The organism is Gordonibacter sp. RACS_AR68, from assembly GCF_030418485.1.
GTDB classification, from domain to species: domain Bacteria; phylum Actinomycetota; class Coriobacteriia; order Coriobacteriales; family Eggerthellaceae; genus Gordonibacter; species Gordonibacter urolithinfaciens.
Genome location: NZ_JAIPUP010000005.1, coordinates 1 through 115,032 on the forward strand (window position 1 = coordinate 1; position 115,032 = coordinate 115,032).

Annotated in this window: 96 protein-coding genes, 4 tRNA genes and 1 pseudogene; 36 read left to right on the forward strand and 65 right to left on the reverse strand. The window is 69.0% G+C overall.

The window, feature by feature from the left end; all coding sequences use genetic code 11:
- The 3 genes from K9U15_RS11005 to K9U15_RS11015 form a co-directional block, all read right to left on the reverse strand.
- On the reverse strand, positions 1–1,058 hold a 1,058-nt coding region (locus K9U15_RS11005), incomplete at its 3' end, for a THUMP domain-containing protein (protein ID WP_301156110.1).
- 254 nt (positions 1,059–1,312) lie between these two features.
- Positions 1,313–2,536: an RNA polymerase sigma factor RpoD gene (gene rpoD, locus K9U15_RS11010; protein ID WP_041239520.1), complete on the reverse strand. Its 1,224-nt coding sequence runs from the start codon at positions 2,534–2,536 to the stop codon at positions 1,313–1,315.
- Between the two features lie 173 nt (positions 2,537–2,709).
- On the reverse strand, positions 2,710–5,580 hold the full coding sequence (locus K9U15_RS11015; RefSeq protein WP_301156111.1) for an ATP-binding protein: 2,871 nt from the start codon (positions 5,578–5,580) through the stop codon (positions 2,710–2,712).
- A gap of 139 nt (positions 5,581–5,719) precedes the next feature.
- Here K9U15_RS11015 and K9U15_RS11020 point away from each other — a divergent pair, with 139 nt between their 5' ends.
- Positions 5,720–7,174, forward strand: a complete 1,455-nt coding sequence (locus K9U15_RS11020; protein ID WP_096228344.1) for a D-alanyl-D-alanine carboxypeptidase — start codon at positions 5,720–5,722, stop codon at positions 7,172–7,174.
- A gap of 79 nt (positions 7,175–7,253) precedes the next feature.
- Here K9U15_RS11020 and priA read toward each other — a convergent pair whose 3' ends face one another.
- From priA to metK, 3 genes are all read right to left on the reverse strand, one after another.
- Positions 7,254–9,605: a primosomal protein N' gene (gene priA / locus K9U15_RS11025; protein WP_301156113.1), complete on the reverse strand. Its 2,352-nt coding sequence runs from the start codon at positions 9,603–9,605 to the stop codon at positions 7,254–7,256.
- Positions 9,606–9,647: 42 nt separating this feature from the next.
- Positions 9,648–10,505 carry a DNA damage-inducible protein D gene (gene dinD, locus K9U15_RS11030; protein ID WP_301156114.1) on the reverse strand — a complete coding sequence of 286 codons (858 nt, stop codon included), beginning with the start codon at positions 10,503–10,505 and terminating at the stop codon, positions 9,648–9,650.
- Positions 10,506–10,837: 332 nt separating this feature from the next.
- Positions 10,838–12,103, reverse strand: coding sequence for a methionine adenosyltransferase (gene metK / locus K9U15_RS11035; protein ID WP_096228343.1), 1,266 nt, complete (start codon positions 12,101–12,103; stop codon positions 10,838–10,840).
- Positions 12,104–12,319: 216 nt separating this feature from the next.
- Between metK and K9U15_RS11040 the strand changes: the two genes are divergently transcribed.
- The 6 genes from K9U15_RS11040 (at position 12,320) to K9U15_RS11065 (ending at position 19,163) form a co-directional block, all read left to right on the forward strand.
- Positions 12,320–13,690 (forward strand): carboxylate--amine ligase, encoded by a 1,371-nt coding sequence (locus K9U15_RS11040; protein WP_123674538.1) that lies wholly within the window; start codon positions 12,320–12,322, stop codon positions 13,688–13,690.
- 121 nt (positions 13,691–13,811) lie between these two features.
- Positions 13,812–14,627 (forward strand): DUF1461 domain-containing protein, encoded by an 816-nt coding sequence (locus K9U15_RS11045; RefSeq protein WP_123674537.1) that lies wholly within the window; start codon positions 13,812–13,814, stop codon positions 14,625–14,627.
- A gap of 157 nt (positions 14,628–14,784) precedes the next feature.
- The gene (gene gltX, locus K9U15_RS11050) at positions 14,785–16,359 is read left to right on the forward strand and encodes a glutamate--tRNA ligase (protein ID WP_096228340.1); all 1,575 of its coding nucleotides are present in this window, start codon (positions 14,785–14,787) and stop codon (positions 16,357–16,359) included.
- Positions 16,352–17,482 (forward strand): 4Fe-4S dicluster domain-containing protein, encoded by a 1,131-nt coding sequence (locus tag K9U15_RS11055; protein ID WP_096228339.1) that lies wholly within the window; start codon positions 16,352–16,354, stop codon positions 17,480–17,482. Before gltX ends, K9U15_RS11055 begins: the two co-directional genes overlap by 8 nt.
- A 75-nt stretch (positions 17,483–17,557) precedes the next feature.
- A complete protein-coding gene (locus K9U15_RS11060) occupies positions 17,558–18,685 on the forward strand; it encodes a hypothetical protein (protein ID WP_096228338.1) in 1,128 nt (375 codons plus the stop codon).
- Positions 18,686–18,761: 76 nt separating this feature from the next.
- Entirely contained in the window at positions 18,762–19,163 is a 402-nt protein-coding gene (locus K9U15_RS11065; protein ID WP_096228337.1) for a PaaI family thioesterase, read from the forward strand.
- Between the two features lie 81 nt (positions 19,164–19,244).
- Here K9U15_RS11065 and K9U15_RS11070 read toward each other — a convergent pair whose 3' ends face one another.
- From K9U15_RS11070 to K9U15_RS11115, 10 genes are all read right to left on the reverse strand, one after another.
- Positions 19,245–20,795 (reverse strand): helix-turn-helix transcriptional regulator, encoded by a 1,551-nt coding sequence (locus K9U15_RS11070; RefSeq protein WP_157780588.1) that lies wholly within the window; start codon positions 20,793–20,795, stop codon positions 19,245–19,247.
- 407 nt (positions 20,796–21,202) lie between these two features.
- Positions 21,203–22,534, reverse strand: coding sequence for an MATE family efflux transporter (locus K9U15_RS11075; RefSeq protein WP_227115530.1), 1,332 nt, complete (start codon positions 22,532–22,534; stop codon positions 21,203–21,205).
- A 5-nt stretch (positions 22,535–22,539) separates the two neighbouring features.
- Positions 22,540–22,995: a MarR family winged helix-turn-helix transcriptional regulator gene (locus K9U15_RS11080; protein WP_087190580.1), complete on the reverse strand. Its 456-nt coding sequence runs from the start codon at positions 22,993–22,995 to the stop codon at positions 22,540–22,542.
- Between the two features lie 543 nt (positions 22,996–23,538).
- The gene (locus tag K9U15_RS11085) at positions 23,539–24,642 is read right to left on the reverse strand and encodes a membrane dipeptidase (RefSeq protein ID WP_096228334.1); all 1,104 of its coding nucleotides are present in this window, start codon (positions 24,640–24,642) and stop codon (positions 23,539–23,541) included.
- Positions 24,643–24,655: 13 nt separating this feature from the next.
- Complete coding sequence (locus K9U15_RS11090) at positions 24,656–25,195, reverse strand: cysteine hydrolase family protein (protein WP_301156115.1); 540 nt, start codon at positions 25,193–25,195, stop codon at positions 24,656–24,658.
- A gap of 91 nt (positions 25,196–25,286) precedes the next feature.
- On the reverse strand, positions 25,287–26,066 hold the full coding sequence (locus tag K9U15_RS11095) for a transposase (RefSeq protein ID WP_367316888.1): 780 nt from the start codon (positions 26,064–26,066) through the stop codon (positions 25,287–25,289).
- A gap of 13 nt (positions 26,067–26,079) precedes the next feature.
- Entirely contained in the window at positions 26,080–27,069 is a 990-nt protein-coding gene (locus K9U15_RS11100; RefSeq protein ID WP_301156116.1) for an alpha/beta hydrolase, read from the reverse strand.
- A 92-nt stretch (positions 27,070–27,161) separates the two neighbouring features.
- Positions 27,162–28,196 (reverse strand): DMT family transporter, encoded by a 1,035-nt coding sequence (locus K9U15_RS11105; RefSeq protein WP_301156117.1) that lies wholly within the window; start codon positions 28,194–28,196, stop codon positions 27,162–27,164.
- The gene (gene mfd, locus K9U15_RS11110) at positions 28,193–31,738 is read right to left on the reverse strand and encodes a transcription-repair coupling factor (RefSeq protein ID WP_301156118.1); all 3,546 of its coding nucleotides are present in this window, start codon (positions 31,736–31,738) and stop codon (positions 28,193–28,195) included. Before mfd ends, K9U15_RS11105 begins: the two co-directional genes overlap by 4 nt.
- A gap of 490 nt (positions 31,739–32,228) precedes the next feature.
- A complete protein-coding gene (locus K9U15_RS11115) occupies positions 32,229–33,053 on the reverse strand; it encodes a metallophosphoesterase family protein (protein WP_154270958.1) in 825 nt (274 codons plus the stop codon).
- Between the two features lie 113 nt (positions 33,054–33,166).
- Between K9U15_RS11115 and nth the strand changes: the two genes are divergently transcribed.
- The 4 genes from nth (at position 33,167) to K9U15_RS11135 (ending at position 37,500) form a co-directional block, all read left to right on the forward strand.
- Positions 33,167–33,829 (forward strand): endonuclease III, encoded by a 663-nt coding sequence (gene nth / locus K9U15_RS11120; protein WP_154270959.1) that lies wholly within the window; start codon positions 33,167–33,169, stop codon positions 33,827–33,829.
- Positions 33,830–33,866: 37 nt separating this feature from the next.
- Positions 33,867–36,359 carry a hypothetical protein gene (locus tag K9U15_RS11125; protein ID WP_301156120.1) on the forward strand — a complete coding sequence of 831 codons (2,493 nt, stop codon included), beginning with the start codon at positions 33,867–33,869 and terminating at the stop codon, positions 36,357–36,359.
- Between the two features lie 63 nt (positions 36,360–36,422).
- Positions 36,423–36,839 carry a cupin domain-containing protein gene (locus tag K9U15_RS11130; protein WP_154270785.1) on the forward strand — a complete coding sequence of 139 codons (417 nt, stop codon included), beginning with the start codon at positions 36,423–36,425 and terminating at the stop codon, positions 36,837–36,839.
- Positions 36,840–36,927: 88 nt separating this feature from the next.
- The gene (locus tag K9U15_RS11135; RefSeq protein ID WP_173011824.1) at positions 36,928–37,500 is read left to right on the forward strand and encodes a TetR/AcrR family transcriptional regulator; all 573 of its coding nucleotides are present in this window, start codon (positions 36,928–36,930) and stop codon (positions 37,498–37,500) included.
- On the opposite strand, the gene K9U15_RS11140 is transcribed toward K9U15_RS11135, so the two are convergent.
- A complete protein-coding gene (locus tag K9U15_RS11140) occupies positions 37,497–38,420 on the reverse strand; it encodes an AEC family transporter (RefSeq protein WP_173011823.1) in 924 nt (307 codons plus the stop codon). The genes K9U15_RS11135 and K9U15_RS11140 overlap by 4 nt on opposite strands.
- 260 nt (positions 38,421–38,680) lie before the next feature.
- Between K9U15_RS11140 and K9U15_RS11145 the strand changes: the two genes are divergently transcribed.
- The gene (locus K9U15_RS11145; RefSeq protein ID WP_301156121.1) at positions 38,681–39,823 is read left to right on the forward strand and encodes an aldo/keto reductase; all 1,143 of its coding nucleotides are present in this window, start codon (positions 38,681–38,683) and stop codon (positions 39,821–39,823) included.
- A gap of 88 nt (positions 39,824–39,911) precedes the next feature.
- On the opposite strand, the gene K9U15_RS11150 is transcribed toward K9U15_RS11145, so the two are convergent.
- Complete coding sequence (locus tag K9U15_RS11150; RefSeq protein WP_154270781.1) at positions 39,912–40,712, reverse strand: carboxymuconolactone decarboxylase family protein; 801 nt, start codon at positions 40,710–40,712, stop codon at positions 39,912–39,914.
- A 278-nt stretch (positions 40,713–40,990) separates the two neighbouring features.
- Here K9U15_RS11150 and K9U15_RS11155 point away from each other — a divergent pair, with 278 nt between their 5' ends.
- From K9U15_RS11155 to K9U15_RS11195, 9 genes and pseudogenes are all read left to right on the forward strand, one after another.
- Positions 40,991–41,434, forward strand: coding sequence for a MarR family winged helix-turn-helix transcriptional regulator (locus K9U15_RS11155; protein ID WP_301155087.1), 444 nt, complete (start codon positions 40,991–40,993; stop codon positions 41,432–41,434).
- Positions 41,431–42,309 carry a transporter substrate-binding domain-containing protein gene (locus tag K9U15_RS11160; protein WP_301156122.1) on the forward strand — a complete coding sequence of 293 codons (879 nt, stop codon included), beginning with the start codon at positions 41,431–41,433 and terminating at the stop codon, positions 42,307–42,309. The genes K9U15_RS11155 and K9U15_RS11160 overlap by 4 nt, the downstream gene beginning before the upstream one ends.
- 34 nt (positions 42,310–42,343) lie before the next feature.
- On the forward strand, positions 42,344–43,141 hold the full coding sequence (locus tag K9U15_RS11165; protein ID WP_197702191.1) for an amino acid ABC transporter permease: 798 nt from the start codon (positions 42,344–42,346) through the stop codon (positions 43,139–43,141).
- Positions 43,131–43,868: an amino acid ABC transporter ATP-binding protein gene (locus K9U15_RS11170; protein ID WP_096228323.1), complete on the forward strand. Its 738-nt coding sequence runs from the start codon at positions 43,131–43,133 to the stop codon at positions 43,866–43,868. Before K9U15_RS11165 ends, K9U15_RS11170 begins: the two co-directional genes overlap by 11 nt.
- Entirely contained in the window at positions 43,853–44,725 is an 873-nt protein-coding gene (locus K9U15_RS11175) for a RimK family alpha-L-glutamate ligase (RefSeq protein ID WP_096228322.1), read from the forward strand. Before K9U15_RS11170 ends, K9U15_RS11175 begins: the two co-directional genes overlap by 16 nt.
- A gap of 22 nt (positions 44,726–44,747) precedes the next feature.
- Positions 44,748–45,422, forward strand: coding sequence for a 4Fe-4S dicluster domain-containing protein (locus tag K9U15_RS11180; RefSeq protein WP_096228321.1), 675 nt, complete (start codon positions 44,748–44,750; stop codon positions 45,420–45,422).
- 175 nt (positions 45,423–45,597) lie between these two features.
- The gene (locus tag K9U15_RS11185) at positions 45,598–46,137 is read left to right on the forward strand and encodes a CarD family transcriptional regulator (protein ID WP_096228320.1); all 540 of its coding nucleotides are present in this window, start codon (positions 45,598–45,600) and stop codon (positions 46,135–46,137) included.
- 219 nt (positions 46,138–46,356) lie between these two features.
- Positions 46,357–46,497, forward strand: a pseudogene (locus tag K9U15_RS11190) (helix-turn-helix transcriptional regulator); the annotation flags it as partial.
- Positions 46,498–46,681: 184 nt separating this feature from the next.
- Positions 46,682–46,942, forward strand: a complete 261-nt coding sequence (locus K9U15_RS11195; protein ID WP_301156123.1) for a hypothetical protein — start codon at positions 46,682–46,684, stop codon at positions 46,940–46,942.
- A 48-nt stretch (positions 46,943–46,990) separates the two neighbouring features.
- Here K9U15_RS11195 and K9U15_RS11200 read toward each other — a convergent pair whose 3' ends face one another.
- From K9U15_RS11200 to K9U15_RS11210, 3 genes are all read right to left on the reverse strand, one after another.
- Complete coding sequence (locus K9U15_RS11200; RefSeq protein WP_096228318.1) at positions 46,991–47,545, reverse strand: flavodoxin domain-containing protein; 555 nt, start codon at positions 47,543–47,545, stop codon at positions 46,991–46,993.
- Positions 47,542–48,183, reverse strand: a complete 642-nt coding sequence (locus tag K9U15_RS11205) for a TetR/AcrR family transcriptional regulator (RefSeq protein WP_096228317.1) — start codon at positions 48,181–48,183, stop codon at positions 47,542–47,544. The genes K9U15_RS11200 and K9U15_RS11205 overlap by 4 nt, the downstream gene beginning before the upstream one ends.
- Positions 48,184–48,457: 274 nt before the next feature.
- Positions 48,458–48,880, reverse strand: coding sequence for a DUF488 domain-containing protein (locus tag K9U15_RS11210; RefSeq protein WP_015539900.1), 423 nt, complete (start codon positions 48,878–48,880; stop codon positions 48,458–48,460).
- A 296-nt stretch (positions 48,881–49,176) separates the two neighbouring features.
- Here K9U15_RS11210 and K9U15_RS11215 point away from each other — a divergent pair, with 296 nt between their 5' ends.
- Positions 49,177–50,871, forward strand: coding sequence for a GGDEF and EAL domain-containing protein (locus K9U15_RS11215; RefSeq protein ID WP_301156124.1), 1,695 nt, complete (start codon positions 49,177–49,179; stop codon positions 50,869–50,871).
- A gap of 15 nt (positions 50,872–50,886) precedes the next feature.
- On the opposite strand, the gene K9U15_RS11220 is transcribed toward K9U15_RS11215, so the two are convergent.
- The 3 genes from K9U15_RS11220 to K9U15_RS11230 form a co-directional block, all read right to left on the reverse strand.
- Positions 50,887–51,879, reverse strand: a complete 993-nt coding sequence (locus tag K9U15_RS11220; RefSeq protein ID WP_161959750.1) for a GGDEF domain-containing protein — start codon at positions 51,877–51,879, stop codon at positions 50,887–50,889.
- A gap of 224 nt (positions 51,880–52,103) precedes the next feature.
- The gene (locus K9U15_RS11225) at positions 52,104–52,754 is read right to left on the reverse strand and encodes a hydrogenase maturation protease (RefSeq protein WP_301156125.1); all 651 of its coding nucleotides are present in this window, start codon (positions 52,752–52,754) and stop codon (positions 52,104–52,106) included.
- Between the two features lie 5 nt (positions 52,755–52,759).
- Entirely contained in the window at positions 52,760–53,188 is a 429-nt protein-coding gene (locus K9U15_RS11230) for a viscotoxin-A3 (RefSeq protein ID WP_087190557.1), read from the reverse strand.
- A gap of 176 nt (positions 53,189–53,364) precedes the next feature.
- Between K9U15_RS11230 and K9U15_RS11235 the strand changes: the two genes are divergently transcribed.
- A complete protein-coding gene (locus K9U15_RS11235; protein WP_096228314.1) occupies positions 53,365–53,925 on the forward strand; it encodes an NADPH-dependent FMN reductase in 561 nt (186 codons plus the stop codon).
- On the opposite strand, the gene K9U15_RS11240 is transcribed toward K9U15_RS11235, so the two are convergent.
- The 5 genes from K9U15_RS11240 to K9U15_RS11260 form a co-directional block, all read right to left on the reverse strand.
- Positions 53,922–54,947, reverse strand: coding sequence for a DMT family transporter (locus tag K9U15_RS11240; protein ID WP_301156126.1), 1,026 nt, complete (start codon positions 54,945–54,947; stop codon positions 53,922–53,924). The two genes, K9U15_RS11235 and K9U15_RS11240, sit on opposite strands and share 4 nt — an antisense overlap.
- Positions 54,944–55,876, reverse strand: a complete 933-nt coding sequence (locus tag K9U15_RS11245) for an AraC family transcriptional regulator (RefSeq protein ID WP_161959468.1) — start codon at positions 55,874–55,876, stop codon at positions 54,944–54,946. The genes K9U15_RS11240 and K9U15_RS11245 overlap by 4 nt, the downstream gene beginning before the upstream one ends.
- A 235-nt stretch (positions 55,877–56,111) precedes the next feature.
- On the reverse strand, positions 56,112–56,810 hold the full coding sequence (locus K9U15_RS11250; protein WP_096228312.1) for a cytochrome b/b6 domain-containing protein: 699 nt from the start codon (positions 56,808–56,810) through the stop codon (positions 56,112–56,114).
- A 1-nt stretch (position 56,811) separates the two neighbouring features.
- On the reverse strand, positions 56,812–58,458 hold the full coding sequence (locus tag K9U15_RS11255; RefSeq protein WP_087190552.1) for a nickel-dependent hydrogenase large subunit: 1,647 nt from the start codon (positions 58,456–58,458) through the stop codon (positions 56,812–56,814).
- 6 nt (positions 58,459–58,464) lie between these two features.
- Positions 58,465–59,748: a hydrogenase small subunit gene (locus tag K9U15_RS11260; RefSeq protein WP_087190551.1), complete on the reverse strand. Its 1,284-nt coding sequence runs from the start codon at positions 59,746–59,748 to the stop codon at positions 58,465–58,467.
- A gap of 364 nt (positions 59,749–60,112) precedes the next feature.
- On the opposite strand from K9U15_RS11260, the gene pheA reads away from it, so the two are divergent.
- Complete coding sequence (pheA, locus tag K9U15_RS11265) at positions 60,113–60,964, forward strand: prephenate dehydratase (RefSeq protein WP_087190550.1); 852 nt, start codon at positions 60,113–60,115, stop codon at positions 60,962–60,964.
- A 5-nt stretch (positions 60,965–60,969) separates the two neighbouring features.
- On the opposite strand, the gene K9U15_RS11270 is transcribed toward pheA, so the two are convergent.
- The 8 genes from K9U15_RS11270 to K9U15_RS11305 form a co-directional block, all read right to left on the reverse strand.
- The gene (locus K9U15_RS11270; protein ID WP_096228311.1) at positions 60,970–61,548 is read right to left on the reverse strand and encodes a manganese efflux pump MntP family protein; all 579 of its coding nucleotides are present in this window, start codon (positions 61,546–61,548) and stop codon (positions 60,970–60,972) included.
- A gap of 426 nt (positions 61,549–61,974) precedes the next feature.
- Complete coding sequence (locus K9U15_RS11275) at positions 61,975–62,850, reverse strand: adenine glycosylase (RefSeq protein WP_087190651.1); 876 nt, start codon at positions 62,848–62,850, stop codon at positions 61,975–61,977.
- The gene (locus K9U15_RS11280) at positions 62,841–63,389 is read right to left on the reverse strand and encodes an Rrf2 family transcriptional regulator (protein WP_096228310.1); all 549 of its coding nucleotides are present in this window, start codon (positions 63,387–63,389) and stop codon (positions 62,841–62,843) included. The genes K9U15_RS11275 and K9U15_RS11280 overlap by 10 nt, the downstream gene beginning before the upstream one ends.
- Positions 63,390–63,394: 5 nt before the next feature.
- Positions 63,395–65,026: a ribonucleotide reductase subunit alpha gene (locus K9U15_RS11285; RefSeq protein ID WP_123674111.1), complete on the reverse strand. Its 1,632-nt coding sequence runs from the start codon at positions 65,024–65,026 to the stop codon at positions 63,395–63,397.
- Between the two features lie 198 nt (positions 65,027–65,224).
- The gene (locus K9U15_RS11290) at positions 65,225–65,977 is read right to left on the reverse strand and encodes an HAD family phosphatase (protein WP_087190546.1); all 753 of its coding nucleotides are present in this window, start codon (positions 65,975–65,977) and stop codon (positions 65,225–65,227) included.
- Positions 65,978–66,061: 84 nt separating this feature from the next.
- Entirely contained in the window at positions 66,062–67,942 is a 1,881-nt protein-coding gene (locus K9U15_RS11295) for an ABC transporter ATP-binding protein (RefSeq protein ID WP_096228308.1), read from the reverse strand.
- On the reverse strand, positions 67,939–70,101 hold the full coding sequence (locus tag K9U15_RS11300) for an ABC transporter ATP-binding protein (RefSeq protein WP_301156128.1): 2,163 nt from the start codon (positions 70,099–70,101) through the stop codon (positions 67,939–67,941). Before K9U15_RS11300 ends, K9U15_RS11295 begins: the two co-directional genes overlap by 4 nt.
- Positions 70,092–70,619: a MarR family winged helix-turn-helix transcriptional regulator gene (locus K9U15_RS11305; protein WP_301156129.1), complete on the reverse strand. Its 528-nt coding sequence runs from the start codon at positions 70,617–70,619 to the stop codon at positions 70,092–70,094. The genes K9U15_RS11300 and K9U15_RS11305 overlap by 10 nt, the downstream gene beginning before the upstream one ends.
- A 211-nt stretch (positions 70,620–70,830) precedes the next feature.
- Here K9U15_RS11305 and K9U15_RS11310 point away from each other — a divergent pair.
- The 3 genes from K9U15_RS11310 to K9U15_RS11320 all read left to right on the forward strand — a co-directional run bounded on the left by K9U15_RS11310 (position 70,831) and on the right by K9U15_RS11320 (position 71,486).
- Positions 70,831–70,907, forward strand: a tRNA-Asp gene (locus K9U15_RS11310).
- A 111-nt stretch (positions 70,908–71,018) separates the two neighbouring features.
- A tRNA-Asp gene (locus K9U15_RS11315) sits at positions 71,019–71,095 on the forward strand.
- 211 nt (positions 71,096–71,306) lie between these two features.
- Positions 71,307–71,486 (forward strand): hypothetical protein, encoded by a 180-nt coding sequence (locus K9U15_RS11320; RefSeq protein WP_096228305.1) that lies wholly within the window; start codon positions 71,307–71,309, stop codon positions 71,484–71,486.
- Between the two features lie 271 nt (positions 71,487–71,757).
- On the opposite strand, the gene K9U15_RS11325 is transcribed toward K9U15_RS11320, so the two are convergent.
- From K9U15_RS11325 to K9U15_RS11360, 8 genes are read right to left on the reverse strand one after another with little or no spacing between them, the layout of a single operon-like run.
- Complete coding sequence (locus K9U15_RS11325) at positions 71,758–72,477, reverse strand: TIGR03936 family radical SAM-associated protein (RefSeq protein ID WP_301156131.1); 720 nt, start codon at positions 72,475–72,477, stop codon at positions 71,758–71,760.
- Positions 72,470–74,434, reverse strand: a complete 1,965-nt coding sequence (locus tag K9U15_RS11330; RefSeq protein WP_301156132.1) for a TIGR03960 family B12-binding radical SAM protein — start codon at positions 74,432–74,434, stop codon at positions 72,470–72,472. Before K9U15_RS11330 ends, K9U15_RS11325 begins: the two co-directional genes overlap by 8 nt.
- 31 nt (positions 74,435–74,465) lie before the next feature.
- Positions 74,466–75,722, reverse strand: a complete 1,257-nt coding sequence (locus K9U15_RS11335; protein WP_087190539.1) for a YcjF family protein — start codon at positions 75,720–75,722, stop codon at positions 74,466–74,468.
- Entirely contained in the window at positions 75,706–76,941 is a 1,236-nt protein-coding gene (rodA, locus tag K9U15_RS11340; protein ID WP_301156133.1) for a rod shape-determining protein RodA, read from the reverse strand. Before rodA ends, K9U15_RS11335 begins: the two co-directional genes overlap by 17 nt.
- A gap of 14 nt (positions 76,942–76,955) precedes the next feature.
- Positions 76,956–79,130: a penicillin-binding protein 2 gene (mrdA, locus tag K9U15_RS11345; RefSeq protein WP_301156135.1), complete on the reverse strand. Its 2,175-nt coding sequence runs from the start codon at positions 79,128–79,130 to the stop codon at positions 76,956–76,958.
- Positions 79,131–79,140: 10 nt separating this feature from the next.
- On the reverse strand, positions 79,141–79,665 hold the full coding sequence (mreD, locus tag K9U15_RS11350; RefSeq protein WP_087190536.1) for a rod shape-determining protein MreD: 525 nt from the start codon (positions 79,663–79,665) through the stop codon (positions 79,141–79,143).
- Complete coding sequence (gene mreC / locus K9U15_RS11355; RefSeq protein ID WP_096228300.1) at positions 79,662–80,606, reverse strand: rod shape-determining protein MreC; 945 nt, start codon at positions 80,604–80,606, stop codon at positions 79,662–79,664. The genes mreD and mreC overlap by 4 nt, the downstream gene beginning before the upstream one ends.
- A gap of 18 nt (positions 80,607–80,624) precedes the next feature.
- Positions 80,625–81,680, reverse strand: coding sequence for a rod shape-determining protein (locus K9U15_RS11360; protein ID WP_080142680.1), 1,056 nt, complete (start codon positions 81,678–81,680; stop codon positions 80,625–80,627).
- A gap of 237 nt (positions 81,681–81,917) precedes the next feature.
- On the opposite strand from K9U15_RS11360, the gene K9U15_RS11365 reads away from it, so the two are divergent.
- Positions 81,918–82,523 (forward strand): hypothetical protein, encoded by a 606-nt coding sequence (locus tag K9U15_RS11365; RefSeq protein WP_301156136.1) that lies wholly within the window; start codon positions 81,918–81,920, stop codon positions 82,521–82,523.
- A gap of 71 nt (positions 82,524–82,594) precedes the next feature.
- Here K9U15_RS11365 and K9U15_RS11370 read toward each other — a convergent pair whose 3' ends face one another.
- The 8 genes from K9U15_RS11370 to rlmD all read right to left on the reverse strand — a co-directional run bounded on the left by K9U15_RS11370 (position 82,595) and on the right by rlmD (position 90,736).
- Positions 82,595–83,887 (reverse strand): Ni/Fe hydrogenase subunit alpha, encoded by a 1,293-nt coding sequence (locus K9U15_RS11370; protein WP_154270643.1) that lies wholly within the window; start codon positions 83,885–83,887, stop codon positions 82,595–82,597.
- Between the two features lie 9 nt (positions 83,888–83,896).
- On the reverse strand, positions 83,897–84,682 hold the full coding sequence (locus tag K9U15_RS11375) for an NADH:ubiquinone oxidoreductase (protein ID WP_301156137.1): 786 nt from the start codon (positions 84,680–84,682) through the stop codon (positions 83,897–83,899).
- A gap of 1 nt (position 84,683) precedes the next feature.
- Positions 84,684–85,595, reverse strand: a complete 912-nt coding sequence (locus K9U15_RS11380) for an FAD/NAD(P)-binding protein (protein ID WP_087190531.1) — start codon at positions 85,593–85,595, stop codon at positions 84,684–84,686.
- Positions 85,585–86,622 carry a 4Fe-4S dicluster domain-containing protein gene (locus tag K9U15_RS11385; protein WP_087190530.1) on the reverse strand — a complete coding sequence of 346 codons (1,038 nt, stop codon included), beginning with the start codon at positions 86,620–86,622 and terminating at the stop codon, positions 85,585–85,587. The genes K9U15_RS11380 and K9U15_RS11385 overlap by 11 nt, the downstream gene beginning before the upstream one ends.
- Positions 86,623–86,695: 73 nt before the next feature.
- Positions 86,696–87,100: a nucleoside-diphosphate kinase gene (gene ndk / locus K9U15_RS11390; RefSeq protein ID WP_087190529.1), complete on the reverse strand. Its 405-nt coding sequence runs from the start codon at positions 87,098–87,100 to the stop codon at positions 86,696–86,698.
- Between the two features lie 73 nt (positions 87,101–87,173).
- On the reverse strand, positions 87,174–88,535 hold the full coding sequence (locus K9U15_RS11395) for a tetratricopeptide repeat protein (RefSeq protein ID WP_154270641.1): 1,362 nt from the start codon (positions 88,533–88,535) through the stop codon (positions 87,174–87,176).
- Positions 88,536–88,587: 52 nt separating this feature from the next.
- Complete coding sequence (locus K9U15_RS11400; RefSeq protein WP_154270640.1) at positions 88,588–89,121, reverse strand: peptidylprolyl isomerase; 534 nt, start codon at positions 89,119–89,121, stop codon at positions 88,588–88,590.
- Positions 89,122–89,392: 271 nt separating this feature from the next.
- The gene (rlmD, locus tag K9U15_RS11405; protein ID WP_154270639.1) at positions 89,393–90,736 is read right to left on the reverse strand and encodes a 23S rRNA (uracil(1939)-C(5))-methyltransferase RlmD; all 1,344 of its coding nucleotides are present in this window, start codon (positions 90,734–90,736) and stop codon (positions 89,393–89,395) included.
- Between the two features lie 64 nt (positions 90,737–90,800).
- Between rlmD and K9U15_RS11410 the strand changes: the two genes are divergently transcribed.
- Positions 90,801–90,876 (forward strand) — tRNA-Arg (locus K9U15_RS11410).
- Positions 90,877–90,965: 89 nt separating this feature from the next.
- Here the strand turns inward: K9U15_RS11410 and K9U15_RS11415 are convergent.
- Both K9U15_RS11415 and K9U15_RS11420 read right to left on the reverse strand, forming a co-directional pair.
- Complete coding sequence (locus K9U15_RS11415) at positions 90,966–91,385, reverse strand: GtrA family protein (RefSeq protein ID WP_227115409.1); 420 nt, start codon at positions 91,383–91,385, stop codon at positions 90,966–90,968.
- 40 nt (positions 91,386–91,425) lie between these two features.
- Complete coding sequence (locus tag K9U15_RS11420; RefSeq protein ID WP_227115408.1) at positions 91,426–93,642, reverse strand: ATP-binding protein; 2,217 nt, start codon at positions 93,640–93,642, stop codon at positions 91,426–91,428.
- A 281-nt stretch (positions 93,643–93,923) separates the two neighbouring features.
- On the opposite strand from K9U15_RS11420, the gene K9U15_RS11425 reads away from it, so the two are divergent.
- Positions 93,924–94,868: a glycosyltransferase family 2 protein gene (locus tag K9U15_RS11425; RefSeq protein WP_096228688.1), complete on the forward strand. Its 945-nt coding sequence runs from the start codon at positions 93,924–93,926 to the stop codon at positions 94,866–94,868.
- A 317-nt stretch (positions 94,869–95,185) separates the two neighbouring features.
- Here K9U15_RS11425 and K9U15_RS11430 read toward each other — a convergent pair whose 3' ends face one another.
- On the reverse strand, positions 95,186–98,836 hold the full coding sequence (locus tag K9U15_RS11430) for a UvrD-helicase domain-containing protein (protein ID WP_301156139.1): 3,651 nt from the start codon (positions 98,834–98,836) through the stop codon (positions 95,186–95,188).
- 3 nt (positions 98,837–98,839) lie between these two features.
- Positions 98,840–101,821, reverse strand: coding sequence for a PD-(D/E)XK nuclease family protein (locus tag K9U15_RS11435; RefSeq protein WP_227115406.1), 2,982 nt, complete (start codon positions 101,819–101,821; stop codon positions 98,840–98,842).
- A gap of 50 nt (positions 101,822–101,871) precedes the next feature.
- Between K9U15_RS11435 and K9U15_RS11440 the strand changes: the two genes are divergently transcribed.
- On the forward strand, positions 101,872–102,792 hold the full coding sequence (locus K9U15_RS11440; protein ID WP_227115405.1) for an EamA family transporter: 921 nt from the start codon (positions 101,872–101,874) through the stop codon (positions 102,790–102,792).
- 82 nt (positions 102,793–102,874) lie between these two features.
- On the opposite strand, the gene K9U15_RS11445 is transcribed toward K9U15_RS11440, so the two are convergent.
- Positions 102,875–103,090 carry a helix-turn-helix domain-containing protein gene (locus K9U15_RS11445; protein WP_154270916.1) on the reverse strand — a complete coding sequence of 72 codons (216 nt, stop codon included), beginning with the start codon at positions 103,088–103,090 and terminating at the stop codon, positions 102,875–102,877.
- 64 nt (positions 103,091–103,154) lie between these two features.
- Positions 103,155–103,229: transfer RNA gene (locus tag K9U15_RS11450), tRNA-Glu, on the reverse strand.
- Positions 103,230–103,646: 417 nt separating this feature from the next.
- Between K9U15_RS11450 and K9U15_RS11455 the strand changes: the two genes are divergently transcribed.
- The 3 genes from K9U15_RS11455 to K9U15_RS11465 all read left to right on the forward strand — a co-directional run bounded on the left by K9U15_RS11455 (position 103,647) and on the right by K9U15_RS11465 (position 108,006).
- Positions 103,647–105,137 (forward strand): glycosyltransferase, encoded by a 1,491-nt coding sequence (locus tag K9U15_RS11455; protein WP_123674125.1) that lies wholly within the window; start codon positions 103,647–103,649, stop codon positions 105,135–105,137.
- Between the two features lie 75 nt (positions 105,138–105,212).
- Positions 105,213–106,121, forward strand: coding sequence for a hypothetical protein (locus tag K9U15_RS11460; protein ID WP_301156142.1), 909 nt, complete (start codon positions 105,213–105,215; stop codon positions 106,119–106,121).
- Between the two features lie 259 nt (positions 106,122–106,380).
- The gene (locus K9U15_RS11465) at positions 106,381–108,006 is read left to right on the forward strand and encodes a DEAD/DEAH box helicase (RefSeq protein WP_123674189.1); all 1,626 of its coding nucleotides are present in this window, start codon (positions 106,381–106,383) and stop codon (positions 108,004–108,006) included.
- 335 nt (positions 108,007–108,341) lie between these two features.
- Here the strand turns inward: K9U15_RS11465 and K9U15_RS11470 are convergent, their stop codons facing one another.
- From K9U15_RS11470 to K9U15_RS11480, 3 genes are all read right to left on the reverse strand, one after another.
- Positions 108,342–108,596: a hypothetical protein gene (locus K9U15_RS11470; protein WP_087190648.1), complete on the reverse strand. Its 255-nt coding sequence runs from the start codon at positions 108,594–108,596 to the stop codon at positions 108,342–108,344.
- Between the two features lie 77 nt (positions 108,597–108,673).
- A complete protein-coding gene (locus K9U15_RS11475) occupies positions 108,674–109,048 on the reverse strand; it encodes a DUF1667 domain-containing protein (protein WP_301156144.1) in 375 nt (124 codons plus the stop codon).
- Complete coding sequence (locus K9U15_RS11480) at positions 109,045–112,143, reverse strand: FAD-dependent oxidoreductase (protein WP_301156146.1); 3,099 nt, start codon at positions 112,141–112,143, stop codon at positions 109,045–109,047. The genes K9U15_RS11475 and K9U15_RS11480 overlap by 4 nt, the downstream gene beginning before the upstream one ends.
- 101 nt (positions 112,144–112,244) lie before the next feature.
- Here K9U15_RS11480 and K9U15_RS11485 point away from each other — a divergent pair, with 101 nt between their 5' ends.
- Positions 112,245–112,622, forward strand: a complete 378-nt coding sequence (locus tag K9U15_RS11485) for a NifB/NifX family molybdenum-iron cluster-binding protein (RefSeq protein ID WP_087190646.1) — start codon at positions 112,245–112,247, stop codon at positions 112,620–112,622.
- 190 nt (positions 112,623–112,812) lie between these two features.
- On the opposite strand, the gene rplT is transcribed toward K9U15_RS11485, so the two are convergent.
- From rplT to infC, 3 genes are read right to left on the reverse strand one after another with little or no spacing between them, the layout of a single operon-like run.
- Complete coding sequence (rplT, locus tag K9U15_RS11490; RefSeq protein WP_015540215.1) at positions 112,813–113,166, reverse strand: 50S ribosomal protein L20; 354 nt, start codon at positions 113,164–113,166, stop codon at positions 112,813–112,815.
- A gap of 21 nt (positions 113,167–113,187) precedes the next feature.
- The gene (gene rpmI, locus K9U15_RS11495; RefSeq protein ID WP_015540216.1) at positions 113,188–113,385 is read right to left on the reverse strand and encodes a 50S ribosomal protein L35; all 198 of its coding nucleotides are present in this window, start codon (positions 113,383–113,385) and stop codon (positions 113,188–113,190) included.
- A complete protein-coding gene (gene infC, locus K9U15_RS11500) occupies positions 113,385–113,969 on the reverse strand; it encodes a translation initiation factor IF-3 (RefSeq protein ID WP_172623289.1) in 585 nt (194 codons plus the stop codon). The genes rpmI and infC overlap by 1 nt, the downstream gene beginning before the upstream one ends.
- A 481-nt stretch (positions 113,970–114,450) precedes the next feature.
- On the opposite strand from infC, the gene K9U15_RS11505 reads away from it, so the two are divergent.
- Entirely contained in the window at positions 114,451–114,864 is a 414-nt protein-coding gene (locus tag K9U15_RS11505; protein ID WP_123674187.1) for a YbaN family protein, read from the forward strand.
- The last annotated feature ends 168 nt before the right edge of the window (positions 114,865–115,032 follow it).

Consider the following 115,032-nt stretch of genomic DNA (forward strand, 5'->3'; position numbering starts at 1 on the left):
GCCAGGAGGCAGCCGGAGGCCTCCGCGCCGTCGGGTACGCCCGCCGTGTCCCGCGCGGCGGCGGCAGCGGCGCTCACGCGCTCCACGAGCGCGCCCGCCTCCTCCGCCCCGCCCGGCTCGATGCTCACGGCCTGCCGCAGCCCCGCGCGCTTGGCGCGCCCGCGCGCCCGCGCGATGGCCGGCGAGGACGCCGACAGGCCCGCGAAGCGCACGACGTCGAGGTCGGGACGCGCGGACGCCGGCGCGTCGAGCGCGTCGGAGGCGCATGCCGCGGCCAGCCCCGCCTCGAAGCGGTCGTCGGCCTGGGCGATGAGCTCGTTCCAGATGGCGGGACTGGATTGCGCCCACCCGAAGAAGCCCCAGCGCTCGCGCGTGAGGCCCGGCGCCAGATCGCACGCCACCGCAGCAGCCTCCACCACCACAGCGCCGTCGCCGCAGGCCGCATCGACGCAGGCGGCGCCCGCGCGCGCCCGGCCGTCCCATCCGGCCAGCGCCAGCAGGCCGGCCGCGAGCGCGCACTCGAGCGGCGCCTCGGCGCCGTCGTCGGGGGCCAGGTAGGTGCGGCGGTAGAGCGACGCACCCGAAAGGTCGAGCGAGATGGTGGCGCGCTTCTCGCGCACGCGCACGTCGATGGCCGCGTCGGGGCACTCGGCGTCCACGTCGGGACGCTCGCCCCGCGCCTCGCGCAGGCGGTCGCACACGGCGTCCTTCACCTTGAGCGCGGTGAATCGCGTGTTGCGCAGCTCGTCGTTCATGCCATGGGCCGATACCGCGATGCTCGCGCCGGGAGCTACCACGTCCTCCCAGGGCAGCTCCAGCGCGTCCTCGAACAGCAGGTCGGCCATGCGCGCGTCCACGCGCCCCACCACCAGCATGATGCGAGACGCCAGCCGCGACCACAGGCACGCCTTCAGCGCATGGCGCACGTCGCAGAAGAAGGCCACGCCGCCGCCAAGCGGCCGCACGCTCCTGATGCCAAGTGACTTCAGCTCGTCGGCGAGCGGCGCCTCCAACCCGGCAAGGCAGCTGGCGAAGAACTCGAGTTTATCCTGTTGCATGGCGCAATCCCCTCAACCTCGGCGTACCTGCGGCCGATTCGCGCGAAGCGCGAACAGGAGCTCGCAGGTCCGTATGCCCAACCGCGCAGGTTGGCGTAGTAAGTCAGCGAGAAGGGCCCTGGTGCCCCGAATTGACGGGATGGGGAAGGCGAAGCGTACTTCAGTACGCGAGTCTTCGCCATCGCGGCAAGGCGGGGTGCCAGGGCCCTTCGCAGCATCGGCTTCGTTCCGGCGGCCGTCAGGCCGACGGAACCTTAGTCTTCCAGATAATCTTTCAGCTTGCTCGAGCGGCTGGGGTGGCGCAGCTTCGCGAGCGTCTTGCTCTCGATCTGGCGGATGCGCTCGCGCGTGACGCCGAACTCGCGCCCGACCTCCTCGAGCGTGCGCGGATGGCCGTCCTCGAGACCGAAACGCAGGCTGATGACCTTGCGCTCGCGCTCGGCCAGGCCGTCGAGCACCTTGCTCAGCTGCTCCTGCAGCATGCTGAACGAGGCGGCGTCGGGCGGCACCACAGCGGCGTCGTCCTCGATGAAGTCGCCCAGCTGGGAGTCCTCCTCCTCGCCGATGGGCGTCTCGAGCGACACGGGCTCCTGCGAGATCTTCTGGATCTCGCGCACGCGTTCGGCGGGCAGGCCCATCTCCTTGCCGATCTCCTCGGGGCTGGGCTCGCGGCCGAGCTCCTGGAGCAGCTGGCGCTGGATGCGCACGAGCTTGTTGATGGTCTCCACCATGTGCACGGGGATGCGGATGGTGCGGGCCTGGTCGGCGATGGCGCGCGTGATGGCCTGGCGGATCCACCAGGTGGCGTACGTCGAGAACTTGAAGCCCTTCGTGTAGTCGAACTTCTCCACCGCGCGGATGAGGCCCAGGTTGCCTTCCTGGATGAGGTCGAGGAACAGCATGCCGCGCCCCACGTAGCGCTTGGCGATGGACACCACCAGGCGCAGGTTCGCCTCGATGAGCTGCTGCTTCGCATCGATGCCCACCTGCTCGATGCGGCCGAGGCGGCGCTTCTCGCGGCGCTCGAGCTCGATGCCCTCGTCCTCGGCGCGGTCCAGCTCCTCGGTGGCCGCCACGCCGGCCTCTATCTTCATGGCCAGGTCGATCTCCTCCGCGGCGGTGAGCAGCGGGACCTTGCCGATCTCCTTCAGGTACATGCGCACGGGGTCGCCCGTGAGCATGGTCACGCCGGCGTCGGCGTTGCGCTTGCGCGTCGTGCGCGCCTTGCTCTTCGTCACCTTCGGCAGCTGCACCTCGACGGTCGCCTTGAGCTCCTCCTCGGGGATGCCCTCGAGCAGGTCCTCGTCCTCGTCCAGGCCGGCTTCCAGCTTGTCGTCGTCCAGCGTATCGGAAGCGCCGACGTCGGGCTCCACGTCCAGCGCGTCGTCATCGTCCAGTATCTCTTCGGTATCGATCGGGGCTTTCGCACCTTGCTCGGTGTCGGGCTCGACAGCTTGGTTCTTAGAGGCTTGGGCCACGTGATCTTCCTTTCCAACTGGATGCGCTCGGGCATGCGGAAGCATGCGCGCCGGGCGCAAAGATACAGCGGAGCAGTATACCATAGATCAAGCGCTTTCGCAGCGTACTTTTCGCCCCCTTCTCCGATTCGCCAAAGCCCGCCAGGAGCGGCCGGGAAATCACCGGCGGCGGGCTACCCTTCCGGGGGCAGGAAGGAGCGCAGCGTTTCGTAGAGCTGCCGGGCGTCGAAGGGCTTCGGGATGAAGCCGTCCATGCCGGCGGCGGCCGCATCGTCGCGGTCCTCTTGGAACGTGTTGGCCGTCAAAGCCACGATGGGCACGTCGCGCGCATCGTGGCGGGGAAGCGCGCGGATCTCGGCGGCGGCGCCCAGGCCGTCCAGCACGGGCATCTTCACGTCCATGAGCACGAAGTCGTAGCGCCCCGGCTCCGCGGACGCGAACAGGTCCACCGCCTCGCGGCCGTTCGCAGCGCGGTCGACGGCTACTCCCTCCATGTCCAGCAAGGCCGCGGCTATCTCTGCGTTCAGGTCGTTGTCTTCGGCCAAGAGCGCGCGCGTGCCGGCAAGCGAGCGCGGCGCAGGGTCGTCTACGCCCTGCGCGTCCAGGTCCTCCGGGCGTCCCGAAGGCAGCCGCAGCGTGAAATGGAACTCGGAGCCTGCGCCCACCTGGCTCTCCACCTCCAGCTTGCCGCCCATGAGGCGCACGAGGTTGCTGCTGATGGCCAGCCCCAGCCCCGTTCCCTGGGCGTTGCGGTGGTTCTCGGCCGCCTGCTCGAACGAGTCGAAGATGCGCTCGAGGTCCTCGGGGCGGATGCCGGCTCCGTCGTCGCACACGGAGAACCGGTACGTCGGGCCCTCCCCGCCCCCGCCAGGCTGCGCCTCCTCGATGCGCAGGGAGATGGTGCCGCCCGCGTCGGTGAACTTGAAGGCATTGGACAGCAGGTTCGCCAGAACCTGCTGCAGGCGCACGTCGTCGCCCACCACCACGGCCTCGGTCTCGCACACGACCTTCAGGCAGATGCCCTTCTCCTGCGCCTGGATGCCGAACATGCTCTCGAGGCGCGAGGCGAGCGACGCCAGGCGCAGGGGCGCCACCTCTATGTGCATCTTGTCGTTCTGTATCTTGGACATGTCCAGGATGTCGTTCACGAGCGAGAGCAGGAACTGGGCCGACGTGTTGATCCTCTCCAGGTCCGAGCGGATGGCGGGCGTGGCCTCGCCCGACAGCGACGCCACGTTCGACAGCCCGATGATGGCGTTCATGGGCGTGCGTATCTCGTGGGACATGCGCGAGAGGAAGTCGGCCTTCGCCCGGCCCGTCTCCTCGGCCTTCTCCAGCTTGAGCGCCATCATGCGGCTGCGCACCTTCGAGCCGGTGACGATGATGGCAATGGCGCCCACCAGCAGGAAGAACACCAATGACAGCACCACCACGAGCAGCGGGTTGTCGGACACGAACGACTCCACCGTGGCGGATCGGTTGCCCAGGGCCACGGCGTTGCGGGAGTACAGGGCCTCCAGCTCGTCGTCCGTGAAGCTGTTCACCGCCTTGCTCAGCACCGAGTACAGGCCCGAGTCCACCGGGCGCGGCAGCGCCAGGGAGAACGAGGTCTCGGTATGGTCGGCCGTGGCCGGGGCCACGTTGCCGTAGGAGCGTTCGGTGAACAGGCACTCGGCGAACGAGGCGGGCATACTCGTGAGGTCGGCGCGCTCGGTGTTCACCGCCTCGAGGCAGTCGGCGTACGTGGGGAGCCACACCATCTCCGCGCCCTCCTGCCCTTCGGGCGCGGCGCGGCCCTGGAGCTGGGCTATCACGGGGCCGCCGGAGGACTGCGCCGAGAACTTGCTGCGGAACACCACCTCGCCGAGCGTCGCATACCCCTTGGTCAAGGCAAGCCCCTGATCGCCGGCCGTCTGCTCGTCGTCCATGAAGCAGCCCGCCACATCGGCCTCGCCCGCCGCCACGAGGTCGAGCGCCCCTTGGTAGCTGTCCGCATGCACGAAGCGGAACGAGAGGCCCGTGCGCTCGGCGATGCGGTCGAGCACGTCCTTCGCAATGCCCTGGTACAAGCCGTCATGCTCGTAGTACAGCGGGTACTGCCCCGCCGTCACGGCCACCCGCACCTCGCGCGCCTGGGCCACGTAGGCGCGGTCGGCCTCGGAGAACGCGATGGGGCTGGCGTAGTCGTCGGGGAAATAGCGGGCGTAGAGCGAGCGGGAGAAGTTGGGGTCGGCCGCGTAGATCTGCCTCATGGCCTCGTCGATGCCCGCCATGAGGTCGCTGCCCTCGGGCACGGCCAGGTAGTGCTGCTCGCCGTCGAACTCCGCCACCACCTTGCAGCCGTCCTTCATCTCCACGTCGCTGCCGAGCATGAGGTCGGCGGTGCCCTCGTCCAGGCAGCTCTCGTACGAGGCCAGGTCGAGGCGGAGCACCGTGCAGTCCAGGCCGTTGAACTCCAAAAAATTCTCCAGCCGGCGTATCTTCTCCGTCGCGTTGGCATAGGTTCCGATGGTCTTGCCGTTCAGGGTGCGCAGGTCGAAACCGGCGACGGAGTCGTCGTCGCTGGGACCGATGACGAGGGAGCGGTTCGAGCCCATGCTGAACACGGAGTAGTCGAGGCTCTCGTCGAGCTGCTCGCGGTAGAACATGCCGCCCATCAGATCGACGCTGCCCGCCATGGTCTGCTTGACGAGCTCGTTCACGCTGCCTTCCACGAACTCGTAGCGCCAACCGGTGTACTTGGCTATCTCAACGAGCCAGTCGTAGAGCACGCCGCTGCGCCGCCCTCTCTCATCTACCATGCTCAAGCCTTCGGCCTGGGGAAACGCCACGCGTACGAGACGCCCTTGGTCCTCGGCGCCCGCATCGGCGCCTTGGGTTCCCCCGGTGCCGGCAGCAGCCGGCCCGCCTTCTGCGCCGGAGGCCGCCGGCGCCTCGTCGGAAGCGGAGGCGGCCCTTTCCTGGGCGAACGCGAGGGATGCGGACGGAGCGGACAGCGCCGCAGCGAGTGCCAAGCATACGATACGCGCAGCCCACTTCCCCATTTCGTCCTCCTCCGGCTCCCACGCGTGCATCAAGCAAGCGCTCAGGATACCATGGGTTGGCGCGAAGGCCCCTGGGCCGGTGCTATTATATGGTCGAAAACCGTCAGCAGCGCCCTTAGGGGCCGAGGAGGAGGCAGGCATGGACGCACGTCGGCACCGCAGGCTCCGCGCAGCCCCGAGCGCCCTCGCGGCTGCCGTGCTCCTTTCCTGCTGCCTGCCCTCCGCGGCGCTTGCGCATACCGACGGGGACGATGCGGTCCTCGGCCGCAGCATGGCCGAACTGGGGATTTCGGAAGAACTTCAGCCCAGCATCGACGCATCGCATGCGGCGCTCATGGACGAGGAGGGCACGCTCTGGTACGGCCGGGCAGCCGGCGAGCGGGCCCAGATCGCCTCGCTCACGAAGATCATGACGGCCATCGTGGCGGCCGAGCACCTGGATGCCGGCGACCGCATCGTCGTGACGCCCGAGGCCGCCGCCGTGGGCGAGTCGAGCGCGGGGCTCGCGGCCGGCGACGAGATGTCGTTCGGCGACGCGCTCAAGGCCGTGCTCACCGCGTCGGGCAACGACGCCGCGAGCGCCGTGGCGCAGGCGGCGGGGGCCCGCATCCTGGAAGCGCGCGGGCAGGACGGCGGCGCCGTCGCGCGCGAGGCGGCGTTCGTGGAGGCCATGAACGCGAAGGCGGCCGAGCTGGGCATGGACGGCACGCGCTTCGCGAACCCCCATGGGCTCGACTTCGACGCGTACGCCCAAGGGCAGTACAGCTGCGCCCGCGACGTTGCCGTCATGCTGCGCTGCGCCATGGGAAACGACCTCGTGCGCTCGGGCATCGGGCACGCGCGCACGACCATCGCGGTGTCGCGCGGCGGCGGGACGGTCGCCGTGGAGCTGGCGAACACGGACACGATGATCGAGGGCTACCCCGGCACGTGCGCCGCCAAGACCGGCTACACGCTGGCTGCCGGCCCCTGCGTCGCCACCGCCCTGAACCGCGGCGACGGGCACGAGTACTACGCCGTGGTGCTGGGCTCGTCCTCGAAGCCGCAGCGCTTCGCCGATTCCGAGGCGCTCTACGACTGGGTGCTCGCCCACCGCGACGAGCTGCAGGCGGCCGCGCAGCCGGCCGATGCCTCCGCCGGGCCCGCCGCGCCGCCGGCATCGGCGGAGGCGACCTACCAGCTGGTGTCCGCCCCGCACTCCGTGCGCGCCGAGATCGGCGGCGTGCAGGCCGCCTGGCCCGTGGTGGCCGAGGTGGCGCACGCCGACTGGACGGACCGCACCGTGGCGGCCACCGTGCCCGACCCGAACGCCACGGCCACGGTGCCGCGTGAAGGAGGGCGCCTCGAGCAGGAGGCCGCGCTCGATGCCGTGACGGGTCATGTGGCGCCCGGCGACGTCGTGGGGCGCTTGGCGTTTCGCCGAGACGGCGCCGTGGTGTGGGAGGCCGACCTCGTGGCCGCAGAGGACGTGCCGGCGCCCGCCTGGTGGGAGGCCGCCGGCATCGCCGTCGAGCGCTTCCTCGGCGGCTTCGCCGGGCTGCCCGGCACGGCGCGCAGCGAGCTTCTGAACCTGGGCGCCATGGAGGTTTCCTGACACCCCTTCCGCGTAGGCGCCGCATGCGCGCCGCCGTTCCGGCCGGGGAGGCTGACGGCAGGCGGGCGGTGCAGGGCCTCTACAGGAGGTCGTCCGGGTCCATGTCCACGGCCACGTTCACCTCGCGCTCGGGCTTGCGGGCGCGGAAGTACGGCAGCAGCACGCCCGACAGGTCGCCGTCCAGCGGGCACTTCACCACCAGGTGCCAGCGGTACGTGCCGCGCAGCTTCGCCAGCACGCACGGCGTGGCGGGCAGCACGTCCCAACCCTCGCCGCCGTAGTCGCGCACCCGGGCGGCCAGCCCCTCGTAGAGCGCGGCAGCCGAGGTGCGCACCGCCTCCTCGTCCTTGCCCCACACCAGCACGTTCGCCATGCGCACGTAGGGCGGGTAGCGCAGCATCCGGCGCTTCGGCAGCTCGTCGCGCAGGAACAGCGCGCGGTCGTAGGCCGCGGCGGCGCGGATGGGCGCGGCATCGGCCTCGTAGGTCTGCACGAGCACGCGGCCCGGCAGCTCGGCGCGCCCGGCGCGGCCGGCCACCTGCTCCACGAGCGCGAACGTGCGCTCGGCGGCGCGGTAGTCGGGCAGCCGCAGCATGGTGTCGGCGTTGATGACGCCCACGAGCGTGACGTCCTCGAAGTCGAGCCCCTTCGCGATCATCTGCGTGCCCAGCAGCACCGCGGCGTCGGCGGCGGCGAACTCCTCCAGCAGCCGCTGGTGCGCGCCCTTGCCGCCCGTGGTGTCCGCGTCCATGCGGACGATGGGCACGCCGGGCCCCACGCCGGGCGTCGCATCCAAGAGCACCCGCAGGTCGGCCTCCACGCGCTGCGTGCCCGCGCCGAACTTCTTCAGGTAGGGGCTGCCGCACTCGGGGCACGCGGGCGGGGCCGTCACGCGGTAGCCGCAGTGGTGGCAGATGAGGAAGTTGCCCCGCTCGTGGAACGTGAGCGACGTGGAGCACGACGGGCACTCCGGCACGAAGCCGCACTCGCGGCACAGCAGGAACTTCGCGAAGCCGCGCTGGTTCAGCAGGAGCACCGCCTTGCGGCCCGCCGCAAGCTCCTCGGCGAGCGCGCGCGAGAGGGCGCGCGAGAACATGGAGCGCGACCCGCCGCCGAACTCCTTCGCCATGTCCACCACCTGCACGGCGGGCAGCGGGCGGCCGTTGGCGCGCTCGGGCAGCTCCACGTGGTGCCAGCGCGGGTCCTTCGCGCACGCGTAGAGCGCCTCGATGGACGGCGTGGCGCTCCCCAGCACCACGGCCGCCCCTGCGCGGCGCGCCATCCACACGGCGACGTCGCGCGCATGGTAGCGCGGCGCGCTGTCCTGCTTGTAGGAGCCCTCGTGCTCCTCGTCGATGACGATGAGGCCCACGTTCGCCAGCGGGGTGAACAGCGCGCTGCGGGCGCCCACCACCACGCGGGCCGCGCCCGAGCGGATGAAGTCCCACTGGTCGTAGCGCTCTCCCGCGCCCATGCGCGAGTGCATGACGGCCACCGTGTCGCCGAAACGCCCGCGGAACCGGCCCACCGTCTGCGGCGTCAGCGATATCTCCGGCACGAGCACGCACGCCGTGCGACCCGCGGCGAGCACCGCCTCGATGGCCTGCAGGTACACCTCGGTCTTGCCCGACCCGGTGACGCCGTCCACGAGCACCACCTCGCCCGCCCCGCGCTCCCGCGCCGCGTCGATAGCGGCGAGCGCCGAAGCCTGCCCCGCCGTGAGCGGCGGCTTCGGGGAGGGGGTGAAGCCGCTGGCTCCGGATGCGCCGGGCCCTGCCGGAGCGCCCGGGACATCCGGAGCCATCCCCCGCATGCGCCGACGGCGCTCTATGCGCACGACGCCTTGCTTCTCGAGCGCCTTCAACGTGCTCGACACCGCGCCGAACTCCGCCGCCAACTCCGCCACGCGCAGCTCGCCCGCCTGCAGCGCCTCCACGATGGACGCCTGCTTGACGGCGTTCTTGCGCGGCTCGAACCCGTCGAAGGCGGCACCCGGAAGCACCCAGCGGTCGTCCACCTCGCCCACGGCCGGCTCCTCGAGCCGCCAGTACCCCGCCTGCGCGCGCACCATGCGCGGCACGCCTCCCGGCGGCGTGAACAGGCGCACGCACGACGACAGAGGCGCCAGGTAGCGCTCCGAGAGCCACTGCGCGCAGGCCGCCCCCTCCTCGTCGAAGTAGGCGGGGCTCACGGCGCGCACGACGGGCTTGACCTTCGCCGCGTCGATACCGGCCGGCGCCTCGCCGTCGGGAAGCTCCTGCAGCCCCACGACGAACCCCACCGCCTGCCGGTGCCCGAACGGCACGAGCACGGCGCACCCCACCTCCACGTCGTAGCCGCCAGCCTCGGCCGGCGCCTCGGGAACGGCGTACGTGTAGGGCGCGTCGAGCGCCTGCGTGGGTATGTCCAAGATGACCGATGCGAATCTCATGGCAACCAGTATATCCCACGTCTGCAACCGGACCGCATCGGCTTAGCCCTCCGACGCGGGAAACCCCCGCGCCTCCTGCTCCAACCTGCGCGTCTCGACGGTCACGCGGCGCTCGATCCTTCTCACGTCCTCCTCGGGCGGCAATTCCTCTGGCCTGATGCCGCGCCGGCCGAGCAGGTCGCGCACGCCGGTGTTGTTCTGCACGTGCTCTTCGGCAATGGAGGGCTCGCCTCGCAAGTCCTTGTCCTCGACGTTGTGGTTCGTCATCTCGGTTGCCAGCTGCTTGGCCGCGAGGGTGACCGACGGCAGGTGATCCGCAAGGGGCCTCGACCCTTTGACGCCCAGCCGCTTCTTCATGTCGGCCGTCGTATGGCCGCCGAACAGCGCCGCATCCCCCTTGGAGCGGATGCGCGCGAAGCCAGCCCCGTCGACGCCCCGCTCGTAGGCGATGCGCGAAAGCTCCTTCTCCGCCTCGGTGAGCTGTCCGCGGATAGCGATGCGCGCAAGCGCTCGCATCCGCTCCTCGATGAGCTCCTGCTTGCGCGTCTGCAGCGCGAAGCAGCTCTGCGCGAAGGCGATCTCCTCCTTGCGCGGGTCGCCGTTCTGCGCGATGAGGTAGCAGGCGTAGCGCGTGAGCTTGTAATCCTTGACCTTGCGCTTGGACCCGCTGCCGAGCTCGACCATTTTGCTGACGCCAGCAAAATGATGTTCACCTGCGGTTTTGCTGCCTTCAGCCGAGACCATCGCCTTCTTAACCGCCGCCTCGAAGTTCCGCCACTGGGTATATCCCAGAAACCCCATGATGTCGCGCGCGTACCAGAACTCGACGCCGCTTTCCGCGTCGGTGTGCGCCAGGTCGTCCAGCGTCAGCTTGCGCTTCTCGATGTCGTACCGCTCCATGAACGTCCCCCCTTTCCCGCCCTCGCCGCTCAGGCGGCCGCGACCGCGCGCCGACGGCCCGCAGGCAGGCTCCGTCTGTTGAGAGGATCTTGCGAACGTGGTGCGGGCGACGCGGAGACCGCCGCCATCTATGGGCATCCCTTGCGAGGCCGTTCGCCGGCCGAGGGGAAGCATCCGCACTGGCTCTTTCGATAGCAGCATCATAGCATAAATAAGGAACGTTTGTTCCCTTATTTGCAGAATAACGGAACAAAAAACACCCGCCGCGGGCATGTTCGGCGGGTGTTCGGCGAACGGGACGCTCGGGATGCTCGGAACGCCCGAGCGGCCCCCTACCCCAGCCCGCATGCCTTCCGCAGCTCGTCGGCCTTGTCGGTGCGCTCCCAGGTGAACTCGGGCAGCTCGCGGCCGAAGTGGCCGTAGGCGGCGGTCAAGCGGTAGATGGGGCGGCGCAGGTCCAGCTCGTCGATGATGGCGCCCGGGCGCAGGTCGAACACCTCGCCCACCGCGCGCTCGATGGCGGCCTCGTCCACCTTGTTCGTGCCGAACGTGTCGATCATCACCGACACCGGCCGCGCCATGCCGATGGCATAGGCGAGCTGGATCTCGCAGCGCGCGGCGAGCCCGGCCGCCACCACGTTCTTCGCCACCCAGCGCGCCGCGTAGGCGCCCGAGCGGTCCACCTTCGTGCAGTCCTTGCCGGAGAACGCGCCGCCGCCGTGGCGGCCCATGCCGCCGTAGGAGTCAACGATGATCTTGCGGCCGGTGAGGCCCGCATCGCCCATGGGCCCGCCTATGACGAAGCGGCCGGTGGGGTTCACGTGTATCTCTGCGTCCTCGGCAAGCTCCACCCCCTCGGCCTCCAGCACGGGGCGCACCACGTGCTCCACGATGGCGGCGCGCAGCTCGTCGTGGGAGACGCTCTCGGCGTGCTGCGTGGACACGACCACCTTCTCCACGCACATCGGGCGGCCGTCTTCGTAGCGCACGGACACCTGCGTCTTGCCGTCGGGGCGCAGATAGGGCAGCGTGGCGTCCTTGCGCACGGCCGACAGGCGCTCGGCCAGGCGATGCGCAAGGTAGATGGGCATGGGCATGAGCGTGGGCGTCTCGTCGCAGGCGTAGCCGAACATCATGCCCTGGTCGCCCGCGCCGATGCGCTCGTAGGGGTCGTCGCCGGCCAGGCCGTGCTGGGCCTCCCAGCTCTCGTCGACGCCCTGCGCGATGTCGGGGCTCTGCTCGTGGATGGCGTTGAGCACGCCGCACGTGTCGCAGTCGAAGCCGAACTTGGCGCGGTTGTAGCCGATGTCGGAGAGCACCTCGCGCACGATGCCGGGGACGTCCACGTAGGCCTGCGTGCGTATCTCACCCGTGACCATGACCATGCCCGTGGTGGCCAAGGTCTCGCAGGCGCACCGCACCTGCGCCGGGTCGGCCGGGCAGCCGTTGGGAGCCACGTAGCCCTGGGCCGCAAGCTCTATCTCCTTGGCCAGGATCGCGTCGAGCACGGCGTCCGATATCTGGTCGCACACCTTGTCGGGATGCCCCTCGGTGACGGACTCGGACGTGAACAGATACGATGCATGCGTGTCGGACATGGTTCCCCATTCTCCTCATACGTACACGGCGCCCCGCTTCCCCGCGAGGCGCCTGGTTTATCTCCGTCCAAGGTTAGCACACCTCGGGTCGTGAAGGCCGAGTCATCCGGCAAATCACGACTATTCTACGCCCGCGCGCGCAGCGTCGCCGGCGCGCGGCGCTCGTGGTAAGATGGCAGGCGATTCACTGCCTCCAACCGACGGAAAAGAGCGCCTATGTCGTACAACGCCGACTACACCCGCGAGTACTTCGCCATCATGGAATCGCTGCAGGGCGACGTGCCCGGCCGCCGCGCCGCCTACCAGTACCTGCAGGGCTCCACGGCCATCGTGCACCACCAGGTAGTGGCCGCCAGCTTCGTGCCCCGCCTGTTCGATGCGGGAACGTACCGCATCATGAAGGAGACGGCCGAGACCGCCCACCGCATCCTCGTCAAGGTCATCGAGCACTACCTGGCGGACCCCGACTACCGCCGCGCCTTCGACTTCGACCCGCGCCTCGAGGAGCTCATCTGCCTGCCGCGCGGCTACGACGCGGTGCTTCCGTTCGCACGCGTGGACACGTTCCTGAACGAGGACGACGGCCGGGTGAAGTTCTGCGAGTTCAACGCCGACGGCTCGTCGGGCATGAACGAGAACCGCGAGATCACCACGTCGGTGGCGCAGTCGAAGACGTTCGAGGAGTTCGCGAACCGCCACCACGTGGAGGGCTGCGAGCTGTTCGAGAGCTGGGTCGACAAGTTCCTGGACATCTACGCAACCTACGAGCGCCGGGTGGAGAGCCCGCGCATCGCCATCTGCGACTACCTGGAGAACGGCGTGGTGGACGAGTTCCACATCTACGCCGACCTGTTCCGCCGGCGCGGCGCGGATTGCGTGGTGGCCGACGTGCGCGACCTGCGCTTCGACGGCGAGGTGCTGCGCGACGGGGAGGGCCGGCGCATCGACGCCATCTGGCGGCGCTGCGTGACGAACGACGTCATCGACCACTGGGACGAGTCGCAGCAGCTCATCGACGCCGTGCGCGCGGCCAAGGTGGCGCTCATCGGCAGCTTCGCCGGGCACATCGTGCACGACAAGCAGCTGTTCAGCGTGCTGTTCGACGAGCGCACGACCGCGTTTCTGGACGCCGACGAGATCTCGTTCGTGGAGGAGACCGTGCCCCTGACCGCCTTCTTGGACGACGAGCACGTGAACCTGCCGCAGATCCGCGAGAACCGCTGCGAGTGGATCATCAAGCCCACCGACCACTACGGCGCCGACGACGTGTACGCCGGCGAGTCCGTGACGCAGGAGGAATGGGAGCGGCTCATCGACCGCTTCGCGAACGGCCGCGCCGGCCACCCGTTCATCGTGCAGCGCTACATCCGCCCCTTCAAGACCGAGACGCTGCCGCCCGACACGGGCATCGACGCGCTGCCGGACGACGAGGTGCCCTTCGACCCCCGGCCGTACAACAACCTGAACGGCTTGTACCTGTACGACGGCGAGTTCATGGGCGTGTTCAGCCGCCTGGGGCCGCAGCCCACGATCTCGAAGGACAAGCAGGGCATGACGGCGGCCACCATCTGGGTGGACAGGGGCTGACGGTATCGGCGCCGGGCCGCACGGGGGTGCGGCCCGGCAAGCGGGCAGGACGGCACGGCAGGCTGGGCACGGGATGCCGCCGAGGATGCGCGGGGACGCGAGAGGGCGAGGAGGACGGCCGATGGCCGACAAGGTAGCGGCGGCGGTTGCCGCCATGGCGCTGGCGGTGACGCTGTTCGCGGCGGGGTTCGGCGCATGCACGCTGCCCGCCTCCACCCAGATCCTCGCGCAGGCCACCGCGAACGACGCGGAATCGCCCTACGCCGACGGGCAGCTGACGGCGCTCGCCGTGGAGACCCGCGGGTTCACCGTGGACGACTACGGCCGCGGCGCCGATGGCGAGGACGGTGCGCGCGACCGCATAGCCGCCGCCATCCTGGACGCCGCGCGCGAGGCGAGCGCAGAGGGCTCCCCCGTCCGCGGGCGCTGGTCGGCCGAGGCCCGCAAGGCGGTCGCCGCAGACGCGGACGGCTCCTCCCCCCAAGCCGCGCTCGATCGGCTGGCCGCCGTGGACGACGCCTACGCGCTGGACGGCGACGCGCTCTCCCACCTGGACGACTGCAACGTCCTCGTGCGAACCGCCGTTCCCCTGCTCTGGGGCGTGGCGGCGCTCACCGCAGCCGCCCTCGCCTATCTGCTCGTGCGCCGCGAGCGTCGCCTCGCGGGCACCGCGCTCGTCGTTGCGCCCGCCGTCCTCATCGCGGCGTTCGCGGCGCTCGGCGCGTGGGCCGCCCTCGACTTCAACGGCCTGTTCGCCGCCTTCCACGCGGTGCTGTTCCCCCAGGGCAATTGGACGTTCTCCTACGATTCGCTTCTCATTGGCATGTACCCGCTTGATTTTTGGATGGGCATGGCCGGTATCTGGTTTGCGACTACCCTCGTCTTGTCTATACTGGCTATCGTCGTCGGCGCGACGCTCCGCCGCCGGCCTGTCTAAGGGACATGCCGTGCTCGAACAGTCCTGGGCTCGCACGAAGCATCCGCAGGATGCTTCGGTTCGTGCGGAACTGCGCGCGGCACGCCCCTTAGACAGGCCTTCGCAAGTCTATCGACGACTAGACAACCAGTGACCGAACGTGAGGATCATCGCAACCATGAGTGAAGAGAAGAAGAACGTGCGCGTGCGCTTCGCGCCTTCCCCTACCGGCCGCCTGCACGTGGGCGGCGCCCGCACGGCCATCTACAACTGGGCGTTCGCGCGCGCCATGGGAGGCGACTTCATCCTGCGCATCGAGGACACCGACCCCGAGCGCTCCACCGAGGAGAACGTGCAGGTCATCTTGAACGCCATGAAATGGCTGGGGCTCGACTGGGACGAAGGCCCCGAGGTGGGCGGGCAGGCAGGCCCCTACTTCCAAACGCAGCGCACGGACACCTACGCCGAGGCGCTCGAGCGCCTGCGCGAGCGCGGGAGCGTCTACCCCTGCTTCTGCACGAAGGAGGAGCTCGACGCCAAGCGCGCCGCGGCCGAGGAGAGCGAGGGCGGCTACGCGGGCTACGACCGCACCTGCCGCGACCTCGACCCCGCCGAGGCGGCCGCGCGCATCGAGGCCGGCGAGCCCCACGTGTGGCGCCTGCGCGTGCCCGAGGGCCGCGGCGCCATCGAGTTCGACGACGCCGTGTACGGCCACGTGAGCTTCCCGGCCGAGGTGATGGACGACATGATCGTCGTGCGCACCGACGGAAGCCCCACCTACAACTTCGCCGTGGTGTGCGACGACGCGAACATGGGCATCACGCACGTCATCCGCGGCGACGACCACCTGTCCAACACCCCGCGCCAGATCCTCATCTACGAGGCGCTCGGATTCGACGTGCCCGTGTTCGCGCACCTGTCGATGATCCTGGGCCCCGACGGCAAGAAGCTCTCGAAGCGCCACGGCGCGGCGAGCGTGGAGGAGTTCTGCGAGCGCGGCTACCTGCCCGACGCCATGGTGAACTTCCTCGCGCTTCTGGGCTGGTCGCTCGACGGCGAGACCACCCTCATCGACCGCGAGACGCTGTGCGAGAAGTTCAGCCTGGAGCGCGTGACCAAGAAGGACGCCGTGTTCGACGAGACGAAGCTCGACTGGATGAACGGCCAGTACATCAAGGACATGGGGCCGAACGCCTGGGTGCGCTCGTCGCTGCTGTGGCTCGCGCAGGCGAACATCCTCGGCAGCGCCGTGGCCGCCGGCACGCCCATCGATCCCGAGGCGCGCGAGGCCGCCTTCGACGGCGCGGCCATCGAGTCCGCGCTCGCCGACGTGCAGGAGCGCGCCGTGTGGTACTGCGATTTGTACCCGCTCGTCTCCGAGCGCCTGACGCGCCTGGACGAGGCCGTGGACAAGCTGGCCTTCATGTTCTGGGGCCGAAACGTGCAGCTCGACGAGAAGAGCGTGAGCAAGGTGCTGAAGAAGGAGGGCGCGCGCGCCGACGAGGCGCTGGCCGCCTGCCGCGGCGTGCTGGCCGACGAGGGCGTGGAATGGGACGCCGAGGCGCTGGAAGAGGCGTGCCGCGCCGAGGGCGAGCGCCTGGAGATCAAGCCGAAGCTCCTGCTCCAGCCGCTTCGCGTGGCCGTGTGCGGCAACATGGTGTCGCCGCCCCTGTTCGAGAGCATCGAGCTTCTGCCCCGAGAGGACGTGCTGGCGCGCATCGACAAGGTGGCCGCGGAGGTGTTCGGTGGCTGACGCCCCCGACAGGCAGGAAACAGGGCTCCCGCCCGAGCAGGAGCCGTCCGGCGCTGCGGACGGCTCCGAGCGGCCGCAGCGCATCGTGGTGTTGAGGGACTTCTGCCTGCGCGCGCACGGGGCCGACTGCGAGCGGTGCGCGCTGGCCTGCCCGCACGGGGCCGTGTCGTTCGCCGAGGCCGGAGCCCCCGTCATCGACGGGGATGCCTGCACGCGCTGCGGCATCTGCCTGGGCGTGTGCGACGCGTTCTCGTCGACGCGCGTCACGATGGCCGACCTGCACGCCCGCATCCGCCGCATAGCCCTGCGCGGCGAGCGCGCGGTGCTCACCTGCAAGGAGAACGTGTTCCCCGGCCTGGAGCCGGCGGCGAACGTCGTGGTGCTGCCCTGCCTGGCGTGCCTGTCGCCCGAGTTCTGGACGCTCGTGCTGGCCGAGGGCATCGACGTGACGATAGCGGCCGACCTGTCCTACTGCACCGACTGCGCACGCGCCGGCGAGATGGGCGAGCTCTTGTACGCCCACGCCGTGGAGACGGCCGAGGAGTGGAGCGGGCGTTCCGTGGGCTTCTCCGACGTCATCCCCGAGAAGGAGAACCTATTGCGCGACCTGGCGGACCCGTCAGGGGTCGACCGGCGCAGCGCATTTTCGAACCTCGTGGGCGAGGTGGGCGACATTGCCAGCGGCAAGCGCCGCCTGCGCAACTCCGAGGTGCTGCAGGAGTTCTACGAGCGCCGCGAGCGCGCGCGGGCGCTGGCACGGCTGAACCTGGGCAACGGCACCGAGTTCAACGACTTCGTGCCGGAGGGCCTCACGAAGAGGACGATGCAGCCGAAGCGCCAGATGCTGTTGGAAGCGCTCGAGCGCGACCCGGGCATCGCCGCGCGCGTGCCGCTCGTGCTGTCAGAGACCGACTGCGCGCTCTGCACGGATACGCTCTCCTGCGCAGCGGTCTGCCCCACGGGCGCGCGTCGCCCCGACCCGGCCGACGGGACGCTCGCCTACGACGCGCGCTACTGCATCGGCTGCGGCCTGTGCGTCGGCGCCTGCCCGGAAGGTGCGGTGGAGCTGGTGGAGACGACGGCCGAGACGCTGCTGCCCGCCGAGGACGAAACCAGCCTGTAATCTCTGTGCGGGCGAAAAACCGCCGCAAGCGGCTGTGCTAAGATAGGCGGGACCGCAACAGGCAAGGAGCCTCCCATGACCGATCCCGAGCGCCAGAACCCCTGCGATCCGCCCGAGCCCGGCTCTGCCGGATCATCCGAGCCTGCCGGGCCGCCGCCCGTGCCCGCGCCCTACAAGCGGCCTCCGCTGCCGGGTTCCGCCGCAGAGCCCTACGCGCCCGCCGGCACGTGCCCGCCCGCGCAGCCGTACGGGCAGCCGCAGCAGCCGAAGCAGCCTGCACAGCCCTACGGGGCGTACCCGCCACCGCCGCAGCAGCCCGGCGGCCAGCAGCCGCCGTACCCGCCCTACGGCGCCGGCCAGCAGCCGCCCTGCCCACCGTACCCGGGGCAGCCTTACCCCGCGGCATCCCCCGGTCAACCGAAGCGCAAGGCATGGCCCTGGGTGCTCGCAGGGTGCCTGCTCGTCTTCGTGCTGGGTATCGGCGGGTGCGTGAGCTGCACGGCATGCGCCATCGTCTCCGAAGTGGCCGACGGCCGCTACGGCGGCTACCACAACAGCTACGGGTACGGGTCCGACGACGGTTACCGGTACGGCTACGGCGATTCCGACGGCTACGACGGCGCGGACGTCGACTTCAGCATCGACTACATCAAGGACATGCTCGACCTGTCGGACGGCCGGACCGTCGACGGCAAGCACACGCCGGGCGTCTACGAGGTGGGCGCCGGCAAGGACCTCGAGCCTGGGCTCTACTTCGTGGAGGGAGATCCCGCAGACGAGGCCGACTACGTGGTGTTCGGCCCCACCTCGGACGCGCGCTACGAGGTGGACTACGGCGTCACGTACTTCGGCAACTACTTCGTGGAGCTCGAGGAGGGCGCGGTGTTCGCCTGGGACGCTCCCGACGGCCTGCGCCTGTACCCCGCCTCCGACGCCGCCTTCGAGCCTGCCGCACCCTACCGCAGCGGGCTCTACCGCGTGGGCGAGGACATCCCCGCCGGCACCTACACCGTCACCATCGAGCCCGAGGCGGCAGCCGAGGCCGACAACGAGTGCGGGGCGTTCGTGATGAGGGACCTGGCCTTCGGCAGCGGCTCCATCACCGACGAGAAGTACGTGGTGCGCGGCGGCTCGCAAACCGTCACCGTGAAGGACGGCGACTGGCTGGAGCTCTACGCCGCCACCGCCGTCCCGGCACAGTAGTCCCCCCTCCGCCTTCCAAGGCCCTGCGAGGGGCCTTCTCAGCGCCCGACCGGAACCCATGCGAAAGGACCCGCCCATGCTGCCCGACAACCCCACCCGCGACCAGATAGAGGCCGTGTTCGCCAACGACCGGTTCGCCACCCAGGCGGCCGGGTGCCGCGTCGTGGAGGGCGGGCGGGGCCGTGCGGTGTGCGAGATGGAGCTGGGCGACATCCACCGCAACGCCATGGGCAACGTCATGGGCGGCGCCATCTTCACGCTGGCGGACTTCGCGCTGGCCATCTCGTGCAATATCGGCGAGGAGCCCACCGTGTCCGTGGACTCGAACATCAGCTTCCTGCGCGCGACGAAGGGCGCGAAGCTCACCGCCACGTCCGTCTGCGACAAGCCGGGCCGTCATCTGGGCTTCTACACCGTGACCGTCAAAGACGACCTGGGCAAGGACGTCGCGAGGATGACCGCTACCTGCTACCGCTAGCGCCCGTGGCTGTCGGTTCCGCCCCCTCGGCAACACCGGGGCACGTCCGGGGCGCAGGCCGAGGACGCTGCCAGCGCCCCGCTACTCGGCGGCGCACTGACCGTCCACAAGATCGATGATCTCCTGTTGGGAGTGGGCGCCGAGCTTCGCGTAGATGTGCTTCACATGCGTCTTGACCGTGTTCGGCGAGATAACCAGCTCCTGGGCTATGAAGGGAGCGCTGCGGCCGCGTGCGAGCATTGCGAGGATCTCGGTCTCGCGGCCGGTGAGGCCGCCTTTGCGGGCCAGCGCCCCGCAGCTCCGCTCGATGGCGGCGCGCGTCCCGTCGCCGGGGAGAGCGGCCTCCGAGGCGGCCGCCAAGCTCCCGGTGCCCGGAGCGCCCACAGCCGGGGCCGGCCCGGGCACCGAACCGGGCAGGGCTCCCTCGCCGCCTGAAAGCGCATCCTCGAAGCTGAAGCGCCGCAACCCCACCAGCGCGTAGGCCACGAGGGCGAACGCGAACCCCACGGCCACCACGTCGGGCACGAGCGGGCTCACTGCAGAGAACGAGGAGGCCACCGTCCCCAGCACCAGGCCGCCCAGCATGCCGAGGGCCACGGCCATCCGCCCGCCTGCCTGCAAGGCCAGCGCCTCGGCCGGGCGGCTGGCGGCGCGCGCCGCCAGCACGATCCACACGAGCATGGCGAAGCACTCCGATCCGGCCGCCAGCAGCGTGTTCGACACGTGGATCAGGGCCACGCGCTCGCCGCTGGACGCCTGCGCCACGAACGGCACCACCAAGAGCCCGGCCAGCACGAGCAGCAGCCCGAAGTGAAACACCACGTCCGTGCGGCTTTTCGAGAAACGCGACGCCACGATCACGGCCAGCATCGCGGCCGCCATCGCCACGAAGCTCACGCCGGCGCTCTCGCGCGAGCCGAACACGACGAAGGCGGTGTAGCCGCTCACCAGGCCAAGCGCGATCAGCACGGCGAACAGCACCGCCTTGGGCGGCCCGCCGGCCTTCGAGCAGGCCGGCGGGTAACCGTCCGATGCCGCGGGCCGGGCCGCCGCGCCGCCTCCCCCGTCAGCGAAGACGGCAAGTGCGGCACGCCCCGGGCGCACGGCGCAGGCAAACGCGGCAAGGAAGGTGAGCACGTAGAGCGCGAGCAGCGCCAAGCGGGCCGCGCGCAGCGACTCCACGAACGGCACCAAGGCCGATGCGGCCACGTACACGGCGGCGTACGCCGCCGGAATCGCCGCGAAGGCGGTCCGGGGCGAGAAATGCGCGAGCGCGAGCCCCGTCAAGACCACGAGCCACGCCGTGGCGAGCGATGCAAGCAACCACCCCGCGAGCGAGGCCGTCGTCGACTCGCCCCGGTACCCCGCCGCCACAAGCGCCGAGCCCGCGCAGAAGAGGGCGAGCGCAGCCCACGGCACCGACGGATGCCGCAGGGCGTTCGGCCTCCGGGCCGCGACTGCGAGCAGCGCGGCGTAGGCAAGGACGGCGGCGAGGGCTGCGGCGAAGCCGCCGTATGAAGGGTACGAGCCCGTAGAAGGCACCACGAACAGGTTGAGGACCAGCGCGTTCGTCGCAAGCGCGGCCAGCGCGATGCAGCACCGCAGCGGGAAACCGCCCGTCAACCCCTTCATCCCCGTATTCCCCTCTCCTGCTCGGGACATCGCCCGCCGCCTCGGCCCCCCCAAGGCGCCTTCCGCGCCCGGCCCCACCGCCAGGCACGTCCGGACGGCCGCGCATCCGCGCCGCCCAAGCACCTCCGGTACGTCAGGGGCAGCATGCAGCCATGCCGCCATTATACGCAAAGGGCGCCCTGCACAGCCGGGCGCCTGCCAAGTCTATCGCCTTTCCCTGCTGTGGAAGGCGGGCAGCAGGCGCCCTCGGGCAACCGCCTTGGCTACCGGGGCCTCAACCCGGCCCGTCAATACAGCCGAGGGCCGAACCGGAGAGGCAACGCGGAAGTCCGCACGGGAGCCCGCGCCGCCACGCGCACGCACCCGGCATCCCCGCTCCTACCTGCCGGCCCTGGCTCGCACGCCTCTTACGCGTAGCCGTAGGGCTTGCGCAGCCCCACGAGGAAGGCGGTCGTCAGCACGAGCGCGCAGGCCTCCGCCACGATGATGGCGCTCCACACGCCGTCTATGCCCCACACGATGGGCAGCAGCATGACCGTGGACGTCTCGAACACGAGCGTGCGCATGAAGCTGATGAGCGCCGACACCTTGCCGTTGTTGAGCGCCGTGAAGAACGCCGAGCCGTAGATGTTGAACCCGCACACGAGGAACGCCACCGCATAGATGCGGAACCCGTGCAGCGTCATGGCGGCAAGTTCGGCGTCGTAGCCCACGAACACGCCCACGAGCGGCGCAGCGAGCAGCTGCGAGGCGGCGAACATGGCCGCACCTGTGCCGCCCACCAGCAGCATGCTCTTCTTGAACAGGCCCTTGAGCTCCGGTTGGTTCTTTGCGCCGTAATGGTAGCTCACCACCGGCCCCGTGCCCATGGCGAAACCGAAGAACACCGCCGTGAAGATGAAGTTCACGTACATGATCACGCCGTAGGCCGCCACCCCGTCCGCGCCGGCTATCATCATGAGCTGGTAGTTGTACAGCATGCTCACCACCGACGCGGCCACCTCGGTCATGAGCTCGGACGAGCCGTTCACGCAGGTCTTGCCGAGCGCGCGGAAGTCCGCGAGCGGGCGGGTGAAGCGCAGGCGGCTCGTCTTGCTGCGGGCGAAGAACACAGCCGACACCGCCGCCGCCAAGAACTGGCCCGCCGCGGTGGCGAGCGCGGCGCCGACAATACCCCAGCCAAGCACCGCGATGAACATATAGTCCAGCACGATGTTCGTCACGCCGCCGGCCACCGTCACCGCGAGGCCCATCTGCGGCTTCTCGGCCGCAATGAAGAAGCTCAGAAACACGTTCTGCACGATGAACAGCGGCAGCGCCACCACGAGGATTCGCCCGTACACGAGGCCCTGCTCCATGAGCGAGCCCTGCGCGCCGAGCGCCGCGAGCACCGACTCGAGCACGACCGCGCCGACGGCGGCCAGAAGGATGCCGGACGCCACTGCGGCGAGCGCGATGAAGCTGAACAGGCGGTTCGCCCGCACGGCCTCACCCTCGCCCATGGTCTTCGCCACGAGCGCCGCGCCGCCCGTGCCCAGCATGAAGCCCACCGACCCCAGCCCCATGGCCAATGGGAACACCAGGTTCACGGCGGCGAGCGCCTCCTTGCCCGCGAAGTTCGATACGAACAGGCCGTCCACCACGCTGTAGATGGACGTGAATATCATCATGGCGATAGACGGCAGCGCGAAGCGCACGAGCCGGCCGTAAGTGAAGTGGTCCGACAGCTTGATGGCCACGCCGCTCACCTCCTCTCCGGATACGGTAGGGCGTCCACCAGCCCGCGCAGGTGCTCGAGGTAGACGCGCGACAGGCGCAGAAGCTCCTCGCACTCCCCAGGGGCCATGGCGGCGAAAGCGGCCTCTTCGGCCCTCGCCACCGGTCGTATGCGCTCGGTCACCAGAACGCGTCCCGCCTCGGTCAGATGGAGGTGGGTGCCGCGCCCGTGCTCCACGCGCAGCTCCACGTAACCTGCGCGCTCGAGCTTATGCACCGAGGTGTTCACCGTCTGCTTCGACAGGCCCGATGCGGTGCACACGTCCTTCTGGAGGCAGCCGTCGCCTAAGCCGTCGAGGGCGTACAGGATGTCGAACGCGCTGTCCGACAGCCCCATCCTCACGGCCACATTATGGTAGAGCTCGTTGCCGAGCCGGTAAAGGTTGTTGTATTCGCGGTTGGCGTGCGCCGTCCGTGCGTCCATGTCGGTTCGCCCTCCGTTGTTCGATTCGCAAGTCCGATTTCGTACCTGTGGCATTTAAGTCCGATATCGGATTCACGTCAACAGAGCTCACAGAACGCCCACGAGGTATCGGAGGGCGACCCGCCCGCAGCTCCCCTTTCCTTGGGGTTTTCGCACTCTCGGGCGCTATCGTTCCCTTCGGGCTCCTGTTCGCGCACAGCTCCCGTTCTCACGCAGGCCTCGCTCTTCTGCAGCGCATGTTCTCCCGCTCTCGTTCCCTTGGGATTCGCCCTCCCGCTCCGCACTCTCAAGCGCCCGCTCCTCCCCTCCCTGCGGTGCGTCGGCTTCGCTGCAGCGCCGGCCTCCTCCTCGCACGCCGAGCACCATGGACGAGATTCGAGCTTATGCACAGTATCGCGTAACCGCCACTATATTATTCTCAATTTCACATTAATTTGAAAAGGCATTATAAACAGTACCCAACCATTTCTTCGCCGTACAGGCTCGAAGGCCGGCAATATCCAGCCACAAGGTGCAATCTTGTCCATGACCTCGTTGCTTGTATTAGACCTGCCCCTCCAGCCGTTCGAAGAACGCGCGGGCATTGCCGAAGAACGCCTTGTCGGCCACAGCCTCGCCGAACCGGCTCGCGATGAGCGCATGCAGGCCGCCTGCCTGGTCGCACGGGTCGAGCCAGCTGGGCACGTCGCAGCCATCGTAGTCGCTGCCGAGCGCGAGCACGTCCTCGCCCGCCGCCTCGAGCATGCGGTCCACGTGGCGCAGCACGTCGTCGGGGGTCGGGTCGGCGTGCGTCTCGGACAGGAAGTCGCGGCAGAAGTTGAGTCCCGCGACGCCGCCCGCGTCGGCCAGCTCGCACAGCTGCCAGTCGGCGAGGTTGCGCGGGTGCCCGCACACGGCGCGCGCGTTGGAGTGCGAGGCGGCGAAGGGCCGCGTCGCGGTCGCGCACACGTCCTTGAAGCCCGCGTCGTTCAGGTGCGACACGTCCACCGCGATGCCGCGCAGCTCCAGCTCGCGCACGCAGGAGCGGCCGAAGCCGGTGAGCCCGTCGGCCGTCTCGTTGCCGCTGCCGAGCGCGTTGCGCCCGTTCCACGTGAGCGTGACCATGCGCACGCCCGCCTCGGCGAGCGCGTCGAGGCGCCCTTCGGCGGCCGCGTCGTCCTCCAGGAAGGATGCGCCCTCCACCGTGAAGAGCCCCGCCGTCTTGCCCGCCGCGAGGGCCGCGTCCACGTCGGCCATGGAGCGAGCCCGCGCGAGCTTGTCGCTGCAGCGCTCCAGCTCGCGCTCCCATACGCGCCGCACGCGCTCGAACAGCGCCCAAGCCGCATCGCCGCGCGCCTCGTCGGGGACGAACGCCGCGAAGCACTGGCACCAGGCGTACCCAGCCGTGCGCTCGAGCGAGACGTGCGCGTCGTTGTCGGCGAGCGAGGACATGCGCGCCGCCGGGATGCGCGCGTCGTGCGCGGCGAACCCGCCCGGCACCGACGGGTCGCCATGGAACGCCAGCCTATCGAGCGTGTCGCAGTGCAGGTCGAACACCCGCAGGCGTCCCTCGGCCGCCTCGCCCGGCGCCGCCTCGGGCAGCACGCCCTCACGCAGCAGCGCCGCCTCCTCGGCCGACGCGTCCTCCAACGTCATGAACAGCCCCACGGCCGCCCTCCTCTCACGCGCCGCGCTCGATCGCGCCCAGCGCCTCTTCCAGCGGAACCACCCGCGCATAGCGGCCGTCCCAGATGCAGTCCTCGAAATACGCCGTCAGCTCTCCTCCCGGCGCGAACGCGGAGTCGAACGTCGTCACCGCACCCCTCGGCACCGTCACGTCGAAGCCCAGCTCGAAAGCCACCTTGACCGACGCGTCGAAGCAGAACTCCGTCTGCATGCCGCACATCAGCAAACGGCGCAGGCCGCGGCGCTCGAGGTGCGCTTGCAGCCCCGTCCGACGAAACGCGCTGTTGAAATGCTTGTCGAACACGGGCTCGCCTTCCTGTGGCGCAAGCGGCGCGCAGATCCGCCAGCCGTCCGTGCCCGCCTCGAGCTCGTCGCCGGGCCCGCCGTCATGGCGCACGTGCAAGACCGGCACGCCGCTCGCGCGGCACGCGCCGACAAGCCTCGCGATCGCGTCCACCGTCTCATCCGCCCCGCAAGGTCGCCGCCCTACGAGGGCCTCCTGCATGTCGATCACGATCAAAGCGTCGAACCCCATCGACACATCCTTTCCATCCCGTGTAGGCACCCCGCCATTGTACCGCGGCGAACCTGACAAGGGGACAGGTACCTTGTCATAAATATGCTACTTATCGAAGCACATATTGAATCGCACCGCGACCGATCCCCGTTAAACGCTCTATCTGCCTTATCGACAAGCCAGCTTTGCTCATTCTTCTAATCGCATCGTCTCTGCGCTTCTTTTCGACCGTCTTTAAGTCAGCAGGTCTCGAATCAGCAAGATCCACCTCTTCGAGTATCCGCTGCACAAGGGCAAGCGCCTCTTCGTCGCGCATGGGCCTCGTCTTCCCCGCCGCGTCCGCGTCCAAGCAAACCGCATTGTCATCTTTTACCTGATGGAAACGCATGAACTCTTCAATGCCGCCAAAAATATCCAAGACGTAGTCCGTATCGCACAACACCAGCGAACGCTTGGAAGCGATATATTCGCTGAAGCTACTCCAGCGATATTGAGCACACGAAGCCAAACCGGCCTTCTCGGGATTCATGTGAATGTATCGCACCACTGTCTGAAAATAGGAATCGTCCGAAACAGGCTCGCTTTTGAACCTCTCTTGGAACAGATGCCCCGTGCGCCCATTCCGCACATTGAACGCCTGAGCATAGTTTCCGCACACCAATTTGAAGAACCGCGAAACATCTTCCATGGGAGCTCTCACAAGCACATGAACATGGTTTCCCATAAGGCACCACGCGTAGATCGTACAATTCGTCTCATGGGCTTTTTCCGATAGAAGCCGAAGAAAGAACGTACGGTCGGGGTCGTTTTCGAAGATCAATTGACGTGCTGTACCCCTTGCCACCATATGGTACACATTGGATTCGCATTGTTTTCTCGGTGTACGCATCTCGACTCCCTCTCTATTTATGACAAGGAACCTGTCCCTTTGTCACGAAGTTGGACAGATGCTCGAACAGGAGGTTCATGCCGGTCGTGCCGGGCATGTGCCCGCTGCGCGGGGCCTCGGCGTAGCGCAGGTTGGGGTTGCCGCATTCCGTGACGAACGCGCGGATGGCGCGGGTGGACGTGACGATGTCCGTCTCTCCCTGCACGATGAGGTACGGCACGCGCATGTTCGCGAGCTCGTCGGAAAGGTCGACGGCGAAGATCTCCGCGAACAGGCGCTCGCTTTTCGAGAAGTCGTTCGACACGGCCGCCACGAGGTCGCGCAGCGTGTAGTCGGGGCTCTCCAGCATGCCGCGCACGAACGCTCCCACCGGCATCATGCCGCCGCCCTGCGCCTGGTAGCCCTCGGTGTACTTCCGCACCCAGCCGGCCAGCCGCATGCCCGACTCGAGGTTGCGCGCGCCCGACCCTCTGATCGCGCGCAGCTCGCCTTTGAGCTTCTCCGGCATCGCCGAGCGCTCGAGCGCCTCGAACACCTCGTCGTTGAAGCCGAGCTGCTTGAGCACCTGCCCGTACGTGACCACATGGTCGACGAGCCCCGGCTCGCGCGCGGCCGCGCGCGCCGCCAGGATGGAGCCCCAGGACACGCCGAGCAGGTTCACCTCGTTGCTGGGGAAGTCGCGCCGCACCGCGCGCACGAGGTCGAGCGTCATGTCCACGTAGCGATCGATGCACGCGTCGTCGCCCAGCCGGCAGCGGTTCGCACCGCACCCCAACTGGTCCCATGCTGCCAGCACGTAGCGGTCCGCGAGGTCCGGGAACATGCCGCGCGTGCCCACCGAGACGGGCAACGGCGAGCCGGGCCCGCCGTGCAGGAAGATCACCACGGGCGCGTCCGCGCGCCGGCCCTCCAGCGTCACCTTCTGCTCCACGCCGCCCAGCTCGTAGCGGACGAGCCGCGACACCTCGCACGACTCGAGGTATCGTCGGCGCTCCTTTTTCATTACGCCTCCCCTTCTGCGCCGTCCAGCGCGCTTCCTTCGACTTCTGTTCCTGAAACATGACAAGGTACCTGTCCCCTTGTCATGTCCCCTTGTCATGTGGGGGAGGAATCGCCCTCGCAGGGCGCTTCTGCCTGCGGCTGCGGCTTCTCGCCCGTGACCAGGAAGATCATGGCTATCATGAGCACGAAGCCCGCCCAGTCGGCTCCCGAGAACGCGGTTCCCAGCCACAGGGCCGAGAACGCCGTGGCGCTCACCGGCTCGATGGCGCCGAGCAGGCTCCCCTTCACCGAGCCCACGATGGACACGCCGTGTAGGTACAGCGCGAACGCGGCGAACGTACCCACGACGATGATCAGCCCGAACACAAGGAATCCCGCCGCGTCGAGCGTGGGTAGCGCGAGCCCCGCGCCACCCGCGACCCCGCCCGCCAGCCAAACGAGCGCGGCCGCCACGCCGCCCACGAGCATGCCGATTCCTGTGACCGCGAAGCTGCCCCATTCGGCGAACAGCTTCTTCGGATACATGATATAGAACGCCACCGACAGCCCGTTCGCGATGCCCCACACCAAGCCCGGCAGCGGCAGCGAGAGCGCCGACGGGTCGCCCTGCGTGGCGATGAGCCAGGTGGCGAACATGGCCGCGACCAGGCCGACGAGCTCCTTCACCCGCGGCAGCTTCCGCCCGACGACGCACGTGAACAGCATGACGAACGCTATCCCTGAGCACTGCAGCACCGTGGCCGTGCCCGCGTTCGTGTAGTCGATGACGATGGCGTACGTGATCTGGCAGAGGTACAGGCCCACCGCGCCGAACACCGCGAGGCGCCCGAGCGTGCGCCGGTCGGCCAGCATCGCGGCCAGCCGCTCGCGTTGGCGCACCGCGAGCACGACGAGGAACAGCAGGCCCGCCCCCAGCATGCGCACCGCCGTGACGAACGGGGGCGTTATGTCGTAGTTCGACAGCAAGAACTGCGCGCACGCCCCCGAGAAGCCCCAGAGCCCCGCGCCCACGAGCGCGCAGGCTATCCCCCGCCAGAACCGCCGCCGAAAGAAGGCCTCCCCCGCGCGCACGCCCGCGCCGGGGGCGGGCCCTGCCGTCTCGCCCCCGTTCATCGTTCGCCTCCTCATCCCGCCAGCTCCTTCAGGAACGCGAGCACCGGCGCGAGCAGGTTGTCGCCCTCGTCCAGCTTGAAGTAGCGCAGCGGCAGCTGCAGCTTGCGCTTGTCGGCCAAGTAGCGGCCGCCCGCACGGCGCAGCTTCGTCATCTGGTCGCGCGACACGTCGATGGGCTCCACCACCAGGCGGCCGCCCGTCACCGACACGGTGCGGATATGCCGCTCGTTCGCGTAGGCCTTGATGCGCGCCTTCTCCAGCAGGTTCTTCGCGGCCTGCGGCATGTCGGGGCGCTTTCCAGCCAGGTCAGCGGCCACGTCCTCTACCGCCTGCCCAGTGGCAGCCGAGGCGATCTTGCGGTACCACAGCACCCGCTCGTCGGCGTCGGGCACGTAGTCCTCGGGCAGGTAGGTGTGTCCCGGCACGTTCACCGTGATGTCGGAGAGCGCGGGGGGCAGCTGGTCCATGGCCTTGAGGTCGCCCTCGCGCGTGGCGCTCACCGCCTGGGCGAGCATCTGCGCGAACAGGTCGAAGCCCACCGCGGACATGTTGCCCGACTGCTCGGCGCCCATGAGGCTGCCCGCTCCGCGTATCTCCAGGTCGCGCATCGCGATGCGCATGCCGCTGCCCAGGTCGGTGTGCTCGTCCAGCGCGGTGAGGCGCGCCTGGGCCTCCTCGGTCAGGCTCACGTGCTCGGGGAACATGAAGTAGGCGTAGGCCTGCGTGGACGAGCGGCCCACGCGGCCCTTCAGCTGGTACATCTGCGCCAGGCCGTAGCGCTGCGAGTCCTCGATGATGAGTGTATTCGTGTGCGGGTTGTCGATGCCACTCTCGATGATGGTGGTGGCCACGAGCACATCCAGCTCGCCGGCACTGAAATCCTCCATCACGCGCTCGAGCTCCTCCTTCGACATCTGCCCGTGCGCCACGCCCACGCGCGCCTCGCCGGCGGCCGCCGCCACGCGGCCCACGGCCTCCTCCATGGTGCGCACGCGGTTGGACACGTAGTACACCTGCCCGCCGCGCGCCAGCTCGCGGCGGATGGCAGCGCTCACCAGGTCGGGGTCCCACTCGCCCACGTGCACCTCGACGGGGCGGCGCTCGTCGGGCGGCGTGAGGATGAGGCTCATGTCGCGCACGCCCGACAGGCTCATCTGCATGGTGCGCGGTATGGGCGTGGCCGAGAGCGTGAGCACGTCGATGGACTCGCGCAGGTTCTTCAGCTGCTCCTTGTGGCCCACGCCGAAGCGCTGCTCCTCGTCGATGATCACGAGCCCCAGGTCGTGCGGGTTCACGTCACGCGACAGCAGCCGGTGCGTGCCCACGAGAATGTCCACGTCGCCCTCTTGGAACCCGCGCAGCGCCTCGGCCTGCTGGGCAGGTGTGCGGAAGCGCGAGAGCACCTCCACGCGCACGCCGAAGGGCTCGCAGCGCTCCTTGAAGTTCGTGAAGTGCTGCTGCGCGAGGATGGTGGTGGGACAGAGCACCATGACCTGCTTGGAGTCCTGCGTGGCCTTGAATGCGGCACGGATGGCCACCTCGGTCTTGCCGAAGCCCACGTCGCCGCACACGAGCCGGTCCATGGGCTTGGCGGACTGCATGTCGGCCTTCACGTCGGTGATGGCGGAGAGCTGGTCGGGCGTTTCCTGGTAGGGGAACGCCTCCTCCATCTCGCGCTGGGCCGGCGTGTCGGGACCGAAGCGGTAGCCCTGCACGGTGGCGCGGCGCGTGTACACGTCCACCAGGTCGAACGCCAGCTTCTTCGTGGCCGCGCGGGCCTTCTTCATGGCGCGCGACCAGTCGGCCGTGTTCAGGCGCGTGAGGCGCGGGGAAGCACCCTCGGGGCCCACGTAGCGCGTGACGCGGTCGAGCTGCTCCACCGGCACGTAGAGCTTGTCGCCCTCGGCGTACTCCAGCAGCAGGTAGTCGCGGGCCGTGCCGTCCACGTCGCGGCGCACGAGCTCCTTGAAGTGCGCCACGCCGTGCGCGGCATGCACCACGTAGTCGCCCGGCTTGTAGGGGAACGTGATGTCCGTGACGTCGATGTGCCGGCTCGGGCGCGCCGCGGACGCCCCCTGCGTGTCCGACACGCTCACGAGCGCGAGCTTCGCCTTCGGGATGATCATGCCGAGCGGCACGTCCACGTCCACCACGTTCACCACGCCTCGCCGCAGCCGGCGCTTGGCCGCGCCGGCGGTTTCCCCATCCCGACGGTCGTTCGCAGGGTCGGCGAGGGTTTCCGCGGCGTCGGCAGCTCCGGCGTTCGGGAGAACGTCGGAATCCAACGTCTCCTGGATGGGCAGGCCCTGGTCCACGAAGGCCAGCTTCATGTCCTGGCGGGCGCGGAAGTTCGGAGCGCTGAACACCACCGTGTAGCCGCCGTCCACGAGCGTCCGCAAGCGGCCGTACAGCTTGTCGGGGTGTCCCGCCACCTCCACGCGCTTGACCGGCAGCTCGTCGTCTATCTGCCCGCCCACGCGCATGATGGACACGTACGTGGCCCGCTGGCCGTCGCCGAAGCTCACGCCGGCGGGCTCGGCGTAGAGGCCCTCGAGCGCGATGCCCATCCCCTTCGACCGTCCCGCCAGGTCGTCGTAGGCATGCGTCATGTCGTCGAAGAGCGAGCGCGGCTCCACCAGCACCGAAAGGGCGCCGGGGCGCACGTAGTCGCCGAGCGTGGAGGTGGTTTTGTACAGGTAGGGCAAAAGCACGTCCGAGCCGCCCTCGCGCAGGCCGCCGTCCAGCCTCTCCAGCACGTCGCGCAGCGCGGCGTTCGTCTCGGCGGGCCGCTCAAGCTTCTGACGCGCGCGGGCGAGCGCGGCCCTCGAGGCCGCGAACTCCACGACGGGGTACACGTCGGCGCGGGGCAGCGCGGCGATGGTCTGCCCGGTGGTTGGCACGATGCGGCGGATCTCGTCCAGCTCGTCGCCGAAGAAGTCGAGCCTCACCGGGTACACCAGGTTGCCGGGGAACACGTCCAGGGTGCCGCCGCGCACGGCGAACGTGCCGGGGCCGTCCAGCTCTCCGGTGTTCTGGTAGCCGCGCTCCTCCAGGGCCCGCGCCACGCCCCCGAACTCGGCTACGCCCGCCGCCTTCGCGCCCTCCATGTCCGCCAGCTCGCGGCCGGCCTCGAACACAAGCGGCAGGTGCACGTTCGACCCCGCCGGCGGCAGCGCGCGCACGAGCGCGCGGGCGCTCGCCACCACCACGGCCTCGCGGCCGGAGGCCAGCGCATGCACGGCCTCCATGCGGCGCGCTGCCTGGGCCGGGTCGCCCGGCTTGCCGCCCCACGGGTAGTCGGCGCGCTCGGGGAAGCGCATGACGCGCTCGTCGCCCAGGTACGCCGCCACCTGGCGCGCGAACGCGATGGCCGCGTCCTCGCCCGCCACCACGACGAGCGTCGTCTGCGGCTTGTGCGCGAACCGCGCCGCCACGAGGAACGGCCGCGCCGACGAGGCCACGCCGAGCGTGCCGTCATGCCCCTCGTCGAGCTTGCCCCAGAACGCGTCGAGGCAACCCGATTTCTCCAGGGCGAACGTCAATGAGTCGATGAGCATAGCGTGTCCTTTTCCGTATACAAGCAGCACGAAAAGCCGCGTGAAGGCGGCTTCGTGCACGTGGTTGCGCGGCGGGCCGCCCGCGCGGACGACCGGGGAGCAGTATACCGCGCCGCGGACGGCCGCCGCAGGGCCGAAACCGCCTCGTGAAGGATAAACCACAGGCGGCAAGCCGATGTACCGAAAGAACGGGGGATCCGGCCACGTTCCGGAGGTCCCTTCCGGATTCAAGGGCCCCCGGTCACCGTTTCGGCCGCTGTGAAGCGCTTCGGCGGCAAGAAGAAGCTCGGCGCGGTTAGCGACCTGCGCAAACGCGCAGAGGACAACAGATCCGCCGTCGAAATGGGGCTCCGAGCGCGCGAAAAGGCTTCACAGCGGTCGAAACGGTGACTTTCGGGACGCTTTTTGGCGTTGCATCGAGACGATGGAGGGTTCGACGCCTCGGGCCCCGTGCCACCGTGCTGCGCCCAGGACGACACAGGCCCCACCGCTACCGCACGCCGGCCGCCGCCACGACCTCGTCCCACGGCTGGAAGTCCGGATTGCCCCCGCCGGCCACGGCCTCCGCGCGGCCGTCCTCCACAAGCAGCATGCCGCCGTCGCCGATGGAGCGCATGCGGCTCGTGAGCGAGAACGTGTCGCACAGCCACAGCTCCTCGCCGCCGTCGGCGCGCGCCCAGCGAGACGCTGGCGGCATCCGCTCGCAGGCGGCGACCGGCGTGTGGCCCACGATCTGGCTGATGCCCGGATAGACATCCTCCCACAGCTCCGAGCGGTCGGCCCACAGGGGCCCCGGCTCGTCCCAGCCGCCCCGACCCGTGCCGCATGACGAGAGGGCGCGCAGGTCGCTCCATGTGCCGCGCGCGAACAGGCTGTTCAACTGCGCCTTCGCCTCCTCCGCGTCCGCGGGCGCCTCCAGATGCAGTCGCGCCCAGCCCGCCGTGAGGCCCGCGTGCGTGAGCAGGAAGCCGTCCACCGTCTCGGCCATCGTCGCGCCGAGGGTCCCGAGGAGTTCCGCGACGTCGTCCATGAGCAGGACGTGGGTGCCGGGCCCCTCCTCGCCCATCAGGTACTGGAAATCGTGGTTGCCCAGCAGCAGGTCGACCCGAACACCCGCCGCGTGCGTGTCCTCCACCCAGCCGGCGAACAGCTCGAGCGCCGCGAGCAGCTGCCGGCCCGTCGATCCCCACTCGTCGCAGTAGTCGCCCAGGAACACGACGCGGTCGGCGTCGCAACGCTCGATCGCCGCGTCGACCCACGGCAGGATCAGCTCGTGCTTCAAATGCGTGTCGCCCACCACCAACGTCGCGCCCATGGACCTGCCTTTCCTCGCGACAACGTGCCGTCGCCTCCCAGTATAGCGGCAACGAGTCCGCGAAGTTCGCTATACTGGCCAGTGCCACCACCGCAACGACCGAAGGAGATCCTATGCCGCGTGAGACCATGGCCGCCAAGCGGGAGCGCGCGCTCGAGGTGGCGCGCCGAATGAACGAGCACTATCCGGCCGCCGAGTGCGCGCTCGTGTACGGCGGAGACCCGTTCCGCCTGACCATCGCCGTGCTGCTGTCCGCGCAGACCACCGACAAGGGCGTGAACAAGGTCACTCCCAGGCTCTGGGAGCGCTACCCCGCGCCGGCCGACCTCGCCTCCGCCGACGTGCGCGACGTGGAGGACATCATCCGCACCATAGGGTTCTACCACACGAAGGCCGCGAACGTCATCAAGGCCGCCCGCATGGTGGTGGCCGACTACGGCGGCGAGATCCCGCGCGACATCGACGAGCTGCAGAAGCTGCCGGGCGTGGGCCGCAAGACGGCGAACGTCGTGCTCAACGAGGCGTTCGGCATCGTGGAGGGCATCGCGGTTGACACGCACGTGTTCCGCATCGCGCACCGGCTGAAGTTCGCCGGGCCCTCCGCCGACACGCCGGCCAAGACCGAGACGGCGCTGCTCAAGCTCTACCCGCGCGCGTGGTGGGGGCCCATCAACCACCAGTGGGTGCTGTTCGGCCGCCAGACGTGCATCGCGCGCAACCCGAAGTGCGGCGAGTGCTTCCTTTGCGACCTGTGCCCCAGCTGCGGCAAGGCGTAGGGCTCCCCCGATTCCCCCTCGGCGAAAGGTTCCCCTTGTGAGCACCCTCACCATCGTCGGCGCGCGCGAGGGCAACCTGCGCGACGTCACGCTCGCCATCCCCAAGAACAAGATCACCGTGTTCGCGGGCGTGTCGGGGTCGGGCAAGTCCACCCTGCTCGTGGACGTGCTGGCAACCGAGTGCCAGCGCCTGCACCTGGAGGCCCTCTCGATGCAGGGCATCCCCAAGCCCGCGGTGGAGCGCGTGCGGGGCGCCTCCCCCGCCATCGCCATCCTGCAGGACGGCGCGAACCGCAACCCGCGCTCCACCGTGGGCACGGCGACCGACGTGTACACGGCGCTGCGCATGGTGTTCGAGAAGCTGGGGGAGTACCCCTGCCCGCACTGCGGCGAGATGCTCTGCGCGGCCGACTGCGTGGAGGAGACGGAGCGCGTGGGCGACGACTTCCGCGTGTACCAGTTCTGCCCCGCGTGCGGCGAGCGCATGGACAAGGTCACGCGCACGGAGTTCTCGTTCAACACGCGCGAGGGCGCCTGCCCCGCGTGCGAGGGCATGGGCGAGGCGCTCTCCGTCGACCGCGCGGCCGCCGTGGACGAGTCCCTCTCGCTGGAGGACGGGGCCGTGGCCTTCTGGCAGGCGAAGTACCGCGAGTACCAGATAGGCGTGTTCCGCGCGGCAAGCCGCCACTTCGGCCTGCCCGACCCCGCCCGCGTGCCCGTGGGGGCGTTCGATGCGCTGCAGAAGGCGCTCTTGTACGAGGGTGCCGAGGCGCCCGCGCTCAAGGAGGCGCTGCCGCACGTCGCGCCGCCCCGTAAGGTGGCCGACGGGCGCTTCGAGGGCGTGGTGCCGCTGCTCATGCGCCGCTTGGGCGAGCGGGGGCCGGACGCAAAGGGCGTGCGCCCTTACCTCGTGCGTGCCGCCTGCCCCGTTTGCGGCGGAGAGCGCCTGGGTCCACGGGGCCGCGGGGCTACCGTGGCGGGCACCCAGCTGCCCCAGCTGGCGAACCAGTCGCTGCGCGAGCTCGCGGCGTGGGTGCGCCGGGTGAGCACAGAGCTGGGCGGGCCGCGTCGCGCGATGGTGAAAGACTACCTGCTGGACATGGAGACGAAGCTCGCGCGCATCGGCGCCGTGGGCTTGGACTACCTGACGCTCGACCGCGCTACCGTCACGCTCTCGGGCGGCGAGCTGCAGCGGCTGCGCCTGTCCGCCGTCTTGGACTCGGAGCTCTCCGGCGTCGTCTACATCCTGGACGAGCCCACCGCCGGCCTGCATCCCCGCGACACGGAGGGCCTCGTGGACATCCTGCGGAACCTGCGCGACCTGGGCAACACCGTGCTGGTCATCGAGCACGACCTCGACGTCATGCGCGCGGCCGACCACCTGGTGGACCTGGGCCCCGGCGCGGGCGCCTGCGGAGGCCGCGTGGTGGCCGAGGGGTCGCTCGCCGACCTCGCCGCCGCGCCCGACTCCGCCACCGGGCGCTTCCTCGCACGCCCGCTCGCGCCCAAGGCGGCGCCGCGCACGCCCCGGTGCGCCCCGATCGAGATACGCAACGCCACCCGGTTCAACCTCGACCATCTGGACGCGGACATCCCCGCCGGGTGCCTCGTGACGGTGACGGGGCCGTCCGGCTCGGGCAAGTCCACCCTCGTGTTCGACGTCCTGGCGCAAGGCGACGCGGCCGGCCCCGAGAACGCCGTGTCCGGCTGCGGGCACCTCGACCGCATCGTCGCCGTGGAGCAAACGCCCATCGCGCGCATGAAACGCTCGAACGTGGCCACGTACGCGGACGTGTGGGCTCCCATCCGCGCGGCCTTCGCCGCCGCCCCGGAGGCGCGCTCGCGAGGACTCTCGGCGAAGGCGTTCTCCTTCAACACCCCTGGCGGCCGCTGCGAGACGTGCGAGGGCATGGGCACCGTCACAAGCAACCTGCTCTTCTTCAAGGACGTGCAGGCCCCCTGCCCAACCTGCCGCGGCCGCCGCTTCCACGACGAGGTGCTGGAGGCGACGCTCGACGGACGCTCCATAGCCGACGTGCTGGGCGTTGTCGGTGGACGAGGCGCGGGACGCCTTCGCCTCCCACCCCAAGATCGCCCGCACGCTCGGCCTGCTGGTCGACGTGGGACTCGGCTACCTGGAACTGGGGCAACCGCTCACCACGCTCTCGGGCGGCGAGGGCCAGCGCCTGAAGCTGGCACGCGAGCTCCTCGGGGGCGGCCGGGAGCGCACGCTCTACCTGCTGGACGAGCCCACGCGCGGCCTGCACCCGCAGGACGTGGAGCATTTCCTCGCGCTGCTGGACCGCCTGGTGGACGCCGGCAACACGGTCGTGGCGGTGGAGCACGACCACCGGGTGCTGTGCGCGAGCGACTGGGTGATCGACCTCGGCCCCGGGGGAGGCGATGCCGGCGGGCGCCTCGTGTTCGAGGGAACCCCCGCCGCCCTTGCCGCGCACGGCACCGGCGCCACGGCCGCCTGCCTGCGCCGGACGCTCGGGAGGTAGGCGCGCATGGCGCGGAAAGCCCTTGACTTCGAGCGGGCTCCAAGAGGTATCGTGGACGGGACAACCCATCGCGAACCTAGGAGGCACCCATGAGCGACACCCCGACGACCCCCGAGAAAGAGATATTCCCGCGCGGGGCGGAGAACCCCTTCGGCCGGTACTTCACCGGTCGGAGCTACCTGCACATGCTCTCCACCGAGCAGGTGACCATCGGCAACGTCACGTTCGAGCCGGGCTGCCGCAACCACTGGCACGTCCACCGCGCCGAGTCGGGCGGCGGACAGATCCTGCTGGTCACGGGCGGGCGCGGCTGGTACCAGGAAGAGGGACGTCCAGCCCGTGCGCTCAAGGCAGGCGACGTGGTGAACATCCCCGCCAACGTGAAGCACTGGCACGGCGCCGCCGCCGACAGCTGGTTCGCGCACCTGGCTGTGGAGGTGCCCGCCGTGAACGGCTCGAACGAATGGTACGAACCGGTGGGCGCCGAGGAGTACGCGGCGCTCTAGGCACGGCGCCGCAGGACATGCTATGCTTTCCCCGCCCGCTCGGCGAAGCATGCCGCCGTATGGGCGACCCGAAGGGGAGGGGGCGCGCATGTCCCGCGCAGACAAAAGGTCTTTCGCCACCGAGCAGGCACTCAAGGACGCATTGCTCGAAGTCATGGCACGCAAGCGGTTCCACGATGCCACCGTGGCCGAGGTCTGCCGCACCGCTGGCACGAGCCGCAGCACGTTCTACCTGCATTACCGCAACCTCTCAGACACCCTCGATGCCATCTTGGAAGACTGCTTCGAGAACCCGCATGACATGGTGGGGGTGCGCCGCGGGGACACCGAAGCATCCTGCGGCGACTGTCCGCTGTGCGAGCGTGTGCGCAACGCCGGCAAGTACGCACCCATATTCGACGACGACCTTCTGGTCACGCGAGTGGTCGACAAGATCATCGAACGCTACCAACATACGTTCGTCGGACGAGAGACCGCGCGCGGCCGCCTAACGCCCGAACAGGCAACTGCTATCCTCGTGTTCCAGATCAGCGGTTGCTACGCGGTCGCCCGCGCATCGCGCCGCGCGCCCGGCGCCTGGGACGCCACGCGAGAAACGCTTGACGCGTTCATCGTCGCCGGTCTCGAGGCACCTGCAAACCGCCGCATGCCGCCCGCCTAGCCCGTCGCCAAGAGAACCACGAACGGCAAGGTGACGATGCAGGACGCGAGCGTGACCACGGTCACTCCCGCTGCGTACTCGCCCTCGTTCCCGTGCGCAGCCGCCACCATGGGCACTACCGTCATGGTGGGCAGCGCCATGATCACGATCATCGACACCACCATGTCCTCCGGCAGTCCCGTCAGGAACAGCAGCCTGCCGAGCACCACGGGGAGCAGCACCATTTTCACCGCGATGCCTGCATACACCTCGCGCGCCTTGAGCGCCACACCCCAGTTCGAATAGTAGAACAGGCATCCCAAATACACCATGCAGAGAGCCGTCGTCGCGCCCGACACGGTATCCAGCACGTCCATCACGAGGCCCGGCAGCTGCACGCCAGCGAGCACGAAAACCAACGCCAGCACTATGGCCACGATGTTGGGGCTCGCCAGCTGCCGAAGCCCGAAGCGCGCCCGCCGGTCTGAGGCCGTGGCCAGATACACGCCATATGTCCAGAACAGCAACTGGTCCACGATGGAAAACAGCGCCATATACAAAAGACCGCTTTCCGGATACAGCGCCGCGAGCAACGGTATGCCCACGAATCCCGTGTTGCCGAAGATGAAGGCGAACCTAAATACCTTCTGCCGGTCGCCCTTCGGCTTCAAGAGCAGGGCGAGCGCCTTCATGATCGCGCTCACCACTACGTAGAACCCTGCCGCAAGCGCGATCATAGGCACGTTGTCGAGCACCTGCTGGCGCGTCGTACCGTGGTAGGTCATGTAGAAGATGAGCGCCGGGAGGAACACCTTCGACACGAGCGACGCAAGTTCCTTCAGATAATCGCGCTTCACCACGCCGAGCCGCGACGCCGCCATTCCCACGATCACGATGAGGAAGAACACCCCCATCTGGTGCAGAACCACCGAGAAAACCATGTTGAACCTCCTTGCGAGAAACTCCCCCGAGGGCATGGTACGACCCCGTCTCGCATTCGTCGAGAGACAAAGGGCCTGATGGAAGCGTTTCTGAACACTTTCGGGGAAAGCGTTCAGAAACGCACGAGAAGAAAAGGCGGCGACCCTCCTTGACTTGGAGCGCGATCCAGGGTGTTAAATGACATCACGCTAAACGCGTTCGCATGCAAGCGCGTTCGACGGTATTATTAACGCATAGACACAACGAACGAGGGGGAACCATGCGCTATCGGGAACTGGGCCGCACCGGCCTCGAGGTAAGCGAAATAGGCTTCGGCGCCGAATGGATGGAGAAGAAGTCGGCCGCCGAGGTGAAGGCGGTCGCAGACGCGTGTGCCGCGTCCGGCATCAACATACTCGACTGCTGGATGGCTGAACCCGAGGTCCGCAGCAACCTGGGAGCCGCCATCGCGGGCAACCGCGACCGTTGGATCATCCAGGGCCACATCGGATCCACCTGGCAGAACGGCCAGTACACGCGCACACGCGACCTGACCTTCGTGCGTCCCGCGTTCGAGGACCTGCTCGCGCGCCTGGGCACCGACCACGTGGAGCTGGGCATGATCCACTACGTGGACGACGTGGACAAGTACGAGGCCATCATGGCAGGTGAGTTCATCGGCTACGTGCGCGCGCTCAAGGAGGCCGGCACGATCGGCCATATCGGCCTGTCCACCCACGCGCCCGAGGTGGCGCGCCGCGCGGCGCTCTCCGGTGAGATCGAGGTGGTCATGTTCAGCGTGAACCCCGCCTTCGACCTACTGCCCGCGCACGCGAGCCTCGACGACGCCTTCACGTTCGACTACGCCGACGAGCTGGGCGGCATGGACCCGGCACGCGCCGAGCTCTACGCGCTCTGCGAGCGCGAGGGCGTGGGCCTCACCGTCATGAAGGGCTATGCCGGCGGCCGGCTGTTCAGCGCCGAGGCGTCGCCGTTCGGCGTGGCGATGACGCCCACGCAGTGCGTTCACTACGCGCTCACGCGTCCCGCCGTGGCCAGCATCCTGGCTGGCTTCGCAACGCCGTCGCACGTGGCCGACGCCTGCGCCTACGAGCAGGCTACCAACGAGGAGCGCGATTATGCGAGCGTGCTCGCCGGCGCTCCCAAACACGCCTACTTCGGCCAGTGCACGTACTGCGGCCACTGCACGCCCTGTCCCTCGGGCATCGACATCGCCCTGGTGAACAAGTTCTACGACCTGGCCACGATGCAAGACGAGGTCCCCGCCAGCGTGCGCGCCCACTACGAGGCCCTCGACGCAGCGGGCGCCGACTGCATCGCCTGCCAGTCGTGCGAGCCCCGCTGCCCCTTCGGCGTGCCTATCGCCGAGCGCATGGAGAAGGCCGCTGCGCTGTTCGCGTAGTGGCCCCTGCCCGGCAGCCCGTCCCCGGGTGGAACCGCCCGCCCGGGGACGGGCTTCCACACGCTGCGACAGCCCGCGCAAGCAAGTTCTACGCTCCCGCCTCCCCCTCGGCCGCGAGGCGCTCGGCGGCCTCGTCGATGCAGGCGAGCGCGTTCAGGGCGCGCGGGTAGCCCACGTAGGGGATGCACTGCGACACGGCGCCCACCAAAAGCTCCTTGTCGTTGCCCAGCCTCAGGTTGCCCAGGGCGTGGCCCGTCAGCTGCGGCTCGCAGCCGCCCTGCGCGGCCAGCAGGCACAGCGTGACCAGCTCGCGCTCGGCCAGGGTCAGGCCGCCGCGCGTGTACCAGTCGCCGAAGCAGTTCGCGGCCAGCCATTCGCTCACATGGCGCCGGTCCTCGGGGCCGCGCGTCCACGACTCCCGCATGCCCTCGCCGAAGATCTCCACCTGCGCGCGGTTGCCGGCCTCGCGCCGGTCCTCGCGCGTCGTCGTGCCCTGGGGCTCGAGCGGCAGACACTCGCCGCGCTCGCCCAGCACCTCGTTCGCCGCCAGCAAGAACGGCAGCATGCGGCCGAAGCCCACGTAGGCCATCGATTGGTACACCAGCTCCTTCAGCGCCACGGGCTCCAAGCCCACCGCAAGCGCGGCGGGCGCGAGTGCCTTGAACGCCTCGACGCCCTGGCTGCCCACGAGCGCGGACAGTATGGCCAAAAAGCGCGTGCGGTCATCAAGGTTGCCGCCGCCGGCGCCCTCGGCGTTCACCACCTCGTCGAACGCGAAGTTGGCGAACAGCTCCACGAACTCGGGATCGGTCTCGTACAGGGTGGCCGCGCTTCCGGGATACAGCTTCTCGCGGTACGCCCGTGCGGCCTCGGTGATTCGGGGGGTCATGCCATGCTCCTTTTCCGCGGCGGTCCCAGCCCCGCAGGCAGCCTCGGCCGCAAGCGGGCGGCTGGACGCACCGCCGCCATCTCCTGTTACGACAGCAGCATATACCCCGGAGCCCGCTCCAAGTCAACCGCCACGGGAAAATCCACCGCACACCATAATTGCTACAAATTTACTAGGATTTTAGCCGAGAGCCGCCGCCTGACGGAAGAGTTTTTTTGACATTACTTTGACATCAAAGTATAATCTCGGAGCATCCGACGCATCGAAAGGAGGCCGGCTTGCGCGGAACCGTCAACCAGCTGGCCCGGACGCTCGCCCTGGCGAACCGCTTCATCACCGAGGAGCTCGAGCAGCACGGCCTTGCGGGCATCGCGCCCTCGCACGGCGACATCTTCGTGCAGCTGTTCGCACACGGCGAGCTGCCCATGTGCGAGCTTGCGCAGCGCATCGGCCGCGACCCGTCCACCGTCACCGCGCTGGTGAAGAAGCTGGCGGGATGCGGCTACGTGTCCACGGCGAAGCTGCCCGAGGACAAACGCGTGACGCTCGTGGCGCTCACCGAGCGCGGGCGGCAGCTGCAGCCCGTCTTCGAGTCCATCTCGAACGCGCTCGCCGACGTGCAGTGCCGCGGCCTGGGCGACGGCGAGCTTGAGGCGCTCGACCGCACGCTCCGCACGATGCAGGAGAACTTCGAAACCGCTCTGGAGGGAGAACACGCATGAACACCACCGCCCCCACCCGCCCGCGCCGCCTGCGCGCGGCCCTCGCCGCCCTCGCGCTCGCCGCGGCGGCGCTCCTCGCCCTGACCGCCTGCTCGTCGAACGGCGGCACCGAAGGCTCGAACGACGCCGCGCCCGCAGGCGACGGCGCCGACAAGACGCTGACCGTGGCCATGGAGCTGGCCTATCCCCCGTTCGAGACGAAGGACGACGCCGGCAACCCCAGCGGCGTGTCCGTGGACTTCATGAAGGACTTCGGCGCGGCGTACGGCTACGACGTGGTCATCGAGAACACCGCGTTCGACGGCCTCATCCCCATGGTGCAGACCGGCAAGGCCGACTGCCTCATGTCGTCCATCACCATCACGGACGCCCGCAAGGAGTCGGTGGACTTCTCCGACCCCTACGCCATGGCGCAGCTGGCCATCCTGGCCAACGCCCAGTCGGGCATCGGCAGCATCGACGACTTGAACCAGGCCGGCAGGAAGGTGGCCGTGAAGACCGGCTCCACCGGCGACGTGTTCGCCACGAAGAACCTTACCGAAGCCGAGGTCGTGCGCCTGGCCGACGAGAGCGCCTGCGTGACCGAGGTCGTGCAGGGCAAGGCCGACGGCTTCCTGTACGACCAGCTGACCATCCACCGCAACAACCAGAAGAACCCCGACACCACCGAGGCCGTGTTCATCCCGTTCCAGGACCCCGAGTCGTGGGGCATCGCCGTGGCCAAGGGCAACGACGAGCTGCTGGGCCAGCTGAACGAGTTCATCGCCCAGTCGAAGGCCTCGGGCGAGTTCGACCGCCTGACCGAGAAGTACCTGGCCAGCGAGAAGGCCGCCTTCGACGAGCTGGGCTTCAAGTGGTTCTTCGACTTCGAGTAGCCGCGCCGTCCGACCGCCGCGAGAAAGGCGCCCGTTGAAAGCACCCTCACCGCTCGCCCGCCCGTTCACGGCGGCGCCCCGCCAGGAAACGCCGCCGCTCAAGGCCGCGGCGAACTACCTTTTGGTCTGCGTCGCCGTGATTGCCGTATTCTGGGTCTCGCTCGGCATGACCGGCATCACGCTGAACTTCGACTTCGTGGGGCAGTACCGCGACCGCATCGGCAGCGGCTTCCTGCTCACGGTGGAGCTCTCGGCGGCCAGCCTCGTGGCCAGCATGGCCATCGGGGTGCCCGTGGCCCTGGGTCAGAGCGCGCGCGTGCTACCCGTGCGCTACCTGTGCGACCTGTACGTGAAGCTCGTGCGCGGCACGCCGCTGCTCGTGCAGATCTACCTGTTCTACTACATCATCGGCACGGCGTGGGGCATCGACAACAAGGTGGTGGCGGGCGTCGTCATCCTGTCCGTGTTCGCCGGCGCCTACATCGCCGAGATCGTGCGCGGCAGCCTGCTGTCCATCGACGAGAGCCAGCTGGAGGCCGCCCGCGCCGTGGGCTTCACGCGCGCGCAGACCGTGCGCCACGTGGTGCTGCCTCAGCTGGTGGCGCGCACGCTGCCGGCGCTCACCGGGCAGTTCGCCACCATCGTGAAGGACTCGTCGCTCCTGTCGGTCATCGCGGTCATCGAGCTCACGCAGACCATCCGCGAGATCACGGCCACCAACTACAACTTCTTCGGCGGCTTCCTGCTGCTGGGCGGGCTGTACCTGTGCCTCACGCTGCCCATCATGTTCGTGAGCAAGCGCTTCGAGAAGAGGTTCGGCTATGCGCATTAGGCTGGAGCACCTGGAGAAGGGGTTCGACGGCGTGCCCGTGCTGCGCGGCATCGACTTCGATGACGACGTGACCACGCTCGCCGTCATCGGGCCGTCGGGCGGCGGGAAGTCCACGCTGCTGCGCATCGTGGGCGGGCTCATCGCGCCCACGGACGGCACAGTGGAGGTGGACGGCGAACGCGTGGACTACGACGAGCGCGCGCTTCCGTCCTACCGCTCCCAGCTAGGCTTCGTGTTCCAGGCGAGCGGGCTGTTCCACCACTTGAGCGCTCTGGAGAACGTGGCGCTGCCGCTTTCCGTGGTTCATGGCGTGCCCGAGGACCAGGCCCGTGAGCGCGCCGCCGACCTGCTCGCGCGCTTCGGGCTGGCGGCCGAGGAGGCCAAGCGCCCCGCCCAGCTCTCGGGCGGCCAGCAGCAGCGCGTTGCCATCGCGCGCGCCGTGGCGGCGTCTCCCAAGATGCTGCTGCTCGACGAGCCAACGAGCGCGCTCGACCCCGAGTACACCAACGACGTGCTCGACCTCATCCGCGACCTCAAGGAGACCGGCACCCGTTTCATCGTGGTCACGCACGAGATGGGCTTCGCCCGCCGCGCCTGCGACAAGGTGGCGTTCCTGCACGGCGGGCGCCTGCTGGAATACGGCGAGAGCGCCCGCCTGTTCGACCATCCGGCCACGCCGGAGCTGCAGCGGTTCTTGGGCAAGCTGTTGGAATGGAGCATCCGATGATAGGCGTGCTGTACGAGTCGGACGAGTGGTCCGACCATAAGCTGGCGGCCGAGCTGGAGGCGTGCGGGGCGCCCGCGCTTCTGCTGGACATGGAGGACGCGGCGAGCATGCAGGCGGCGCTCGCCTGTGAGATGCTGGTCAGCCGCGTGTTCGCGAGCGCCCGGTTCCGCGGGCACACGGCCTCGCTTAAGCGCATGGCGCTCCTCGCGCGCACGGCCGAGGAGCGCGGCATCCCGCTGGTGAACCCGGCGCGCGCCCACTTCTTCGAGGTCGACAAGCGCCTTGCGACCGAGACGCTGGCCGCGGCCGGCCTCGTCACGCCCGCCGTCTACGCCTGCGCGATTCCAAAGGACGTCGACCCCGCATCACTCTCCTACCCCTGCGTGCTCAAGCCGAACTGCGGCGGCCGCACCACCTGCACCGCCATCGCGCGCAGCGCCGACGAGGCCCGGTCGTTCTTGGCCGGGGCCCCCGCCATCGCGTTCATCGCCGAGGAGTACGTGGAGCCGGCGCGCGGCTTCCTCACGCGCATCGAGGTGGTGGACGGCGCGTGCGCGCTCGTGGTGAAGCGCTCCGTGGCGGACAACGGCCTGTCGGCCTACCGCTTCGGCTCCACCTACGCCGCCTACCCCGACGTTCCCCGCGAAATCACCGACGCCGCGGAGCGGGCCGCCGCCGTGCTGTCCATCGAGCTGGGCAGCTTCGACGTCATCGAGTGCGGCCGCGGCCCCTGCATCATCGACGCGAACTCCGTGTCGAACGTCTCCGAGGACTGCACCGAGCTTTTGGGGATGGACCTCATGCGCGCCCACGCCGAGGCCATCGCCCGCCGCTGGCGCGCCCTGCCCACGAACTGACCTGCGAGAAAGGACCCGGCCCATGCTCACCATGAAGGAAGTTTTCGACCGTTTCGACGAGATCGGCTGCTGCAGCTTCGCCACGCCCGACGGGCACGGCGGCGTGGAGGCGCGCATCGCCCACTTCTTCGCCTACGACGACGAGGGGCTCTACCTGCGCACCATGGACGTGAAGCCGTTCTACCGCCAGCTTAAACAGAGCGGGCGGCTGGCCGTGAACGGAGAGCGCACGGAGGCCAAGGTCGTGTTCGACGAGAACAACCTGCCCCTGTTCAAGCCCGGCTACCAGATGCGCGTGGCCGGCGAGGTGCGCGAACTATCGATGGCCGAAGTCGAGGCCAAAGCCCCGCACGACCGCAACTTCAACGTGGCCGTGTACGACATCGCCAAGTACCCCGAGACGCGCGTGTTCGTGCTGCACCGCTTCCACGGCGAGCTGTACGACTACGACTACGCCATGGTCAACCGCGACCATAAGCTCCACCGCGAGCGCTTCGCGTTCGGCGGCGACGCGTACGAGGAGCCGGGCCTGCGGATCACGGACGACTGCATCGCCTGCGGCACCTGCCTCGCGGGCTGCTCGTTCAAGGCCATCGTGCCCGGCGAGCCCTATGCCATCCTGGGCGAGCGCTGCGACGAGTGCGGCAACTGCTACCACGCCTGCCCCGCCGGCGCGGTGGAGGGCAAGGGGGAGTAGGGCCCTTCTCCGCGCGCCTGGCAGGAAAACTCTTCGTCGCCGCGACCGTTCGCCGATCGCACGCGGGCGCCATCGGCGCCAAAATTGGTACAATAGCCATGCTGATCTGCGCCGTCCTTCTGACGCGATGGAATCGCGCAACCGTTTCCCCACCCAATCAGACCAGGAGGTCGCCATGGTTTCCCCCGGAGACATCGTCGTCTACCGCCATCACGTCTGCAAGGTGGCCGCCGTGCGCGAGGCGTACTTCGAGAGCCGGGACTACTTCGAGCTGCACGCGCTGTTCGAGAACTCCCTCAAGCTCTTCGTAGCCGTCCCCGAGGCCGAGCCGCCCGCGCTGCGCCCCGCCATGTCGCGCAAGGAGGCGCTCGCGCTCATCGATTCCATCGCCGACGCGCAGACCATCGACGAGGACGTCCTGAAGCCGGGTGCGAACACGCCCACGCTGCTGGAGCGGCGCCTGAAGGAGGAGTACGACAAGCGCCTCAAGACGTTCTCGCCGCAGGACCTCGTGCCCATCATGAAGTCCGTGCACGAGCGCACCGTGCGCCGTTCCGGCGCCGGCCGCCAGATCACCGCCACGGACAAGAAGTACTTCGACCTGGCCGAGAACCTGCTGTGCGACGAGCTGTCCGTGTCGCTGGGCATCGAGCGCGACGGCGTGCGCGACTTCCTCGTCGATCGCGTGAAGAAGGCCGAGGCGCGCCGCCGCTGACGCATCTCCGGGAACGGGGCCTGCCATACTCGCGGCTCCTTTGCGCGGGGCCGTGAGCCTGCGCAAAGGAGCCGCACCGTCGAGCTGCCCGAGGCCCTCGTTCTAGCCCGGCAGACGGACCACGCCTTCGCCGACCGCACTCTACGGAGCGTTCATTGCGCGCGCCGCCGCGCACGGGTATCGTGGGACGGCACGCGAAACCGAACCAGGAGGAGAACCATGGACATCAGACGCACCGGCGAGCTCATCCGCAGCCTGCGGGAGGAGCGCGGGCTCACGCAGCTCCAGCTGACGCAGCTCGTGGGCGTGGGCGACAAGGCCGTGTCGAAGTGGGAGCGCGGGGGCGGCTGCCCCGACGTGTCGCTTTTGCCCGCGCTCGCCGAAGAGCTGGGCGCCACCGTCGAGGCGCTTTTGGCAGGCAGCCTCTCCCCCGACGAGCTCCAAGGAGGCACTATGAGGCGCACGGCATTCCGCGTTTGCCCTTCCTGCGAGAACACGGGACGCCGACGTCTCCTGCTGCGGCAGGAAGCTCGGGCCGCTGCCCGTGCAAGCCGCCGACGACGTGCACGCCGTGCGGGTGGAGGACGCAGAGGGCGACTGGTACCTCACGTTCGACCATCCCATGGAGAAGGCCCACAGCCTGGGCTTCGCCGCCGTCGTGGGCTACGACAGCCTGGCCGTGGAGAAGCTGTACCCCGAGCAGGGCGGCGAGGCGCGCCTGCCGCACCTGCCCGGCGGCACGCTCTACACCTGGTGCACCGAGCACGGCCTCATGCGGCATCCCGCCGCGCACCCTCGCCGCTAGGCGCATCCGGCTCGGCAAGCGGTCGGCGACGGGCCGGCCGAGCACCCGTCAGGCCGGCGGCTGGCCGGCCGCGGCCGCCAGCTCGCGCACCCGGGCGACCACCGGCGCGATGGCGGCGCGGTCGGTGCCGTCGAAGCCGCCGCGCATCCCCGAGAGCATCTCGGCGGCGCGTGGGTCGGTGGCCGCCTGCTTCTCCTGCATCTTGAAGAACATCTTAATGGCCAGCTTGTTCGGCAGGCTCAGCCTCTCGTAGGCGAACCCGCCGCGCAGGTAGAACCGCTCCACGCCGTCGAGCTCCGGCGAGGGAAACTCCCGCGCCATCGCCTCGTCCACCATGTCGGTCCACTCCGGCGGCGTCGCGCCCACGGCGAACGCGACGAAGGGGGTGCCCGGGTGCGCTGCCCGGGTGCGCGCGAGCCACTTCTTCCCCACCAGGCCGCCCGCATGGAACCAGCCGCCGAACACGACCACGTCGCACGCGCCTGCATCTATCGCGTCAGCCCGCTCCACCGGCACGGCCTCGCAGCCCAGCTCCTCTGCGATCCATTCCGCGTACCGGCGCGTGAACCCTGTCTGCGACGCGTACACCACGATGGCGCTCATCGCGCGCCTCCTTCCGCCGCAGCGCCCGCAGGTGCCCCGATCGCATGTGCAGAGAAGAACCGTCCCAGGTGGTCGCGTATGAGCGGCTCCGCGTCCTCCCAGGGAACGTCCGAGAGCAGCAGCAGGAACACCGGCCCGTAGAACTCGCGCGCGAGGGCCTGGGCGTCGTCGAGTGCGAACTGCCCGATGGCCATCAGGTGCTCGAACACCGCGCGCTGGATGGCCAGGGGCTGCTCCACGAACACGAAGCGGAACGCCTCCGCAGCGTGGGCGTCGGCGTACCGGCTTGCGGCCAGCAGCCGGCGCAGCCGGACCATGTCCCCGTCCGCGAAGAAGTGCCGGAACCCCGCCAGCACCCGCCGCTCCGTCTCCTCGAACGCACCGGCGTACCCGGCGGGGTCCTCGACCGGCGCGGTCATGACGCCCTGCTCCGCGAACACCGCGCGCGTGCGCTCGAGCTGCGCGGCCAGCACCGCGTCGAAGATGGCCTGCTTGCCCGGGAAATGGTTGTAGAGCGACGCGTCCTTGACACCCACCGCCGCCGCGATGTCGCGCACGGAAACGGCATGGTACCCCTGCTCCGCGAACAACCCGAACGCCGCCTCGACGATTCGCCCTTTCGTGTCCCTGCTCCTCACGTATCCTCCTAAAACTAGTGTGCGCTAGCTATTATACTAGTAATTGCTAGTTTTGCAAGGAGACCCAACAACCGTACCGATGCTTCCCATGGAGCATCGGCATAGGGAAACGGGAAGAGCAGGGCTTGAGACGGTCTCGCAGGAAGCGGGCCCGAAGTGCGTGGATCGCACGCGCTGACGGAATCACCGCTCGGCGGATGGCAAGGCTGGCTCGGCGCAAGACCAGGCGCAGGCGGCGTGAAAGCGGGCGCCCGATGCCGGCGAAGCGAGGGCGCTAGCCCTTCGTCGCGGCCTCGAGCATCTGCTGGAGCACCTCGACGTGGCTGCGGCGCTTGTGGGTGGCGGTGCCCAGGAGGCAGACGCTTTTGTACTCGCCGTAACGGTCGTAGAACTGCGGCACGGCCTCGCGCTCGCGGATGTCCTCGCGATAGGCGTCGGCGTAGGCGTCCCAGCCGATGTTGCCGTGCAGGTAGCGCTCGAGCATGGTGGGCGCCGGGGCGAACAGCTTGTCGTGCACGTAGTCGGCGTGCAGGAGCTTCGGCACGAAGTACGCCAGGTCGTTCTTCTTGGTGAAGCCTGCCAGCTGGTTCGTGTTCTTCAAGCGCGTGTCCAGCAGCAGGTCGACGTCCCATGACTCCAAGGCGCCGAAGAACTTCTCGGCAGTGGTCTCGTAGGCGCTGATCGTGTTGATTCGCATGGCGGAAGGCTCCTTCTCGGCCGCGCGCGAACGCGGGCCACGGCTTTTCGGAACACCATAACCGCGCCGCCCGCGCTCCAGAGCCGCGCGCAGCCGTTGTGGCGCAACCGCAGGCGTTTCGTCACGCAACCGCCACGGCCGAGCCCGCCGGACCCCGCGCACCGGCGCCCGGGCCGGCCGCAGCCTGCCGAAAACCCCTCTCCTTGCGTTTTCTGCTCGCCGAGAAGGCCGATTGACCTTACAATACGATCAACGTTAATTTGAATGCCCGTCAACAAGACGCGAGGTAGCCCTGCATGGACGCGAATGAAGCGCTGAACTCCTTCGACCTCGATCCGCGCCTGTTCTACGATGCCATAGCGTACAGCACGGACGACTACCTTTACATCATCGACATGAAAACGGACATGGCGCTCGTGTCCGAGAACATGCTGCACGACTTCGACCTGCCCGGACGCGTGTTCGAGGGGCTCATTCCCCGATGGCGCGAGCTCATACTTGAGCGCGACTGCCAGAGCTTCGACGAATCCATCGACGACATGCTCTGCGGCAAGACCGACGAGCACGACCTGGAGTACCAGGTGCGCAACCGCAAGGGCGAGTACATCTGGATCGTATGCCGCGGGCTGCTCATGCACGACGACGACGGCGCGCCCGTGCTGTTCTCGGGCGCCGTCACCAGCTTGGAGCGCAAGGGCAAGGTGGACGCCACCACGGGCCTGTTCATGCACGGCAAGTGCCTGCAGGTGCTCGACCGCCTGCTCGCCCACGAGCGCCCCTCGGGCGGCGTCCTGCTTTTGGGGCTCGACGACTTCTCGCGCATCAACTCGCTCAACGACCACTCGTTCGGCAACGGCGTGCTGCGCCAGTTCGCGCAGACGCTCCAGCGCCTGCTGCCCGAGAACGCCTCGGCGTTCCGCTTCGACGGCGACGAGTTCGCGGTCGTGCTCGACGATGCCGACCGCGGCGCCATGGAGGACCTGTACCGCACCGTGCACGCCTTCGCCAACCGCCAGCAGGCCATCGAGGGCGTGCCGTACTTCTGCACGGTGTCCGGCGGCATCGCCATGGTCGGCGAGGACGGCTCCACGGGGCTCGACCTCATCAAGCATGCCGAGAGCGCGCTGGAGGAGAGCAAGCACCGCGGCAAGAACACCGTGTCGTTCTTCTCGTCGGACATGTCGAGGGAGAAGCTGCGCCGCCTGGAGCTCAGCGACCGCCTGCAGGCGTCCGTCATGGACGGCATGCGGGGCTTCCCCTTGCACTACCAGCCGCTCGTGGACGCCGACACGCTGCGCATCGTCGGCGCCGAGGCGCTGCTGCGCTGGAGCGCAGACGAGTTCGGCAGCGTGAGCCCGGCCGAGTTCATCCCCGTGCTGGAGTCCTACGGCCTCATCGGCGCCGTGGGCCGCTGGGTGTTCCAGCAGGCCGTCCGGCAGTGCGCGGCATGGGACCTCGTCCAGCCCGACTTCATCATGAACGTGAACATCTCCTACCTGCAGCTGCTCGAGGCCGACTTCGTGCCGTTCGTGGAGCATGCCCTGGTCGAGGCCGGCACCAAGCCGAGCCGTATCGTGCTGGAGATGACGGAGAGCTACTTCGTCACCGACCTGGAGGCGCTGCGCGCGACGTTCGACCGGCTGCGCGCCATCGGCATACGCCTGGCCATGGACGACTTCGGCACGGGGTACTCCTCGCTCGGCCTGCTGTCGCAGTCGCCGGCCGACATCGTTAAGATCGATCGGCTGTTCATCAAGAACATCCATGCCGAGTCGTTCAACCGCGCGTTCATCGACGCCGTCATCGATCTCTGCCATAGCGTGGACATCGAGGTGACGGTGGAGGGGGTTGAGGAGCGAACCGAGCTGGACACCGTGCGCGCCATCGGTGCAGACAGCGTGCAGGGATTCCTCGTTTCGCGCCCGCTGACCGCCGGGCAGTTCGAGGAGCGCTTCCTGGGCGCGGGCGGCCCCGGAAAGCAAGAGGCCTGACCGGCCCCGCGCAGGTCAGGCCGCAGGCTGGGTACGCGGCGCCCCTTTCCGCGCGGAGCGCCGCAGGCTGCGGCGCTCGGGCGCCCCGGACAGGGCCGACGCGGGGGCGGCGGGGCCGTCCATTACGGCCACGCGGTACGCGCTCTTCCCCGTGCGCTTGATGCGGTACAGCGCCTGGTCGGCCACGCGGTAGTACGACTCGTACGACCAGCCGGGCCTCCCCACGGCAGCGCCGATGCTCACGCTCACCGGCACGCCCTCGGCCGAGAGCCGCTCGACGCCCGCGATGACGTCGGAGCATATCCGCTCGGCCACGCAGGCGCACGGGATGTCGGCCACGAACGCGGAGAACTCGTCGCCGCCCGCGCGGAACACGATGTCGGTACGCCGGAACGACTGCTCCAGCAGCTGGGCGAACCCGCGCAGCACGTCGTCGCCGCGGTGGTGCCCGTGCTCGTCGTTCACCTTCTTGAAGTCGTCCACATCGAACATGAACAGCGCGCTGCACGCACCCTCCCAGCGCGGTTCGGCAAGGGCGCCCTCCACGAGGCGCCTGCCCTGCCGCACATGGTACAGGCCGGTCAGCGGATCGCGCATGGCCTGGCGCTCCAGGAGACGACGCTCCTCGCGCAATCGGCGGTCCAGCAGAGCCTGCTCGGTAACGTCCTGGAGCACGCAGGCGCAGAAGCCCTCGCGGGGGCGGTAGGAACGCACGGAGAAGTAACGGTCGCCGGAAACGCTGCGGCAGGTGAAGTACTGCGCGGCGCCCGTGCGCGCCGTGTCGTCCAGCACTCCCAGCATGCAGCGCGCAACATCGGGGCAGGCATCGAACACCGACGAGCCCACGAGCACCTCGCGCGCGCAGCCTGCCAAGGCGATGGCGGCATCGTTTACATAGGCGAACACCAGGTCGACGGTGCGCCCCTCCTCGTCGGGGATGGTCTTGACGACGGCGAACGGCACGGGCATGGCACGCAGGTAGTCGGTCTCTTCGCTGGGGTTCGGCACGGTGCTCGGCACTCCTCTTGCTGGCTCTCTGGAACGGGAGGAGGAGGCCGCGACGCATCGGCGCCGCACCAAGGGCGGCCGAAGGGCCGCGCGGGGCATTACGGGGTTGCCTCCATAAAGGGCCGTCCTCACGAGGTCAGCATGCTACCAGCGGCGTCGGCTCCCTGTAAAGGCGCTTCACGGAACGTTGGCTGCGTTGAAACCGTGCCGTTACGAAGCCGTCCTTATCCGGCTGCACCCGCGCGCGGGACAAGCGGCGAGCCCAGTCGCGCAAGCTCGCCCGCCACCGTCTCCACCAGGAGGGGCAGCGCGGCGGCCACCTTCGGCGTGAGGCCCACCGTCACCACGGCCGGCGAAGGGTTCTCCACCTGCATGCCCAGGCACAGGCCCTCGGCCTCGTAGCCCAGCAGCGTGGCGGCGTCGAACAGGTCGACGAGCTTCAAGTCGTGCAGCGATGCCGTGGCACCCGAGTGGCGCGCCATGGCGTCGGGCTCGAAGCGGAACACGGTGCCCGGCTCGGCGTCCGTGCCGTCTACCGCGTCCACGGTGAGGAGCACGTCGAAGTCGCGCACGTACGGCAGCATATCCATGCTCAGGCAACCCACGTCGAAGAACTCCACGTTGCCGGGCGCCTCGTAGCGCTCTACCAGCTCCTCGTACACGGCGGTGCCCAGCCCGTCGTCCAGCATGAGCTTGTTCCCCACGCAGAACACCCCGATGCGCCGCACAGCGCCGCCCTCCGGCGCGCCCGCGGCGCCGCCGCGAACCTGGGCGCTTCCTTCCGATGCGCTCGCAGCCGCACGCTCGTCGGACAACAGGCCGTCCTCCGGCGCGCCCGTCGCGACCGCGCCGCCCGCGGCATGCTCCTCCCCCATGCCCATCACGCCCCCAACGTCGGGCGGATGGCCAGGTTGTAGTAAGTGGCCCCGGCGATCATGACGCAACCCGCGACCACGCTCACCGCAGCCCATACGCGCTGACGGCGCAAGTACGCATCCTTCTCCACGCCGCGCGAGGCGGCGCGATGCGCGGCGAAGGGCTGCCCGATGAGGGAGAAGGCCACCGTGCCCGCCGTGAGCGTCACGAAAACGGCTGCCGCCACGATGAGCGCAAGCGGCGTGCGCTCCGTCCATGCCGCGTAGAACGTGTTGTCCGCGAACAGCCAGATGGGATAGAACAGGAGCGCCGCCCACATGCCATGAGCCGGCCCCCAGATGGGCGGAAGGAACAGCGCACCCACGTTGAGGCGCGGTATACCCTCCAGGAACTTCTCTTCCCGTGCGATCTGCTGGTCCGTCAATTCAGCCACCGATATCTCCTTCGCTCTCGTGATCGCCGCCTATTATAGCGAAGCCGTCGCCTGCAGAAGGCGCAGGGGGCCAAGCGGTTTTCCGTGACGGTTCAACGCCAATCCAAGCCGCGACATGTCAAACGTGCTATCATATGACACCAAGATGATAACATTAATGGATCGAGAGGCACCTCATGGACATACTCGCCATCGCCGGATCGCTTCGGCAGGGAAGCTACAACCGCCAGCTCGCCGAGGCCGCGGGGGCTGCGCTGGGCAGGCTGCACCCCGAAGCAGGCTTCCGGCTGCTCGCTTGGGACGACGTCCCGCTCATGAACCAGGATATCGAGCACCCTGCGCCCGGCGCCGTGGCGCGCGTCCGCGACGAGGTCAAGCGCGCCGACGGGCTGTGGCTGTTCAGCCCCGAGTACAACCACGCCATCCCCGGCCCGCTGAAGAACCTGATCGACTGGCTCTCGCGCCCTGTGAGCGAGGCCGAGGGCCAGGTGCTGGCCGGCAAGCCCGTGGCGCTGGCCGGCGCCAGCATCGGCATGAGCGGGGCGGCGCATGCGCAGGAGCAGTTCGTGGGCGTGCTCAGCTTCCTGGATGCGCGGATCATGAACCAGCCGCGCCTGGCCATCCCCCACATTGCCACCCAGGCCGCAGACGGCGTGCTCGCGCTGGACTCCTCGGCACCCTACCTGGAGCGGCAGGCGCGGGCGTTCGTGCGCTTCATCGAGCGCGAGGGCCTCTAGCGCCGGTCGGGCGCAGCCTCCTCGCAGCCGTGGACTCCAGCGCCACCCGCGGCCTCCGCGCCCGCCGTGCCCGCGCAGCCGTCCCCGCACGCTGCGGCCTCCGCGGGCGGCGCGCCCTTGCCTCGCTCGGACAGCACGAGCCCGGCGCAGGTCAGCACAACGCCGACGCAGATCTGCGGCGTGAGCGGCTCGCCCAGCACCAGCACCGACGCCGCAACCGTGATCACCGGCACGAGGTAGATGTAGGCGCTCGTCTTCACGGCGCCCAGAAGCTTCACGGCGATGCCCCACGTGGCGAAGCACGCCGCCGACGCGCCCACGCCCAGGAACAGCATGTTCGCGGCCGCAACCGGATCGGCGAACCGCTCGATGCCGAACTGGAAGTCCAGCAGGAACAGCGCCGGCACCATGAGCACGAGGCCCCAGGCGAACGTGCGCTTCGTCATCTGGATGGTGTCGTCGCACAGCAGCGAAAGCTTGCGGGTGAGCACGGCGTAGAACGCCCACACGGCCGCGGCCGCCACCGCAAGCGCGTCGCCCACCACGCCGCCCGTGCCCAGCCCCTCCCAGCTGATGAGCACGATGCCCGCCATGGCAAGCGCGAACCCGGCGAAGAACACCGGGTGCAGCTTCTCGTCGCGCAGCAGCGCCGAGGACAGCAGCGCCGTGAAGAACGGGTTCACCGCCACGATCACGCCCACGTTGCTGGCCGTGGTGTAGGTGAGCGCGATGTTCTCGAACAGGAAGTACAGCACCACGCCCGTGAGGCCGGCCGCCGCTACGAGCGCCTCCTCGCGCCAGCCGCCCAGCCTCACATGGCGAGGACGGCACGCCCACAGCACCAAGAACCCTATGAGGAAGCGGTAGAACAGTATCTCGATGGGCGCGAAGTCCACGAGCAGCACTTTCGTGGCCACGAACGTCGTGCCCCACACCGCCACGGTGAAGAGCGCGAACAGGTGCCCGCGCGCCGCCGACCCTCCGGCCGCCCGCGCGACCTTCGCCGCCTCGCGCGCGCTCATGAGGCATCCCCCGCGCAGGCGGCGCGGTAGCGCGCCGGCGTGAGCCCCGTCACGTTGCGGAACACGCGCCCGAGATGGGCCTGGTCTGCGAAGCCTGCGAGGCCGGCGGCCTCTACGGGCGTGCAGCCCTGCTCCAGCAGGCTCTTCGCGTGCATGACGCGCACGGCCGCGATATAGCGGCCCGGCGTGATGCCCAGCTCCCTCTTGAAGGCGCGCACGAGCGCATAGCGGCTCGTGCGCGCGACGGCCGCCAGGTCCTCGAGCGCGATGCGCTCGGCGTAGCGCTTATCCACGAACGCCCGTGCGGCGGCCACGGGGCCTCCCGGCTCAGCATACGCCCGCGCGCCGCCGGCCGCCGCGTCGGCCGCGTCGAGAAGGGCGCGCAGCAAACCGTCGAGCTCGTCGAGCGCCGGTGCTCCCTCGTGCGCTCCCCGCTTGAAGAACGCGTCCGCCCGCTCGAACAGCGCGGGATCCCGCAGCACGGGAACGGCGAACCGTGGCGCGGGCGCGGCGGGTGCCGAACCGTCCGCGGCCCGTCCGGACGGGCCCGCAACGGCCCCGACCTCGGCAGTCGGCGCGCCTCCCGTGGCGCGGGCGCGCTCGGGCACGTCCGCCGGTCCCCCGTCCGGCCCGGCAAGCGCGGCCATCGCGGCCACCGGCACGTTCGCGCAGCGGTACGCGAACGGCTCGTCGTCGAGCGGGTCGCAGGCATGGGGGTCGCCGGGGTTGACCAGGAACACGTCGCCGGGCTCCAGCACGTGAAGCTCGCGGGCGCTGATGGCGAGCGCGCGGCGGCTGGCGTACAGGGCTCCCACCACGTAATGGTCGTGCAGGTGGTTCGGGAACGCCCGGATGTTCCCGGCCAGCGAGCACACCTCCACGAAGGACCCGTCGGGGCGTGCGAGCGCCCGCACCTCGCGCGCGTCCATGCCCCGCGGCTCCTCCGCCGCCTGCGGACCCCCGGTCCGCCCGCCTTCGCATCGCATATGCCTGCTCTCCTTTCGCAAAGGCACAGTATAGTCGATGCATGCGCCGCGGCGCTTGTACGTTATTGCACGCCCGGCAGACGGCGCACGCCTCTCCGCCCGCGAAAAAGGGAGGAGACCCGGTTTCCCAGGTCCCCTCCCTCATGGAGACGCAATGCGCGGGGCGAATGCCGAGCGCTTACGCCTTCTCGCCGTGATGCAGGTCGTCGTCGCCCACGATCGTGTGGTGCTCGGGATCGTACACGAGTCCGCCATGCTCCTTCCAGAAGAACATGAGCAGCGTCGGGGAGATGCCCTCGATGTTCGCCAGGTAGATATGGATGAACATGAAGCAGATGAAGACGTACATCATGAAGTAGTGGATGATGCGCATCGACATGAGGCCGCCCACCAGATCCGTGCCGGCCGCGAAGAAGCCCATGTTCATCGTGGGAGCCCACAGGGCCAGGCCCGTGTAGAACATCAGGATGATGAGGATGGGGATGGCCAGGTAGCTGATCTTCTGCGGAACGCCCAGCTTGGCGCCCAGCGGGTGGTCCTTCTTCAGGAACAGGTAGTACTTGATCCACGCGCCCAGCTGGTGGCGGTTGTCGGCCTGGGGCAGCCAGGTCTTGTAGTCCGTGACCTGGTAGCGCGTGCCGCCGTCCGGCGAGGACTTCACGAAGAAGGCCATGATCACGCGGACGATGCAGTTGATGAACAGGATGAAACCGCAGAACACGTGCACGCCGCGGGCGATGCCCATGAACGCGGGCCAGAACGGGAAGTGAATGCTGAAGCCCGTGACGATCAGCAGGATCATGCAGACGAGGTTGATCCAGTGCGTGATGACGAAGGGCATCGGATGCGCTTCGCGGTAGTGTGCCAAGTGCGCCATGTTACTTCACCCCCCAAGGGCTCGTGACGGTCTCGAAGCTCTTGCCCGTCGCCGGCTCGGTGATGTGGACCGCGCACGCCGTGCAGGGGTCGAAGCTGTGCACCGTGCGCAGCGCGTTGATGGGCTTCTCGATGTCGCCCACCGGGTTGCCGATGAGGGCCTGCTCCATCGGGCCGCTCTCGCCGTTGGCGTTCTTCGGCGCGAGGTTCCAGGTGGTCGGGATGATGATCTGATAGCCCGTGATCTTGCCGTCCTTGACCTCCTCGGAGTGGTAGAGCGCGCCGCGCGGCGCCTCCCAGAAGCCGGTGCCTGAGCCGGTGATGGTGGCGGGCTCGCGGAAATACTCGCTGTCGCCGCTCTTCACGGCCTCGCAGAGCTCGGCGACCCAGTCCTTCATGAGGCCGGCGATGTAGAGCGTCTCGATCTGGCGGACGGCGGTGCGGCCGAGCGTGGACTGCGCCACGCCGATCTGGCCGGGGGCGCCCAGCGCCTCCAGCAGGCCGTCTACCTGCTCCACGATGAACGGCACGTTGCGCTTGTACGCCGCGAGGATGCGGGACAGGCCGCCGGCCTCGTAGGGCTTGCCGTCGTAAGCGGGGCACTTGACCCACGTGTAGCGGTCGTTCACGTCGTAGGAGGTGAACTCGGGCTCGGTGACGAAGTACGGGGAGGTGTAGGTCTCCTCGCCCCTGTACCAGGAGTGGCCCATGTACTCGGTGATGAGCTCTTCCTTCACGTCGGAGAGGTTGAGCTTGTCGTCGATGACGCCCATGGGCAGGTAGCGGTCCTTGAGCTCCATGCTCTCGTTCTCGAACACGCCCCAGGCCACGTAGCGGCCGCAGCCCTTGCCCCAGTTGAGCGCGTCGATGTAGTACGGCGCGATGGCGAGCGTGTCGGGGATCATCGTGGCCTCGACCCAGTTGTAGATCTCGTCGACGAGGTACTTGAGGTCGTCGAGCTTCTGGTCGGTGGGAACGAACGCCGTGCCGCCCGGGATCAGCGTCATGACGTGCGGCATCTTGCCGCCGATGATGGCAGAGACCTGGGAGGCCTTGGCCTGCATCTGCAGCGCCTCCAAATAGTGGGCCGTGCAGATGAGGTCGAGCTCGGGCGGCAGCTTGTAGCCGGTGCCGTCCTCGGCGTCGAACCAGTTGCCCGAGAAGATGGACAGCTGGCCGTTGTCGGCGAAGTTCGACAGGCGCTCCTTCAGGGCCACGAAGTCGCTGTTCGTGGACGTGCCGGCGGCCTGGGCGAGGTCGTAGGCGTCGGCCGCGTCGGCCTTGAGGGCGTTGAGCGGGTTCACGTAGTCCAGCGCAGCCAGGTTGTAGAACCACAGGATGTGGCTGTGCAGGAACTGGGCGCCTTCCAAGATGTTGCGGATGATGCGCGCGTTGTTCGAGATCTTGATGCCGTAGGCCTTCTCGGCCGCGATGGCAGACGAGTGGGCATGCGACACCGGGCACACGCCGCAAATGCGCTGCACGATCTGCGCGGCGTCTTCGGGCGTGCGGTTCTCCACGACCATCTCCATGCCGCGGAAGCAGCCGCCGGATACCCAGGCGTCGGAGACCTTGCCGTTGGTGACCTCCATCTCAACGCGGAGATGGCCCTCGATGCGGGTGATCGGGTCGATAACTGAACGGGTCATGTAGGCTTACCTCCCTTCTTCTTCATCGGATTCGACAGCCTTCGCGTTCGCGTTGCGGCTGCTCTTCTCGCACGCGGCCTTGGCCTCGTCGCGCGTGAGGTCGTACTTCCCGATCGCCTTGTCGGGGTGGTTCTTGTCCCAGGCGCGGACCTTCTCGAAGTCGGCGCCGCCGTCCATGCGGCCCGTGATCTTCATGCCGAAGCCGTGCACGACGAGCGCGGCGGCCAGGATGCCCGTGATGCCGAGCGCGATCGTGCCGGGCTGGACCATCCAATCGCCTATGCGCAGGTCGCGATGGCGCTTGTAGAACGGGGTGTTGACCTCGACCCAGTTGTGGCCGGGATCGTTCGGCGCAGCCTCGCAGCAGCCGATGCAGGGGGAACCCGCCTGCACGCACCAGCTGCGGCGGTTGTTCCACAGCGTCACGCCGCAGTTGGACTTCGTCTGCGGCCCGCGGCAGCCGAGCGGGTACAGGCAGTACCCCTTGGCCTCCTCCTCGGAGCCGAACTGGTAGACGAACTCGCCGTTCTCGAAATGGCCGCGACGCTCGCAGTTGTCGTGGATCGTCTGGCCGAAGATGCCCTCGGGCTTGCCCTCGTTGGTGAGCGGGGGCAGCTTCTCGAGCATGATCACGTCCACGAGCACGGACACGAGCCACTCGGGGTTCGCGGGGCAGCCGGGGATGTTGATGACATCCACATCGATGCCCGCCTTCTCCAGGAACTGCTGCACGCCGAGCGCGCCCGAGCTGTTCGGATGGGCGCCCATCCACCCGCCGTTGACGGCGCAGGAACCCAGCGCCACCACGGCGTTGGCCTTCTCCGCAGCCTCGATCAGGTGCTCCGTGCCGGGCTTGTCGGCCACGCGCAGCGCCTGGCCTTCCCAACCCTCCAGCACGGCACCCTCGTACACGAGGATGTAGTTGCCGGCCTCGATCGTCTGCTCCTTGGCTTCCTCCATCGACCAGCCCGCAGCCGCGGAAAGCGTCTCCGAATAGTTGAGCGAGATCAGCTCCAGCACGACGCTCGCGGGATCCGGCGTCTCGACCTGGGCGAACGACTCGGTACATCCCGTGCACGACGCGCCTTCGATCCAGATGACCGGGTAGAGCTTCCCCTTCGTAGCGCCGATCACGGATTTCTCGAGGGCCTGCGCTATCTGCGGCGCGGCGAGCTGAGACAGCCCGGCAGCCGCGGCAACGGCGCCGCAAAGCTTCATGAAGCTCCGCCGCGTCACACCGCGAGCGGAGAGCATCTCCTGAAACTCTGAAACCGTGGCCTCTGTTTCCATGTGCACACCTCCTCAGGTGCTTCTCGTCTGACATTCACTGCTAGCATTTTCCCCGAGAAGTGTTTCTTGTGGCTTAGCGTCTACGCGAGCGCAACGTTTGGGCCGCAAATGGTACAAAAATGTTACAGATACCCCTATTCGTAACATGATTTATGCAGGTTAGGCGCGATTTTATGCAAAATCTCGCATAACGGGGCCAGCCTCCTCGAACCATGTGCGATACAAGGCCGCTCATCGAAAAACAGGAGAAATGTTGGATTCCTGCATATAAGCGACCCACTCCTCGGGCAACACCGCTCGGAAGGATATCATAAGATGGCGCGCAAAGCGACCGGCACATCCGCATCGACCGAAGGACAACCCCATGCCCGTCTCCGCACCCGTGTTCGCCTACCTCGGCCCCGCCGGCACCTACACCCACGAGGCCGCCCGCGCCTTCGCGGCGCGCCTCGGCATCGACGAGCCCGCGCTTCTGGAATGCGCGTCGTTCGACGAGGTGTTCGACGCCGTGGACCGCGGCAAGTGCGAGTTCGGCGTGGTGGCGAAGGAGAACTCGCTCGAGGGGTCGGTCACGGCCACGCTCGACAACTTCGCGTTCAAGAGCCAGGCCTCCATCCTGGGCGAGCACGTGCTCGACATCCACCACTGCCTGGTGCTGCACCCCGACGCGAAGTTGGAGGACGTGACCTGCGTGGCCTCGCACGCCCAGGGGCTCGCGCAGTGCCGGCGCTTCCTGGCCGAGCGGCTGCCGGGGCGCGCGACGATCACCACGTCGTCCACCGCCGAGAGCGCGCGCATGGCCGCCGAGGACGTGCACGTGGCCGGCATCGCGAACGCCTTCGCGGCCGAGCTGCACGGCGCGCGCGTGGCCGAGCGCGACATCGAGGACCATTTCGGCAACCAGACGCTGTTCGCCCTCATCGGCCGCCAGGGCCACCCCGCCGTGTTCCGCGGCGAGCGCTACAAGACCTCGCTCGCGCTGTTCCTGCAGGTGAACCGCGCCGGCACGCTCAACATGATACTGTCGGAGTTCGCCTACGCGGGCATCGACCTGTCCATGATCCAGTCGCGTCCCACCAAGCAGCAGCTGGGCGACTACATGTTCTTCATCGAGTTCGAGGAGAGCGCGAACGCCCTGGCCGTGCAGACCGCCTTGAACTGCCTGAGGCTGAAGCTGCGCGAGGTGAAGGTGCTCGGCAGCTACCCCGTGGATTAAGGGCGTTAGAGCGCCAGGATGCCCAGGTGCTCCAGCAGGATCTTCGTGCCGATGAGGACGAGGACGACGCCTCCGGCGATGGCGGCGGCTTTCTCGTAGCGCGCGCCGAAGCGATGGCCCACGGCCACGCCCACGAGAGCCAGCACGAACGTGGTGGCGCCGATGAGCCCCACGGACAGGGCTATGTCCACGCGCAGGAACGCGAACGTGATGCCCACGGCGAGCGCGTCGATGCTCGTGGCGATGGCGAGCATGACGAGCTCCCGCAAGTCGAGCCTGCCGTCGGCAGGGCAGGACAGCTCATCGTCGTCCTCATGGAAGGCGTCCCACAGCATCTTGCCGCCGATGAGCGCCAGCAGGCCGAAGGCAATCCAGTGGTCCACCGGCGTGATGTAACGTTCGAACTGCGTCCCCAGCGCCCAGCCGAGGAGCGGCATAAGTCCCTGGAAACCGCCGAAGAACAGCGCGATGACCAGCGCCTGGCGCATGTCCAGGCGCTTCATGCACAGGCCCTTGCACACCGATACGGCGAAGGCGTCCATCGACAGCCCCACCGCGATCAAGAACAGCTCCGCGAATCCCATGGTCGTATTCCTCTCGTCTTCTCCGCGATCCCCCTGGCCGCGCCGCAGCGCCGATCCGGGCTGCAGGCAAAAAAACACCGGCGCGTGCGCACCGGCTGCAGAAGCGAGCGGTGCGGCGTCGAGCGCCACACCGCGAGTCTTGTCGTTTCAGGTTGCGCCAGCTTCGAGAAGAAGCAGCATGTTGACGCAGCCGCACCCTTCGGCGCCGACTACTCCCCCACGGGATTCGGATATTCTAGCACAGGTTTCCGCCGCCAAGACGGGAAACGCCATGCCGCAGCCTCCGTTTTCGTCCGCTTCCCTGATCAGGCGTAATATGCTCTATCACCTGCTCAGGAGCTTGCCGAGACGTGGACGAGAACAGAGGCTATGGCAAACACCGGCCCCGTGGCGCCCAGTCGACGCGGACCATAGCCGCCCCGCCCCCTAAGCGAAGAGCAGGTCGCCCTCCCGGCGGAAGAAGCCCTCGGAAACCAGGTCGGCGACGATGCCGTCGAACACGTCCGCATCCACGCAGGGGCGGCCGGCAGCCTGCTCGAAGGCGTCCAGGCGCTCGGCCAGCTCCGGCACGGCGATGCCCGGAGCAGCCAGCACGATGCGCACGAGCTCGGCGCGCTTCTGCCGTCGCGACCCCTCGAAGGCCGACTGGCGCGTATGGTGGGCGCTGCGCCGCGACGGGTTCGCCACCTGCGTCTTCAGATGCGCACCGTAGTCCAAAAGCGCGTAATACCATGCCCGGGCGCCCTCCTCGGGGCACGTGTCCGCCACGAGGGGAGCCAGCTCCCGATCCCTCACGCCCTCGCGGTTCGGGAACAGCTCGTGCAGGAACACCGTGCGCACGTTCGTCTCCAGGTAGAGCGAGGGGCGGTCGAAGGCGAACGCCACGACGCCGGCCGCCGTGGCCGGGCCGATACCGGGCAGCTGCACCAGCTCCTCGGCCGTGCAGGGCAGCTGACCGCCGCGCTCGGCGGCGCAGAGGTCGGCCGTCCTCTTCAGCGCAAGGGCACGGCGGTTGTAGCCGAGCCCCTGCCACTGGGCCAGAACGTCGGACGTGTCGGCCGACGCAAGCGCGTCGATCGTGGGGAACAGCGCCATGAAGCGCTCCCAGAACCGCCCCACGCGCGCCACCTGCGTCTGCTGGAGCATGATCTCGGACACGAGCACGGCGTAGGGGTCGTCGAGGTTGCGCCACGGAAGGTCGCGGTAAAGAGCCGCCCCCCGCTCGCGCACGAGCGCCGTGAACGCCTCGCGGTCGGGCACGGCGGGCGGCCACGCGGGCCGCGGGCCGTCCGTCAGCGGCATGGGCCCTGCGTGCAGGTCCGGCGCGCGCACGCGCAGGCGCTCGCCCGCGCCTCCGACGCGTCGCGGGGCACGACGGCGCCGACGTCCGGCGAGGGCGCCTCCCCCGCGCCCATGGCCCCCTCCACCACGGGATGGGTGGCTCCCTGTTCGAACAGGTCCTTGAGCGTGATGGATGCGAAGTAGCCGTTGAGCAGCCTGTCCGCGCCCTGCCACACCTTGTTGTAGGCGCATTCCGGCTGCTTCTGGCAGTAGTCGGGATCCAGGGCGCACAGCGAGATGCTCACCGGCCCCTGGATGGCCTCCAGCACTTCCAGCAGCGTCACCTCGGCCGGATCGCAGTTGAGTATGAGACCGCCGTGCGCGCCGCGCACGGTCTTTATGAGGCCTCCCTTCACCAGGTCGTGCTGGATACTGCGCGCGAACGCGTAGGGTATGTCCTCGTCCTCGGCGATGTCGGACACGGATACGTAGGCGTCGCCGCTCTTGTAGGCGGCCCGGAGGATACGGCAGGCGTAATCGCAGCGTCGCGTGATATCCATAAAGTCTACTCCTCGGTTCCTTTCAGCAGATCGTCGAGATGGTCGAGGTCGCGGCGGAAGTCCCGCACGACGGCGTCCTCGAGGGCACGGTACTCGTCCGAGTCGAGCGGCTGGTATGCCGCCAGCTTGTCGAACAGGTTGTCTGCGGTGACGGGCACGTAGCGCCGTGCCACGAGGCTGGCCTTGTAGGCTTCCTCGATGGCCTCGCGCGCCGCCATGTAGATGTCGTAGCGGGGCATGCCGGAGGACAGACGCACGAGGTCGACCCGATTCACGCCGCGCAGCGACGGATGCTCGCGCGCGATCTCCATCCAGATGTCCACGCGCTCCTCCGGCGTGGGATAGTCGATGTCCACGATGGACAGCGGCTCCAGCAGGTCGTAGAAGAACGGGTCGATCTCCCCCGCCTCCGCCGCCGAGGCCAGCACGAACACGTCCGGGTTCTCCACCGCCGAGCGGACGAGGCCGATAGCCTCGCGCGCGCCGCGCGACAGGCTGGAGAACACGAAGCCGCCGAAGTCGTCGCCGCCCTCGGTCATGGGCGACGCCCACAGGTCCAAGTCCTCCAGCATGAGCACGCCCGGCCCCTCGAAGGCGTTGCGCGCGGCGTTGAGCTGGGGCTGGTTGTCGGCCTGCGCCATGACGCACAGCACGGGCATGCCCTGGAGGTTCTCCTCCATGCGCATGCGGATGGCCGGCATGTCAAGCTCGCCGAGCGTGGCCGCCATGAAGCGGTTCGCGTCCTCGCGGGCGGGCGAGCGGAAGAGTATCGCGTCGGCAGCCGGCATGCGGTCCAGGCCGTGGCGCGCGTTGAGCAGCTCCACAAGGCTCTGGAACTGGGGGTCGTCCTGCATTCCCAGACCGAAGTCGCGCATGAGCGCTACCGCGTCGTTGTAGCCGACGATATCGGCGTAAGAGATGCGCTCGATCGCCGACACCACGGCGTGCGCGTCGGCATCGGCGCCCATGGCGTCCTCCACCGCCTTGGCAGCCTGGGCGAGCGCCGAGGCATGCTCGGAAGATGCGCCCTTCCCCTGGTCGCCCTTCGTGCCGCCCGCCTCGCGCCGCCAAGCTGCGGCGTCCTTGTCGGCTTCCCCGGCGTTCTCGGCAGCCTTCGCCGTATCGTCCCCGGCCTCGGCAGCCTCCGCCTCCTCCGGGTCGGGCAGCGCCGCACGCGGTGATCGCGGGAGCGTGACGTGCTCCACCTTCATGAGCCGCGGCGCATCGATGCCGAGGAAGTCCTGGGAGATCATGTCGGTCATGTCCTCCAGGTCCTCGCGCGTCAGCCCGAACTCCTCCAGCTTGTCGAGCGCAAGGCGCTGCAGCTGCTCGGCGCAAGCGGCCACCTCGTCGGAGGCCAGATAGGGCTCCAGCTTCTCGAAGATGTACTCGGCAAGCGAGCGCTCTTTCAGCTTGCAGGCCAGGGCCCATGCCTGGCGGAGGCCCCCCACGGCCTCGTCGTCGGGCGCGTAGGCGCCGTGCGCCCCCTTCTCGAAGGCGGCGAGGTACAGGTGCATGCCCAGCACCGCGTCGCCCGCCGCGCAAGCTTGCGCGGCACGGTGCAGGTAGTCGGCGGCAGAGTTGCCGTATTCGTCGTTCTGGCTTGGTGAGCTGTTCGCGTCAGCGTTCTCGAACATGGACCCACCTCCTTCGCAAGTATGTTTCGCCTGTCAGATGCGCAATTGTATATGGTCAAGTCGCATTTTACCGGACTGGAGGGCAGGCGCATAGGGCGCGCCGCAAAAACCTCAAAACGTCACGGGATGGAAAGGGATGGGACAGGGGGACGGGGATGCCGCCGCAAGCGAATGAGACGTCATCCCCGTCCCCCTGTCTCACCAGCCGAGAACCGTCCAGCCCTTCTCGCGGGCCGTGCGGGCGAGCGGGCGGTCGGGGTCGACGGCAAAGGCGTGCCGGGCGGCGCCCAGCACCGCGCGATCTGAGTGGTGGTCGCCGTAGGCGCTGTCCAGCACCCAGTTCCCCGGCCCGAAGCGGTTGTCGCCGAAGCGCTGCACGGCCGCTATCTTCTCCTCGCCCTCCACGGGCAGGCCCTCCACCTCGCGGGTGTACGTGCCGTCGGGCGCCTTGCGCATGCGCGTGGATATTTGGAACGCGAAGGGATGGTGCTCCATGGCGCGCAGGATGATGGGCTCGAACGTGGCCGAGATGACCACCACCGTGTCGCCCGCCGCCGCATGGGCGCGCATGGCGGCATCGGCTTCGGGGCGGAACAAAAGCGCGATGCGCTCGTCGTAGAAGTCGGCCAGGAATCGGTCCACCTCCTCGGCCGATCGCCCTTCGAACGCCGTGAACACCAGGCTGCGCACCTTGCTCTCGTTCTGGGGCAGGCGCAGCTTGTAGGCCGCCGCCCACAAGAGGATGCGGAAGATCACCCGCTTGCGCAGCATGCCGCGCTCCATGAGGTGCTGCACGAGCAGCACGGGCGAGTTGCCCTCGATGCTCGTGCCGTCGAAGTCGAACACTGCGAGCCGCGCCGGCCCGGTGCCCTCGCGGCCCGTGTCAGGGCCGGCGAACGGCACGCCGTCGCCCTGGTGTTCTTCCGTATTCGTCTCCCCCGGTCGGGACATAGGCCATCCTCATCGTCGCGACGAGGTCCGGCCCGCATGCCCGGCCGCGGGCCCGCGCGCGGCCGGGCCCCTCCCGCGGTCGCGCTAGTCCTCGATCTCGTCGATAGTCTCAGCGAACTGTGAATTATACAGCTCCGCGTAGAAACCGCCAAGTTGAAGCAGCTCCTCGTGCGTGCCCTGCTCCACGATATCGCCGTCGCGGATGACGAGGATGAGGTCCGCGTTCTTGATGGTGGACAGGCGGTGCGCGATGACGAACGAGGTGCGCCCGGCCATGAGGTTGTCCATGGCCTTCTGGATGCGCTCCTCGGTGCGCGTGTCCACCGAGCTTGTGGCCTCGTCCAGGATGAGCATGCGGCGGTCGGCCAGGATGGCGCGCGCGATGGTGAGCAGCTGGCGCTGTCCCTGGCTGATGTTGCTGGCGTCCTCGTTGATCTCGGTGTCGAAGCCCGCAGGCAGCGTCTGGATGAAGTGGTGCACGTAGGCCGCCTTCGCCGCCGCCTCCACCTCCTCGTCGGTGGCGTCCAGCTTGCCGTAGCGGATGTTGTCGCGGATGGTGCCGTGGAACAGCCACGTGTCCTGCAGCACCATGCCGAACATCGAGCGCAAGTCGTCGCGCGCGAAGTCGCGGATGTCGTGGCCGCCTATCTTGATCGAGCCCGACTGCACGTCGTAGAAGCGCATGAGCAGCTTCACCATCGTGGTCTTGCCGGCGCCGGTGGGGCCCACGAGCGCCACGGTCTGCCCCTCGGTGACGCGCGCCGAGAAGTCCTCGATGACGGGCTTGGCCGGATCGTAGCCGAAATGAACATGGTCGAACTCGACCTCGCACTCCACCTCGCCAGACGTCACCGTCGCATGGTCCGGCTCCTCCTCGGGCTCGTCCAGGAACTCGAAGATGCGCTCGGCGGCGGCGGCCATCTGCTGCAGCACGTTCGACACCTGCGTGAGCTGCGTTATGGGCTGCGTGAAGTTCTTCACGTACTGGATGAACGCCTGGATGTCGCCCACGGTGATGACGCCCTGCACGGCCAGGAAGCTGCCGGTGATGGCCACGGCCACGTAGCCGAGGTTGCCCACGAAGTTCATGATGGGCTGCATGAGGCCGCTGAAGAACTGGCTCTTCCACGCCGAATTGTACAGGCGCGCGTTCGTCTCGTTGAAGTTGTCCACCGTGCCGTCCTCACGGTTGAACGCCTTCACGATGGCGTGGCCGGAGAACGTCTCCTCCACCAGGCCGTTGATCTCGCCCAGCGTGCGCTGCTGCGCCAGGAAGAACTTCTGCGAGCGCTTCACCACCACCATGATGAGCACCACCGACACCGGAAGGATGACCACGGTGATGAGCGTCATGAGCGGGTTGATGGTCAGCATCATGACGAGCACGCCGACGATGGTGGTGACGGACGTGATGAGCTGCGTGACGCCCTGGTTCAGGCTCTGCCCGAGCGTGTCCACGTCGTTGGTGATGCGCGAGAGCGTGTCGCCCACCGAGTTGCGCTCGAAGTAGCCCATGGGCATGCGGTCGATCTTCTCGGCGATGGAGCGGCGCAGCTGGTAGCTGGTGCGCTGCGACACCGACGACATGATCCAGCCCTGCACGAACGAGCAGGCCGCGGACAGCAGGTACAGCCCCAGCGTGAACAGCAGGATCTGCGCGATGGCGTCGAAGTTGATGCCGCCCGAGCCGTCGATCTTCGCCACAATTCCGTTGAACAGCTCGGTCGTGGCCGTGGACAGCACCTTCGGCCCGATGATGTTGAACACCGTGGAGCCGATGGCGAACACGAGCACCACCACGAGTGCCGCCTTGAAGCGGCCCATGAAGGCGATCATCTTCTTGAGCGTGCCCTTGAAGTCCTTGGCCTTCTCGCCGGGCATCATGCCGTGGCCGGGCCCGTGGCCGCCCATGGGGCCGCGGCGCAGCGGGCGGCGCGTGGCCGCCCCATTCGCCTGAGCGCTCATGCCGCATCACCTCCGTTCAGTTCCTCGGCCGAGAGCTGCGACATCGCTATCTCCCGGTACTCCTCGCAGCTCTCCATGAGCTCGCCGTGCGTGCCCTGGCCGACGATCCGGCCGTCGTCGAGCACGACGATCTTGTCGGCGTGCAGGATGGTGGAGATGCGCTGGGCCACGATGACCACCGTCTTGCCGCCCAGGCGCGTGTGCAGCTCCTGGCGCAGCGCCGCGTCGGTCTTGTAGTCCAGCGCCGAGAAGCTGTCGTCGAAGAGGTACGCCCGGGCCTCGGTGGCGAGCGCGCGGGCGATGGCCAGGCGCTGGCGCTGGCCCCCCGACACGTTCGTGCCGCCCTGCGAAACCTCTGCGTCGAGCCCCTCGGGCTTAGAGGCGATGAAGTCCGATGCCTGGGCCACCTGGGCCGCCAGCTCGACGCGCTCCTCGGGCATGCCCTCGTCCGAATAAGCGATGTTCGATTGGATGGTGCCGCTGAACAGGAACGCCTTCTGCGGCACGTAGCCCAGCTGCGCGCGCAGCGCCTCCTGGCTCACGTCGCGGACGTCCACGCCATCCACGGTGATGGAGCCGCAGGTGACGTCGTAGAAGCGCTCGATGAGCTTCACCACCGTCGACTTGCCCGACCCGGTGGAGCCGATGATGGCCGTGGTCTGCCCCGGCTCGCAGGCGAAGTCCAGGTTCTCCAGCACGCATTCCTTCGAGTCGCCGTACTTGAAGCTCACGTCGTCGAACACGATGCGGGCGCCGCCCGTGCGGCCGGCCAGCTCGGCGTCGCGCGCCGTCTCGGGCGCGGGGTCGCAGATGGTGGGCTGCTTCTCCAGCACCTCGTTCACGCGCTGCGCGGCCACGTCGGCGCGCGGCAGCATGATGGAGATCATGCCGATCATGAGGAAGCTCATGATGATGACCATGGCGTAGGTGATGAACGCGATGAGGTCGCCCGTCTGGATGGTGCCGTTGTCGATGTAGCCGCCGCCCACCCACACGATGAGCACGGACACGCCGTTCATGATGAGCATCATCAGCGGCATCATGAACGTCATGACGCGGTTCGTGAACAGCTGCGTCTTCATGAGGCGCGTCGAGGCCTCGTCGAAGCGCTGCTCCTCGAAGGGCTGGCGGTCGAACGCGCGGATGACGGGCAGGCCCGTGAGCATCTCGCGCGAAACGAGGTTCACGCGGTCGATGAGCTTCTGCATGATCTTGAACTTGGGCATGGCCACCTTCATGAGCACGACGATGAGGATGCCGATGACCACCACGGCCAGCACGATGATCCAGCTCATGGCCAGGTTCGTGCGCGACACCATGATGATGCCGCCGATGGCCAGGATGGGCGAGTACAGCACCATGCGCAGCAGCATGACGGTGACCATCTGGATGAGCTGCACGTCGTTGGTGCCGCGCGTGATGAGCGAGGCGGCCGAGAAGGACTGCACCTCGGCGTCCGAGAACGACACGACGCGCCGAAACAGCTTAGCGCGGAGCGTCGCGCCCACCTTGGCGGCCGTGCGGGAGGCGAGGAAGCCCACGAGGATGGCCACCGCCATGCCGAGGGCCGTGAGGCCCAGCATGGTCAGGCCGATGCGCACGAGGTAGCGCATCTGGATATCGGACAGGTTGTAGCCGAGCTGCTCGTACTCGGCGCGCGCGGCCGCGATGGCCTGCTGGTCGACGATGGAATCCCCCATGTCGCCCATCTGCTCCTTCGCCTTGTCCAGCATGTCGAGTATCTGCTGCTTCTGCACGGCGCCCGCCTGGTAGGCTTGCAGGGCCTGGTCGAGGTCGAGGTCGGGAACCTGATGGGAGTAGTGGATGGCCACAAGCGGCAGAGACACCATGCGGTCGAGCTCGGCCTGCTCCCTCTCGCCCTGGGCGTTCAGCTTGTACGTGCCCTGGTCGGTCTTGGCGTAGGCGGCATCGAACGTCTTCTCATCGCCCTCCGGCAGCATCATGGCCACGAGGTCGTGGGTGCGGGCGGTCATCTCCTCGGTGGCGGCGTGCTCAACGCCCGACTGCTGGATGCCCACGTCCACGATCTGGGACGTGTAGTTCGGCAGCGCCAGGTCGGTGAACGCCTGCACGATGAGCAGGCACACGATGAGCACGACTGCGATCTTGGAGTTCTTGAGGTAGCGGACTATGCGCACGGGGCATCTCCTCCTTCGGGGACGCGCGGCACAGAGGACGCGGCGCCAAAGGGGCATGGCGCCGACCCGTCGCTCGTGTGCGTGAGGTCGTGGAACGCCACGACGCGTTTGAGGATGCGCACGAGGTGCGCCATGTCCTCCTCGCCCACGTACGCCATGACCTGCTCCATGTGCTCGTCGCGCATACGGCGCCCCTCGGCGGCGAACCGGCGCCCCTCGCCGGTGAGGTTCACCGTGACGGCGCGGTAATCATCTCCCGAGCGATGCCGCTCGATGAGGCCCTTCTCCTCGAGCGCCTTGAACGTCTGCGACAGCGCGCTGGGGGTCGTGTGCGAGAGCTCCGCCACACGACCGGGCCTGATAGGCTCGCCGTGCTCCTCCAGCATCGCCACCGTCATCATGGTGCGCGCCTCGGAGGGCGTCACGCCTTCGGGCGTGGGCGGGGTGATGCGGTCATGCCGCATGCGCTGCATGAGCTCGTACAGCTCGCGCTTCGTCTCGGCGAACGATTCGTCCACGGCGTCTCCTTTCCCTGCTCCTTATAGTTTAGCTGCTAAACCTTAGCATAATTTATATTTTAGACTCTAAATTGTTTACACGTACACACAACCTGCACGGATGCCGCGCGGCCGCCCTCTCGGCAATGCCGAATCGCGATCCGAAATATTTCAAAATAGGGTATTGCGCCGAAGGGACGCTACCGGTAGAATAATCCGCGCTGCAAAGCACGGGGTGTTAGCTCAGTTGGTTAGAGCGCCGGCCTGTCACGTCGGAGGTCGCGAGTTCAAGTCTCGTACATCCCGCCATTCGAATCTGGAAAGCCCGCCTTCAGCGGGTTTTTTCTTTGAGGCGAAAAGTCTGGATTAGGGTATTGCGCGAGAAGGCAACACCCGGTAGAATAACCACCACTGCTTCACGGGGTGTTAGCTCAGTTGGTTAGAGCGCCGGCCTGTCACGTCGGAGGTCGCGAGTTCAAGTCTCGTACATCCCGCCATTCGAACCCAAAGGCTCCAAGCGAAATCGCTCGGAGCCTTTTTCTGTTGGCGATGCCCCGGGGCGCCTCCGGGCAGCCCATACGGCCGCGGGATGGGGTTGCGCTGGAATTAGTCCTCTGGGCATATACCTCCGTCCGGTCGCATTCACTATACTCGGGGAAAAGCGCCCTACGGCGCGCCTGCGCACTCGCAACCGAAAGGAAGGTCCCCGTGAAGGAGAAGCCCCTCGCCTCGCCCGGCGCCGCACCGGCAGACGGCTCCATCCCCGAACCGCGGAAGAAGGTCGCGCGACCGTCGCGCGACGGCATACCCAGCCGCAGCGACAAGGAGGCTTACGAGGCGTGGCTCAAGCAGCTGAAGGCGCCCGACCGCTCTAACTGCCGGGCTTGATAGCCGTCCGCGGCATCGGTCGATGCCAGAAGAACCCGCTTCGCCGCAAGCGGCCGAAAGCGAGAAAGGGAGCGGGAGCGGAGGCTGCACCGAAAGCTTAGCCTCGCCGCTTCTAACAGGTTGGGCGTAGGGCAAGGGCCCTTCCCTTGCCGGCAAGCGGGACCGCCCCGCAGGCTGCGGCAGGGGCAGGGCCCTTGCCTACGAGGCGATCCCATGACGGCCCCGCTTTAGGGCTTTCGATACGGCCCCCTGCCCCCCATCGAGCAGCGTGTCAGGCGCGTTGCTCGATGCGCGTGAGGGTGACGATGCGCAGGCGCTCGCCCGGCGCGCAGGGCTCGGCGGAGAGGCCGCCCTCCGGAAGGCCGCCGGCCACCGTATCCGCCGCAGCGCTGTCTGCGGGCATATCCGCCTCCGCGGCGTTGTACGCATCCACGCAGGCGCTCAGCAGCACGTCGGGGCGCAGGGAGCCCGTGGGCTTCGCCTCGAGGGTGAACGTTGCCACGGCGCCGGCAAGCTCGATGCCGCCTACGAGGAAGCCGGCCGTGTGCAGCACCTTCTCCTTCTTCTTGCGCACGACGGTTATCTCGTCGGGCACCGGCAGCACGGCGGGCGCGCACGACAGCAGCGCGCGGTACGTGCTCAGCGGGTACGCGACGGAGGCGGCGGGTGCGGAAGCCTCGATGTAGCGGCATTCCTTCGCCATGAGATCGGGGGCGCTGGCCGCCTGGAGCGCCTCGAGCGCCCGCTCGGGCGGCACGTAGCGCGTAAGCTGCAGGTCGAACACCTCGTGCAGCCCTCCCACGCCCACGGGCAGGGCGGCCCCGAAGGCGATCTTCATGTGGGGCGAGAAGCCCTGGCTGATGGCGAACGGCAAACCGGCGCGCCTCACGGCGCGCTCGAGCGCACGGGCCACCTCGAGGTGGCTCAGCAGCGCCAGGCGCCCCTGCTTGCAGAACTCAACGCGCAGGCGGAAGTTGCGAGGATCAGCCACGGGAGGCCTCCTTACCTTCGGCGGTCGCAGGCACGGCCTCATCGCGGCCTCCTCCGGCAGGCTCGCCCGCGGCATGCTGCAGGGCGGCGGGCGCCGTGCGCGGCGCGGCCAGCTCGTTGTCGGCCCCGAGCGCGGGGCAGGCGCCGCACGCCGAGCACCGGCCGAACGTGCAGTCCGGCGTCGCGCGGCCCTCGTCGGCCAGGCGGCGCTCCCGTGCGAGGAAGCGCGGGGACACGCCCGTGGAGATATGCTCCCACGGCATGACGCGGTCCGTCGGGTAGCCCGTCTGCGCGATGGCCTCGGGGTCGACGCCCGCCTCGTCGGCAGCCGCCCGCCACGCCTCGCCGTCGAAGCACTCCGTCCAGGCGTCGAAGCGAGCGCCGCGCCGCCAGGCGGCCTCGACCCACGCCGCCGCCTCGCGGCCCGCACGGCTCATGACCGCCTCCACGAAGCTCGTGGCCGGATCGTGCCAGTGCACGTCAACGGCCTTGTACTTCACGCTGCGACGCAGGATGCCCACGCGACGCAGCGCCTCCTCGGGCGTTATCTGCCCGTCCCACTGGAACGGCGTCTGGGCCTTCGGAACGAAGAGCGCACACGACACGCTCACGCGCACGTTGCCCCGCTGCTCGGGCGGCACGGCGGCTTTCGCGCGGTCGTAGGCACGGCTCGCCAGGCTCGCAATGCCCTTGATGTCGTCGTCCGTCTCGGTGGGCAGGCCTATCATGAAGTACAGCTTGACGCGCCGCCATCCGGCCGCGAACGCCGCGTCCAGGGCGCCGAACAGATCCTCCTCGGTCACGTTCTTGTTGATGACGTCGCGCAGGCGCTGAGTGCCGGCCTCGGGCGCGAACGTGAGTCCGCCCTTCTTCTGGCCCGCCACCAAACCCGCCATGTCCACGCCGAACGCGTCCAGGCGCTGCGAGGGCACCGAAATCCGCACGCCCTTGCCGTCGCAGGCATGGTTGAGGCGCGTGAGGATGTCCGCGATCTGGGAGTGGTCCGTCGACGAGAGCGACGTCAGGCTCACCTCGTCGTAGCCCGTCGCGGCGAGCCCTGCCAGCGTGGACGCCACCACGTTGTCGACCGAGCGCTCGCGCACGGGGCGGTACATCATGCCCGCCTGGCAGAAGCGGCAACCGCGGGCGCACCCGCGCAGCACCTCCACGTTCAGGCGATCGTGCACCACCTCGGTGAACGGCACGATGCACGGCTCCCAGCCAGGGCTTTCCGCAAAGCCCCCGAACAGGCGCTTCTCTATGCGCACCGGAAGGCCCTCCTCGAGGGGCTCGATCCACGAGCCCGCTTCCTGGGCCTCGGGCTCGCTGCGCCAGCGGTAGAGCGACGGCACGTACCAGCCCGGTTCGTGGGCAAGCGCCCGCAGGATGGCCGCGCGCGGCGCGCCCTCGGCGCGCAGGCGCCTGACGAGCGCGAGCGCCTCGGGCACGGCTTCCTCCCCCTCGCCGATGCTGAAGGCGTCGAAGAACGGCGCGTACGGCTCGGGGTTGAACGCACAGGGGCCCCCGCCCAGCACCAGCGGGTCGCCCTCGCCGCGCGCGTCGGCACGCAGCGGGATACCGGCCAGGTCGAGCGTCTCCAGCACGTTCGTGGCAGCCAGCTCGTGCGGCAGCGTGATGCCCACCGCGTCGAACTCGGCCACGGGAGCGCAGCTCTCGATGGAGAACAGCGGCAGGCCCTCGGCGCGCATGGTGTCGCAGAGCGTCGGCGCCGGCAGGAACGCGCGCTCGGCGGCCATGCCGTCCACTGCGTTCACCGCGTTCACGAGGATGCGCACGGCCTGGTTCGCCTGCCCCAGCTCGTAGGTGTCGGGATAGACCATGCAGAAGCGGAAGTCCGCGTCGGGCTTGTACACGCATCCCCATTCGCGGTTGATGTAGCGCGCGGGACGCTCCGCATCGCCGAGCAGCGCCTTGAGGCGCGGCCAGAGATCCGTCATTGGATTCGACCTTCTTTCGTTGGGAAGCGCGCTAGTGCGCGGAGGGACGCGTGACCTTGAGACGCGAGCGCGCGGCGCCGGCCACCGAGCGCGCGGCGCTCCGGGCCGCCGCAGGCGCTTCCACACCGGCAGCCTGGGCGCCGGCCTGCACGACCGACGAGGCGAACGGCACGGCCGACCCGGCGGCGCTGCGCGCGACGCCGGCCACCCTCGTCGCGGCCGAGCGCGCGGCATCGGCCACGCGACCGCCGCCCCGCACAGGCGCCGCAGCATGGGCCGGCGCGGGAGAAGGCTCGCCGCACACGGTCTCGCGGGCGTCCTCGGCCAGCTCGACGGCTTTGTCGCGGGCCCGGACCACCACCCCGGCGAGGCCCGCCATGCTGCCGCCCTCCTCGAAGTACTCGATGGCGGCGCGGCCCATGGCCTGGGTGCCCGTGTAGCCGATGGCAGCCTTCACGGCCCAGCCGAGCGCGGGCACGAACGCCACCACTTGGCGTGCCACCGAGCGCAGCGCGAATGCGCCGCCCACGACGGCAGCCAGCTCCTTCACGCGCTCCATGCTCATGGGCTCGCCGTACGCGGCGGCTATCTGGAGCAGCATCTTCGCCTGGTTCAGCGTCATGATGGGCAGGTCGGCGCCGGGAATGAACACCACGAGGCCGACGCCGGCGTTCTGCATGGCCGTTGCGTTCACGGCGTCCACGGACAGCGGACGGCGCACGAACGGGAACGCCAACGCGAACGCCAGGCGCTTGTCATGGCAGGCGGCGATGATCCACTCGCCCATACGGCGGTCGAGCGAGGCGGCGGCGTGCTCGTCGAGCACGTACGGCTCGGCGGCGGCCACGGGCGCCGCGCCGTCCGTGCGGGCGGGCAGCAGGCGCCCCCCGCGCCCCGGCGCATCGGGCGCCACCACGTCGGCATGCGGGATGGGATGGCCTTGCGACTGCGCGATCTCGGCCACGAGCGAGGGCATGGTGGTGGCAACCATGACGGGCACGCCTGCGGCGCGCAGCTCATCGGCATAGGCTCCCACCTGGTCGGAGAAGCCTGCCACGATGACGGCCATGTCGTCGCCGGCATACGGCGCGAACGGACGCCCGTCCAAGTACATCAGCGACACCCGCGCATGCGGGCTCGCGCTGGCGAACGCGCCGCGCACCCGCGCGACGACGTCGCCGGGGGCGCTCTCGTCGATGTACACGCTCACCGACAGCGGCGTCTGCCGCGCCTCGTCGATGTTCGTCGCCTCGTCGATGACGGCCTTCACGTCAACGGGTATCTGCATAGCTGCCCTTCTTCCCGGTCGCAGTGTTGTGGGCCCATACCGAGCCTACGAGCCCCAGCATGATGAAGTTCATGATCGTGCCCGTCGAACCGTAGCTCATGAACGGCAGGGGTATGCCCGTGATAGGCATGAGCCCGCAGGTCATGCCAATGTTCTCAAGTATCTGGAACAGCCACATGCCCACCACGCACATAACGATGAGCAGGCCGAACAAGTCGCCGGCCGAGCCGGCTATGCGGAAGCTTACCAAAACGAGCACGAGGTACAGCCCCAGCAGCACCACTACACCGAAAAACCCGAGTTCCTCGGCCAGCACGCAGAAGATGAAGTCGGTGGGCGCCTCGGGCAGTATTCCCAGCGCATGCTGGGACCCCTGCATGTAGCCCTGGCCGAACAGGCCGCCCGACCCGATGGCTATCTGCGCCTGCTTCAGGTTGTAACCGTTGCCCGTCGGATCCATGTCGGGGTCGAGGAACACGAGCAGGCGGGCGCGCTGGTAGTTCTTGAGCAGCTTGTACTCCACGGTGCCGTCGGCGTTGCGCACGGCCAGCACCTCGTCGAGCGCGAACACGCAGGCCACGGCCACGATGCCGGCAGCCAGCGTGACCAGCAGGAACTTCGGCCGTGCGCCGCCCACCACGAGCGCCACCGCGCCGATGAACAGGTACACGAGGCCCGTGCCCAGGTCGGGCTGCGTCATGATGCACAGAAACGGGATGAGCATGATGCCGACCGCCTTGAGGTACTCGCGCAGATCGTCGAGCCTGCCGCCGTAGCGCGCCATGACGCTCGCGTCCAGCAGGATGACGGTGATCTTCGCGAACTCGCCGGGCTGGACCTGCGGGAGCGGGCCCAGCTTGATCCAGGACTGGGAGCCCATGCCCGCATCGGTTCCCAAGCCGGGGATGTGCGGCGAGAGGATGAGCACCACGTTCACGATGAGGAACAGCGTAGTGAACTCGGACAGGCGCCGGTAGTCGAAGCGCCAGAGCACGATCATGACCACGGCGCCCGCCGCCACCAAGGCTGCCTGGCGCGGGAAGCTGTAGTCGGGGTCGCCGTACACGGCCGAGTACACCACGACGAGGCCGTAGCCCGCGAGCAGCGCCACCACCACGACGAGCGGCAGGTTGAGCGAGGGGAAACGGCGCGAGCGCGTGGCATCGACAACGGCCTTGTCGGGCGTCCTCACCGAGTTTATCTGCGGCGGCTGGGCCATGGCTGCCTCCCTTCCTAGTCCGTTCGTCCCGACGAGCCGGACGTCGCCAGCTCCTGCGACTTGCCCGTGGACCCCGCGACGGAGCCCACGTCCGTGAGCTCGCCCGCATCGGCGTTGAGCGCGGCGGCCAGCACCTCGATGCCGAGCGGCGCGCCGACGGCCGAGCCGCCGCCGCCCTGCTCGACCACGCATGCCACGACGTACTTCGGGTCGTCGAAGGGCGCGTAGCAGGCGAACCAGGCGTAGTCCTCCTTGCCGGAGACCTCGCCCGTACCCGTCTTGCAGGCCACCGTGGCGGGATCGAGGCCGAACTTGTTGAACAGCGCCACGAGCTCGGCGTTCTCGGTGGACACGCCCTTCAGGGCGTCGCGCATGACGGCCAGGTTCTCGGGCTTCACGTCGGGCGTGCCCACGACCTCGGGCTCGAACGACCTCACCACCTCGCCCGAGGAGTTGCGCACCTCCTTCAGCAGGTGAGGCTTCATGAGGTTGCCGGTGGCGATGGCACCGTAGGCAACGGCCACCTGGATGGGCGTGACCAGCACGTCGCCCTGCCCGATGGCCATGTTCGTGTTGAAGCCGCCCTTCCACACCGCCTCCGTCGGGTAGTCGCGGAAATGCTCCGCGCGCCATTCCGGCGTGGGGATGCGGCCGACCTCCTCGATGTTGCCCAGGTCGATGCCCGTCTTCTTGCCGAACCCGTACTTCGCGATCTCGTCCTGCATGGCCGTATCGCTGATGGAGCCGCCCTGGCTCCTGCTGGCCTGGAAGAACTGCTTGCCGATATCGTAGAACACGACGTCGCACGAGTTCACGACGCCTCCGCGGAAGTCGAGCACGCCATGCCCGCTGTGCTTCCAGCACATCTGCCGCTGACCGGTATTGAAGCCGTCCCACGAGCCGCCGCAGTCCCACGTCCTCTTCGTGTCGGCGAACCCGTAGGCGAGCGCCGCGAGGCCGGTGAACGCCTTGTAGGTGGATGCGGCGGGGTACGTGCCCGAAACGGCGCGGTTCAGCATGGGGTGGTACGACTCGTCGGTGTTGAACAGGTCCCAGGTCTCCAGCGATATGGTCCCCGTGAACGTCTCCGGCGAGAACGTGGGGTAGCTCGACAGCGCCACGATGCCGCCGTCGCGCACGTCCATGACCACGACGGCGCCGGCGCAGCCCTTGCCCGTGCCGATGACGCCTTCCTTCGGGGCGATGAGCTCGGCGAGGGCGCGGTCGCACACGTACTGCACGGGGGCCTTCACGCACAGGTACACGTCGCTGCCGCGCTCGGGCTGCGTCTCGCTCGCCACCTCCACCACGTTGCCCTCGGCGTCGGCCACGACGGTGCGCTGGCCGTGGTCGCCCGCCAGCAGGTGGTCGTACACGCTCTCGACGCCCGCGCGGCCCACCGTGTCGCCCAGCTCGATCTCGCGCCCGTCGGGGATCACGGCCAGGTCGTCGGCCGTCACGGAGCCGGTGTAGCCCACCGCATGCGCCGCGAGGGCGCCGTAGGGGTAGTCGCGCACGGTGCGCGTCTGCACGGCCACGCCGGGGAACGCGTCGGCGTGCTCGGAGATGAAGGCCACGTCGCGCAGGCGCACGTCGCTCGCCACCACGCGCTGGCTCTGCGCGCCGCCCGTGGCGTCCTGGATGCGCTGGCGCACCACGTTGTACGGCACCCCCAGCACGGTGGACAGTCGCTGCACCACGTCGCGGTCGTTCGCCACCTCGGCGTCCGCCAGCACGGTGAGCGACGAGCGGTTCTTCACGATGGCCACGCCGTCGGCGTCGTAGATGTAGCCGCGCGGGGCGGGCGTGGGCACGACGGTGAACTTGTTCTTCTGGGCCGCGCTGGAGAACGTCTCCGAGGCCAGCACCTGCATGCTCCAGAGCTTCGCTCCGAGCGAGCCGAAGATGGCCGCCGTGAGCACGCCCATGGCGAGGAAGCGGGGCTTCAGCCCCTCGGAGGCCGCCTTGGAGGCCGGCTGCGACGAGTTCACGCGCGGTGCCGCAGCGCCGCCCGCGCGCTTGCCCGCGCCGCCCAACGTCGAGGACACGCCCACATTGCCCACCGAGCGCACGTCCTTCTTCTGGCCGGCGTAGGGGGTCTTCGTGCGGCTGCGCACGACGAGCACCGCCACGATGACGGCGACGGCCGCCACGAGCGTGACGGCGGCTGCGATGAGGGCGGCGATCACGGGCGGCCTCCTAGCGCAGGCGCGGCGTGCCGGGTTGGGCCGGCGCGGCGCCCGCAAGGACGCGCGCGGCAAGCGGGTAGAGCACGAGGCCTATCACGCAGTCGTAGAGCGCGCACGGCAGCGCGCGGTACAGGAACACGTCGAGCGCGCCGGCGTCGAAGCCGAGCGCCAGCAGGAACGCGGCGTAGAGCGCCTCCACGAGCACCGTGGCCGCCACGAAGATGACGAGCGGCATGAACAGCGTGTCGTTGTCGAGCACGGCGAAGGCCCGCGCGGCCAGAAACGTCATGAGCACCAGCAAGAAGGCCATGGCCCCCACCGGGCCGCCGGACACCAGGTCGAACACGAGGCCCAGCACGAACGGCATCACCGGGCCGGCCGTCGCCGGGCGCACGATGGCCACGAGCAGCGCGTAGGCCACCACGAAGTTGGGCATAGCGCCGAACAGGGCGATGTTGGGAGCCACGACGATCTGGAGGAGCACCGCGATCACGGCGCCCACCGCGACCGCTATGCCGTCGCGCGTCACGTTCACGATTCACCGCCTCCTTCGCCGTCTCCGTTTTCGCCCGCCGTGTCGCCGCCTGTCGCGCCGGAGCCGCCGGCGCCGGCCTGCGGCGTCGAGCCGAGCGCGCCCTCGGAGTTCAGTCCGCGCACCACCAGCACCTCGGAAAGCGACTCCGCCGTGTCGTTGGGCTTCACCACGATGCGGCCCGTGGCGTTGCCCGCCGCGGCGTCCACCCGCACCACCGTGCCGATGATGAGACCGCGCACGTAGCTGCCGCCCAGCCCCGAGGTCACGATCACGTCGCCCACCACGGGCCAGTTGGCCTCGTCCACGTTCTCCAGGTACAGCAGGCCCTCGAGCGAGCCGCGCACGATTCCCTCACCGCGGTTCGACTGGATGATGGCCGCCGCGCCTGAGTTCTGGTCGGTGAGCAGCCGCACCTCGCAGGTGCGGGCGTCGGTGCTCCTCACCTGGCCCACGACGCCGGTCGCGCCCATGACGGTCATGCCGCTCTCCACGCCGTCGTCGCGGCCCACGTCCAGGGTCACGGTCTGGTTGTACGCCTCCACGCTCTTGCCCACGACGCGCGCGGCCACGCCGTCGATGTCATAGGATTGCTTGAGGTGGAGCAGGCCCTCCAGGCGCTCCGCCTCCTGCTTGTACTCGTCGGCCTCGGCAAGGCGGCGGCGCAGCTCCTCGTTGCTCTCGCGCAAGCCGGAGAGCGTCGACTCGTCGGCCGTGAGGTTCTCGATCCCCTCGCCCGCCGAGGAAACGCCCGCGTCGGCCGCGGCGCCGACGAGCTTGAAGGGCCCGACCGCCACCGCCACGGCCCCCTGCACGGCGTGCAGCGGCCCGCCCTCGCCCTCGCGCGCGTACAGCGTGGCGAGGGCCAAGGAGACCACGAGCAATGCGACGAGCAGCACCCGCTTCGCCGATGCCGATCCGCTCTGTTGGAAGTTGAGGGCCATGCGGTGAGGGGCGCTGCCTTACTTCGACCGCATGAGCGTCTGCTTGAGCGCCGTGGGCGTCTCGAGCACCTTCAGGCATCCGGTGACGACGTTCGTGAGCGCCGTCTCGCTCACCCACACCGGGATCTCCAGCTTGTCGGTGAGGTAGCGGTCCAGCCCGGACAAGAGGCCGCCGCCGCCCGTGAGCAGGATGCCGTTCTGTATGATGTCGGACGCGAGGTCCGGGTTCGTCTTCTTGAACGTCTCCTTGATATGGATGACCATCTCCTCGCAGGGGCCGATGAGCGCGGCGCGCACGTCCTCGGACTGGATGGTCACCTCCTTCGGCTGCTCGGTGATCACGTCCTGGCCGGAGATGATCATGTCGCGTTCGCGGCCGTCCTCGAACGGCAGGATGGAGCCGATCTTGATCTTGATGATCTCGGCCGTGCGCTCGCCGATCTTGATGCCCAGAAGGTCGCGTAGGTGCATAGCGATGGCCTCGTCCATGCGGTTGCCGGCCAGGCGCAGCGACGACGACGTGACGATGCCGCCGAGCGAGATGACGGCCACCTCCGTGGTGCCGCCGCCGATGTCCACCACCATGGAGCCCGTGGGCTCGGTGACGGGCAGGTCGGCGCCCATGGCCGCGGCCATGGGCTCCTCGATGAGGTAGGCCTGGCGCGCGCCGGCCTGGATGGCGGCCTCGAACACCGCGCGCTTCTCCACCGACGTGGCGCCGCACGGGATGCAGATGACGATGCGCGGCTTGGCCTGCCACGGGTACTTGCGCACCGCGGCCTTGTTGATGAACGCCGAGAGCATGGCCTCGGTCACGTCGTAGTCGGCGATGACGCCGTCCTTGAGCGGATGCTCGGCCGAGAACGCCTCGGGCGTGTGGTTGATCATGTTCTTCGCCTCGTGGCCCACCGCGAGCACCCGGTGCGTGCTCTTCTCGATGGCGACGACGGAGGGCTCGTTGATGACGATGCCCTCGCCCGTGATGGCGACCAGTGTATTGGCAGTCCCGAGGTCGATGGCCATGTCCGTAGACATTTGGCCGGTCAGCCCGGAGAACGCGTCTAAAAAGGACATAGAGGCAAACCCCTTGAATTCTCGTATTCCAAGTAAAAACGCATTCTAGCACAGGCGTTGCCCCGGCGTTGAAAATCCACGAGGGGCACACCCCGCCCGGCGGGCGGAATGAGACACGGGGACGGGGATGATGTCTCATTCTGGATTCGCGGACACAACCCCTCCTTGCCGAGCACAACCCCCCCCCATCGTGCAATAATCACGGCATCGCGAATAGCGCCGAGGACAGGAGCCGACATGCCGAGACAAGCCCGTCGAGAATCGAACAGCGGCATATACCATGTCACAGCGCGAGGAGCGGGGCGACGCAGGCTGTTCGAAGACGACAAGGACCGTCTGCGTTTCGTCGAAAGGCTCCGCGCGCTTCCCGAGAAAGACGACGTCAGGCTGCTTGCCTGGTGCCTTAGCGCCCCCGTCGAAACGGAAGCCCACCTTCTCGCCGCGATCCGCTACATCCATCTCAATCCGCTGGACACGGGGGCCTCGCATCCACGCGACTGCCCCTGGAGCAGCTACGGCGAATACGTCGGAAAGCCGCGAATCTGCGACACATCGCTGGTGCTGGAGCTGGTTGGGGGCGCAGAATCCTTCGAGGGATACTGCGACCCGTCCCAAGGCCACGACTACCTGGTAAGCCTGAAGGAGCGGGGGCCCTATTTAAGCGAAGCCGAGGCGGAGCGGGTAGCCGCCTCCCACCTCGGAGCCGATTTCGCAGACCGGCTGGCATTGCTCGACAAGAGCGAGCGGGATCGCGCCCTCAGGAAGCTGCGGGCGCTGGGACTTTCCGTACGACAGATCGAACGGCTCACGGGTGTCGGACGCAACATCGTTGCCCGAGCCTGACGTCGCAGCGCACAGCCAACGCGTTGCAGGGGGACGGGGATGAGACATCATCCCCGTCCCCCTGTCTCATTCTAGTGAACGCTGCAGGACAGGCAGGGGTCGTAGGCGCGCACGAGCTTCTCGATCTCAAGGCGCACCTCGTCCTCTTCGGAGCCGTCGGCCACGAGCTGCTCGGCCAGCAGGCGCATGTCGGCCTCGAGGTTCGCCACGTTCTGGGCGGTGGGCGTCATGATGGAGGCGTGCACCACTCGGCCCTCGGCGTCCAGCTCCAGGTCGTGGAACAGCGCGCCGCGCGGGGCCTCGGTGAAGCCCACGCCGCGACCGGCCCGCACCTCGAAGTCCACCGGCTCGCTCGAGCCCTCCACGGCGCCCGGCTCGGCCAGCGCGCGGCAGATGCCCGCGCAGCGGTCGAGCGCATCGACCAGCTCCACGGCCTGGGCCACGTTGTTCATGAAGGGGTTGCGCTCGGGCGGGCGCAGGCCCGCCTTGGCGGCGGCCACCTTGGCGTTCTGCCCCAGGTGCTGCCACGAGGCGTTGATGCGGGCGAGCGCGCCCGTGAAGAAGGGCGACCCCGTCTCCCTCACGCGCGCCAGCAGCGCGGCGGAATGCGGCACGGCGTACTCCTCCAGGTGCGCTTCCACGTCGTTGGCGTCGAACTCGATGCCGGCGTCCAGGAAGCGCGCCGTGTCGGAGCACTCCACCGGGTAGTAGTCGGGCTCCACCATGGCCAGCAGGTCGCCAGACGTGGCGATGCGCGGCACCGGGAAGCCGGCGAACAGGTCCACGGCCGCAGCCGCGAACGCCGCGAACGAGTCCATCTTGTCGGCAAGGGCGCGGTACTCCCCCGCCCCTATCTCGTGGGTGAAGCCGCCCACCACCGCCGTGATGGGGTGGATGGACCGGCCGCCCACGGCCGTGCACAGCTCGTTGCCGAGCGCCTTCAGCCCGAGCGCCCCCTCGAACAGCGCCGGGTCGCTCTCGGCCAGCGGGAACACGCTCTTCTGCCCCACGAAGTCGGGCGCGGCCAGCACGAACAGGTGCGTGGCGTGGTTCTGCAGGTACGAGCCGTATACCAGCAGCTCGCGCAGGGCCCGGGTGCGGGGCGTGACCTGCACGCCGAAGATGCGCTCGATGGCCTTGAGGTCGGTGACCACGTGGCTGGCCGAGCAGATGCCGCAGATGCGCGAGGAGATGTAGGACACCTCGCGCCAGCTGCGGCCGCGCACCATGCTCTCGAACAGGCGTGCCGGCTCCACCACGTTCATCTCCACGGTCTTCACGGCGCCGTCCTCGATGACCACGTGCACGTTGCCGTGGCCCTCCACCCGTGCGATATGGTCCACGTGTATGGCGGTTTTCGTCATGGAAGCTCCCTACTCGCTCGCCGCTAGGGCGGGATTCACCTGGTTGAACATCTCCAGCGCCTTGTCGAAGTCCGCCACGGGCACGCCGTAGCGCTCGCACGCCTCGCGCGCCGAGGGCAGGTTCGCGTCGGGCGACAGCCCGCGGCACCCGTTGCAGGGCCTCCCCAGGTTCACGCAGCGCGCACCGCACCCGGCACGCGTCACCAGCCCCAGGCACAGCTGCTGCTTGCCGAAGAAGCAGCTCGTCTCGTTGCGCTTGCAGTCGCCGCACATCGTGCGCGTGGGCACGGCCTTGTTCGAGCCGTAGAGCGCGCGCTGGAGCACGTCGATGAAGTCGAGGGAGTCCACCGGGCACGTGCGCACCTCGAAGTCCACGTCGATGACGGCCCCCACGGGCTGCGGCGCTATCATGTCGCCACAGGCCTCGGGCACGAGGTCGTACACCTGGCCCGGCCGCTCGGAGAAGCCCGCCGCCGCCATGCCGGGTATGCCGGCCGTGGTGGCGCAGGCGCCGATGGCGATGACGGCGCCGGCGCGCTCGCGCAGCTGCCGCACGGTCTCCTCAGCCTCCTTGGTGGTCACCGCGCCTTCGATGACGGCGACATCGAAGGCTTCGGGCATGGGCTCGCTCGAGGTCAGCTGCCAGTAGCGCAGGTCTATCTGTCCGAGCACGTCCAGCAGGTGCTCCTCGACGTTCGTGATCTGCAGCTGGCAGCCGAAGCAGCTGGCCAGGCCGACCACCACGACGCGGGGAGGCTGCGGTTTCTCTTGACAGGCTATGCAGTATCCGCTCATATCACATCGACCCCTGAATGTTCTTGGCTTCCCAGTAGTTGAACACGGGCCCGTCGATGCACACGTACTGGTGCCCGATCTGGCAGTGGCCGCACTTGCCCATGCCGCATTTCATATGGCGCTCGAAGCTCACGTAGATGCGGTCGTAGCTGATGCCCTTCTTGCGCATTTCGTCGATGGCGAACCGGTACATGACCGGCGGCCCGCACAGCGCCCCGAACGTGTTGGACGCGTCGATCTCCAGATGCTCGAACGGCTTCGTGACCAGGCCCACCTCGCCATCCCACGTGTCGTCGGGTTGGTCGACGGTCAGGTAGAGGTCGAAGTCCTTGCGGTGGCGCCACATCTCGAACTGCTGGCGGAACATCACCTCGGACGGGTTCTTCGACCCGTAGATGATGGTGACCTTGCCGAACTCGGAGCGCTCGTCGTGGATGTTGTTGATGAGCGAGCGCAAAGGCGCGATGCCGAGGCCGCCCGCCACCAGCAGGATGTCGTGGCCCTTCATGTCCTCGATGGGGAACCCGCGCCCGAACGGGCCGCGCAGCCCCACGACGTCGCCGCACTGCATCTCGTGCAGCACCTTGGTGAACGCGCCGGCGCGGCGCACGCACAGCTCGATGAAGCCGCGCTTCGTGGGCGAGCTGGAGATGGAGATGGGCGCCTCTCCCACGCCGAAGATGGACACCTCGACGAACTGGCCGGGCTCGTGGGAGAACGCGTCGCGGATGCGGTCGTCGATGAGCCGGAACTCGAACAGCTTCTCGGTCGCCGTCACGTCGATGATGGACGTGATGCGGGCAGGCCAGGGCCGGTACGGGTTGGCGGCCATCATCTCCTCGCCGGTGAGCGGTGCGGGCCCGCCCTCCAGCGGATGCACCTGAACCGTGGAAACCGCGCAGCTACTCGGCATCGCAGGCCCCCTTCCTCTCGAAGAACTCCAGCACCTCGATGGGGTTGATGTTCGCCTTGCACGCCGTCACGCAGCGCCCGCAGCCCACGCAGAGCATGCGGTCGTGGTTGGCCAGGAAGCCGTTGAGCTTGTGGTACATGCGGTGCCGGACGCGGTTGCGCCCGTCGGCGCGGAAGTTGTGACCGCCGGCCACCTGGGCGAACTGCGGCGAGGTGCACGAGTCCCACGTGCGCTCGCGCACGCCGGTGCGCCCGTCGGGGTCGAGCGTGTCCTGGATGTCGAAGCAGAAGCACGTGGGGCACACGGCCGAGCACGCCGTGCAGGCCAGGCAGCGCCCGCCCAGCTCCTCCCAGTACGGGTCCTTGTGGAACGCGTCCATGAGCATGGCCACGTCCTGGATGTCGGGGATGTCGCCGTTGAAGGCCTCCTGGCGCCGCCGCGTGGCATGGCGGAACTCGATGCGGTCCTCGTCGGTGGCCACGCGCGGGCTGCACGCCGCCTCCAGGATGTTCGCCGCCTCCACGCTGGAGATGCTCACGAGGTACTTGCCGCCGATGTCCTGCAGGAACAGGTCGTAGCCGAAACGGGCCTCGTCGGCTCCCCACAGGTGGCAGAAGCACGTGTCGGTGGGCACGCAGCTCACTCCCACCACGAGCGTGGCCGCCCGGCGCGCCACGTAGTAGGGATCGGGGTAGCGGCCGTCGCGGAACACGAGGTCGAGCCGGTTCAGCGCGTTGATGTCGCAGGCATGGGCACCGAAGATGACGCGGGGCGTGATCTCGGCGGCGAAGGACGCCACCTCTTCCGCGCGGGCATCGAAGGGGAAGAGCGTCTCGGTGGGTGGCAGGAAGTACTTCTTGGGCGATGAGATGGTCGTGTCGTAACCCAGCTCTATGTCGTCGTACGATTCCACGGCCTCGAACACGTAGCTCCGGTCGCGCTTGACCGGAGCTACCACTTCATAGGATTCCATGAAAGCCGACACGAGCGAGGGAAGTTCTGAGGCATCGATGACGCGATAGAGCATGCTCTCGTCCTTTTCTCGTCTGGTGACCTGCTAATGCGAACAGAATACCCGCCCAGCGGGCCAGCCGCGAGAACTATTCGAAGAAGATGCCGATTTCTCGCTCAGCGGACTCGGGGCTGTCGGAGCCGTGGATGACGTTCTCGTCCATGATGAGGCCGAAGTCGCCGCGGATCGTGCCGGGGGCCGCCTCCGCCGGGTTCGTGGCGCCCATGAGCGAGCGGCACTTCGCCACCGCGCCCTCGCCGGACACGACCATCTTCACCACGGGGCCGCTGGTGATGTAGGAGATGAGGCCCTCGTAGAACGGCTTGCCCTCGTGCTCGGCGTAGTTGGCCTTGGCCTGCTCGTCGGTGACCATGCCCAGCTCCATGCGCTCGATGCTAAGGCCCGCGCGCTCGAAGCGGTTGACGATCTCGCCGATGTGGCCGTTGCGCACGCCGTCGGGCTTGATCATGGTGTAGGTCTTCTGCACTGCCATGTGGTTCCCTTTCTCTCTTTTATACAGACATGAAGAAAGTGCGCGCACGCGCGCGCACTTTCGGTGAACCCGGTTAGTTCTGGCTCGGGAAGTAGAGCTCGACGCTCGACACCTTCCAGCCGATCATGTCGCGCACGAGCGACACCTTGTACTGCACGTCGCCGCCCTGCTCGGTCTTGGCCGTCACGTACACCGTGGAGTCGCTCATGGACTTGTCCACGCCGTCGATGGCAGGATTCGCGTCGGCCACGAGCGGCTCGACCATGGTCTTGGCCTTGTCAGCGTCGACCTCCTTGGCGAACACGGTGGAAGACGCGGCCTCGGGGTTGGCGAACAGCTCCTTGACCACGGTCTCCTGCGTCGGGTAGCCCCAGCCCTGCGTGTACAGGAACACGGCCGCGCCGAACGCCACCACCACCAAAAGCACGATGGCCACGAGCACCTTCAGCCCCACATTGCGGCGCTTGCGGTCCTGCTTGGCCAGGCCCTTCGACCATTTCTCCAGCTCTTCGTCGCTCGCGTTGAAGAAGTGGTCGCCCGCCTCGGTGCCGGAGTACGCCTGCTCGCCGTAGGCGTCGGCGTAGTAGTACGGATCCTGCTGGCCGTAGGCGTACGCGCCCTCGTCGGCGTACATGGGGGCGCCGTCGGCCGCCACGTCCAGGCCCGACAGGTCGCCGGCGGCGGCCACGGCGGGCATGACCTGCGTGATCTCGGAGGTGCCCTGGGCCACGGCCGCGATGGCGCGCTGGTAGTCCACGCTCGCGGAGTCGGACAGGTAGTACGTCTTGTCGGCGATGGACTGCTCGAAGGCGTTCACGGCCTTCTGCATCTGCCCGCACGCCACGTAGGCCTGCCCGAGGTTGGCGTAGAGCTTGTTCTTCGTGTCGGGCTGCATGCCGAACTGCAGCGCGCTCTCGTAGGAAGCCACGGCGTCGGCCGGACGGTCGAGCGCCATGAAGCACACGCCCAGGTTCAGCAGCGCCTTCGTGGGGTCGGGGTTGCCCTCGTCGAGCGCCGCCTCGCGGAACGCCACGCCCGCCTCGGCGGACTTGCCCAGCTTCAGCAGCGCGTTGCCCATGCCGGTGTAGGCCTTGTACGGCGTGTCGTACTTGGCGTCGGACACGGCTATCTCGAAGTGCTTGACCGCATCCTCGTAGTCGTGCAGCGCCGCGTAGGCCATCCCCAAGTTGTAGTTCACCGTGCCGCACGCGTCGTAGGCCGCGTCGGCCGTGGCCTGCGTGTAGGCATGGATGGCCTCGTTGCAGTCCTTGAGCTTGACGAGGCAGTTCCCTATCTGGTGGTAGAGCAGCCCCGCCTCGCCCGGCGCGAGCGGGTGGCTTCCATCCTGCAAGCACTGCGTGAACGCCTGGAGGGCGCCTGCGTAGTCCTTCGCGGCATAGGCCGCGCGGGCTTGCTGGAATAGGTCGTTGTTCATCTGCTTCCTTACGTTTGGTCGAGGGCGCCCGGCTGGCGGACGCCCTGATGCGCTATTCGGCGGCGTTCTCGATCTCCACGTGCTCGATCACATCGCCCACGCGCAGGCTGCCGATGACGTCGAGTCCCTCGATCGTGTCGCCGAACACCGTGTAGCCCGAGTCGAGCATGGGCTGGGCGCCCAGGCAGAAGTAGAACTGCGAGCCGGCGGAGTTCGGATCCTGCGAGCGAGCCATGGCCAGCGTGCCGTTGTTGTGCTCGTTGTGCGGGTTCGTGGTGTACTCCTCCTTGATGGAGTAGCCCGGGCCGCCCGTGCCCAGACGGGAGCGGGGGCTCTTCGTCACGTTCACGACCTCCTCGGAGGACAGCTCGCGCGTGTTCGGGCAGCCGCCCTGGATCACGAAGCCCGGCACGTAGCGGTGGAACTTCAAGTCGTCGTAGAAGCCCTTGCGCGCCAGCTCCACGAAGTTGCCCACGTGGATGGGGGCGTCCTTGCCCTTGAGCTGCACGCGGATCGTGCCCTTCGACGTGGTGATGACCGCGATCTCGTCGCCGGTCGGCTGATATTCGGGCGTGTACTGCGCCATGGTGGCTCCTTTTCCTCACTTGCGTTACGTCGCGTCGCACCCCGGCCGGAGCCGGTTGCGCCGCGTTGGCGAATTACCACATACGATTGGGAATTTTAGCAGGTAACGCCCGGCCCAGGTGAAAAATCGTATAACATTCACGCGCCTGTGGACGGGGCGTTTGGAAGGGTTTGAAAGGCGCGCCGCACGTTGCCGCCCCCGCAAAACCGCGCGGCGGCCCCTCGGGGCGGGCGCGCCCGAGAGCGGCGCCCCCTCTACGCGGACGAGAGCGTCACTCACGCTCGAACAGGCTCGCCACCTCCACGTGGTGCGTCTGGGGGAACAGGTCCACGGGTTGCGCGCGCACCAGGCGGTAGCCGTTTTGCTCGAAGCGGGCCACATCGCGCGCCCAGGTGGCGGGGTTGCAGCTCACGTAGGCCACGCGCGCGGGGGCCGCCTCGGCGATGCTCTCCGCCACGCCGTCGGCGAGGCCGGCGCGCGGGGGGTCCACCACGAGCGCGTCCAGCCCGCCCAGCTCGGGCAGCTCGCGGGCGGCGTCGCCGCCCACCACCTCGATGTCCACGCCGTTCATCTCGGCGTTGCGGCGCAGGTCGCGCACCGACGACCCGGCGGCCTCGATGGCGATGACGTCGGCCCCGGCCTGCGCGAGCGGCACGGAGAACGTGCCGCCCCCGGCGTAGAGGTCGGCCACGAGCAGCCCGTCCAGGCCCTCGGGGCCCTCCTCGCCCATCCGGCCGCCCAGGCCCTCCACGACCTCGGCTGCCAGCTTCTCTGCCTGGGCGGTGTTCACCTGGAAGAACGACGGCGCGCTGGTCAGGAAGCGCGCACCGGCCAGCTCCTCGCCCCAGCAGCCCTTGCCGTCGAGGGTCTCCACTCCCTTTATCTTGCGCGCGCGCCCGGGGTCGGCCAGCACGCGCACGATGCTCGTGGCCTTGAGCGCGCTCTTGAGCGTCTTCGCCACATGGGCGCGGGGGAACGCGCCGGGCTTGGTCCACAGCGCGATCTCGATCTCGCGCGTGCGCAGGCTGTGCCGCACGCCCACCCGGAAGATTCCCAGGTCGGCCGAGCCCTGAGCGAACCGCAGCGCGCCGCGCAGGGCCTTGGGCGCCTTGGCGACGGCATCATGGGCGAGCGGGCAGACGGCCGGCGTGGCTATCTCGTGCGTGCCCTCGCGATGGAAGCCCAGCAGGAACTCGCCGTTCTCCGCGCGCGCGGCGCCCAGCTCCAGCTTGTTGCGGTAGCCCCACTGCCGCTTGCTCGGCAGGCAGGGGCGCACGAGGTCCTCGGCGCGCGCGGCGTCGAAGCCCGTCGTGTGCACGAGCGCACCGACGACGTTGGCGCGCTTCGCCTCCAGCTGGGCCTCGTAGGACAGGTGCTGCCACGGGCAGCCGCCGCAGGCGTCCCCCTGTGGGCAGCACGGCTCCACACGCTGGAGGGAGGGCTCCTCGACCGCCACGATGCGCGCCCGCGCGAACGAGGCCTTCTCCTCCACCACCTCCACGCGCACGGCGTCGCCGGGCGCACCGCCCGCCACGAACACCGCCTTGCCGCTCGCCAAGCGCCCCACGGCCTCGGCCCCGTTCCCCATGCGCTCGATGCGCAGCGTCTCTTCCATGAATTTGGATTTCCTTAGCTTTGATCGACGTTTTCGACCATCATAGCGTATAATCTGCCGTCGTGCCCTTGTAGCTCAGGGGATAGAGCGTCTGCCTCCGGAGCAGAAAGCCGCAGGTTCGAATCCTGTCAAGGGCACCAGCAGAGAGCATCGAGGCCGGGCGCAGCGCCCGGCCCTTCTTTTACCGGCCGGCTCCTCCTGGGCGCCACGCCGGTCCCGCCCGCGCTCCCTACTCGATGTCCGAGAGGATCTCGCCCGGCTCGTCGCCGGCGTCGAGGAACTTCTTGCGCGTGACGAAGTTCCACACCATGACCACGATGGTGGCGAATATCTTCACGATCAGGTAGTGGACGCCCAGAAGCTCCACGCCCGCCCACATGCAGAGGTTGTTGATAAGAAGGCCGATCACCGACAGCACCACGAAGATGACGAACTCGCGGCGGCGGCTCATGCCCTCCTTGTGCCTGAACACGTAGCGCATGGACGCCACGTAGTTGAACACCACGGACACGGTGAACGAGACGGTGGCGCTCACCAGGTAGTTCACGCCGAACGCCTCGGTCAGGAGCGCAAGGAGGCCGTAGTCGATCGCGAAGGCGATAACGCCCACCACGCCGAACTTCATGATCTGGGCAATGAGCTTCTTCACGTTCGCGCCTCCCCGCCGCCGGCCGCACGGCGGCCGGGCCTCAGCGCCCGTTGCGGCGCTTCTCCAAAAACCCGTCTATTGTGGCATAAACGCGGCGAATATCAAGGGGCTTGCTCAAGTGGCCGTCCATCCCGCTCTCCGCGCTGCGCTCCTCGTCCTCGGTGAAGGCGTTGGCCGTCATGGCCAGGATGACCACCGTGGAGGCGTCGGGGCGGTCCATGGCCCGGATGGCGCGCGCCGCCCCGTATCCGTCCAGCTCGGGCATCTGCACGTCCATGAGCACGAGGTCGAAATGGCCCACATCGGAGGCCGCGAACGCCTCCACCGCCTCACGGCCCGTGGAGGCCGTCTCGACGCTTGCGCCCGCCATGGTCATGAGCTCCACGGCAATCTCCTGGTTCAGCGCGTTGTCCTCGGCCACGAGGATGTGCGTGCCCGCGAAGTCGTGCGCTTCCGGCTGGATGCCGACGGGCACGGCCCCCTCCTCGGCGTCCGGCTCCTCGACAATGGAGGGCTCGCCGGTGGCGCGGCCGAGGGGCACGTCCACCGCGAACGACGAGCCGTGGCCCACGACGCTGGCCACGCGGATGCGCCCGCCCATGAGCTCCACGAAGCGCTTCGTGATGGCCAGCCCCAGCCCTGTGCCCCCGTGCTTGCGCGCCACGGAGGAGCCGCCCTGCTCGAACGAGGCGAATATCTTGTCCAGGTGCTCGGGCTCGATGCCGCAGCCCGTGTCGTCCACCGCGAACCGCAGCCAGATGCAGCCGTCCCCCGCATCCGCGAGACGCTCGATGCGCAGCGTGACGCTCCCGCCTTCGGGAGTGAACTTGAACGCGTTGCCCATGAGGTTGTAGATCACCTGGTTGAGCCGCAGCGGATCGCCCACCACATGGCCGGGCACGTCGCCCTCCACCACGGCGGCGAAGGCGACGTCGCGCTCGGAGGCCTGCGCGCGGAACACGGCCGCCAGCGACCCGATGAACGTGGACAGGTCGAACGGCTCTTTCTTTATCTCCACCTTGCCGCTCTCGATCTTGCTCATGTCGAGGATGTCGTTGATGAGCGACAGCAGGTGCTCGGAGGACAGCGTAACCTTCTCCAGGCACGTGCGCACCTTGCCGTCGTCGCCGATGCTCTCAAGCGCGATGGCCGTCATGCCCATGATGCCGTTCATGGGCGTGCGTATCTCGTGCGACATGCGCGACAGGAACTCGGTCTTGGCCAGGCTCGCCTGCTGGGCCTCGGCGAACGCGCGCTCGGCGCGGTCCTTCTCCTCGGCCAGAAGGCGCGTGTTGCGCCTGGCCATCCGGTAGTAGATAAGGAACACCAGCAGCACGAACAACAGCACGGCCACGCCCACGATGGCGGCGTTTGCGGCGATGGTGCCGCTAAGGTCGCCGATATCTCCCTCGATGACGCTGTAGGGCATGACGGTGCACAGGTACCATTCCGCATGCCCGAGCGGGTAGAAGTACAGGTACTCGCTGCGTCCATCGAACACGATGGGCACGTTGACGGTGTCGCCACGCGCGAGAACCGAGCGGATCCTTTCCTCCTCGGCGCTGCCTCCGACAAAGGAGCCCCGCTCGTCGATCAGCGAGAACAGGCTCTCGCCTGGATTCAGGCCGCTGTTCCGGTCGCTCACCACGCAATCGCCGTTGCGGTCGATCATGATGGAGCGCGAGAAGCCGTCGAACAGCGTGAGGTTGAGGCGGTCGCCCACGCCCAGGGAGGCGAAGCCGCAGACGGCGGCCACGATCATGTCGTCGCCGCAGCGAAACGGCTCGACGTCGTCCACCAGCACTATCATGTCGTCGTACAACACGACCTGGCGCCCCTGCGCATCGCGGTACGCGGGCAGCTCACCGTCGTCATCGTCGCAGGCGCGCACGTCGCCGTCCGCGGAGACGAGCTCGCCGGAGGAGGTCCGCACGGCGAGAAACGCGTAATCGTCGTTGCCCGCCTGCGTCCGCAGGTAGCCCGCCATCTGCTCCCGGCTGTCGGGAGCAGCCAGCTCCAGACCGCTCGCCACCGTCTCCAGCTGGCTGAACTTGTTCTCCACGCCCGTATCGAAGTGGAAGACCAGCTGCTTGCTAAGCTCGCCGAGGTACACTTCGCTCACGTTCGCGATGACCTCGTCGGTGGCCTTGCGCGTGGAGACGATGGTGTAGGCCAGCACCAGCGCCACGGCCACGGCCACCGCCACGATAGCCGCCGCCACGCGCCTGCGCCCGTGCGAATCGAAATGCACGCCCATGCTGAAAGCCTCACCCATCTTCGTCGTCGGAACCTCGGGCATTCTACCATCGCCGCGGGCGGCACCCTCCCCCGCCGTCCTACCGCTTGGCAACGGCTTCCTGACGGCCGGCCGGGAAAGGGCGCCGGGGAAGGCTCCGCCCTTGCGAATCCACGGTGAAACGCCCCGCGACGGCTGGCGCGCGAGGGGCCTTTCGGGTAGGATAGGCGCATACGAGAATCGAGGAGCGAAACGTGCAAGAGACGAAGGACGCGCAGGCCGGGGCGCCGCGCACCCAGAACGTGCCCGAGCAGGGCAGCGTGGCCGTGCTCATCCCCTGCTACAACGAGGCCGTGACCATCGGCAAGGTGGTGGACGACTTCCACCGGGTGCTGCCCGATGCCACCGTCTACGTCTACGACAACAACTCCTCCGACGGCACGGGAGAGATCGCGCGCGAGCACGGGGCCGTGGTGCGCGCCGAGCGGCGCCAGGGCAAGGGCAACGTCGTGCGCCAGATGATGCGCGACATCGACGCGGACTACTACCTCATGGTGGACGGCGACGACACCTACCCGGCCGAGGCCGCGCCGGAGCTCCTCGCCCCGCTCATGGCCGACGAGGCCGACATGGTGGTGGGTGACCGCCTCTCCAACGGCACCTACGGCGAGGAGAACGACCGCGCGTTCCACGGCTTCGGCAACGACCTCGTGCGCGTGCTCATCAAGTGGATCTACGGCTTCGAGTTCTCCGACGTCATGACCGGCTACCGCGCCTACAACGCCGTGTTCGCCAAGACCATGCCGGTGCTCAGCCCCGGCTTCGAGATAGAGACGGAGCTGTCCATCCACGCGGTGGACAAGCGCTGGCGCATCGCCGAGGTTCCCATCGACTACCGCGACAGGCCCGAGGGCTCGGAGAGCAAGCTGGACACGTTCTCCGACGGGTGCAAGGTGCTGCTCATGATCCTGTCGCTGTTCAAGGACTACCGGCCGCTGGCCCTCTTCAGCTGGGTGGCGCTGCTGTTCTGCGTGCTGGGGCTCGTCGCGGGCGTGCCCGTGGTCTGGGAGTTCGCCGCCACGGGGCTCGTGCCGAAGCTGCCCTCCGCGCTTTTGGCCGTTGCGCTCGTGTTCATCGGCATCTTGAGCTTCACCTGCGGGCTCATCCTGGACACCGTGGTGAAGGGCACCCGCAAGCAGTACGAGCTGCAAGTGACCGAGGCGTACCGCGAGCACGGCAGGCGGTAGCGCACGTTCGCGCGCGGTCCTCGAAGGCGCAGGGGCGGATACACGATGCTCGCGTCGGGCTGATGCGTTGCCTCGCTCTCTTCCGCCCCTCTTTGCATTCCGCATAATACCTGCTCGTCCTTCAAAATTGCAGTCGTGATTAGTCGCCCCCGACTTCGCATAATAAAAGGTTCGGGCTTTTTCACTCAGGCATTGGGCGATGATATCGCTACGTAACCTTTAGGTTACACTACGAGCACAGGAGGCGGGAAGGAGGTTCTCGCAGCGAGCGGGAGCACCAAGGCGACCGGTCTTGGCGAGCCGCAGTTCGGTCGTGCTCAGGTGCTGGCGGCACGGGCTCGCACTATGGCATCCCGCAGGGCCTCGAGGTCGGATTGGGCGAAGCGGTACGACACAACCTGGGGTTCGCCAGGACCGACCGCGGACGCGGTACCCGCCCCGCGCGGGCGCTCGGGGCGCTCGACGCGCACGAAGCGCAGCTCCACCTCGTCGAAGCCCTGCGACAGCAGCGCATAGGCATAGCATTGGGCCTGCAGCAGGTGCTTTCCGTTCAGCTGCGCGGGGGTCTCGGCGTCCGAGCCGCCCGTCTTGTAGTCGATGGCGAGCGCCGTGCCGCCCGGTTCGGCGCCGTGCGTGCACAAAAGGTCGATCTCGCCCTCCATGAGCGCATCGTCCAGCGCCACGACGAAGGGCACCTCGGCGCGGCGCAACTCCCAAGCATGGGTTTCCGCGCAGGCGGCGCTGCCGAACCAGCGCGCGCAGGCATCGGCAAGCCGGCCGCGCTGCGCAGGCGAGAGCGCGAGGGCTTCGGCGATCGCCGCGAGCCGCGCGTCGTCGGGGACGGCGCCCGCCTCTACGGCGAACTGCGCGGCGCGGTGGAACGCGCTGCCGAGCGCCGTGGCCTTGTCAGCGTCGGCTTCCAGGTGCACCTCCTCCCCTTCGTCCCGGAGCGTCGACGGCAGCGCACCGACGATGGGGTCGACCGAGGACGGCGCACCGACACCCGTCTCCGTTGCGGCCCCCAGCGCTTCGTCGAAGGCTGGTGCGTATGCGGGGGCTATGGACGAGTAAGAGAAAGCATCCTCGCCGGCCGGTCGCCAGGGTCGGCGCGGCAGAGGCTCGAACCCGGCCATGCGCGGCACGGCGAACGGCGCGCGTGCCGCATCGGAGCCGCAGGCCGACCCTTCCGCCTCCGCATCGGGATCGGCGTCGCCGAATGCGGCACCCGCCGCCTGCACGGCGATGCGCTCGAAGCGCGCCGGCGCGCTGCCGCCGTACTCCAGCAGGGCCTCGCCCTCCGGGAAGTCGGCCGCGCCGCAGAGCGCGCTGCGGACGTCGTCCACGAGCGCCGGATACGCGGGAGGCTTGCCGGCCGCGGGCGCCTTCGCGTCCATGGCCACGACCAGCGCCTCGCTCGCCCGGGTGAGCGCCACGTACAGCTTGCGGCGCGCCTCGGCCAGCTCCTCGGCCGCTGCGCGGCCGCGCAGCGCCGCGCGGTAGGCGTCCTGGGTGCACGCGGGTGCGCCCCGGCCGTCGCGCGCGGGGCCGCCTTCCTCCAACAGGCGCCGGGCGGCGGCCAGGTCGGCATCCTCATCGTCCTCGAAGCCGCCGGCGCCCGCCCGCTTCGCCACGCCGGGAAAGGCGTCCAGCGAGCCGCCCGCTGCAAGCGAGGCGTGCGCGGCCGCACCGCACGTCTCCACCACGAGCTTGCCCGGGGGCAGCGCCGGGCCGGCGAAGTCCGCCACGGCCACGATGGGGAACTCAAGGCCCTTCGAAGCGTGGATCGTCATGATCCTCACCACGTCTCCGCCGCTGCCCGAGAGCGCGCCGGGCGCCTCCTTCATCCCCGCCGCCAGCTCGGCCGAGAACGCGCGTGCCGCGCTCGCCAGCCCCAGGCCGCGCTCCCCCTCCAGCTGCTCGATGAGGCGCACGGCCTTGAGCACGTTGGCTGCGCACGCCAGGCCCGCGGCGCCCTGGCCCTCGAGCCGCGCCATCCAGCCCGAGCGCACGACGGCATCGCGCACGACGCGCGAGAGGGGGCGGGTGCGCGCGTCGCGCTGGGCGCGCGCGAGCAGGCGCACGGCATGGGCCAGGCGCGGCGGAAGCCCGTCCGCGCGCTCCGCCAGGCGGGCGAACCCCTTGTCCAGGTCGCGGCGGCGCAGCTCGCCCGTCTCGTCGTCCCGCTCGGTCGCCAGCTCCAGAAGGTCGTCGGCCGACAGGCGCACCATGTCGCTCGTGAGCACCTCGAACAGCGCCGCCGTGTTCGCCGGGTTCGCCAGCGCCTCCACGAACCGGGCCACCACGCGCACCTCGGGAGCCGCCGCGAACAGCGACCCTCCCGTCACGGCGCACTCGAAGCCCTCGTCGCGCAGCGCCCGGGCGTACGTCTCGGCACGCGACATCTTGCCCAGCAGCACCACCATGTCGCCCGGCGCGTGCCCGCACGCCCGCAGCGCGGCGAACCGCCGGGCGATGGCGCGGGCGCAGGCGGCCTTCGCGTCGTCGACCCCCACGCCGCTCCCGCGCGCGGCGGGGCGCAGGGCCAGCACCAGATCGATGCGCGGGCCGTCGCCGCGGTACGCCGACGAGCGCCCCTCGTGCGGCTCGAGCGACATGAAGCCGTCGCCGAACACGTGGGGCTGCTCGAACACACGGTCCACGAACGCGAGCACGTCGGCATGGCTGCGGAAATTCTTCGCAAGCTCCACGTAGAGCGCGCCCACCTCGCCCGAGCGCATCGTGCGCTTGTGGGCCTCGTACACGTTCACGTCGGCCCCGCGGAAGCGGTAGATGGACTGCTGCGCGTCGCCCACGGTGCACAGGCGCGCAAGCCCCGGCCCAGCCAGGTGGGCCACCAGGTCTATCTGCAGCTGGCTCGTGTCCTGGAACTCGTCCACCATGACCAGCTTGAAGCGGTCGGCGTAGCGGCCGGCCACGTGTGGGTGCTCCTCGAAGGCGGCCAGCGTCCTCACCAGCAAATCATCGTTGTCCAGCTTGCACAGAGCGCGCTTCTTGTCCTCGTAGCGGCGCGCCACGTCGCGCGCGAGCGCCATGAGCTCGGCCGCGCGCGGCCAGGCCAAGCCCAGCGCCAAGCTGTGGCACACGTGCGCGTGGACCTGCTGGTATGCCGCCACCCGCTCCTTCACGTCGGAGCCGCCGAACGTCTTCGGCAGAAACGCGCACCCGTCCACCACGGCCGCGAGGTCGCGCAGGCAGCCGTCCGGCTGCCCGGCGATGAACGCCGAGAGCGCCTCCTGGGCCTCGGTCGCCTGCACCCGCGCCCGCTCGGCCGCGGCGCTCTTGCCGGCCTGCTCGAGCGCGCCCGCCACGTCCTCGTACGCCAGCAGCAGCTCGCGCGCGAGCGCCGATGCTGCCGGCGGCTCCGGCCCCAGCTCAACGGCGTCCAGCCCGCCCCTCAGGCCCACGGCCTTGTCGAGCAGCGTCTGCAGCATCGACGCCACCGAGGGCGCCGAGGGCAGTGCCGAGCGCGCCGGGAACTCGTCGAACAGCGCCCCGTACGACCCGCGCTCGATGATGTCGTTGTCGGCGCCGAGCGCCTCGTCGATGCTCGCGGCCACGAGGTCGGCGCGCTCCGCGTCGCCCACGATGCCGAACGCCGGATCCAGCCCCAGCTCCAGCGCGTGCGTCCGCAGGATACGCGCGCACATGCCGTGGATGGTGGATATCCAGGCGGCGTCCACCTTCAGGGCCTCCTCGCACATGCCCTCGGCGCGCAGCGTGCGCTTGACGCGGGCCTTGATCTCGGCGACCGCCTTCTCGGTGAACGTGATGGCCAGCACCTCGTCGATGCCGCCCGCCGCCGGCCCGCTCTCGGGCAGGAGTGCGTAGGCGATGCGCTGCGTGAGCGTGAACGTCTTGCCCGAGCCCGCCCCGGCGGACACGAGCAGCGGGCCGTCCACGCGCATCACGCTCTCGCGCTGGCCCGGCGTGCAGGAATCCAGGTTCACGGCCTAACGCCTCCTCTCGCAGGCGAGCACGGGGCAGAAGCCGCACGGGTCAGCGCCGCGCGGGTCGGGCGACACCTGCCCCGCCCCCATGCTGAGGGCCGCCCGGGCGATGCCCTCCTCCACCCGGTCCGCCAACTCGGCGAACGACCCGGCGCCCACGGCCTCGGCGGCCGGCCCCGGCGCCCCGCAGGCTTCCGCGTCGATGCCCGGCACGTCGGCCGCGCCCACGAAGGTGCGGTCGAAGGCGCCGGCGACGCGCCCGTCCCTCCCGTACGACACGTAGAGCGCTCCCACGACCTCCAGCCCCAGCAGGCGGCGGGCCACCTGGGCGTACACGAGCGCCTGCACCTTGTGCGGCAGCACCGCCCCGCCGGCGGTGGCCGCCGGCGACGCCGAGGCCAGCGCGTAGTCGGGCGAGAGCGATCCCTTGTAGTCGATGACCACGGCCTGGCCGCGCCCGTTCACGTCGATGCGATCGACGCTGCCCCGCAGCTCGAAGCCCCCGTACGCGAACGGCTCCTTCGCGCCGAAGTCGAGCTCGAAGTAGGCGGGGGCAAAGCCGGGCAGCAGCGCGGCCTCGCGGTCGAGGTAGGACACGAGCCGGCGCTCGAGGCCGTGCGCCTCGGCGCGCTCGAAGGCCGTGAGGGGCAAAAGCGGGTTGGCCTTGCGCTTGAGCTCGGGCTGGAACGCCAGATGGCGGGCGAACGTCTCGCGCATGAGCGAGCGCGCCTCTTCCAAGTTGCCCGGCGCCACCTTCGCGTTGCCCGCCTCGATGAAGTGCTCGTAGAAGCTCTTAAGCACGCCATGGGAGAAACTGCCCATCTCCAGCGGCCCGAAGCCCGCGTCGGGCTCGGACAGGCGCAGGCGCCTCAGCGAGAACCACTTGCAGGGACACTCGAGGTAGCTCTCGATGGCCGAGGGCGACAGGACGGGCGTCGCCGGGCGGTCGCCGGAAGCCGACCCGCCCTCGCGCGGCAGCACGACGCGCCCGCGCGCGGCAGGCGACACGTCCCCGCTCGCAGGAACCTCCCACGCCTCCGCATCGGACGCATCGTCGCCGGGCGCCAGGTTCGCGTGAAGGGCATCCTCGCCCGCACGCTCGGCGAAGGGCACGAGCGCCTGGGGCAGCCCCGTCGCGCGGTCGAGGTCGCCCATGCGCGTGGGGTCGGGCCGGTAGCAGTCGATCAGCTCCTCGTACATGACGGCCGGGTAGGCCTCGTCCGCGTCCGCCGTGCTCAGCACGCGCTCGCACACCACCGCGTCGCGCGCGCACGACAGCGCCCGGAAGAAGCGGCGGCGCGAGGCCGCCAGCGCGTCGCCGCACGCCGCAAGCCCCAACCTCTCCAGGAGCAGCGTCGCGGCGTCCTCGGCGGGGCGCACCGGATACGAGCTCGCCTCCAGGTCGCACAGCACGAGCACCGCGCACGAGCACGGCGGGCGGTCGGCGGCGTCGGCCAGGCTCGCGAACAGCACGGAGGGCTCGCACGGGGCATCCGGCGCCGCGCCTTCCGAGGCGCCCTCCCACGCGCCCGACGGCACCGGCTGGCGCGCGAGCAGCTCCAGCGCACCTGCCAGCGGCTCCCCCGCCTGGGCGCAGGCGGCCGCGAAGCGCCGCGCGCAGGCGACGGCGGCCAGCTGCCCGGCGCGGTACGCCTCGTCCAGGCCGCCCATGCGGCGCAGGCGCTCCTCCAACACCGCGAGCGCCGCGTCCGCGTCATCACGCCCGAGCGCCGGCAGCGCCGCGTCCAGCACCTCGCTTGCCGCGCGCAGGTCGGCCTCGATGCGGGCGTGGTCGGCCGTGCGGTCTCCGCGCCAGGCGGCGTCGAGCGCCCAGGCCGCCCGCTGCGGCACGCCCGAGAACGGGCTGAGCGCGAAATCGGCGGCCTTCGCCGCGCAGGGCCCGGAACCCCAGGCGAACTCCGCGAGCGCCAGGAACGCCCGGCCGAAACCGGTCTGCGCGAACGGCGTGCGCGCCGACACGGCGGCGTCCACGCCGCGGCGCGCCAGGAAGTCGGCCGTCTCGGCGAACAGGGCGGCCGGCTCTCGGCAGGCCGCGCACACGCACAGCGGCGCGCGGCCCTCCCGGCGGGCCGCGGCGCGCTCCGCGAGCGCGGCGTCGGCCAGGGTGCGCGCCACGAGCGCAGGCGCGGCGTAGCGGCCGGCCGGAAGCAGGAAGCGCACGGCCCCCGTCGGCTCCACGGCCGTGCCGTCGGCGGGCGCGAACAGGCGCCCCAGCAGTGATTGCAGCTCGCCGTTGCGCCCAGGGGCGCCGTCGGGCGCGCTGCAGGCGTCGTCGACGCGCACGACGTCGGCACGCTTGGAAAGCGCATCCAGCAGATGGCCGAGGGCGCAGCCGGGCTCGACGAATCCCAGCGTTACGACCGGCGACGCGGGAAGCGTCCCGGAGAGCGCCTGCGCCGCCTCGGAGAGCTCGCAGAGCCCGGCCGCGCGCAGCTTCGCGGTGTAGCGCGCGAGCGCCGCCACGACGGCCCGCTCGCCGTCGCTCAGGCTCGCCTCGCCCGACGAGCCCGCGTCTGCGAGCCAGGGCAGCGCCTCGCGCGCGAGGCCCGCCACGAGGTCGACCGTCCCCGGCGTCGCCCCCAACGCCTCCAGGGCGGCCGGCGCGAGCCCCCGTCCGGCCTCGGCGGCGCCCGCATCCGCCAATGCGCCGCCCGACGCCGCGCCGCCGTCCGCAGCCTCGCCGATGGCGCGCCGCACGAGCAGCATGCGCTCCGCCGAGGACACGAGGCGGCGCCCGTCCCCGAAGAGCTCCCAGCGATCCGCGATCCACGAGGAGAACGTCGCCACCCGCACGCCGAGCGCGCCGCCGCCGTCCGCGAGCGCGCGGCGTGCCCGCGCGGCTGCGGGCGGCGAGGGCACCAGCATCGCGGGCACGGCCCCGCCGTCGGCAAGGTCGCGGGCGCAGGCCACGGCGGCGCCCAGGGCCGCAGCGGTGTTTTCGGCTGTGATGGTTCGGTAAGGCATGGCGCTATTGTAACCGCGCACCGCGCGGGGAATGCGCTAGAATGGCGTCCATGCAGAAGAACATCTTGAAATACTCGGCCCTCGTGTTCGCGGGCGGCGCCAGCTACGGCATCATGGCCACCACGGTGAAGTTCGCGCTTGCGGACGGCTTCCAATGGACGCAGGTCGCGGCGAGCCAGCCGCTGTTCGGCACGCTCCTGTTCGCCGTGGCGCTGGCGGTGCTGGCGCTTGCGGGCAAACGTCCCGTGCATCTCTCCCCCTGCGGCGTGCTGCGCCTGCTGGGACTCGGCCTGACCACCTGCACTACCTGCGTGCTGTACAACTTCGCGCTCACGAGGCTGTCCGTGGCCGTGGCCATCACGCTGTTGTTCCAGTTCACCTGGATCGGCGTGGTCATCCAGATCGTCGTCACGCGCCGCCGTCCGAGCACGGCCGAGCTCGCGGCGGCCGCCATCATCCTGGGCGGCACGCTGCTCGCCAGCGGGCTGTTCTCGGAGGGGGCGGGCGCCATGGATCCCCTCGGCGTGGCGTGCGGGCTGCTCTCGGCCGTGAGCACGGCGCTGTTCATGTTCCTGTCGGGGCGCATCGGCGTGGACCTGCCGCCCATCCAGCGCGGCCTGTTCGTATGCCTGGGCGCGTGCATCCTCGGCTTCGCCGTGTGCCCCGGCTACTTCGCAAGCGGCGCACTGCAGGCCGGCATCTGGAAGTACGGCCTCGTACTGGGCGCATTCGGCCTGCTCATCCCCGTTGTGCTGTTCGGCATCGGCACCCCGCACCTGCCAACCGGCCTGTCCACCATCATGGCGTCCTCGGAGCTGCCCTGCGGCATCCTCATCTCGGTGTTCGTGCTGGGCGAGCCCGTGAGCACCCTGCAGGCCGTCGGCGTCGTCGTCATCCTGGCCGGCGTGGTGGTGTCCCAGCTGCCGAACCTGCTCCCCGCCAAGACCGGCGTTCTGGAAGATGCCAGGTAAAGATCATGAGAACGCAGGCGGCTTTCGCGGGCGTCCAGGCATGCATGAAGCAATGCCCCCCCGTCGGGGATAAAATCTCGACTTAGAATGAGATGAGGTCTCCTACCCTCACTTTAAGAGCGGACGCGATGCGACATAGAACGTCGATGGTAACGTTCTTCGCGCCGTTCTCGATAGACGAGATGCACTGCTTGCTGCCGTTTCCTATGGTCACGGCCAGTTCCTCCTGAGTGAGGTCGAGCCCCTCACGGTATTCCTGTATCTTCCTGCCAAGCATTTTTCTCTCGTCGATTCCCATTTCCATTCCATCCTTCGCACGAAACAGAAAACCCGACTCCACGAGGGTAGCCGGGTTGCAAGGGTGGTGCCCCCAACGGGAATCGAACCCGTGTCTCAGCCTTGAAAGGGCCGCGTCCTGACCTCTAGACTATGGGGACGAAGTCGTTTTCCGCCAAGGAAAACAGCCTGAACATTATTGCAAAGCCAGCGCGGCAATGCAAGGGTGAATTTTCAGGCATCGAAGCGCCGAGCGCAGCGATGCCGCGGATGTCGGAGCAGGATGCCAGGGCGGCCCGCGCGTATCGGAACGGGCCCGGGTTCCAAGACGGCCCGCGCAAAGCCGAGAGATGGCGCTTCCGGCGCACGGTCGTGCCTTCCGAGTTCCCGTGCGCCGGAGTACCGCCGGCGACCAGTTTACCCGACGGCCGGGCGCGCACCTTCCCGTTCGCCGTCCGTCACGAATCCGTAACCATCGGGCGCCCCGCTTTCGGAAGGGTTCCACTCGTTCCGTGAATCCGGGTGCTGGCGGACCGGGAAATCGCCCGCAAGCGGGGACGTTGCGGTATGATGGAAGCATGGACACGGACAAGGCGGCTCGGCCGCAACCCCTAATCGATCGCCCCGGCGAGGCCGAGGAGCCCCCCTCGGGCCCCGTCGGAAATGCGAGGCCTTCCGATGCAGCCGACACGCCGGCCGCCGCGCCGGCATTGTCGGATACCGCAGAGCCCGCGGGCGACGAGGCCGCAGCGCCGCCCAAGCCGCGCGTCATCGTCATGCACGCTTCCGTGGGCTCGGGCCACCGCAGCGCGGCCATGGCCGTGGCCCAGGCCTTCGAGCTGCTGCGCGACGAGGCGGCGGCCGCCCGGGCCGGCGCCGGAGAAGCCGCAGACGGCGCGCCCCGCCCCCATGCGCCGCAGGGCGCGCTTGCCGGCGTTCCCGTTCCCGAGGACCTGGAAGTAGAGGTCGTCGACATCCTGGACTGGGGCCGCATCGTGTTCGACGGCGACCACGCCGCATCGCTCTTCACCGGGGCCACGCGTCCCATCTATGACCTCACCTGGCGCTTCACGCTCACCGGCCGCCTTTTGTGGGCCGGCGGCACCGCTTGGTCGCGCATCATGTACCCCGCCTTCACCGAGCACGTGCGCGAGGTGCGCCCGCTGGCCATCGTGTGCACGCACATCACGGCGGCGAACGTGGCCGTGGGCGCGCGCATGCTCTCGGGCCTGGAGTTCCCCATCGTGTGCGTGCCCACCGACTACGAGACCGAGGGCCTCTGGCCGCACCGCTACACCGACCTGTTCTGCGTGGCGAACGAGTCCATGGCCGAGACGCTGCGCCCCCGTCGCGTGCCCGAGGAGGGCATCCGCATCACGGGCATCCCCACGCGCGAGGACTTCCGCCGCACCTACGACCAGCGCGAGACGCGCGAGCGCCTGGGGCTGCCGCAGGACAAGACCGTGGTGCTGGCGCTGGCCGGCGCGCAGCTGCCGCGCCCCTACGTGCACTTCCGCGACGCGCTCGACAAGCTGCTGCCCTACCTCCACGCGCTTTCGGACATGCACTTCGTCATCGTGGCCGGCAACGACGCCGATTACGCCCGCCACCTGCGGCAGGAATGCGCCGATCTGGGACTTGCCAACGTGAGCGTGCTCGACTACGTGGAGGGCATGGCGGCGCTCATGGCGGCCAGCGACGTGGTCATCTGCAAGTCCGGCGGCCTCGTGGTCACGGAATGCCTGTGCGCGCAGGTGCCCATGGTGCTGTTGGGCCGCGCGTACGGCCAGGAGAAGGTGAACGTGCGGATGCTCACCTCGCTCGGCGCGGCCATGCACGTGACCACGTCCCGCGAGCTGCTGGACGCGCTGCGCCACATCGAGAAGAACCCGGAGAGCATCCGCTCCATGTTGATCAACGGCAGCTTCCTGCGCCACCCGGACGCCGCGCGCGACGTTGCCCGTGCCACGCTGGAGCTGGCCGCGCACCCCAAGGGCCCCGACGACCCGCAGCGGAGGAAGCATTTCCTGCGCTTCTACTGGGGCGGGAAGCCCGCGCACACGCGCTAGAGCCGAGCGGCGCATCGGACGGGGGCCAAGCGGCGGCGCCCGATGCGGCCCTCAAGCGACACGGAGGTGAACCGATTGGACGCAGCACCGAACCCCGCGAGCGGACACCGCGGGCCGAGACGAGCCGCCACGGCCGCGGCCTGCGCGGCCGTGGTCGCGCTCGCGGTCCTCGTCGCCGTCGTCGCCCTGACCCCGCGCGAGCGCCAACAGGACGCCTCCGCCATCCGCCATAGCGCTCCCGAGCTGATGGTGGCCGTGGACGAGTACCTCGACCCCCGCGAGGCCAAGGAGCTGTCCGAGGTCGGGGAGAACCCCCTCGACTTGCTGGTGGGCATATCCATGCTGTCCGAGGTGCGCTATTGCGAAGGCGCCGAAGAGGCCGCAACCTACTACGACTCGCCCGGGGCGGCGCTCGCGGCGGCCCGGGCGGCGCACGGCGAAAGCTCGCTTTACCAGAGCATGTCCGAACCGCTGTTCGTGTTCGAGGGACCGCCCTACGGCGGCAACCGCACCGCCGTCGCCGTATGCCTGGCCGCCGGCGAATCGGACGGCGATTGGCTCGCTTTCGCCTTCCTCGACCAGAGGGGAGAACGCTACTCGAACCCGCTCTACCTGGAATCCGCGCCCGCCAACTTCGACGTGATGCCGCAGCATCGCAGCCAGCCGCTCGCCTACGCCTCGGAGGAGGAGAAGGCGGCCGAGATTATCTTCGACTACCTGGGCGGCGACAAGAACCTGTTCGTCGCCAACGGCAAGGTGCCCGTCTACGTGGGCTGCTCCACGAACCCCGCCGTGCTCGGCATCACCGTCCTGGGCCGCCCGCCCGACGAGACCGCCACGTGCGAGCTCGGCGGAACCGTCTACCACCTCTGGGCGTACCGCACGTTCGACTTCAACCGCTACCTCATAGACAGCGGCTTCAACCTGGACGAGTTCTACCTCCCCGACCTCGTGCGGGCCCTGGAGATATCCGTGCCCGACTAGCGCGCCGGACGCGGGCCGCCCCCGCCGCCCGCTTTTCCCGCCTCCCGACTCCCCGCCCGCCGCCGCGGCGGTTCTGTGGCGATTCCGCGAGATCGCCCGCATGACCAGCGTCTTGGGGGATAATGGGGGCATTGCGCGCCGGGCGGAGCCCCGCTGCGCGTCGATCTTCCGAATGCGCGCTGCGGCGGATCGAGCCCCGCACGGCATCGACGGCCGCGGGCCGCCGTTTTGGAACCTTACGAAGCAGAAACAGAGGAATATGAAGCAGTTCAACGAGCTGGGGCTGTCCCCGGAAGTCCTCGACGCCGTAACGCGCCTGGGATACGAAACGCCCACCCCCGTGCAGGAGCAGGCCATCCCGCTGGTGCTGGAGGGCCGCGACCTCATTGCGGCCGCCAAGACCGGCACGGGCAAGACGGCCGCGTTCTCGCTGCCCGCCCTGGACGGGCTCGGGCACGCGAAGGGCGGGCAGGGGCCGCTCATGCTGGTGGTCACGCCCACGCGCGAGCTGGCGCAGCAGATCGGCGAGGTGTGCGCCGCCGTGGCCGTGTCCACCCACCACCGCATAGCCACCGTGGTGGGCGGCCTGTCCTACGAGCCGCAGATCCAGAAGCTCAAGCACGGCACCGACGTGCTCATCGCCACGCCCGGCCGCCTCGTGGACCTCATGGACCAAGGGGCCGCGCGCCTGGGCGACGTGGAGGTGCTCGTGCTCGACGAGGCAGACCGCATGCTGGACATGGGCTTTCTGCCCTCCATGCGCAAGATCATAGGGGCGACGCCCGCCAGCCGGCAGACGCTCCTGTTCTCGGCCACCATCGACCGCTCCATCATGGGCAGCGTGGGAAAGCTCCTGCACGACCCGGCCATGGTGGAGATAGCCCACAAGGGCGAGACGGCCGACACGGTGGAGCAGTTCATCGTCCGCGCCCCGCAGACGCTCAAGCCGGCCCTGCTGAAGGCGGTGCTGGCCGAGAAGGGGCACGAGCGCGTCATCGTGTTCGCCCGCACCCGCAGCCGTGCCGACGCCACGTGCCGCCGTCTGAAGAAGGCGGGCTACACGGCCGAGGCCATCCACTCCGACCGCAGCCAGAACCAGCGCCGCCGCGCGCTCGACAACTTCATGAGCGGCACCACCGACGTGCTCGTGGCCACGGACGTGCTGGCACGGGGCATCGACGTGGAGAGCGTCGACCATGTGATCAACTACGACCTGCCCACCGTGCCCGAGGACTACGTGCACCGCATCGGCCGCACGGGCCGCGCCGGCGAGGAGGGCTGGGCCATCTCGTTCGTGAGCCCGGAGACCGAGGACGCGCTGCGCGACATCCAGAAGCTCATCAAGCGCGAGATCCCCGAGATGGAGATAGCCTCGTTCGACGAGCAGGAGGCGCTGGCCGAGGCCGCTGCCCACGCCACGCGCAAGGCCGCGCGCACCGACCCCGAGATAGCCCAGGCCGCACGCGAGATGGCGAAGCGCGAGCGCAAGAAGGAGCGCGCCCGCGAGGCCGCCGCGGAAGGGGCGCAGGATGCCGGCGGGCGCGGGCAGGGTCGCGGTGCCGGTGCCGGCGGGCAGGGCGGCAGGAAGCGCGCGGCGAAGAAGCCGGCCGGCGTGGCAGGCGGCCAGCCGACCCGCCAGCGCCCCGCCCAGAAGGGCCCGAAGAAGCCGGCCTCGGGCGCGGCGGCGAAAGCCGGCAAGGGCCAGCCGACGGCACAGCCCTCGGCGAGGAAGCCCGCGCAGGGGGCCTCTGGCCGTCCCACCCAGTCGAAGCAGCAGCCGGCGAAGGGATCTTCGCCGGCGAAGTCCGCCCGCGGCGGCAGCGACCTGCGGCCCGGGCGCGCCCACCGCGCCGACGTGGCGAAGCGCCGCGGAAAGCAGCGCTAGGGAGGAGAATCGCACTGCCGGAAGCTGCGGCATCGGGCAATACCTGACCTAATGGCACAGGGACGAGATCCGGGGCCATGGCATGTTTTCCACCTGCGCGATTGGAACGATCACAGAGAAATACCTGTTCGGGAGAATCTGCCCTGCGTTATCCGGACGGCAAACATGCCATAGCCCCGGATCTCGTCCACCCGACCCTCTCCCGGCACCGGAACGGGTCGCCGGCAAGGCACCCGCATCCCCGCCGCCAGCTGGCCGGAATCGCCAGCTGGCCGTGGCCGTCCTCCCGTCATGGGCCAGCCGGGACGCCCTTCCGCCATCCGCGGGCGAGGGTCTTACCCCAGCGGGTCCTTGTTCTGGTTGGCGGCGACGCGAACCAGGCGGTTGGCGGCCCACACGAGGCCGGCCAGCACGACGAGCGCGCTGCCGGCCAGGAGCCACGCTCCCTGCAGCAGCTCGGCCAACAGGAAGAACGCCGCCGCGGCAGCGGCGAATATCAGCGCGACCACGCCCACAGCCACGATGGCCGTCCCCGCGATGCGGGCACCGCGCCCTTCCTCCTGCTGTCCCCGCACGTCTTCGTCCGCCATGGCGGCCACCTTGCCCCTTCGCCCTCGCCTCGCCTGCCGGCGCCCTCGCTCCTGGCAGCCCTTTGCAATCCTCGCCGCTATGGTACGCTTTTCGTGGCGACGACGTCCACGCCGGTGCCGCACGCGTCGGCCACGACGACGTCGCCCGCCGCGACCGGTGCCGCCAAGCGCGCGGACAGGCAGGCTGCCAGCACGTCGGCCACCCGGGCCTTCGGCACGGGGGACGCCGTCTTCACGCTCACGGGTTCCAGGCAGCCCTCCACGGGCAGCACGGCCGTCACCATGCGCTCGGGCGCCGCAGCCTCGCGCTCCGCGTACGCCGCACCGCGCCCGCACGTATTGCCGGACACCTCGGTCACGCTGCCATGCTCGTCGAAAGACACCTCAAGCTGACAGCCCAACGGGCAGCAGATGCAGGTGAACGTGGTTATCTCGGTGGCAAGCTGCATCATTCGGCTCCCCCTCCCGCCACGTCGGGCCGCTTGTCGGCGCCTCGCGCGGCCTGCAAAGCCGCCGCTTGCGACGCAACGGACGGCGGCGCATCGTCCGGACGCCCCTCCACCCGCACGTGCAGCGAGGAGAGGCCCGCAACGTCGGCACCCGATAGCTTGATCTGCACCATCTCGGCCGGCACCGCCACCATGGTCTTGGCTTTCTTCACCGTGCGCACCGACCCGTCGGCAGCCACGCCCTCCACGAAGAAGCGCGGCCCGCGCAGGGCGCGCGACACGCGCAGCGACAGCGTCACGTCCTCGTCGGCACCCGTGGCCGGGTCGATGGCCTGGGGAACCACGTAGCGAACCCCCTCGTCCGGGAGCACGGGAACGGCCGTCACGGCGGCAACCGGCAACGCGGTACCGCGCGCCCCCTCCCCGGCAGCATGCCCGCCGAGGGCAACGCGGCGCGCATAGGCCGCCGCAGCCGCGCCGGCCGACTCGCCCTCGGCGGACGCATGGTCCACCAAGTCGTGCACATGCAGCGCGTTTCCGCAGGCGAAGAGCCCCGGCACGCCGGTGGCCAACCGGTTGTCGACCCGCGGGCCGCCCGTCACCGCATCGAGCGCCGCGCCGGCCGTCTTCGCCACCTCGTTCTCGGGGATGAGGCCCACGGACAGCAGCAGGGTGTCGCAGGCCACGCGCCGCTCGGTACCCGGAACGGGCTTGAGCGTGGCGGGGTCGACGTGGGCGATGTGCACGGCCTCCAGCCGGCCCGCACCCTCCAGCCGCACGACCGTGCGGCTCAGGTGCAGCGGGATGCCGAAGTCGTCCAGGCACTGCACGATGTTGCGCCGCAGGCCCGAGGGATGGGGCATCAGCTCGTAGACGCCCTCGACCTGGGCGCCCTGGGAGGCCAGGCGGCGCGCCATGATAAGGCCGATGTCGCCCGAGCCCAGGATGACGGCGCGCCGGCCCGGCAGGCACCCCTGCAAATTCATGAAGTTCTGCGCGCTGCCGGCCGAGAACACGCCCGACGGGCGGCTGCCGGCCAGGTTGAGCGCGCCGGCGCCGCGCTCGCGCGAGCCCGTGGCCAGCACGACGGCGCGGGCGCGCAGCACGTGGACCCCCGCCCCGCTCACTGCGCGCACCACAAGCTCCCCGGCATCGGCGCGCGCCGCGTCTACCGAAAGCACCGACGCTCCGAGCAGCACCTCCACGCAGGCCGTCGCACCGGGCGCATCCTGCGCCCCGGCCTCACCGCCAACGGCGGCCGGGCGCCCTTCGAGCGCCGCGGCCTCGCGCGCGGCGTACTCGGGCCCGGTGAGCTCCTCGCCGAAGCGGTGCAGGCCGAACCCGTTGTGCACGCACTGCTTCAGGATGCCGCCCAGCTTCGCCTCGCGGTCCACCAAAAGCACCCGGCGCGCTTCGGCGTCGGCTGCGGCGCGCGCAGCGGCCATGCCCGCCGCGCCCCCGCCCACCACGACCACGTCGTAGGGGGAACCCGCCACGTAAGGGGCATCGGCAAGCGACCCGACCGTGTCGGTGCCGCGCCCTGCCGCGCCCGAAAGCGCGTGCGCGCCGGCCGCAAGGCCCCCTTCGCCTTCGATCCGCGCCAGCGCCGCATAGTCCGGCCGCGCCGCGGCCACGAGCGGCGAGCCCGGCAGCCGCTTGTCCAAGGCGTCCGGAGCCGTGCCCGTCTCGCGCGCGACGATCTTCGCGATCTCGGGCGAGCAGAACCCGCCGTGGCACCGCCCCATCGTAGCGCGCGTGCGCCATTTGAGCGCGTCGAGCGAGAGCACGGGCACCGGGCCATGAAGCGCCGCCACGACCTCGGCCTCCGTCACCTCGCAGCAGCGGCACACCACATGCCCGGCGCGTGGATCGGCCGCGATGGCTCGGGCACGCTCCTCCTCGCCCATCCCGGAGAACGGAACGGCGTGCCGGCGGCGCGGGTCGAAGTCCGGCCTTGGCGAAGCCCCCAGCAGCCCGGCCACGCCGGCGGCCACGTCCACGGCCACGGCGGGCGCCGAGGTGAGGCCCGGAGAGTCGAAGCAGGCAACGTTGAAGAAGCCCGGCGCGTCGTCCGGCTGGCCGATGACGAAGTCGCCCTCCGCGCACGAGGCACGCAGACCCGCGAAGTTCGCGATGACTCCGCGCGTGCCCGCATCGGGCCACGTTCGCCGCGCCGCCTCCAGCACGAACGCGAGGCCCTCGGCGCTCGTGGACACGTCCTCCTTGCTCCCCTGCTCCACGGCGTTCGGCCCCACCAGCAGGTTGCCGTGCACGGTCGGCGTCACGAGCACGCCCTTGCCCGCGCGCGAGGGCGCTTGGAACACCGTGTGGGAGAACGCGCCGCCCTGGTCGGTGTCGTAGAGCAGGTACTCGCCCCGCCGCGGCACGATGCGAAGCTTGTGGGCGCTCACCAGGTTGTTCAATTCGTCGGCATGCACGCCCGCCGCGTTCACCACGGCCCGGCAGGCAATGCGCGCGCCTGACGAGGTCGACACGAGATAGCGCCCGCCCGAGCCGTCCGGACCGCCCTCGCCGGCCTGCCCCGACCGCCCGATGCCCACCACCCGCTCGCCGAAGAACAGCCGCGCGCCGTGCTCCGCGGCCTGCTCCAAGCAGGCGAGCGCAACCTCGTACGGATCGCATAGGGCGCCGGTCTCGGCCAGCAGCGCGCCCTTCGCAGACGGGGCGACGGCCGGCTCCAGCGCGCGCACCTCCGCAGCGTCCAGCTCGCGCACGCCCTCCACGCCGTTCTCCGCCGCCCGTGCCACGAGCGCACGGACGCTCGCCAGCTCCTCGTCGGTGAACGCCAGCACGAGCGAGCCGTTGCGCCGGTAGGCGAAACCCAGCTCGTCGGCCCACCGAGCGAAGAGCCGCGAGCCCTCCCGGTTGTAGCGCGCCTTGAGCGTGCCGGGCACCGGGTCGTAGCCGGCATGCACGATGCCGGAGTTCGCGCGGGTCGCCCCGCAGGCCACGTCGTTGCCGGCTTCGAGCACGGCCACGTCAAGCCGGTAGCGGGACAGCTCGCGGGCACAGGCCGCGCCGGCTATGCCCGCTCCAACCACGACGACGTCATAAGAAAGCTCTTCAAAGGTATCCATGTCGTTCAGCTTACTATTTTTCCCCGCTGGGCGAAAGGGCGGACACGCAATCGGGCAAACACGCTATCGTAAGGGAGTCAGATCGAATGGAAAGGGTGCTCATGAGGATCGCAGTAGCCAGCGAAGGCTTGGAAGTTGCTCCCCGTTTCAGGCAATGCGCCAGCTACATGTGTTACCGGGTCGACCGGGGCATCATCGTGGAATGCCAGAACCTGCCGAACCCCGGCTTGGCCGCCCCCAAGCTCGTGGCTCTGCTCGTGGAGATGGGCGTGGACACGCTCATCGTGGGAGCCATCGACTACGACGTGGCGAACGTGTTCTGCCATGCAGGTATCGAGGTCATAGCCGGCGCGCACGGAAGCGCGCGCGAAGTGGTGCAGGCCTACCTCACCCGCACGCTCACCGGCGTGGACGAGCTGTGCCACCTGGATGGCTGGGAGCACGAAGATGGCCACGACCGGGATCTTGCCGAAGCGTAAGACGCCCGTCCCCTCCACGGGGCGTGACATTGTCCCCGTCCCCCTGTCACACACGTCCCCCTGTCACACCCCTGTCACACCCGGCGCCCCGTCGAGCACCGCAAAAGGCCCCGCGATGCGGGGCCTTTTCTTCATGGCGCCGTTCGTTCCCGGCGCAGAAAGCTCTGCAGGCCCGAAGGCCCGCAGGTTGCTACAGGGCCTTCTTGGCGACCTCGGTGATGGCGGTGAACGCCGCGGGGTCGTTGACGGCCATGTCGGACAGAACCTTGCGGTCCAGCTGCACGCCGGCCTTCTTGAGGCCGTTCATGAGCACCGAGTAGCTCATGCCGTTGATGCGGGCGGCCGCGTTGATGCGGGTGATCCACAGGCGGCGGATCTCGCGCTTCTTGTTGCGACGGTCGCGGTACATGTACTGGAGCGAATGCTGCACCTGCTCCTTCGCGGCACGGTAGGAACGGGACTTCGCACCGTAGTAGCCCTTGGCGCGGTTGAGGACGGTACGACGCTTCTTATGGGCGCTGACTGCACGCTTGACACGAGCCATGTTCTATCACCTGTTCCTTCTCTAGCGAAGGCCGAGACCGCGCGCGACGGTCTTCTGATCGGCCTTGGACACTTCGGTTTCGTGGCGGAAGTTGCGCTTGCGCTTCTGGCTCTTCTTGGTCATGATGTGGCTCTTGTAGGCCTTCGAGCGCATGATCTTGCCGGAACCGGTGACGCGGAAACGCTTCGCGGTGCCGCGATGGGTCTTCATCTTGGGCATTACTCGTCCTTCCCTTCAGCTTCCTTCTTCTCGTTTTCCTTTTTCTTCTTCGCCGCCACCGCTGCGGGCAGGGGGGCGATGAGCATGTGCATGTTGCGGCCTTCCATCTTCGGCTGGTTCTCGATGACCGCCTCGTCCTTCAGGTCGTCGGCCAGGCGCTCCAGGATGGTGAGGCCCAGCTCCGGGTGCGCCATCTCGCGCCCGCGGAACATGATGGTGATCTTCACCTTGTTGCCGGCGTCGAGGAAGCGCATGACGTGCTTCTTCTTCGTCGTGTAGTCGCCCACGTCGATCTTCGGCCGGAACTTCATTTCCTTCGTCTCGACCTTGCTCTGGTTCTTGCGGGCCTGCTTGGCCTTGATGGCCTGGTCGTACTTGAACTTCCCGTAGTCCATGATGCGGCACACGGGCGGTTCGGCGTTCGGGGCGATCTCCACGAGATCGAGCCCCTGGTTGTCCGCGACGCGCTGGGCCTCCGCCGTGACGTAAATGCCCATCTGCTCGCCGTCGAAGCCGATTAGACGGCATTCCCGGACGGTGATTTCTTCGTTGAGCCGAGGCTCTTGAGCAGCTATCGCGCTCACCTCCCATTCTTCCGCGCTTGCGCGCTTCAATGAAAAACCCGCCGCTCCGGAAAGCGACGGGTTCGATTCTCATGACCGGGCCGCGTGCGGCCCCGTATTCGAGCGACCCATCAGCAGCCGAAGCGCCGAATCAGGTGGAGGGTTTCCCCTCGCTTGTGTAAACAGCCTGCCTATTGTAGCACGGCAAGCAGAAGATGCAAGGGGTGAATCGTCCTTTTCGCGGAACCCTCCCTGCCGTCTTCTCCGCCTCCTCGCCAAAGCCATCCTCTCTCGCCATCTTTTCGCCAGGCCACGTGCAATCGGCGATGCCGCGTGCCGGCCATGCGCGCAACCTCGCGCATGGCCGGAAAGGACCTTCCGAGGCCGCCCGTCGGGAAAACCCCGCGGATTCCGCCCGCGGAGCTTGGCGTTCGGTATACTGCTGCCAACGGCGAAACGCCGCCGAGGAGCACCGTCCGCCCACCGCTACGGAAGGACTTCCATGAATCGCCTGCCCCGCCTGCTCATGCTCGCCGGAGCCTGGATCGCCTGCATCATAGGCTGCATCGGCGTGTTCGTGCCCGTGCTGCCCACCACCCCGCTGCTCCTTCTGGCCACGTTCCTGTTCGCGCGGTCGTCGCCGCGCTGCCACGCGTGGATCATCTCCACGAAGGTGTACCGCACCTACGTGGCCGCGTTCAAGGAGGCCGGGGGCATCCCCGCTGCCACGAAGGTGCGCATACTCACCGTGTCGTTCGTGCTCATGGGCGCCAGCGCCTTTTTCGTCCGCAAGCCCGTCGTCTGGATCGTCCTGGGCTGCGTGGCCCTGTTCCTGCTGTACCTCATGCTCGTGCGCATCCCCACCATCTCGCTCGAGAACGTGCGCGCCGCCCGCAAGGCCGACGAGGCCGAGTAGGCCGCCGCGCCGGTCGCGTTCCGCCCGCCCTGTCGACCTGCGCCCGCCCGCCATGCAAGCGGCCGCATCGAGCAAGATGGAAGGCCCATCCCACTTTACGTGCGTTTTGCGTTATCATTGGCACGTGACGCCTCGGGCGCAGGGGAAGCCCGGGCACCGTAGACCGAA

What these genes read in the sequence shown, in the direction of transcription:
- K9U15_RS11250 (WP_096228312.1), bottom strand. Translation starts at nt 56,810, where the DNA reads ATGGCGCACTTGGCACACTACCGCGAAGCGCATCCGATGCCCTTCGTC.
- K9U15_RS11060 (WP_096228338.1), top strand. Translation starts at nt 17,558, where the DNA reads ATGACCGATCCCGAGCGCCAGAACCCCTGCGATCCGCCCGAGCCCGGC.
- K9U15_RS11260 (WP_087190551.1), bottom strand. Translation starts at nt 59,748, where the DNA reads ATGGAAACAGAGGCCACGGTTTCAGAGTTTCAGGAGATGCTCTCCGCT.
- K9U15_RS11485 (WP_087190646.1), top strand. Translation starts at nt 112,245, where the DNA reads ATGAGGATCGCAGTAGCCAGCGAAGGCTTGGAAGTTGCTCCCCGTTTC.
- K9U15_RS11040 (WP_123674538.1), top strand. Translation starts at nt 12,320, where the DNA reads ATGTCGTACAACGCCGACTACACCCGCGAGTACTTCGCCATCATGGAA.
- K9U15_RS11100 (WP_301156116.1), bottom strand. Translation starts at nt 27,069, where the DNA reads ATGAAAAAGGAGCGCCGACGATACCTCGAGTCGTGCGAGGTGTCGCGG.
- K9U15_RS11225 (WP_301156125.1), bottom strand. Translation starts at nt 52,754, where the DNA reads ATGGGGGAGGAGCATGCCGCGGGCGGCGCGGTCGCGACGGGCGCGCCG.
- K9U15_RS11105 (WP_301156117.1), bottom strand. Translation starts at nt 28,196, where the DNA reads ATGAGGAGGCGAACGATGAACGGGGGCGAGACGGCAGGGCCCGCCCCC.
- K9U15_RS11070 (WP_157780588.1), bottom strand. Translation starts at nt 20,795, where the DNA reads ATGAAGGGGTTGACGGGCGGTTTCCCGCTGCGGTGCTGCATCGCGCTG.
- K9U15_RS11270 (WP_096228311.1), bottom strand. Translation starts at nt 61,548, where the DNA reads ATGGGATTCGCGGAGCTGTTCTTGATCGCGGTGGGGCTGTCGATGGAC.
- K9U15_RS11090 (WP_301156115.1), bottom strand. Translation starts at nt 25,195, where the DNA reads ATGGGGTTCGACGCTTTGATCGTGATCGACATGCAGGAGGCCCTCGTA.
- K9U15_RS11175 (WP_096228322.1), top strand. Translation starts at nt 43,853, where the DNA reads ATGGAGCATCCGATGATAGGCGTGCTGTACGAGTCGGACGAGTGGTCC.
- K9U15_RS11185 (WP_096228320.1), top strand. Translation starts at nt 45,598, where the DNA reads ATGGTTTCCCCCGGAGACATCGTCGTCTACCGCCATCACGTCTGCAAG.
- ndk (WP_087190529.1), bottom strand. Translation starts at nt 87,100, where the DNA reads ATGGCAGTGCAGAAGACCTACACCATGATCAAGCCCGACGGCGTGCGC.
- K9U15_RS11375 (WP_301156137.1), bottom strand. Translation starts at nt 84,682, where the DNA reads ATGAGCGGATACTGCATAGCCTGTCAAGAGAAACCGCAGCCTCCCCGC.
- K9U15_RS11465 (WP_123674189.1), top strand. Translation starts at nt 106,381, where the DNA reads ATGAAGCAGTTCAACGAGCTGGGGCTGTCCCCGGAAGTCCTCGACGCC.
- K9U15_RS11160 (WP_301156122.1), top strand. Translation starts at nt 41,431, where the DNA reads ATGAACACCACCGCCCCCACCCGCCCGCGCCGCCTGCGCGCGGCCCTC.
- K9U15_RS11045 (WP_123674537.1), top strand. Translation starts at nt 13,812, where the DNA reads ATGGCCGACAAGGTAGCGGCGGCGGTTGCCGCCATGGCGCTGGCGGTG.
- K9U15_RS11145 (WP_301156121.1), top strand. Translation starts at nt 38,681, where the DNA reads ATGCGCTATCGGGAACTGGGCCGCACCGGCCTCGAGGTAAGCGAAATA.
- rodA (WP_301156133.1), bottom strand. Translation starts at nt 76,941, where the DNA reads ATGGCCCAGCCGCCGCAGATAAACTCGGTGAGGACGCCCGACAAGGCC.
- K9U15_RS11280 (WP_096228310.1), bottom strand. Translation starts at nt 63,389, where the DNA reads ATGGATATCACGCGACGCTGCGATTACGCCTGCCGTATCCTCCGGGCC.
- metK (WP_096228343.1), bottom strand. Translation starts at nt 12,103, where the DNA reads ATGTCCGACACGCATGCATCGTATCTGTTCACGTCCGAGTCCGTCACC.
- K9U15_RS11360 (WP_080142680.1), bottom strand. Translation starts at nt 81,680, where the DNA reads ATGTCCTTTTTAGACGCGTTCTCCGGGCTGACCGGCCAAATGTCTACG.
- K9U15_RS11180 (WP_096228321.1), top strand. Translation starts at nt 44,748, where the DNA reads ATGCTCACCATGAAGGAAGTTTTCGACCGTTTCGACGAGATCGGCTGC.
- K9U15_RS11275 (WP_087190651.1), bottom strand. Translation starts at nt 62,850, where the DNA reads ATGCCGCTGACGGACGGCCCGCGGCCCGCGTGGCCGCCCGCCGTGCCC.
- K9U15_RS11445 (WP_154270916.1), bottom strand. Translation starts at nt 103,090, where the DNA reads ATGGGAATCGACGAGAGAAAAATGCTTGGCAGGAAGATACAGGAATAC.
- gltX (WP_096228340.1), top strand. Translation starts at nt 14,785, where the DNA reads ATGAGTGAAGAGAAGAAGAACGTGCGCGTGCGCTTCGCGCCTTCCCCT.
- K9U15_RS11420 (WP_227115408.1), bottom strand. Translation starts at nt 93,642, where the DNA reads ATGGGCGTGCATTTCGATTCGCACGGGCGCAGGCGCGTGGCGGCGGCT.
- K9U15_RS11330 (WP_301156132.1), bottom strand. Translation starts at nt 74,434, where the DNA reads ATGACGGATCTCTGGCCGCGCCTCAAGGCGCTGCTCGGCGATGCGGAG.
- K9U15_RS11210 (WP_015539900.1), bottom strand. Translation starts at nt 48,880, where the DNA reads ATGCGAATCAACACGATCAGCGCCTACGAGACCACTGCCGAGAAGTTC.
- K9U15_RS11245 (WP_161959468.1), bottom strand. Translation starts at nt 55,876, where the DNA reads ATGGACGCGCGCGAGGTGCGGGCGCTCGCACGCCCCGACGGGTCCTTC.
- priA (WP_301156113.1), bottom strand. Translation starts at nt 9,605, where the DNA reads ATGAGATTCGCATCGGTCATCTTGGACATACCCACGCAGGCGCTCGAC.
- K9U15_RS11020 (WP_096228344.1), top strand. Translation starts at nt 5,720, where the DNA reads ATGGACGCACGTCGGCACCGCAGGCTCCGCGCAGCCCCGAGCGCCCTC.
- K9U15_RS11505 (WP_123674187.1), top strand. Translation starts at nt 114,451, where the DNA reads ATGAATCGCCTGCCCCGCCTGCTCATGCTCGCCGGAGCCTGGATCGCC.
- K9U15_RS11065 (WP_096228337.1), top strand. Translation starts at nt 18,762, where the DNA reads ATGCTGCCCGACAACCCCACCCGCGACCAGATAGAGGCCGTGTTCGCC.
- K9U15_RS11290 (WP_087190546.1), bottom strand. Translation starts at nt 65,977, where the DNA reads ATGTCCCGACCGGGGGAGACGAATACGGAAGAACACCAGGGCGACGGC.
- rpmI (WP_015540216.1), bottom strand. Translation starts at nt 113,385, where the DNA reads ATGCCCAAGATGAAGACCCATCGCGGCACCGCGAAGCGTTTCCGCGTC.
- K9U15_RS11215 (WP_301156124.1), top strand. Translation starts at nt 49,177, where the DNA reads ATGGACGCGAATGAAGCGCTGAACTCCTTCGACCTCGATCCGCGCCTG.
- K9U15_RS11170 (WP_096228323.1), top strand. Translation starts at nt 43,131, where the DNA reads ATGCGCATTAGGCTGGAGCACCTGGAGAAGGGGTTCGACGGCGTGCCC.
- K9U15_RS11365 (WP_301156136.1), top strand. Translation starts at nt 81,918, where the DNA reads ATGCCGAGACAAGCCCGTCGAGAATCGAACAGCGGCATATACCATGTC.
- K9U15_RS11095 (WP_367316888.1), bottom strand. Translation starts at nt 26,066, where the DNA reads ATGCGTACACCGAGAAAACAATGCGAATCCAATGTGTACCATATGGTG.
- K9U15_RS11440 (WP_227115405.1), top strand. Translation starts at nt 101,872, where the DNA reads ATGCAGAAGAACATCTTGAAATACTCGGCCCTCGTGTTCGCGGGCGGC.
- K9U15_RS11395 (WP_154270641.1), bottom strand. Translation starts at nt 88,535, where the DNA reads ATGAACAACGACCTATTCCAGCAAGCCCGCGCGGCCTATGCCGCGAAG.
- nth (WP_154270959.1), top strand. Translation starts at nt 33,167, where the DNA reads ATGCCGCGTGAGACCATGGCCGCCAAGCGGGAGCGCGCGCTCGAGGTG.
- K9U15_RS11455 (WP_123674125.1), top strand. Translation starts at nt 103,647, where the DNA reads ATGGACACGGACAAGGCGGCTCGGCCGCAACCCCTAATCGATCGCCCC.
- K9U15_RS11150 (WP_154270781.1), bottom strand. Translation starts at nt 40,712, where the DNA reads ATGACCCCCCGAATCACCGAGGCCGCACGGGCGTACCGCGAGAAGCTG.
- mfd (WP_301156118.1), bottom strand. Translation starts at nt 31,738, where the DNA reads ATGCTCATCGACTCATTGACGTTCGCCCTGGAGAAATCGGGTTGCCTC.
- K9U15_RS11140 (WP_173011823.1), bottom strand. Translation starts at nt 38,420, where the DNA reads ATGGTTTTCTCGGTGGTTCTGCACCAGATGGGGGTGTTCTTCCTCATC.
- K9U15_RS11080 (WP_087190580.1), bottom strand. Translation starts at nt 22,995, where the DNA reads ATGGACGCACGGACGGCGCACGCCAACCGCGAATACAACAACCTTTAC.
- K9U15_RS11380 (WP_087190531.1), bottom strand. Translation starts at nt 85,595, where the DNA reads ATGCCGAGTAGCTGCGCGGTTTCCACGGTTCAGGTGCATCCGCTGGAG.
- K9U15_RS11370 (WP_154270643.1), bottom strand. Translation starts at nt 83,887, where the DNA reads ATGACGAAAACCGCCATACACGTGGACCATATCGCACGGGTGGAGGGC.
- mreC (WP_096228300.1), bottom strand. Translation starts at nt 80,606, where the DNA reads ATGGCCCTCAACTTCCAACAGAGCGGATCGGCATCGGCGAAGCGGGTG.
- K9U15_RS11015 (WP_301156111.1), bottom strand. Translation starts at nt 5,580, where the DNA reads ATGGGGAAGTGGGCTGCGCGTATCGTATGCTTGGCACTCGCTGCGGCG.
- K9U15_RS11130 (WP_154270785.1), top strand. Translation starts at nt 36,423, where the DNA reads ATGAGCGACACCCCGACGACCCCCGAGAAAGAGATATTCCCGCGCGGG.
- K9U15_RS11235 (WP_096228314.1), top strand. Translation starts at nt 53,365, where the DNA reads ATGGACATACTCGCCATCGCCGGATCGCTTCGGCAGGGAAGCTACAAC.
- K9U15_RS11135 (WP_173011824.1), top strand. Translation starts at nt 36,928, where the DNA reads ATGTCCCGCGCAGACAAAAGGTCTTTCGCCACCGAGCAGGCACTCAAG.
- K9U15_RS11115 (WP_154270958.1), bottom strand. Translation starts at nt 33,053, where the DNA reads ATGGGCGCGACGTTGGTGGTGGGCGACACGCATTTGAAGCACGAGCTG.
- K9U15_RS11475 (WP_301156144.1), bottom strand. Translation starts at nt 109,048, where the DNA reads ATGATGCAGCTTGCCACCGAGATAACCACGTTCACCTGCATCTGCTGC.
- K9U15_RS11200 (WP_096228318.1), bottom strand. Translation starts at nt 47,545, where the DNA reads ATGAGCGCCATCGTGGTGTACGCGTCGCAGACAGGGTTCACGCGCCGG.
- dinD (WP_301156114.1), bottom strand. Translation starts at nt 10,505, where the DNA reads ATGGAGCGGTACGACATCGAGAAGCGCAAGCTGACGCTGGACGACCTG.
- K9U15_RS11470 (WP_087190648.1), bottom strand. Translation starts at nt 108,596, where the DNA reads ATGGCGGACGAAGACGTGCGGGGACAGCAGGAGGAAGGGCGCGGTGCC.
- K9U15_RS11480 (WP_301156146.1), bottom strand. Translation starts at nt 112,143, where the DNA reads ATGGATACCTTTGAAGAGCTTTCTTATGACGTCGTCGTGGTTGGAGCG.
- K9U15_RS11295 (WP_096228308.1), bottom strand. Translation starts at nt 67,942, where the DNA reads ATGAGCGCTCAGGCGAATGGGGCGGCCACGCGCCGCCCGCTGCGCCGC.
- rplT (WP_015540215.1), bottom strand. Translation starts at nt 113,166, where the DNA reads ATGGCTCGTGTCAAGCGTGCAGTCAGCGCCCATAAGAAGCGTCGTACC.
- rlmD (WP_154270639.1), bottom strand. Translation starts at nt 90,736, where the DNA reads ATGGAAGAGACGCTGCGCATCGAGCGCATGGGGAACGGGGCCGAGGCC.
- K9U15_RS11335 (WP_087190539.1), bottom strand. Translation starts at nt 75,722, where the DNA reads ATGCAGATACCCGTTGACGTGAAGGCCGTCATCGACGAGGCGACGAAC.
- K9U15_RS11285 (WP_123674111.1), bottom strand. Translation starts at nt 65,026, where the DNA reads ATGTTCGAGAACGCTGACGCGAACAGCTCACCAAGCCAGAACGACGAA.
- K9U15_RS11385 (WP_087190530.1), bottom strand. Translation starts at nt 86,622, where the DNA reads ATGCTCTATCGCGTCATCGATGCCTCAGAACTTCCCTCGCTCGTGTCG.
- K9U15_RS11240 (WP_301156126.1), bottom strand. Translation starts at nt 54,947, where the DNA reads ATGAGCGCGCGCGAGGCGGCGAAGGTCGCGCGGGCGGCCGGAGGGTCG.
- K9U15_RS11435 (WP_227115406.1), bottom strand. Translation starts at nt 101,821, where the DNA reads ATGCCTTACCGAACCATCACAGCCGAAAACACCGCTGCGGCCCTGGGC.
- K9U15_RS11255 (WP_087190552.1), bottom strand. Translation starts at nt 58,458, where the DNA reads ATGACCCGTTCAGTTATCGACCCGATCACCCGCATCGAGGGCCATCTC.
- pheA (WP_087190550.1), top strand. Translation starts at nt 60,113, where the DNA reads ATGCCCGTCTCCGCACCCGTGTTCGCCTACCTCGGCCCCGCCGGCACC.
- K9U15_RS11400 (WP_154270640.1), bottom strand. Translation starts at nt 89,121, where the DNA reads ATGGCGCAGTACACGCCCGAATATCAGCCGACCGGCGACGAGATCGCG.